The organism is Campylobacter sp. JMF_01 NE2 (genome assembly GCF_027737365.1).
Lineage (GTDB): Bacteria > Campylobacterota > Campylobacteria > Campylobacterales > Campylobacteraceae > Campylobacter_B.
Genome location: NZ_JAOVTR010000002.1, coordinates 115,344 through 230,686, shown reverse-complemented (window position 1 = coordinate 230,686; position 115,343 = coordinate 115,344). Strand labels below are relative to the sequence as shown.

The window sequence follows — 115,343 nt, the reverse complement described above, 5'->3', positions numbered from 1 at the left end:
ACGATGAGTATTTGCTAGGGCTTTTTGGGGCGTGTTTGGGATATCTGCCTGATGAGGGTATGAAATTTATGGACTATGGCGCGCATATCATAGACGAGGGCAGGGTTATAGGGATAATCGAAATTTTAAACGAGGCAAACCCTGATAAAAATTTGGTTATTCCAAGGGCGTTTGCTAGGCTTGGCGAGCATGACGAGGCTAGATATCTCATCATCACGGATAAAAAAATTTTGAGATTTTACCTAGATTATGAAGCGCAGTGGCAGAGCTTTTATTTTGAGGATTTGGATTTTTTGGAATTTTGCAAATTTTACGCACTGCTAAATTATAACGCCCTAAAATCCGGTATCCCAGTGACGATGAGAGAGCGCACGGCGTATCGCGAACAAGACATTTCTAGCAAACTTTACCGAAATTTTAAAATTTTTCGTATGTCGCTTTTCGAGGATATGTGTATCCAAAACGAGAGCTTAAATCATCTTTTGCTAAGCGAGGCGTTAAACAAGCTTTGCGATAGGATAATTTTCGCGATTTATGCTTCGCACAACGAGCTTTTGCCAAGTGGAGCGCTAGAAAGCGTGCAAACATACGATGAGCTAAAAAGCCTTTTTGCGCTTATTCACACGGGGGACGATGAGCGTGGCGTGGTGAGATTTAACGGAGATTTGTTCGCGCCTGATTTGCTTTTAGATAATCTTAAAATTAGCGATTTGGCATTGGAGTTAAATTTGATCTCCAAATACGATTACAAACTCGATGTTACGCCAGATATGCTCTCATATATACTTTCTCAAATTTACAATTTCGAAGAAATTTTTCAAAAGAACTGAATTTTAAAATTTAAAATTTCTTGCAGAATAAATTCTGCAAGAAATTAGTATTAAATTAAGGCAGGAGCTACTAAGAAGCCTAACGCTACTGATAGCGCGACCATGATAGTTCCTGGGATGAAGAAGCTGTGATTGAATACATATTTTCCAACTCTTGTTGTGCCTGTATCGTCCATAGCGATAGCACCCAAAGTCGTAGGATATGTAGGTAATACGAAAAGACCTGATACAGCAGCAAAAGAAGCAACCAAAACCCAAACTTGTCCAGCTGTCTCTGGGCTAGTCATACCAAGTGCTAATGCAACTGCTGGCATCATAACTTTTGTAGTTGCAGCTTGTGAATATAGCAAGCAGCTTAGGAAATATAAAACGATAGCTAGAACAAATGGATAGTTGCTAACGATATTTTTCGCTACATCTTTGAAAAGATCGATGTGGCCATTAACAAATGTAGTTCCAAGCCATGCGATACCTACGACGCAGATACAAGCGCTCATACCGCTTTGGAAAGTGTTTGCTTGTAATAGTTTGCCTGTATCGACTTTACACAAAACTGTGATAAAAAAGCCGATTGTAAGCATAAAGCTAATAATAGCAGCGTCGCGAGATAGGATTGGTTTTTCGACCAAACCAACGCTTTTTGAGATAGCAAGAGCGTAAGCAACGACAATCAAAACACCGATAGCAAAAATTGCAACTGAGCGTTTTGCAAATGGTTTTGGCTCTGCGTATTCTGTAACTTTAACCTCTGCAACTAAGCCTTTTGCTAATCTTTCTTGATAGATTGGGTCAGATGAAAGGTCTAGTTTGAAAAATGTATTTACAATAATTGCTGTAACAATCATAGCAACAAATGTTGTTGAAATACAAATGAAAAGTAGTTTTGGATAGCTTACACCTAATGGCTCAACAACACCTGTCATAGCAACAAATGCAGCTGAAATAGGTGAGGCAGTGATTGCGACTTGGCTAGATACAACTGAAAGAGATAGTGGTGCGCTTGGTTTGATGTTTTGACCCTTAGCAACCTCTACGATAACTGGGATCATAGAAAATGCTGTGTGACCAGTACCTGCTAGGATTGTTAGCATATAGGTAACAACTGGCGCTAAGATATTGATTTGTTTTGGGTGTTTGCGCAAAATTCTAGACGCAATTTGAACCAAATAATCCAAACCACCTGCAACTTGCATAGCAGCAATCGCTGAAATAACTGATGCGATGATCAAGATAACATCTACTGGAATATCTTTAAATTCCACCTTCATACCGATAATCGCCATAACGACGATACCTAAACCGCCGGCATATCCGACGCCCATACCGCCTAAGCGAACGCCCAGGTAAATACCAGCTAGCAATACGGCTAGTTGGACAAATAGCATAATATCCATGCAAGACTCCTTTGAAAATTCAAAACTCTAAATTTAGGGTAGGTCAAAATTTGACCTACCACGATAAAATTTATTTACCTGTTTTTTTCATGCCAGGATTTAGCATATTTTTAGGATCTAAAATTTTATCGATTTCTTCTTTTGTTAAATAACCGCGCTCTAAGCAGATATCGCCGACTGCTTTACCAGTTTGCAACGCCTCTTTTGCGATACTTGCTGATTTTTCATAACCTAAAATTGGGTTAAACGCAGTTACGATACCGACTGAGTTTAGCACTGATTTTAAGCAAGCTTCTGGATTTGCAGTTAGTTTTTTGATAGCTTTGTCGCTTAGTGTTTTAACTGCGTTTTCCAAGATTACGATTGAGTTAAATAGATTATAAGCAATGCCTGGTTCGAAAGCGTTTAGCTCGAAATCGCCTCTTTCAGAGCATAGCATGATAGATACATCATTGCCGATGACTTCGTAGCATGCCTCACCTACAACTTCGCAAATTACAGGATTTACCTTACCTGGCATGATTGAACTACCTGGTTGCATTTGTGGTAGGTTGATTTCGCCTAGACCGCATCTTGGGCCTGAATTCATTAGGCGTAAGTCGTTGATGATTTTGCTAATTCTTACAGCAGCTGTTTTTAGTGCGCCAGATACATGCACGAAATCGCCTGTATCTTGTGTAGCTGCGATGAAATCCTCAGCTGGTTTGAACTCAACGCCAGTGATTTGGCTTAGGTGTTTTTCTACTACAAATTTATAATCTGGGTGGCAGTTGATACCTGTGCCGATCGCAGTTGCGCCCATATTTAAAAAGCTCATTGACTCTCTTGCAGCTTTGATTTTTGCTATATCGCTTTTAATGTAGCTTGCAAAAGCGTGGAAGGTGTTGCCAAGTGTAGTTGGGACAGCGTCTTCAAGCTCTGTTCTACCCATTTTGATGATATCTTTGAAAGCCTCAGCTTTTTTCTCTAATTCGCCTTTTAGCTCTTCCATAGCAGCTAGCAAATCTGTAAGTTTAGCGTAAGCTGCGACTTTGATTGAGCTAGGGTATGTATCGTTTGTGCTTTGGCCTAGGTTTGTGTGATCGTTTGGGTGGATAAATTGATATTCGCCTTTGGCATGACCTTGAATTTCAAGAGCGACATTTGTCAAAACCTCATTGACATTCATATTTGTGCTAGTTCCTGCGCCACCTTGGATCATATCTACTACGAATTGATCTGCGAATTCGCCTGCGATAACTTTGTCGCAAGCTGCTACAAGCGCGTCAGCAATCTCTGGTTTTAAAACGCCCAATTCTTTGTTTGAAAGTGCTGCTGCTTTTTTGATTTGTGCAAATGCTTTTACAAAAAATGGATAATCGCCAAGTTTGCGACCTGTCATCTTGAAGTTGTCCAAAGCTCTGAAAGTCTGAACGCCATAGTATTTGTCGTTAGGAATTTCAAGCTCACCTATAAAATCGTGTTCTTTTCTAGTTTCCATCACTAGTCCTTTCTGAAAGAATTTGTGTCATTGTAATACCAAATACCTAAAAATAATCTTAAATTTTCGTTAAAATGTTACTTTAAATTCAAAATTTTATAATTATTTGTTTTATTTTAAGATTTTTTTAAATTTAGCGATTTTTTCGCTTGATATGAAGTATGTAAATTACAGAAAGAAGCAGGACAAATCCTAATAAAAAAAAGGTAATTATATGCAATTTTTCCTTAATTAATTCTTGATTTTCGCCGATAAAATATCCAAGTAGCATTAAAATCAGCACCCAAATCCCAGCACCAAGGGCTGTAAATGTGCAAAATCGCGCTAAATTCATCTTTGCAAGACCTGCTGGCAGGCTGATGTATTGGCGGATACCTGGGATTAGTCTGCAATTAAATGTAGAAATTTCGCCGTGTTTGTTGAAAAATGCTTCAAATTTGGCAAATTTTTCATTTGTTACGCCGATGAATTTGCCAAATTTATCGATAAATTTGCGCCCGAAAAAATAGCACAAATAGTAGTTAAACACAGCCCCAGCCACGCTCCCAGCTAGCCCGCACGCAAATGCTATGGCAAAGCTCATTTCGCCCTTGCTGGCAAGATATCCTGCTGGAATCATCACAACTTCGCTTGGAAATGGGAAAAAACTGCTTTCTAAAAACATCATCGCAAAAATGCCGAAATATCCCCACGCTGCGACGAATTCTACGATAAAATTTACGATTGATGTAAGCACGATTTTTCCTTAAATTTGAAATTTAGAATTTGCGCGAAACTTAAATTTTATTAAATTCCGCGCATTAAATTAAAATTTTTATTTTGCGTATTCTACTGTCTGTTTGCTAAATAGCTCGTTTGCGATATCGTCGATTTTTTTGTTTAGTTTGCTTGGCGCAATTTGAGCTTTTATCATCTCTTTGACTTTGTCAAATTCCACAGGAGCAGCTTCTTTTAGGTCTTCTTTGTAGATGACATGATAGCCAAATTGAGTTTTCACAGGGGTTTTGCTAATCTCGCCTTTATTTAGCGCCCACGCAGCCTCTTCGAACTCGCTTACCATCATACCTTTGCCAAATGAGCCCAAATCGCCGCCGTTTTCTTTGGCGCTTGGATCTGTTGAAATTTCTTTGGCAAGTTTGTTAAATTCGGCTTTTAATTTGTCTTTGCTGACTTTTTCTAGCTTAGCGATAGCGTCTTTTGCCTCTTTTTCATCTTTTAGCAAAATGTGGCTAGCTACGACGCTTTCTGGTTGCATGAAGCTGTCTTTGTTGTCGTCATAGATTTTTTTGGCCTCTTCGTCGGTTACTTTGACATCTTTTGTTTGCTCTTGTTGCCACAAAGCAAAGGCGATTTCATCTTTTGCAAGTTCAACTTGTTTTTTGTATTCTTCACTATTTACGATACCGCTTTTTTTAGCCTCGGCAATCATAAGTTTAAATTTAATCATTTGATCGATTAGTTGTTTTTTGTCCTCATCGCTTGGGGTAGCGTGTGGGTTTTGAGCGAAAACTGGTGCGATATCCTCGTCTGTAACCGTGATATCTGTGCCTTTGACACTAGCTAACACGCCAGCATTTAGCGAAAGTGCCATAGCGGCGACGAAACTGATTGATAAGAATTTTTTCATTTTTTTCCTTTTTTGAAAATTTTTGCGCGCATTATAAAAAAAGATTGTAAATATATGCGTAATATGATAAAAAATGCGAAATTTAGCCTACGAATTCGTAGGCTAAATTTGGATTAAAACGACGGAACAATCGCGCCTTTGTATTTTTCCTCGATAAATTTTTTCACACTTTCGCTTTGAAGTGCGCTATCAAGGGCTTTGATTTTTGGTAGGTTTTCATTGCCTTCTTTGACGACGACGATGTTTGTGTATGGGTTGCCGACTGCTTTTTCGATGAAAAGCGAGTCTTTAACTGGGTTTAAATCCGCGTTGAAAGCGAAATTTGAGTTGATTACAGCGATATCGACATCATCAAGTGTGCGAGGCAAATTTGGACCTTCAAGCTCTAAAATTTGGATATTTTTAGGATTTTTGGTTACATCTAAGGCTGTGCGGAGCTCTACATCTTTGCTAACCTCGATTAATCCTGCATCCGCAAGCACATCAAGAGCGCGAGATTCGTTTGTAGGGTCGTTTGGCACAGCTACTTTGGCGCCGTCTTTTAAATCTTTTAGATCTGTGATTTTTTTGCTATAAATTCCCATCGGTTCTAAATGCACGCCAACTGTTGTTTTGAGTTTTGTGCCATTTTTGGCGTTAAATTCCACTAAATATGGCTCGTGTTGGAAATAGTTCGCATCCACGCTGCCGTCATCTGTGGCTAAATTTGGAGTAACATAGTCGTTGAAAACTTTGACTTCGAGCTCGTATCCAGCGGCTTTTAGCTCTGGTGCGATATGCTCTAAAATTTCAGCATGTGGCACAGGAGTAGCTGCGACAACTAATTTTTCTGCCAAGGCAAAACTTACAACGCTTGCACTAAGAAGTGTAGTTAGAAATAATTTTTTCATTTCTTTCCTTTGATGAGAATTTAAAAAGGGCGATTTTATCATAAAATTTGGGCGCAAAACACAACAATTATTAAATTTATATGTAAATTTGTATTTGAAATTTCACTTCTAAATAATAATTTTTATTAAGTAGAGTTTAATGAGCTTTTGGTTATCATAAATTTTGAATTTTTGATAAAGGAGAGAGTATGAGACAATACGAAACATACAAATGCGACAAATGCGGCTGCGAAGTCGAAGTGCAAAAAGTAGGCGAGGGCGCAGTTTTGACATGCTGTGGAGAGCCGATGAAATGTATCACAGAGGATTTGACACAGGTAAATTTAATGAAGGCGTTTGCTGGCGAATCACAAGCTAGAAACAAATACGATCTTTACGGCGATTTAGCCAAAGAAGCTGGATTTCACGCTATCGCGCGCCACTTTTACGAAGCGGCTGAAAATGAAAAATGGCACGCAAGAGCCGAGCTTAAAGCTCACCACGCAGCAGCGGGAATTCCGCTAGATAAAATGGATAAAAACCTAATCGACGCAGCAGCTGGCGAGAGATACGAGCATGAGAGTATGTATCCTGCGTTTGCTCAAATCGCGACAGAAGAGGGTAAAAAAGAGGTCGCAAGGCTATTTAACGCTATCGGCAAGGTCGAAGTCGAGCATGAGCGCGAATACAACGAGCTTCAAAAAATCTTGCTTGAAGAGGGATTTTTTGAAAGTTTTGACGAGGAAGTTTGGGTTTGCGAAGTGTGTGGTCATGTCCATCGTGGCAAAAAGGCCCCAGGCGCGTGTCCTTTGTGCAAAGCACCAAAAGAGTATTTCAAAAAACAAAGATTAGTTTAATCCTTAAAATTCTGACGCCAAAAAGCGTCAGAATTGCCAAATTTTACTCAAAATTTCACTATAATTCGCCCTAAATTTTACAAAAGGAAAATTTATGAAAAAGCTGCTTTTTTGTGCGATTTTTGGTGCAGTATTGGCTCACGCAAACTTCCTTGATGAGGACATTAGGCTCTGCGATGAGGGTAGGGCTAGCAGTTGCGATTTTCTTATCAACTACTACAAAAGCGCCGAGCAAGAAAAGCACCGCAAAGCTTATGAAATCGTCGCCAAACTTTGCCTAAATGGCGATGATAGCAAGTGTGAAATCATCCGTTCTGAGGAATTTTTTGGCGGTGATCGCAAACGTTATGCCGAAATTTTGGAGAAAAGTTGCGATGAGAAAAACATCAAAAGTTGCCTGTTTTTATTAGAGGATTATCCGATGTGGTCGGACCCCGCACCAAGGGTGCAAAGCGTGTATGATAGGCTGTGCAAATTCGGTGCGCTGCAAGATTGCGATAAACAAAACCTCGATTTTAGCGATGTTAGGGACTTGCGCAAAGCTCACGATATCGCAAGAGCTGCAAGGAAGCTAGAAACGCTTCCAAAAGAGCTGAAAAAATCTGCCCAAAACAAGCTTGACGCCGCAAAATTTGATGATATGATTGGGGCTGAAAATTTCGCTAGCGAGGAAAATTTGGCGCGAGTAAAGCAAAAATGCGAGGAGAAAAACAGCTCTTATTGCGCACTTTTGGGCTATTTTTACGAGGTGCGCGCCAAGGCTAGCACTGATAGCGATGATGATTTTTACGAGTTTAACGCTGCGTCGATGAAATTCTACAAAAAAGCCTGCGAGTATGGGGAGTGGGACGATTGGGATACGGGGCATTATTGCAGGGGATACGACGGGGCTATATTTTATCGCCGTATGCGTGCAGGAGAGTGAAAGCTAGGCAAAATTCGGCGAAATTTTGATTTTGCCAAATTTTGTTTTTTAAATTTTGCAAAATTCTAAAATTCTGCTTATGCAACTTTAAAATACTGTGCCGAAATTTTGCTTTTTATTTTGAAAGGAAAATTTTGCTTTCAAGCGTCATTGCGAGGCGATGAAATCTCCGTGGTAATCTAGGGAATACCAAAAATTTTAAAATATAAAATTTAATTAGAATTTCAAATTTTTGATTATTAAGCTAAAATTTGCATTTTAAATTTCAAAATTTTTTGGAATTTTACTAGATTGCTTCGTCGCTTTGCTCATCGCAATGACATTTTGGGCGAAATTTCGGCACAGTATCAGAGATTGCACTCAGCGAATTTTGCATAAAATTTCAGACGCAGTATCTGCAAAAAAACAAAATTTGCCAAATTTTACTCTCTTGTAAAAACTCTGATATTATCCGCAAATCCGCTATCTTGCACTATTTTAAGATTTTCATTTAGTTTGGATACGACCAAATCGTGGTGAGATTGCACGACATAGCGAGCCTCTTGCGGGCAGAGTTTTTTCCAAATTTCATAGCGTTCGTTGCAAGATTTCCAGCTAAGCTCGCCGTCGCAAGTTTGGATTAAAACTTCCGTTTTGTAACCTGCGGTTTTGAATTTTTTAAGCGTGTAAATTGGTGTATCAGCTGTGCGAAAAGTCCCCTCAATAGCGATATTATAGCGTTCTACGATTGCTTTATTTATGATTATTTCTGTAAGTTTTGCGCAAAACTCGGCTGTTCGCTCTGCCATTTTTTGGCTATCAAGGGCGCAAATTTGGGCGTAGTAGGGGTGGTATTTGCGAAACTCATCGCCGTTTATGACAACGCCATTTTCGCCTAGCTCGTTAAGGGCTAGGCGGAGCATATTTGCCTTACCAGCTCCTGGCTGACCGCCTAAAACATAGGCTTTTGGGGCTTCGTTGCCAGCTTTTGCGAGTGGATTTTTATCCAAAATCACCTCAGCCCATACATTTTGGCTCACTCTTTGGGCGAAAAATTCGGCGTTTTCGTTGATTTTGGCTATGTCGCAGAGCAAATTTTGGCTAATTTCTTTATCTTTATAGGCTTGCAAAGTCGCAGAATTCGTGGTTGTGCCGCCGTCTATGGATTTTATGAGCCTTGCAAGATTTGGCATTTGACTTGCGATATTTCTAAGCACATTTTTTATCTCATCATCGCTCATATCGTATTTTGAAAGAAACATTGTGCGAGCGACTTTCTCATCTGCGTAAAATTTGTGATAATCAAAGTTTTTATCTTGCGTAGGTCTGATTAAAATATCGAATTTAGCGAATTTCTCTTCTAATTCGTCAAAGAAGTTTTGCAAATTTTGCCCGTAAATTTCTCGCAATTTTTCTGCAAAAAATTCCAAAAACAAGCCGTGAGTATTAAATGAAACTTCCCGCCCCATTAGCTTCATATCGTATTCTTCGCGGATTTGCTCGATTTTTTCAGCCGTTTTTTCAAAATCAATGCTTTCATGTTCGCTCATTAAAATTTGATGATAAATTTCGCCCATTTTTTTGCTATCACTTCTCATTTCCTCGTCCCTATCTGCGGGGAATAAATGCCCAACACAAGCGTATTCGAGTAAAACATCTCTTTGCATTAACGAAGCCATTTTTTAATCCTTTAAGTTTTGATAAATGCGATTTTATCGCTATTTGGTAAAATTTTGAGCTTGAAGCTCTTTGATTTTTTCTATCTCTTTTGGCGAGTAACCTGCCTTTAAACGGGCGGTTTCGTTTATCGCGCGAGTGGTTTTAAAGGCTTTTGGGTAGTGGCGCATAACGATTTCGAAAAAACACTCCGAGCTAACTCCCAGCCTAGCGCACTCGTATCTAAACCACTTATCGCCTTTGCTCACATGCGAAACTTCCTCGCGCAAAATCATCTCCAAAAGCGGCCGCAATGGCCTTTTATCCGGCATTTCATCAATATGCGAAAGCAGATAAAAGTTCGCATCTAGCCCGCCAGCCTCCAAGTGCCTAGGCACCACTGCCATGCGCTCAATTAGCGAGTGCTGAGTTTTTTTCAGCGCCTCAAATAGTCCGTCATGCACGCTAAAATCGCCGTAAGAAAAGCCTGTTTTTTCTAGCTCGGCATTTACGAGCGAAAAGTGCCTCACCTCATCTTCTGCCACTTCTAGCCAATCAGCGTAAAATTCGCGTGGCAGTCCCGCGAAACGATAACACGCATCGAGTGCCAAATCAATTGCGCTGTATTCGATATGCGCCACAGAGTGCAGAAATAGGGCGTTTTTATCGACATTTTGTTTTTTTAAATTTTTGTTTTGGATTTTTATATCTTTGACCTGTGAAATTTGGGCGAATTTTGCATAGCTAGGATTTTCGAGTGGATTTGGCTCAAAATTTGGCTCAAATTCTACTTCGTTTTTGCAAAATTTTGCGTAAAATTTTGCAAATTTTTCTATTTTTTCGTTAGGACTGCCAGCGTTTAAAATTTCCCAAATTTCTGCGTGAAAACTCATTTTAACCCCCATTTACGCCATACCAGCTTCGACTAAAAAACAGCTTGGCTGATAGTTTATTTTGCGAATTTTATCAAATTTCGCGTAGCTTAGATAGAGCTCATTTCGCGCCCTAGTCACCGCGACATAAAATAGTCGTCGCTCCTCATCTAGGCTGCCGCCCATGCCCATTAGCTTCAAATTTGGGAAGCGATTTTGCGCCAAATCCACCAAAAACACGCTATCAAACTCCAAACCCTTGCTAGCATGCACGCTTAGCAGATTTACGCCTTCGCCCTCGCTCATTTCCTTCGCGCCAAGTGTGATGAAGTTATAAAAACTCCCCGCGTCCTTGTATTTGCTCGCAATCCCGCCTAAAATCGCTACTTTGTTGTAAATTTTCTCATTTTCGTTCGTTTTGCGATCGGAATCGATTTTGCCGTTTTTGAGCGTGGCTCTGTGAGTGGCGATATTACCTGCGATTATGGCAAAAAGCTTTGAGGATTTTATCAAATTCACTAGCTCGCCGGCGCCGAAATTTGGGCTAAATTTGCTAAATAGCGTGTATAGTTCGTGCAAAATCACAGCTGCGCTCTCGTTTAGTTTGTTGTATTTTAGCACTGGATTTTTGGCGAAATTTTCGCTAAATCCAAGCGTGCTAAACCGCTCTAAACTCGCCTGCAAATCCATATCGTCAAAAAGTCCTAGCTGATAATTTCGCTTTTTTTGCTCGTAAATTTTCGCACTCATATCAGGGCGCAAAAAGCCATCTTTGATATTTCCGCCACCAAGCGCGATTAGCGCGTCGAAAATCTCCTTGCTAGTGGCGTTTCCCACGCCTTTGGCATACTCTAAAATCCCAAGAAATGCCATCATATCCTTTGGGTTTATCAGCGCGCCGAAAATATCCATAAACGCCTTTATTTCGCGACTTTCGAAAAAACTCGTGCTGCCTTTGCGCTTCGCGCCGATTCCTAGCTCTTTGAGCGCGACCTCGATCCCGTCAGCCGAGGAATTGTTGCGAAAAATCACCGCAAAACTCTCAGGCGCGCGCCCACTTTGCTTGATTTGCTGTGCGATATGGCCGTATTGTGACATAATCTCATCATAAACATGCAGTTTTGGCGCGCTAAATTTGCCCGTGCGCCCCACGACTAGCTTTTTGTCATACAGGCGCGGATTGTTTGAAATGACCTTGTTTGCAAGGGCTAAAATTTGGCTAGATGAGCGGTAATTTATGTTTAGCGTGTAAATTTTCGCATCGCTAAAACGGGTGCCGAAAGAGCCGATTATATCGATATTCGCGCCGTTAAAGGCATAAATGCTCTGGTCGAAATCGCCCACGCAAAAAAGGCTTTTTGTCCTAAATGCGTCGATTAGTGAGCCTTGAAGCGAGTTTGTATCTTGATACTCATCGACTAAAATTTCATCATAGTATAGTGGCGCGCCCTTGCGCAGTTCGTGGCGCATTTTAAGCAGTATGTCGTTAAAATCGGCGTAGTTAAAGCGGGCTTTTTCCTCTTCAAATTCACGCAAAATATCCTCGTAAATTTCGCTAAATTCAGCCTGATCTTCAAAATTTCTAGCAAACCACGAGCCAAAATTCTCGCCTGTTTGTTTGTTTTGAAAGAGCGAGTATATGTCGTATAAATACGCACCGCCATACGGCCTAGTGTCGCTGATATGGTAAAATTTGCGATTTTCTACGATACTTTTTAAAAGCGTTTTTAGCTCGCTTGGTTGCTTTAAAATCACACCCTTGCCAAGCTCGCGCAAAAGTGCGTAAGATACCGCGTGGAAGGTGCCTGCGGTGATTTTGGCGGTGATTTTTTTGTCAAAATAGCGATTTAGCCTCGCAATCATTTCGCTAGCTGCCTTGTTTGTGAAGGTTAGAAGCAAAATTTTGCTTGGATTTACGCCAAGGTGCAGTAAATGCGCAATGCGCGCTACAATGGTGCTAGTCTTGCCTGTGCCTGCGCTTGCGATTACGAGATTGTGGCCAAAAGGCGCAGTCGCGGCGGAGTATTGTTCTTGGTTTAAATTTGATATCGCGTTCAAAATTTTCCTTTAAAATCGTAGATTATAGCCTAAATTTATTATAAAAAAATTAGCCCTGCGCCTAAAATTTGGCGTAAATTTGGGCGTGAAATTTAACCAAAATTTGCAAAATTTAAAATTTAACCAAAATTTGCGAATTTTAAAATTTAGCCTAAATTTAACGCACGAAATTTAGCGCGAAATTCGACGCGAAATTTAGCCTAAACTCACGCGCCCATTTCTTTTAGCTTTTTTATCCGTGATTGCAGGCTAGGGTGCGTGGCGAAAAGCCCAGAAAATGCGGGCAAGAAAAACATGTGCGCGCAGGCTCTGGCGTTTGTGTTTTTGATATGAAAATTTGCGAAATTTCTTAGTGGATTTGCGCGAAAATTTCGCATGTCATCTGTGTTTATACTGCCCCTTTGGCGCGTTTTTGAGGAAAAATATCTGTTTAAATTCGGCTTTTTTTCATCTTTTGGGGCTTTAAAATCCTTTTTGCCGATTCCGTCGTGATAGGCTTTGTTGAATTTTTGTATCATAAAAAGCTTATCAAGCGCCTTTTTGATCCCCAAAGGATTGCGCGTGTATTTGGCTGCGCTAGCGTCTGCTAAAAACTCTTTTTGCCTAGAAATCGCGCTTTGGATAAGTTCGGCAAAAACCTTACCCAAAAGCCCAAGTAGCCAAAATATGACGCCCACAAGTATGACTATGGCGATCCCGCTTCCTTTGGAGTTTCTGCCACTTCTACCCCTGCCAAATGCCCTTAAAATCTCATATCCGATGAAGCTAAGCGTGCCAAGTGCGCCAATGACGCTAATTAGCCTAATATTTAGCTCGATATCATCGTGAAATGCGTGCGAAAACTCATGCGCGATTACCCCTTGCATTTCGTCTCGGTTAAATGTCCTCATCGCCCCAGCCGTGACAAAAATCGCGATTTTTTCGCTATCTTTGCCAAAATTCTCCCCGCTTGCCATGGCATTTACGCCATTTTCGTTTTTCATGATAAAAACCCGTGGCATGCCCACACGCGAGGCAATCGCCATTTCTTCGATTATGTTAAGCAGAATTTTTTCGGAATTTTTGGCTGTGTGGGGGTGAATTTCTGTGGCATCAAGCCCCTTTGCAAGGCTAGAAATGTCTGTCGCCTCAAAATGGCGTTTTTTGATATAGCTAAATACAATCACGCAGATTAAAAGCACAGATAAAAGTAACGGCAGGGCGTAATCCGTGCCCTCGCCAAGGGCAAAATTTTTGTAATTTAAAAAATCAAAAAATAGCGCGTATGAGAGCCAAAAAACCTGCACCAAAACGCTTGCAAAGACAAAATTTAGCCACGCAACCTTGCTTTTGGCTAGTTTTTGGTGCTCGTTTATGCTGTGAGATAGCGAGGCTGTTTTGCCAAGGAAAATGCGCGTTATGGCAAACAAAACCGCGCTACACGCCAAAACACACAGATAATACCCGCACTTTGGCGTGCAGGAAATCTCATTTGCGCTTAAAAAATGGCAAAATTTTTCAGGTAGGTAAAAAATCGCTAAATTTAGCGCAGACAACGCCTTCACAAAATTTCTCGCTTAAAACTCGATTTTTGGGGCTTTTTGGATATTTTCCTCTTTGAATTCAAGCAGGGCTAAATCTTTGTGAAATTTAGGGAAAAATCCGACTAAAATATTGTTTGGAAAGCTTTGTTTATAGGTGTTAAAGTCCGTCGCTGCGTCATTGTAAGACTGCCTAGCAAAGCCGATTTTATTCTCAGTAGAGGTGATTTCCTCGCTTAGATGTAGCATATTTTCGCTAGCTTTTAGCTCTGGGTAGGCTTCGACTTGGATATTTAGCCCATTTAGCGCGCTTTTTAGCTCGTTTTCTGCGCTTGCTAAATTTCGCATATCGCTATCATTTAAGCCGTTTTGTTTAATGCGTTCTAATGCGCTAGTTGCGCGGTTTCTGGCATTTACGACATTTTCTAGGGTCCCTCTTTCATGCGCCATGTATTTTTTGACAACTTCGATTAAATTTGGGATTAGATCATATCTGCGTTTTAGCTGGACATCGATTTGTGCAAAGGCGTTTTTGGCTTCGTTTAAAAGTGCGACAAGTTTGTTGTAAATACCAATGAGAAAAATTCCGACAAGAATTAAAATAGCTAAAATTACTAGCAAAATACTCATTTTTTATCCTTTTATTAAATTTGGCTAAATTTCACGCTAAATTTGGAATTTAGCGTGAAATTTGATTATTTGTTTGCTGCGATTTGCGTAACCAAATCGTAGGTTACTGGGATTTTTTTGTATTGTGGCAAAGATGTAGAAAGCCCGTCGATAATCGCGCCAAAATCGTTAAACAAATAGCTTGCAAGAGCCGCTGGGACGGGGTTGATTTCGTTTAGATAGATTTCGTTATTAAACACGAAAAAGTCGCATCTGATGATCGAGCCCTCAAATCCGCTGTTGTAAATTTTAGCAAACGCATCTTTCATCTTATCTGCGATTGAAATGCCCACGGTTTGCTCTGTCACGGTGTTTGGTTGGGTGGTGTCGATGTATTTGCGACCAAAGTCTAGGAAGTCTTTTTTCACAGGTTGGCCAAATTTTGAAAATACAATTTCGCCACCTATTTTACAACCCGCTAGGCTGTATTCTTTGACATCTTTGACGAAAGGCTCGACGATGACCTCGCTATCTAGCTTAAAGACCTTGTCGATGATTTTATCGAGCTCCATATCGCTATTTACGATACTAGCACCGATACTGCTACCTAGGTGAGCTGGTTTTATGATGACAGGGTAGTTAAAAGACGGCAAACTCGTGCGCTTTAAAACTGCGTAATTAATCGCTTTAACCCCTGCGTTTTTGGCTAAATTTTTGGTTAAAATTTTATTATGGCTTACCGCACTTGCCTCTAATCTAGGGCCGATTTGTGGAATTTCGTAAAATTCTAAAAGTGAAGCTAGCTTGCCGTCGCAACCATCGCCACCATGGATCGTGTTGATACAAACATCGATTTCTAATCTGTTTTTTGAAAACATACCGCTTGTGTAAAATCCGCCATAAGAGAGGGTTAGCTCTTTGACCTTGCTGCCATAAGAAGTTTGAGATGAAAAACCGCCCTCAGCAGCGTCTGTGTTGGCAGAGTGAGACCTAGCAAAATTTCTAGCAAAGTAGCTTGCTACCATATTTCCCTCTTCGATTTCGAAAAATCTGCGGTTAGCGTCGCAGTAGATAAAGGCTAAATTTTTGCCTTTTAGTGCGTTTTTTACAGCGATTGCTGTGAGGATACTGACATCGTGCTCGTAGCTTTGTCCGCCAAAAATGATACCGTATTTCATAATAACTCCTTTGGGCTCTTTAAAGTGTAATTCAACTCTCGATTCTATAAAATTTATGCTTTATATTCTCTTTTTGTGTGAAAAATTTGAGTAAATTTATAAATTTTATAGATATAATATTTTTATGAAATTTATATGGTTTGTGAAATTTAGCGCATTTTTGGGCGCATTTTTGCTTTCGTTGTTTTTGATTTTGGATTTTTTATTTCCCCTAAATTTGGCTGGATTAAATAAAGAAAAGTCGTTAGTTTTGTATTCGAGCGAGGGTGAAATTTTAAATATGCAAATCAGCAGTGATGAGATTTGGAGGTTTTATGCCAGTAGCGATGAAATCCCACAGCGTCTAAAACAGAGCGTGGTGCATTTCGAGGATAGGTATTTTTACTACCATTTTGGCGTAAATCCATTTTCGATAGCACGGGCATTTACGCATAATATTTCGCAAAATTTTACGCATAAAAATGCAAATATAGCCAGAGTGGGTGCAAGCACCATTACAATGCAGGTTGCGCGTATGATGAACCCCAAAGAGCGCAGTTACAAAAACAAATTTATCGAAATTTTTAACGCCTTTCAACTCGAATTTCACTACACAAAAGATGAAATTTTGACAATGTATTTCAATCTAGCCCCCTATGGTGGCAATATCGAGGGCGTGGCGAGTGCTAGCTATTTTTATTTTGGCAAAAGCCTAGGTGAGCTTAGCAACGCTCAAATCGCGCTTCTTGCGGTTGTGCCAAAAAACCCGAACAAAAACCGCCTAGACCGCGCGAATTTGGATTTAAACTCGTTAAAAAACAGGCTGATTTCTAGCCTTTATAAGGCTAAAATTTTATCGCTTAGCGAATTTGAACGCGCTAGTAGCGAGAAATTTACCCCCACAAGGCACCCTGCGCCAAATTTCGCCCCGCATTATGCAATGCGCGCCTTTAAAAATGCGAAAAATTTAGGCATGGCAGGGCGTGCCGGCGCGAGTGAGGCTGTGGGTGCGCGTATGGGCGAAACAGCGAGCAAAACAGCTGGCGTGGCAGAGGGTGCGAGCGAAACAGCTACCGAAACAGCCACCGAAACAAAACGCGCGCGCGCAAGTTCTGTGGGGGGAACTAAACACGCACACACAGCGCAAAATGGCACAAATTTAATCCACTCAAATTTAAACAAAACCTATCAACTCACCCTTGAAAATTTCCTTAAATCAAGGATAAATGACCTAGCCAAATTTGGCGTCAAAAATGGCTCTGCAATCCTAATCGACAACGAAAAAATGGCGGTTGTGGCATACGCGGGTTCGCACGATTTTGGCGGATTTTTGGGGCAAAATGACGGCATAGTATGGGCGAAAAATGTAGGCTCCACGCTAAAACCATTTATCTACGCAAGAGCCCTTGAAGAGGGGCTTATCACGCCACGCCGTGAGCTAATCGACGCTCCGATTAGCTTCAAAAACTACTCCCCACGCAACTACAATCTAGGCTTTATGGGGGTTATTAGCGCAAATGAGGCGCTCGGATATAGCCTAAATATCCCGGCTTTGAAGCTTTTATTATCCCTTGGCGATGACGGGCTTTATGAGCTTTTGCTTCGTGCAAATCTCGCGCCGTATTCCAAAGAGCATTATGGGCTTGGGCTCGGGCTTGGCGGAATTAGCATAAATTTGCTAAATCTCACTCATCTTTACAGCGTTTTTGCAAACTCTGGCGAGTTAAAACCGCTAGAACTAGCAGGGGCAAAAGTTGGTCAGAGCGCGCAGATACTAAGCCCGCAAAGTGCGTATATCATCACGCAAATGCTAAAAAACGCCCCGCGAAGCTATCTTGGCTCTGTGTGGCAAAATACCAAAAACATGCCAGCTCTGATGTTTAAAACCGGCACGAGTGCCGACGGGCGCGACCTTTATACGATTGGCGTGACGCCAAAATTTAGCCTTGGGGTTTGGTTTGGCAATTTCAACGGCGAAAAAACGAGCGATATAAGTGGCGGGCTTAGTGCTGCGCGCGTGGTTTTTGATATGTTTTCTTATCTTTCAAACACAGGCGCGATAAATGCCGAATTTGCCCGTCCTAGTGGCGTGAGCGAAAGGGAAATTTGCGCTGATTTTTTCGTAGAAAAAGAGTGTAAAAAAATGGTGCGAGATTTGGTGATAGAGGGTGTAACTTTGCACGATGAGTGCGAATTTTACCGCCCTAGCGAGCTTTTTTATCTTTTGCAAAACGGCATAATCGACGCAAATACGACCAAAAACGGCAGGTGCAAGGATAAATTTGCCCAGATTAGCCCAGCCCTTAGCGATATAGATGGCAAAATTTACGAAGTGGGCGATAGTGGAGAGATAAATCTTAGTGCTTCTTGCACGGCTGTTTTTGGCGATGAAATCTTTATCAGCGTAAATAATAGCCCATACGAGGCGAAAAAAAATGGCGAGAATTTTATGCTAAATTTGGGCGCAGGCGAATATGAGCTTTCGTGTTTGGACGAAAACGCGAATTTTAGTGTGGCGAAATTTAGGGTAAAAAATCGCTAAATTTAAAAATAAAAAATTACCAAAATATAAAAATTTCACAATATAATTACGCGAAATTCTTAGGGGAAAATCATGGAAAAAATTTTAATCAAATTTGGGCTTTGTAGCGCACTTTGCGCTGGGTGGCTCTTTGGCGTGGAAACGCAGATTAATGATGAGAGCTTGGTTTTTAGTGGTGCAAAAATCGCGCCTTTTGGCATAAGCGAGGAGCAAATCGCAAAATGCGAGCCAGGGATTACTGGCGTATATGAGTATAAAAATAGCGCTGAAATAGAGTTTTATCCAAAGACCAAGCTAAATGCCAGCACTCGCTATAACTGCGAGATTGGCGGGGAGAAATTTAGCTTTACGACGGCTGAGTTTAGCGCGAGCGAGCTTAAAATACTGCGCCCAGGACTTGCAAAGATTAGCTTTAACGATAGCGTGAGCGAGGAGGGGGCAAAAGCAGGGATTAGGGTGTATTCACTGCAAAATTTAGCCAAAAACGATATTAGCTTTACCATTAGCGCACAAAATGATAGAAGTTTTTTGATTTCTTATGATGCTAAGCACTCAAATATCGTCATCGAAGCAGGCTTAGTAAAATCAAAAAACGGCGCAACGCTAAGCGCGCCAAAAATCCTAAAAGCAGATGAAGAGCCATTTAACGATAGCATAAACGCCTCAAACCTAGACGATGTCAAAATCCGCGAAATTAGCTTTAATGACGGCTCGTTTGGAGCGAGGCTGTATTTCCCACACTATGTCGATGACGCGAATTTAGCCAAATTTATCCGCGTTAATGGCGTGGGTAAATTTAGCCTTGGCGAGGCTAGATACAGATACTACGAAGATGAGCAAAAATACCCGCAAATCAGTGATAAATACTACTATCATGTAGATATCAAAAGCGCTGAATTTGTGCCAAATAAAAGCTATGAATTGCGCCTTTTAAAGGGCTTTGGCGATGATTCTAGGATAGTTAGAAATGAAATAAAGCTAAATTTCAAAACTGGCGATAGAAAGCCTTTTGTGCAGTTTAGTGATATGAAAAAATTTGTCCCTAAAAACGCAAATATCGCGATAAAAAGCTCAAATTTAAACGAAATTAGCATTAGCGTTTCAAAAATCAGTGATGAGAATTTCAGATATTTTCTAAATTTCGAAAGCAATTATCCGCACTCGCTAGCTAGCGAGGTTGTGAATAAAAAATTTGACATTGGCGGGGCGAAAAACGAGATTAGCGAGCATAAAATCGCTATGGATTTTAAGGGCTTTGAGGACGGCGTGTATGTGATAAATGCGCGTTACAAAGAGGGCGCTATAATGCGAACTATCACGCGCACAGCCTATATTAGCGATATTTCAGCTCAGGTTAGCATGGCTGATAGCGGCGCGCTAATCTATACTTCGCGCCTAAGCGATGCGAAGGCTTTGTCGCACGCTATTGTTAAAATTTACAATGACAAAAACGAGATGATTTTAGAAAAACGCACGAATAGTGACGGAATTTTGCTTGTAAATGACGCTAAATTTTTGGATAAAAATCCTAAATCTATCGAGATTACAGACGGCAAAGAGCGCGGGTTTGTGATATTTGACGAGGCTGTTTCTAGCAGGGAAGCAACTAAAAGTAACGCGCGGGCAATGGTGTATTTCGCTAGCGAGTTAGTAAGCCCAAATGAGGCACTAATCGGCTCTGTGGTGCTCAAAAAGAGCGATTTTACGCCGATTAAAAACACTCCGATTAAATACAAAATCACAGATCCTTACGGCGTGAATATCATCACTCGCGCGCTCAAAACCGACTCTTATGGCGCGCTAAATTTCAAAGAGAATTTGGGTGAAAAAAGCGGAAGTTATACCTTTGAGCTAATCTACGAGGATAAAATCATCGAAACCAAGAAATTTAGCGTCGAAAATTTCATACCAAACCGCGTGAAAAACGAAATTTTAACGAGCAAAGATGAAATTTACAAAGATGAGCTAATAATCGCAAATTTGATTTCAAACTACCTTGTGGGCGCACCAGCTGCAAATTTAGCCAGCAAAATTGAGGTAAAATCTTACGAAAAAGAGCTTAAAATCAGCGGTTTTGAAGGATACAGCTTCACAAATGCAAGACTTAAAAAAGAGGGCACATTGGAGGTAAAAAGCGAGGAATTTAGGCTGGATAATAACGGCAAAAAAGATCTCGTAATCGCTCCAAAGGCGCAGGGTGTCTCAAATGCGGCAAATTTGATGATGAATTTTAGTGTCCAAGACGGTGGCAAAAATGTCAGCGCGTATAAAATGCTAAGCTACTATCCATACGACAAAATTCTAGGAATTCGCGCAAATAAGGACTTCATAAGCAGTGGCGAGGAGGTAAAATTCGACCTTGCATTGCTAGATAGCCTTAGCAAAAAAGAGCAAAAAGGCAAGGTGGATTTAGAAATTTATCGCCAAGATTTCACTTACATTTACAATGGCGAGAGATATGTCGAGCAAGAGAGTTTTTCGCTTGTAGATAGCATTAGCGCGCAGGGCGCACAGATTGGGTATAAATTCGAAAATGGCGGTTCGTATATCGTAGTAGCAAACGACTACGCAAGCGGGGCAAGTGCGAGCGTGAGAGTCGATGTGAGCGGATATGGATATTATGGCAGGCTAAATGCCAAAGATGTCAATACCGCCCGTATAAATTTAGAAAAATCAAAATTAAAACCTGGCGAAATGATTAAAGGCGTGATTACTTCGCCTATCGAAAACGGCGTGCTAAATGTGGCTTTGATAGGAGAGGGCATCTATGATTATAAAATCACGCAAATTCGCGGAAACAGCGCAAGTTTCGAGCTAAGAGTGCCAGAAAATTTCACTGGCGGACACATTAGCGCTAGCATTTCACGCTCTGCCTCGGGCGCTGCTATGCCGCTTCGCACCTATGCAAATGTAGCTGTAAGCCTCGATGTGAGCGAGAAAAAACTCCCTCTTAGCCTGCAAAGCAAGTCTGAGTATAAAAACGGCGAAAAAGCCATAATCGTGGCAAAATCCGCGCCAAATTCTAAAATCACGCTTTATGCTGTGGATTTAGGGATATTAGACGCGATAAATCAAAAAGAACTAAATGCGTTTTTGTATTTTGATAAGCCGATATATTTCAGGCACCGATATTTCGATGTTTTCGATGATTTGAGTGTGTATAGCGCAAACGGCAAAGAACTAAGCTTTGGTGGCGATGAAATGCTAAAAAGTGCGAAGCGAAATTTAAGCCCAGTGCAAAACAAAAAAGATAAAAAATTTGTCAAAATGTATGAGGGTATCGCAAACGGCGCAGGTGAGGCTAGATTTGAGGTAGATTTGCCAAAACACTTTAACTCTATGATTCGCCTAAGTGCGCTAGCCCTTGATGATGAAGAAAAAATCGGCTGGGCAAATTCTCAAATCAGCGTCAAAGATGATATCGTCATCAAACCAGCTGATTTGACATACATGGTCAAAGGCGATGATATAAATATCCCGCTAACGCTCATAAATACGACAAATTCGCCAAAATCGCTAAATTTAAAGGCGAGTTTTAACGACGCAGTTCAAATTTCGCTTAGTGATGCAAATATCACGCTAGGCGCGCTAGAAGCAAAGAATTTGAAATTTAGAGCAAATGCGTTAGAGCTTGGCGAGGGCGTGGTGAGCTTGGAAGCGAGCGAAGAAAATGGGGCAAAATTTGAGTATGAGTTGAAATTTGATGTCATTTCGCAGTTTCCGCGCTCGAAATTTAGCGCCAGTGCTTATAGCGACGCGCCGATGAATTTTAGTCTGCCAGCTTCGTATAAAGATGTCTTTACATACATAGGCACTAGACCTAGCACTTATACGGTGGCAAGGGAGTTGGAGCGATATCCGTATGGTTGCACAGAGCAGATTAGTTCTAAAATTTTAGCCTATGATTTCTTCTACAAACGCGACCACGACGAGGCGATGAAGGGGGCTGTTTTAGAGCATGCTACGAAAATTTTATCAAGGCTTAAAAATAACGGCGAATTTGGGTATTGGAGCGCGCATGGCGAGACGAACGCATTTGCGTCGCTGTATGCTAGCGATGTGCTTTTGGATATGGACGCGAAATACAAAATCCTAACCCCAAAACAAAAAGAGCTGATTTTAAGGGCGCTAAAATCGTCATATTCTAGCGAGTCTAGCTTGCGATTGTATGCGGATTTCGTGCTAGATAGGGTAGGCGCATTAAGCGATGATGAGCTAAATTTCGTCTATGATAAAAAACTCTACGAAGCTAGCCCACTAGCGACATTTTCTATGCTCGCGATTTTGCAAAAACACAAAATGAGCGCGGAATTTAGTAAAATTTATAGTTCAAATTATAAATTTGATTATGCTAATAAAGATGCTAGTAAAATTTTTGCTAGTGAGGTTAGGGACGCTGGATTTGCTCTGTATGCCCTAGGAAGCGTCGGTATAAAAGATAGTGTCTTAGATACTTTGGCACAAAATTTAAGCCAAAATTTACAAGACATTTATAGCACGCAAGAAAGAGCGTTTGTGCTAAGGGCGCTGGAAGCGTATTTTGGCGAAGATGATAAGGGCGTGGGCGCAGATATAGTCGCAAACGGCCTTACGCAAAGTATCCAAACTCCGTCAAATTCAGTAATTATGCTAAATTCTAACGACAGAGAGATCAAAATTTCGCCAAAAAATGGCGAGAAAATTTTTGCTAATTTGCTTAGTTTTGGTTACGAACCAGTAGCACTTAAACATAGCCCGCTTAGTATAAACAACCACACAGGAAATTTGCACGGAATCAAACAGCTAGAAATCGTGCGTGAATTTGTCGATGAGGCTGGTAATGCGGTTTCGCTTGATAATCTAAAAGTAGGGCAGAGAATTTATTCTAAGATAAATTTCCGCTCAAATTTCTATATCAGAAATTTTGTGATTGACGAGGCGGCAAGCACCTGCTTTGAGATCGTCAATGAGCGCATAAATCCGGGATTTATAAGGCCTGAGAATTTGCAGGATAAAACTAGCTTCGAGCATAAAGAGATAATGTTTGATAGAGTGCTAAGCTTCCCGGTTGGTGGGGCGTATTATAAAGATACAAAAAACGGCAATGACTATACCGGCGTATTTTACACACCGCTTAATGTAGTGTATTCTGGTATGTGTGCCTTGCCGGCTGTGAGTATCACTGATATGCAAAACGAAAGCGTAATGGATTATGATTTACCGGCGCTAAATTTCAAAATTAAATAAATTTAACCTTAAAATTTAACTTACTTGTAGAAAATTTAACTACAAGTAAGTTCTTCCTTAACAAATTTTAAACAAAAAAACTATATAATTACGGATTAACGCTATAAGCGTAAAGGAGAACATAATGATTGATTTAGCAAAAGTAGCCGATAGGCTAGAACAAGTCGCTAAACTACCCAAGATAAAAGAGGGCGATAGTATCACTAAACGCCTTGCTGAGCGCGGTTTTTCACGCCGTGATTTTATGAAATGGGCGGGCGCAATGACTGCGGCGATTGGGTTACCTAGCGTATTTGCACCACAAGTTGCACGGGCGGCAGAACTCGCCGATCGCTTACCTGTGATTTGGCTTCACATGGCAGAATGCACAGGTTGTAGCGAAAGCTTACTTAGAATTGATACTCCAACTATCGATTCGTTGATTTTCGACTATATTAGTTTAGAATATCACGAGACGATTATGGCTGCTGCTGGCTGGCAAGCAGAGGAAAATTTAGATGGAGCTATCGAAAAATATAAGGGGCAGTATATTTTAATGGTAGAAGGTGGAATTCCAAGCGGAAGTAGCGAATATTTCCTTACAGTAGGACCTGCTGGTAAGACAGGTGCCGAGCATTGCAGACATGCTGCTGCTGGTGCAGCTGCGATTTTTGCTATTGGAACATGTTCGAGCTTCGGTGGTATCCAAGCAGCAAGACCAAACCCAACAAACGCTGTTGCGTTAAGCAAATTAACTAAAAAACAAGTAATCAATGTCCCTGGCTGTCCGCCAAGCGAAAAAAATATCGTAGGAAATGTCCTTCACTACATACTATTTGGCACACTTCCAGCACTTGATGTTTATAATCGTCCAAAATGGGCTTACGGACTTAGAATTCACGATTTGTGCGAAAGACGCGGTCACTTCGACGCAGGTGAGTTCGTAGAGCAATTCGGCGATCAAGGCGCAAAAGACGGATATTGTCTATATAAAGTAGGTTGCAAAGGCCCATATACATTTAATAACTGCTCACGCGAGAGATTTAATGCTCACACTAGCTGGCCAATCCAAGCAGGTCATGGCTGTATCGGCTGTTCTGAGCCTGATTTTTGGGATCACATGGGACCATTTGAGGAGCCGTTGGCAGATAGATTATACAATACCGTATTTAGCGGAGCAGGTGCTGATGCGACAGCCGATAAAATCGGTATAGGAATTTTGGCTGTTACAGGTGTAGCTATCACAGTTCATGCAGCCATTGCATCATTTAAAAAGAATAAGGGAGAGTAGAAATGTCACAAAGATTAGTAATAGATCCGATAACTCGTATTGAAGGACACTTACGCATAGAAGTAGTTGTCGATGATAACGGAGTTGTAACGGATGCGTATTCTGGCTCTACTTTATGGCGTGGATTAGAGACTATCGTTAAGGGTCGCGATCCTAGGGATATCGGCTTTTTTATGCAAAGAATTTGCGGTGTTTGCACATTTTCTCACTATAATGCTGGAATTTCGGCTGTTGAAAATGCTCTTGGCATAACTCCGCCACTAAATGCGATTTTAACCAGAACGCTAATGAACACTGCGCTATTTATGCACGATCACCCAGTGCATTTTTATCAACTACACGGACTTGACTGGGTTGATATCGTAAGCGCACTAAGCGCAGATCCACACGCTGCTAGCCAAGAGGCTTTCAGATATACAGATTTGCCTTATGCTTGCGGTGAGGATCAGCTAAAAGCAGTTCAACAAAGAGTAAAAGCTTTCGTTGAAAAAGGCGCACTTGGACCATTTGCAAACGCATATTTCGGACACAGCACATACAAGCTAACTCCTGAGCAGAATTTGATTGCGCTTAGCCACTATTTAGAGTGCTTGCGTATCCAAAGAACAGCTGCGCAAATGATGGCGATTTTCGGCGGCAAACAACCACACCCACAAACCCTAACAGTCGGTGGCGTAACATGCGTAATGGATATCCTAAGCCCAGCAAGACTTGGTGAGTATATGGTCAAATTCCAAGAAGTTGCTGATTTCATCAACCGCGCATATTATCCAGACTTGCTTATGGCTGGTGGTGCGTATGCTAGTGAAGAAAGCGTATTAAACGATGTCGGTGTCGCAAATCTATGGACACACCAAACTTTCCAATATTCACGCAATGATTTCTTATTCCAAAGCGGTGTGATTTTAGACGGCGATATTAGCAAGGTTCATGAGCTAGATGAGAGCAAGATTACAGAAGAAGCCACTCACTCATGGTATAAAAATGACAAACCACTTCACCCTTATGACGGCGAACAAGAACCAAACTACACAGGATTTAAGGTAGAGCAAACTCTAAACGCCAAAGGTGAAATGGAAGATACAAAAGTCCTAAATACCGAGGGTAAATATACTTGGATAAAAGCTCCTAGATATGATGGCAAATCACTTCAAGTTGGACCACTATCAAATATCGTTGTAAATTATGCAAAAGGCAATGAATTTGTCACAAAAGTAGTAGATAAATTCCTTTCTGATACTGGTCTTCCACTAGAAGCAGTATTCTCTACTCTTGGTAGAACAGCATGCCGTATGATCGAGGCAAAAGTCGTAGCTGATAATGGATTATTAGCATTTAATAACCTAATCGCTAATATCAAATCAGGCGACACTGAGACTTGCGCTAAATACACAATCGATAAAAAGAAATCATACAAAGGCAGATATATCGGACATGTTCCGCGCGGTAGCCTAAGCCACTGGTGCAGAATCGAAAATGGAGTAATCCAAAACTGGCAAGCAGTCGTTCCTAGCACATGGAACGCTAGTCCAAAAGACGCTCAGGGCAATATGGCATCTTATGAGTCATGCTTAATCGGTCTCAAAATTGCAGATTTAACGCAACCGCTTGAAATTATCCGCAAAATCCACTCTTATGATCCGTGCATTGCGTGCGCTGTTCATGTTATGGATACCAAAGGCAACGAGCTTAGCTCATATAAAGTAAATCCAAATATCAAGGATTAAACCATGAACAAAAGAGAAGCTGAGTATGAATTTTCGATAGGATTGCGCCTTACCCACTGGATACGCGCTATCGCTATCGTCATACTTGTAATTACTGGATTTTATTTGGCCTATGTTTTCATAGCCCCAGAGATTAGCTCTGAGCCAAATTTATTCTTGCAAGCTAAAATTCGCTTCGTGCATTTAGTGGCAGGTTTCGTGCTAATGGCGGCTATGCTTTACAAATCATATCTGTTTTTGTTCGATAAACACAGCAGAAAAGAGCTAGTTAGTATCAAGGATTTTATTAATCCTAGGGTTTGGATCGAGCAGATCAAATTTTACCTATTTTTAGGCGAACACCCACATTTGCACGGCGTTTATAATCCTTTGCAATTCATTGCGTATTTGGCATTTTATATCATTTTAGCCTTGATTTGTATCACTGGCCTTGTGCTTCATGTGCATATGTATCATGGCGGACTTGGCGGTATGATTTATGATCTAATGCGCCCAATCGAGGCTATGATGGGTGGTCTAAGTGAGGTTCGCACTATCCACCATTTATCGATGAATTTCCTTATTTTATTTATCCCTGTGCATGTTTATATGGCTGTTTTCAACGCTGTAAAAGGACAAGACGGAGCTATGGACGCTATCATTAGCGGCTATAAGTTCAAGGTTCAAAAATGAAATTAGGTGTTATCGGTATAGGTAACATTATGTACTCCGACGAAGGTGTCGGAGTACATTTTATGCACGCACTGCAACAAAACTACAAATTCACCCCAAACTCACCTGACGATAGTATCGAATTCATCGACGGAGGCACGCTGGCTGCGCTTTTAATGCACATTTTGGTCGAATTCGACGAAATTTTGCTGATTGATTGTATCGACGCAGACGAGGGCAGTATCGGCGATGTGTATTTCTTCGACTACGAGGCTATGCCAAAAAGCGTGAAATGGAGCGGTTCGGCTCACGAGGTGGAGATGCTAGAAACCTTGCAAATGCTAGATCTTTGTGGCGATAGACCACGCACGCAAATCCTAGCCGTGGTGCCAATGCGCATAGAGCCGATGAGTTTTAGCGTGAGCGATGAGGTGCTGAAATCTAGTGAGATTATGGAGCGCACGGCGATAGATTTTATCGCTTCTCGCGGTTTTGTGTGCGAAAAAATTGGAAATTTAAGCGTGCGCGATATCGCTGAAAATTTTGATTCTAAGGGCAAAAATTGATAATTTCTTTTAAATTTGATTATTTGAATAACAACGGCTTAATCGCCTATTTTTTGGATTTTTATGCGCGTAAGGCTGGGCTGAAATACGCCCTAAATTTAGGCAAAAATTTAACCACACTCTATGTCGAAGCAGATGAAAAAGAGCTACTCGAATTTAGCGATAAATTTATGGCGCTTATCCCAAATTCTGCGTTTTTGGCAAAATCGAGCGTGGAGGTGGTATCTGGCGAAGGGGATTTGAAGGAAGTTTGCGCCAGAAGCGACGAGATTAAATTTTTGCCTAAATTTTCAAATTTCACCCCAAGCCAAATTCACGAATTTTTGCAAAGTGGCGAATTTGTAGAAAACGAATTTGGAGTTTTAAGCGGTGTTAGCGTCTTTGACGGCGAGAGTTTCGTCGCTGTAAATAAGCAAAATTTTGGCAAGTTAATCGAGTATGCTTACCGCATTTTGCGTCATAATCAAATTTTGCAAATTTCGCTAAATGGCGAGAAATTTAGCCTTAGTGCGGATTTGAATTTTGAAAATTCAGACTTTATGGTCGCCACTGGTCTAAAATCGTTTAATAAAATTTTCATCACCGATGACAAGCAAAAAATCGCCCTTGCGACATACGAAAAGCCAATTTTGCGCCTCAAAACAAACAGCGTTTTTCGTAGCTCTTTCTCAAAATCGCCTAAATTTTTCGATGTGAAAATGTGTAGCGATCTCTTTTCGTTCGCGCTTTTTAAACGGCTCGAAGATGATGAAATTTACTATGTCAGCGCGCAGGGTAACAAAAATAAATTTTTAAATTTATGCGTGATTGAGGATAGATTTCTTATCACAAAAAACTCTGAATTTATGAGCGAGGCCGAAAAAACACTTCTTGCTTCTGGCGATAGCACCACACATTTTGGGCTAATTTGCAAGGAAAAAGAGATTTTTGATTCGCGCGTGATGAGGGTTTTTGTATCGAAAAATAGCGCCGATGAGATTGCGATTTACGAAGCCAAATCCAAGCGCAAACTTCTAAATTTCGCCATGCCTGCGAATTTGGACGCTCTTTTTGATGAAATCAAAAGCGACGAGACAGGCGCAAAACTTTTGGCAAATTTTAGCGCAAATTTTAGCCTAGATTATGTGCGCGCAAATGCTGATTTTAGCGCAATCAAACCTAGTTTTTATGGCTATTTTGAACTGCTTTCTCGCGTGATTTTTGGCAAAGACGCGCAGTATTTGTTGGAGTGTGCTGGGGAATTTTTGGGCGAAAAGGGCATGAAACTAGACTTCGAGCTTAAAGAAAACGGCGATTTTAACTTCGCCAAAACGCTTCGTTCGGCGATGAGCTACAAGCTAGCAGGGGTCGATGACAAGGTTTTAAGCTACGGCGTGATTGATACGCTGGCTAGATTTATCGGCGATTTGGCTGATGCAAACGAGGCATTATACGATTCTGGCGTGCTTAGCGGTTCGCTCTTTGCCGAGCGCAGGTTCGCAAACATCGCCACACTCGTGCTTGGCAAATCTCGCCTTGATTTCTCGGCATATTTGGGTTTGCAAGGCTGTGAGCGTTAAAATCGAGATTGCAGGAGCTGTGCAGGGCGTGGGCTTTCGCCCGTTTATCTACCGCATTTGCACCGATCTAGGCATAAAAGGCGAGGTTTATAACGACGGCGAGGGCGTGAAAATCCACGCAAACGCCACGAGCGAGCAAATAGCACAGCTTAAAGAGCGCATTTATAGCGAGCTTCCGCCACTTGCGCGGATTGATAAATTTGAAATTTTTGAAATCGCGCCTAAAATTTATAGTGATTTTAAAATCGTTTCTTCGCAAAATTCGGCGAAATTTAACCCAATCTTGCCTGATTTTGCCATTTGCGATGATTGCAGGCGCGAATTTTACGATCCGCAAAACAAACGCTACCGCTACCCATTTATCAACTGCACGAACTGCGGACCGCGACTTAGTATCATCAAAAAACTCCCTTATGACCGCGCAAATACGACAATGGCGCAGTTTAAAATGTGCGAATTTTGTGGTGGCGAATACACTGACCCGCTAAATCGCCGTTATCACGCCGAGCCGATTGCTTGCGCTAAATGCGGACCCAAGCTCTTTTTGAAAAACAAAAATGGCGAAATTTTAGCTACTGGCGAGAATGCGGTTAAAATGCTTTGTGAAATTTTATCTCGTGGCGAGATAGTCGCTGTAAAGGGGCTTGGCGGATTTCATATAATGTGCGACGCGACGAACGAAGACGCCGTAGCGACCTTACGAATTCGCAAAAATCGCCCCGATAAGCCATTTGCCATAATGTGTAAAGATGAGAAAATGGCTAAAAAATTTGCCCGGTTTTGCGAGAGTGAAAAAGAGCTTTTAAACTCGCAAATTAAGCCGATAGTTTTGGTTAAAAAATCAAAAAATTCGCAAAATTTAGCCCTTGCTGATGCGGTTGCGCCAAATTTAGGCAAGGTTGGCATTTTTCTAGCAAACACTGGCATTCATTTGCTACTTTTTGAGTATTTTAATCGCCCGTTAATCGCTACGAGCGCGAATATCAGTGGCGAGCCGATAATTTACGATGAGGCGAGTTTGCGCCAAAAATTGGGCGGTGTGATTGATTTTTATTTGGATAATGACAGAGAGATTATCACGCCAAGCGACGATAGTGTGGGCTTTGTGGTGCAAAATCAGGCGCAGAGTATCGCAAAAATCGCGGAGCAAAATTCGCAAAATATTATGCAAAATTTTGCGCAATTTTTACGCACTTCGCGTGGGCTAAATCCGCAAATTTTCAAAAGCAAATTTGCTCATAAAGGCTCGTTTCTCGCCCTTGGCGCGGAGCTAAAAAACCAGTTTGCAATATATAAAGACGGGCAAATTTTTATTTCCCCATATATCGGCGATTTGAAAAATATCGCCACAAATGCTCGATTTTTCGCGCTTTTGGATATTTTTATCAAAACTTATGATTTGAAATTTGACGCTGTTTTAGGCGACCTGCACCCGAATTTTTTGCACACGAAACATTTTGAAAATTTGGGCTTTGAAGTGGTGAAATTTCAGCACCATTACGCGCATTTGGTCGCGAATTTGGCGGATAATGATTTGCTTGGAAGTGGTAAAAAATATCTTGGATTTAGCTTTGACGGCACGGGTTATGGCGCAGATGGCGCGATTTGGGGTGGCGAAGTGCTGGAATTTGACGAATTTGGCTACAAAAGGGTTTTGCATTTCGATGAATTTGCCTTAATCGGTGGTGAGAGTTCGATCAAAAATATCTATAAACTCGCAATTTCGCTGATTTTTAAATTTGGCATTGAAAGCGAGGCGAGTGAGTTTTTGGCGAAATTTAGCCAAAATGAAATTTCAAATTTAGCCAAAATTTCTCCGCGCTCGCCAAAGACAACCTCGCTTGGACGCATTTTTGACGCATTTGCAAGCGTGATTTGCGCCCTAAAAAGCGTTAGTTTTGACGGCCAAAGCGGTATGAGTTTGGAAAATCTCTTTGATGAGAGCAAAATCACGAGCGAGAGCGAAAAACGCTATAAATTTGAGATAATAAACGGCAAAATTAGCGTCAAAAATGCCTTTTTAAGCGCGCTAAAAGATGAACCAGCCGTGGCTGCGTCAAATTTCATAAACGCGCTTGCTAAAATAATGCTTCAAATCGCAAAAGAGCGAAATTTGCAGGTCGTGCTAAGTGGCGGGGTTTTTCAAAACGCCACGCTTTTGGATTTGGTAGTGCGTAAATTTAGCGAGGCTGGGGTGAAATTTCACCTACACAAAACCACTCCGAGTAACGATAGTGGTGTGGCTCTCGGGCAACTCATGGCCTATATCGCTCGCCTAAAATAATCAATAAATTTTATCAACTAACTTAAAATTTTAAAATTTTACGCTAAAATCGCAGGGAATTTTTAATCAAACAAGGCAAAAATGATGAAAATTTTAAAATTTTTACTATGTTTTGCGCTATTTTTAGGCGCAGATGAAATAAATTTAAATGGCGAAAGCGTGCAGAGCAAAAATCAAAATTTAAAAGAAATTTATCTAGCGGGTGGCTGTTTTTGGGGTATGGAAGGGTATTTTAGGCGAGTAAAGGGCGTCGCGAGCAGCGAGGTTGGCTACGCAAACGGCAATAGCGAAAAAACGGATTATTATTCGCTTAAAAACACAGACCACGCCGAAACTCTAAAAATCAAATTTGATGAAAATGTCGTGGCATTTGCCGAGATTTTGGAGCATTTTTTTAGAGTGATTGATCCCATAAGTGTCGATAAACAAGGTAACGATGTCGGCAGGCAGTATCGCACGGGGATCTATTATACCAACGAGAGCGACAAGGAATTTTTGCAAAATTTCATCGCCTTAAAACAAAAAAAATATAAGGAAAAAATCGCCGTCGAGATCGCACCACTACACAATTACGCGCGCGCAGAAGAGTATCACCAAAACTACCTTGGCAAAAACCCAAATGGATATTGTCATATCGACCTAAATTTGGCGAGCAAACCGCTTTATGACGAGAGCAGGTTCGCGCTCCCTAGCCCAGAAGAGATGAAGGAAAATCTAACGCCGTTGCAATTTAGCGTGACGCAAGAAAAGGCGACGGAGCACCCATACACGAGTGAATTTGATAAACTCGACGCAAAGGGCATTTATATCGATGTCGTTACGAAAAAACCGCTTTTTAGCTCGACGGATAAATTCGACGCAGGGTGCGGGTGGCCGAGCTTTTCTAAGCCCATAACTACCGACGCGCTGGATTATGCGCGCGATACGAGACATGGCATGGTGCGCACGGAGGTTAGCTCGCGTCTTGGCGGGGCGCATTTGGGGCATGTTTTTGAGGACGGCATCAAAGAAAAGGGCGGTTTGCGCTACTGCATAAACGGCGCCTCGCTCGAATTTATCCCGCTTGAAAAAATGAGCGAGCGCGGATACGCTGAGTTTATCCCGTATGTGAAATAGTGAAATTCTGCTGTCCGCAACTTGGATACTGCGCGCGAAATTTTGTTTTCGCAACTTATGAATACTGTATGCGAAATTTCGCCAAATTTTAAATTGCAAACTGTAAAAATGGCAGAATTTTAAAGTTTAAAATTTTGCCATTTACCCTGCGCTTAGTTTGAAATTTGGCGATTGCTTCGCTTTGCTTGCAATGACACTTATGTGCAAATTTTATACAATAAAATTTTCGGGTGCAGTATTTGGCTTGAAAATCTTTGAATTTAGCTTTAAATGATTAACAATATCGATAAATTGCATTATCTCGTTTTTATATTCTTCTGAGATAGAATTTTCACCGATTATAGGTTTATGATAATCTATTTTTTCAAAACTATCGCGATTAAAATTTAAATATATGTAAATTTTGTTGTCAAAAAAGCAAAAATTGCACTTAGTGTTAAGCATTTCTCTTAAATTTAGCATTTTTTCCATAAGAGCAGGGGTTAAGATGTATCTTGCGCCGACTTCATCTGTGCAATATGTCGTGAAAGTGTCGTTAAAATAGGCATTATCCATTTTTGTTTTGGTAAAATGCGAGCTAGCAAATTCGTCGTAATTATCCAAAACAGCAACCCTAGTCTTAAAATATTTATTAAATTCGGCTATAAATAATACACCAAAAAACATAACTTTGTTTTTTATAAGTTGTCTTTCAAGTGTAGGGGCTATTTTCGAAAATTTTAAATCGCTAAATTTGATTTTGACACCGCCTACTTCACCATAAACCAAATCGTTGCCATTATAGCTATCCAAAACGCCTCCACTATAAAGTTGCGGGATATCAAATTCGCTAAATTTTATAAATTTATGCGGTTCATAAACTAAATTTGGCGAAATATCTTTTATAATTTCTCTCATCAGTTGCTTTTTGAATTTGTATTTAAACCACTCTTTAAAATCGAGTAAATATATGATTTCATAAATTTTAAGCAACAAACTAGTTATTATCATGCTTCCAAATAAGCCGTAGAAAAAATAATTAAGCCAAGAAATATCAAATTTTCTTATAAAATACAAAAAAGGAATTATAATTAAAGAGATTAAAAAATATTTAAATTCTTTAAATACAAATAGCATAATTGGTGCTGGCAAACACATCACAACAAGAATTTCAAACGCTGTGGTGCTGGTGTGTTTTGTAAATTTAATTTCATAACGCCAAAATATATAAGTTAATAAAATTATCAATATAGGAAAAAAGAAAGTAAAAAATTTCCTAGCATTTTTCATTTTTAAAGAACCTTTGGCTCTTATGTTTTCCCAATGAGCCAAAGTATCTAGCGTTATTTTGGCATTTTTTTCATTTTCAGCCATTTTTCGTCTCAAACTACCTTGAATTTTTGCTTAAAAGGCTTAAAATTTTAATCATCAAATCTTTTTAAAAGTGAGCCGTAGCTCTCAATTCGGCGATCGCGCAAAAACGGCCACCAGCGTCGCACATTTTCGCACCTTTGCATATCAATCTCCACGACCTCGCAAAGCTCGCTTTCGCTACCTGCGCGAAATAGCTCTTCGCCCTGCGCTCCAAAAACAAAGCTATTGCCCCAAAATTTAATCCCCTCTGCGCTCTCATCGCATGTCATCTCGGGCGCAGTATTTCCCAAAACTACATTTGGCGAAATTTCGCTAAGCTTCGCACTCTCAAATCCTACGCGATTTACGGCAATTACAGGCAGTGAGTTTGCCACGCTGTGCCCTCTTTGCACAGCGACCCACGCTTCTAGCTGTCGCTCACGCTCCGAGCTTTCATCACCCATAAACCAGCCAATCGCAGTTGGATAGATTAGCACCTGCGCCCCACGAAGCGCCATTGCGCGCGCAGCCTCAGGATACCACTGATCCCAGCACACCAGCACGCCCAGCCTTCCCACGCTCGTATCAATCGGCTCAAAGCCCATATCACCGGGCGTGAAATAGAATTTTTCATAAAAATTCGGATCGTCTGGGATATGCATTTTGCGGTATTTTCCCAATACTGCGCCGTCGCGCTCGAAAACCACAGCCGTGTTGTGATACAGCCCCGCACTTCTGCGCTCAAAAAGTGAAGCCACAAGCACTACGCCAAATTCTTTGGCGATACTGCCCCAAAATTTCACATCGTCTTCGAAATTTGTCGCATAGTCGAAATTTTCGGTGTTTTCGCGCTGACAAAAATAGTGGGTTTGGTGGAGTTCTTGAAGCACGATTAAATTCGCCCCTTTTTGCGCCGCCTCGGCGATAAGCTCCTTGGTGCGCGCTATCGTGGCTGATTTGGTGCCGTAAAATTTGTGTGAGATTAAACCGACTTTTAAATTTTTCATTTTTTGCCTTTAAATTTTAAATTTTATCGCTAAATTTATTCATACACGAGCAGTGAAGCGAGCCGTTTTGACGGATAAAAACCCGCGCATCTACGCCAACGACCTTGCGCCCCGGGCAAGCCTTTGAGAGGCGAGAGAGCGCGATTTCGTCGTTTTTATCGCCATAAGTAGGCATGATTAAACCGTCATTTACAAATACGAAATTCGCATAAGTCGCCCCCAAACGCCTATTTTCGTAAAAAATCGGCGCAGGAAGCGGAAGCTCGATAACCTCGAATCCATGCGCTAAAACTTGCTCTTTTAGCGAGCGCAGGGCAGGGTAGTGTATGTCGCTAGAATCATCGCATGAAGCCACGGCGACGAGATTTTCGCTCACAAATCTAGCCAGCGTGTCGATATGGCAGTCTGTATCATCGCCCTGAATAAATCCGCCTTTAAGCCAGATTATTTTTTTTAGCCCAAAAATTTCGCCTAGCTTTTGCTCCAAAATTTCTTTGCTAAGGGCGTTTCGGTTGTCATTTAGCAAGCACTCCTCAGTCGTCATTAGCACGCCAGCGCCGTTAAATTCGACACTTCCACCTTCTAAAATCAAATCGACATCGCGCAGCGCTTTGCCCCAAATTTCATAAAGCGTGGCATTTAGTGCGTTGTCCTTTTCGCTCGCAAATTTCCCGCCCCAAGCGTTGAAGGTGAAATTTAGCGCCTCTACCTTGCCAGCATTTTCGATATCAATCGCGCCATAATCGCGTATCCAAGTGTCATTTGTAGGGATTTGAACGAAATTAACGGCGAATTTCTCGTCTATTTCGCCACACACTTTGTCGAATACTGCCCGTTTTGGTGCGATAGCCACGACTGGCTGAAACTGCGCCACAGCGCGGATAAAGTGCGTATAAGCGCTACTAATCTCGCCTAGATACGGCGCCCAGTCGCTGTCCTCGTGAGGCAGTGAAACTAAAAGTGCGTTTTGATTTTCCCACTCTGCAAATGCTCTCATTTTCTCTCCAAAATTAAATTTGCGTTGAATTTTATGTAAAATTTAGCGTAAAATTTTACGCTAAATTTGTTAAAATTTTAAAAATTCCTCTTTGAAAATGCCTTTTAAATTTTCGTAAGGCACGATGATTTCGGGCTCGCCCATAGCATACGGCGCGATGAAATACGGCGCGAAGACAAACGCCACGCCCTCTTTGGCGAAGTAAAATTCGCTTTTAAAAACGATATCTTCTGGCAGATTATCCACCCAAAATGTCTTGATAAACTCCGTAATATCGCGCTCTTGGCAGGCTTTGTCGCAGTTTGGCTGCGAGGCTATGATATCTGCGCGAAGCATATCCTTGTAACCCTTGAAAATCTCCTTGTATAGGGGCTCCACGCTAACCGCGCCGATTAGGACATTTGTAATGTCGATTTTTTTATTTGCGACTAAATCGTAGATGATATAGCTTGTGTGCTCCATGCCGTGCGCTCCGCCAGAATACGAGTATGAAAACTGCTTGATTTGGGCTAGGTTGCCGATTTGAGAGACGAAGCTTTGCTCGGCGCTAAATTCGCTATGAAAGTCCAAATCGCCATTTTGAGCCATTTCTTTATCGGCTTGGGCCTTGGATTGCTCTACTAAACTTGTGGCGTATTTTTTCGCGTCCAAGCTTTTTAGCAAAAGCGCGCATCTCTCGTCGATACTCTCGCCCTCGCAAATCCCAAACAGGCGGTTTTTTAGCAAAATGTCTAAATTTTCGTTGCCGGTTTGAACTAGGGTGTAGCTGTGCGCATCGTCTGAATACAGCTCCTGGGACTGAGGGTTAATCTGCGCGTAAGAAAACAGCGCAAATAGCGCAATTATGGTAAGTTTTTTCATTTTTTTCCTTTAAATAAATAATCCACCGCGAATTTCTTTGCTAGAAGCGATTAAATTTTCGCGGTTTTTGGTCATTAAATTTGCTATTTTGGCTTGTTTATCAATCTTAGCCAAATCCGCGATTTTTTTCCTAAAATTCGCCATGTTTTGATCTAGCTCTTTTTTTCTAGCCATAGAAATATCTACAAATTCTTTAAATTCCATTTTCAACTTTCACGCTTTCTTTTTCGTATTGTTTGACGATACTTTCATAATCTGCAAATTTGACAAAAGGTCGTATCGGCGAATAAATCGAAGCTTCGATTATATTTTGAAATTGCGAAAATCGTTCTTTTTTGGCTACAATTACGAAATTTGCACGAAAATCTTGAAGTTCGTAAAATTTATTTAGCGAATTCTTAAAATCCGTGCTATGTTCGACTTCAAAAAATGAATTTGGTAAATTTCGCTCGTTAAACCAAACGACATCGATAGTTTTTGCAAATTTAACGATATTTTTATATGAAAATTCGTAAATTTCGCCTAAATTTGCCACTTCACCAAGCTTTTGGTTTATGAAAATTTTATTTTTATCTTGTGGCGGAATATAAGTTTTAAATTTCCTTATGTTGCCGATTTGAGTGATAATACCTTGATAATACGAGTGCGTAAATTCATTTTCTGCAACAATTTTTTCATTTTTAATATCAAATTTAGCTAAGATTTCGTTTTTAAATTCACTCAAACCCCAAAGTCCGGGCTGAATTTTAAAAAATTCTTTGTTTGTTTGCAAAATTCGCCTAATCGAAGCAAACGGCGTTTTTGTTTGCCATGAGCTAACTTCCGTGCCGTGATAAAGTTGCGATAGCGTGGCTACCTTGCCGTTTTTCAAAAGTGCGTTTATGACGAAATCTTTTTGTTGCATTTAATTATCCAATCCTTTAATTTTTTATTGTGTCGGCAAACCTAATTTTTGTAATGGGATATAGTTAAAATAATATTGGCAATTAACGCTTATTATATAATCTAGCATATCCCAATATTCAGGCTTTTTAAACCAATCACTAAGCAGATAAATATATTCCACTTCCATATTTAAATGCGACATAAGTTTTTGATATTGTTTCTTTTTAAAATCGCAAGTTTGAAGTTTCCTATTTATAGCACCTGCAACTTGTTGAAATTTACACTCTATAACGAAAAATGTATTGTTTAAAACTACATATAAGCTATCGTCTGGTAATAATTGTTTAGATATTATATTTTTCCAATCAATTTTTTGTTCATCTAAAAATCTGTAAAGTGCATCTTTCTTGAAAATTTGAGCGATTAATTTATTATCAAAAAATACATTATACCGTTTGGTTCTATATTTAGGCTCGTTTATCTCTATGACACTATAACCATTTTGTTCTGAAAGAAAAGTTGCTAAATCGGTTTTACCTTCAAAACTAGCACCAGTTTGTGTATTTGCTCCACCAATACCACCTTTAATCATTTTTTATCCTTAATTTATTTTTAAATTTAATCCAATTTCTCTTTAATCAAATCCAAAATTTTATCCACGCTAACGCTTTGTTTTTCTAGGTTTTTGCGCTCGATAAACTCTACTTCGCCGTTAGCTAGGCCTTTGCCGACTAGCAGGGCGTATGGAAAGCCCATAAGCTCGTAATCGTTCATCTTAACGCCAAATCGCTCATTTCTATCATCAAGCAAGGCGTTAATGCCTAAATTTCGGCATTTCTCGTAAAGTTCGGTCGCAAAATTGACGATATTTTCATCTTTTGCATTTGAAATGATGATTTCTAGCGCAAAAGGTGATAACTCTTTGCTCCACACGCAACCCTTCTCATCGTGGCTAGACTCGACTGCGACTGCGACTAGACGGCTCACGCCGATACCGTAGCAACCCATGAAAAATGACTGTGTTTTGCCGTTTTCGTCTAAAAATTTTGCCCCCATAGGGTCTGAATATCTCTGTCCTAGCTGGAAAATGTGTCCTACTTCAATGCCCTTTGTAACGCGCAGTTCGCCCCCACAGCACGGGCATTTATCCCCAGCTTTGACTTCGGTTAAGTCTTTGAAGCGAGTTTTGTTAAAATTCGTAACCGCACAGCCAATTAAATGGTAGTTTTCTTCGTTTGCCCCAGCTATCATTTCGCGCTCGTTTTCAAGCTCAGCGTCTATGTAAAAATCAATATCTCTTGGCAGTCCAAACGGCCCGCAAAATCCAGGCACAAGCCCAGATTCGCGCACTTCGCTCTCATCTGCATCGATTAGTTCTAGCGCGCCACAAGCGTTTTGTGCCTTTGTCTCTTGCAAATCATCATCGCCTCTAACAAAGAAAACCACGATTTTTGCGCTATCTTCGTAGATTGCCTTTTTCATCACAGCTTTGATTGTAAAAAATTTATCCACTTTGAAAAATTCAGCCACGCTCTCGATTGTTTTAGTCCCTGGCGTGTGAAATTTCATCATACCCTCGGTCTCTGGCGCTTCGCAAGGGGCTGTGCGTTTAGCGCGGTGCGCTGCTTCGATATTAGCAGCATAAGAGCAGTTTTCGCAGACTAAAATATCGTCCTCGCCATTATCCGCTAAAACCATAAATTCCTTGCTTCCGCTTCCGCCGATTGCGCCACTATCGGCTTGGACGGCACGGAAATTTAGCCCAAGACGGGTGAAAATTTTGGTGTAAGTTTGCTCCATGAGATCAAATTCGCGCTTCAAATCAGCCTCGTTTGCGTGAAAACTATATCCGTCTTTCATAGTAAATTCTCTACCGCGCAAAAGTCCGAAGCGAGGTCTAGCTTCATCTCTAAATTTGGTGTTTATTTGGTAGATATGAAGCGGGAGTTGCTTGTAGCTGGTGATTTTGTTCGCCACCATTAGCACGGCACTTTCTTCGTTTGTCGGGCTTAGGACAAAGTCATTTTCTTTGCGGTCTTTTAGGCGCAAAAGCTCTTTGCCGTATTTGTTATACCTGCCGCTTGCTTTCCACGCATCAGCTGGTGTAACCACGCTAAAAGAGATCTCTTGCGCGCCTGAGTTATTCATCTCTTCGCGCACGATTTGCGTGATTTTGTTTAAAACCATTTTTCCTAGCGGCATGAAATTATAAAGTCCGCTACCTAACTGCTCGATAAATCCCGCCCTAAGCAAGAAAATATGGCTTGGCAAAATGGCGTCTTTTGGCGCTTCTTTAAATGTCGGTGCAAAAAGTTTGCTAAATTTCATTTTTATTCTCCATTGTTTTGCTATTTTCGTAGTCTAAAAATTTTTCGTAATTTTCTTTAAGGGCGAAAATTTCATTTAACGAATTTGTCGCGAAATCAATCTCGTCCTTGCTCTTTAAATTTTTCAAATTTGTCGTTGGTGTGTGCAAAAATGATTTGAAAACTTGGTGAATTAGCTTTCTGGCTTCTTCTTTGTCGCTGTTTTTTAAATAGCCTTTTTTGATAGCTTTTTCTAGCTCGATTTCGGCTATATCCCTGGCTTTGGCGCGTAGGGCCTTGATGAGTGGGGTGGCTGCTTTGGCGTTTTGGCTATCGAAAAACTCGCTAGTTTGCGCTCCGATGATAGCGTAGGCGTTGTGGGCCTGTTCCTCGCGCAAGATTAGGTTGTTTTTGACGATTTCTTCTAAATCATCGACGCTATATACGACGATATCCTCGCTTTGGCTTAGCTCTATGTCGCGCGGGACGGCGATATCGAAAAAGTAGCGTTTGAAATTTTTGGCTTCAATGATTTCATCGGTGATTATTGGCGTAGCGGAGCTTGTCGCGCTGAAAAATAGTCTATTGATATTGACATATTTTTTTAGGTTTTCAAGGCTATCAAATTTCACGCCTTCCCCTAGGCTTTTGGCTAAATTTTCGGCATTTTTTAAATTTCGGTTTAAAATTGTAATCTTCGCGCCACTTGCGAGCAGGTGTTTGCACGCTAGCTCGCTCATTTCGCCAGCCCCACATACTATGGCTTCCTCGCCTTGAAGCGAGCCTAATTTTTCCTTTGCCATGGATACTGCCACGCTTGAAACAGATACTGGGTTTTTGGAAATTTCGGTTTTTGTGCGCACGCTAGCGGCGCATTTTAGCGAAGCGTCGATTGCGCTTTTGATATCCTCGCCTGTGTTGTTGTTTTCAAGCGCAAATTTATACGCATCTTTTAGCTGGCCTACGATTTGCGTTTCGCCGACAACTAGGCTATCGAGCGAGCTTGCGACCGAAAAAAGATGATGAATCGCGCCGTCATCATCGTATAAATCAGCCCTGGTTTCTAGCTCGTCTAGCCCCACGCCACTGACGCGAGATAGCGCAAGTAGGGTAAATTTCGACGCAGCCTCATAATCGCTTACACTAGCGAAAATTTCCACGCGGTTACAGGTATTTAGCACCATACACTCTTTGATACTCGCGTTCGAGCATAAAAGTCGCAAAATTTCTTTTTTTCGCACATCGTTTGTGAAAGATAGCTTTTCACGCACTGTAATGTCTGTGTTTTTGTGAGTAAAACTCACACTCATATAAGCCATTAAAACTCCCTATTTATCATATTTTCAGCGATTGCGGTAAGCTTTTCGTTTTTGAAATCTTTTATCGCTTCTATTGCGCTAGTGCCCAAAAATTTCGCTTCATTTATGCAACGATCTATGATTTTATGCTCGCTAAATTTTGCCCTAAGCCACGAAATTTCGCCCTCGTTTAGCTCTTTTTTGAAAAGTGATTTTAGTTTTTCTTTATCATTTTCGCCCAAATTCTCGTATAGATAAATATACGCTAGCGTAGTTTTGCCCTCTTTGAAATCCCCTAAATTCGGCTTTCCTAATACTTCGCTTGATTGCGTGATATCCAAAATATCGTCGATTATTTGAAAGGCAAGGCCTAAATTTTTGCCATATTCGCCAAATTTTTCTACCTCGACGCCCTCGCCAAATTTCAAATACGCCGCACTTCTTGCCACTTCCTCGATGAAAACGGCGGTTTTGTAATAAATCATTTGGGTGTATTTTTGGGCGTCAGAGTTGAAATTTTGCGACATTTTTACATCCATCATTTCGCCAATTGCGAGTTTGGTGACAGCCGAGCTTAGCGAAGTAGCGATGAAAGCAGGAAATTTGCAAAGCTCGCTGTAAGCTTTGGAGTAGAGTATGTCGCCGAGCATAACGGCGTTTTTAGAGCCCTGGGTTGCGTTGATTGAGGGCTTGCCACGGCGCATTACGCTTTCGTCGATGACATCATCATGCAGCAGGCTAGCAGCCTGAATAAGCTCGGTAATAGCGCATAGCCTTAGGCTCTCTTCACTCTCTCCGGCGATATTTAAAAGCAGTTTTGAGCGCAGTTTTTTGCCTGAACTAAGAGTCAAAAACATTTCGTTAGCTACGCTGTATCCGCAACTAGCGATGAAATTTTGCATAATTTGATCAATTTTGTCCATTATTTCTTTCTTTTTTGATAAAAAATTTAGCGATTATAGCAAAATTAAATTTAATCCAAGCTAGAATTTATCGATAATCTCCCACGCTTGCTCTGGCGTTTTTGCGTTTTTTACGCCCTCTCTAAACTCGCCCATGCCCCAGCTTACTTGCAGATACTGGATATTTGCCCTTTTAGCGGCGAATTCGTCCTTTTTGCTATCGCCTAAAAAAATCGCTTTTTTAAATTTGCTATTTTTCAAAACTTCTAAAATCATAGCGGGATCTGGTTTGTGCGGCACTCTCTCGCTCTCGCCCACGATAAAGTCAAAAAACTCGCTTAGCCCCGTAAATTCGGCTATGCTAGCAAGACTAGCTTGTGGGGCATTCGAGGCTAGGGCGACGAAATATCCAGCGTTTTTGCATTTTTTTAGCAAATCCAAAATCCCAGGATAGGGCAGGGCGAATTTGCGGTAATTCCCCATATACACAGCCATAAATTCAGCCCCTAGCTCCGCGCTCACGCTCTGTGTGCCATATAGCGCTATAAAGGGGTTTTGCGCGGGATCGTTTATCACGCTCATTATGTAATCATGCTCCAAAGGTGCGAGATCAAGGCGGTTTCTAGTGAAATTTATACTCTCGCAAATGGCTTTTTTGCTATCAAGTAGCGTGCCGTCCATATCAAAGATTATCGTTTTCATGCGCCCCGCCTTGCAAAAATTTTCTAATATCGCTCTCCCATTTTGGCGCGGCGGTTACTGCACTTTCGGTGTAGCATTTATCGAAAAATTTATCGATTCGCGAGGCGTCAAGGTTGTTTAAAACGCTGATTTTAAAGTATCTTGTATAGCCTGCTACATCGAGCACTTCCCCGCTCGTGCCGATACAGACGAACATTTCGCACTCTTGCAGTGCCTCGTATAAATCGGCGTAGTGTGGGGCTTGCTCGCCAAACATAACGATATTGTGGCGCATTTTTTCGCTCCCGCATTTTTCGCAAATTTGCCCATTTATTGGCGCGTAGCCGATATTTTGGACATGTCCGCACGCCTCACAGCGAATTTCGGGCAAAAATCCGTGCAAATGGATTACGCCCTCGCACCCAGCGCGTTCTAGCAGATCATCGACATTTTGGGTTTGCACGACGATTTTTTCTCCAAATTCTTTTTTTAATTTTGCGATTGTGTAGTGGGCTAAATTTGGCTCACAAGTAGCAAGTTGCGCCCTGCGCTCATCGTAAAATTTAAGCACCTTCGCTCTATCTTTTAAAAACCCAGGCACTGAGCAAACCTCTGCCACGCTGTATTGCTCCCATAATCCGCCACTCTCCCTAAATGTGCGAAGCCCGCTAGCAGCACTCAGCCCAGCCCCACTTAAAATCAATACTTTTTTCATTTTTTTTCCTTAATACTCATCGCTAAATTTGCCCTTGTGCTTCTCTTTTTTGTAAGTTTTTGAATTTTTGAGTTTTTCTAGCAAATTTGCCTCTTTTATCAGCTCGTCTTTGCCCTTGTGCGCTAGGACCGATTTGACGAAGTTTTCGAGCGATTTCGTGTAGGGCTGGTCTAAATAAACAGCTTCTACTTTTTTTAAAACTTCGTAGTTTTTTATCACGCGAATTTTAAATAAATTCTCGTCAAAATCATCTCGTTTCAAAATCGAAATTGCCGATTTTGCGAAGCGCTCTAAGGCGCGGATGTATTTGATACGATCGCTTTTTTCATTTATTTGGCTCAAATTTTATCCTTTGAAATCAAAAGTGCGATTATATCAAATTTAGCTTTATTTTTTATTTTACATATTTTTCCTATATATTATTAAAACTATATTTTTTTCAAAACACTTTAAATAGGGAATTTATAAAATATATTTTCTCTATTGACTTGTTTGTAAATAAGTGTTATAATCCCCGAAAATTTTAAAATTTAAGGAGGAGAGATGGCGGAATTTAACTTCGAAACACTAGCAACTCACGCAGGATACAGCTCAAAAGAGGGCTGTGGTTCTATGGCGGTGCCGATTTATCTAACCACGGCGTTTGACTTTGGCACGAGCGAGGAGGCGGCAGCTAGATTTGCATTGCAAAGCCTTGGTCCCATTTATACGCGTTTAAATAACCCAACGGTCGATATTTTCGAGGCGCGCATTGCAGCCCTTGAAGGTGGCGTGGCGGCGATTGGCACTGCTAGCGGTCAAGCCGCTTCATTTTATGCGGTCGCAAATGTCGCAAGTGCGGGCGATAATATCATCATGGCGCAAAAAGTCTATGGTGGAACTTCGAATTTAATGCTCCATACGCTTAAAAAATTTGGCATTGAGACGCGTATGTTCGACGCAGACAGCGCGGACGATTTAGAAAGCTTAATTGATGAGAAAACAAAGGCGATTTTCTTCGAAACGCTTTCAAATCCGCAAGTGGCAATTCCAAATTTTTATAAAATCATAGAAATCGCCGATAAATACGGCATTATCAGCATTGTGGATAACACAGTTGCCACGCCAGTGCTGTTTAATCCTATCAAAAAAGGCGCCGATATCGTCGTGCATAGCGCGAGCAAGTATATCAGCGGTCAAGGGCTAACCATCGCAGGTGCTGTCGTAAGTGGGGCTAGCACAAACAAAAAAATCGTAGGAAATCCAAGATATGCTGATTTCAACGAGCCAGACGAGAGCTATCACGGGCTAGTTTATACAAATTTAGTAGAAAATTTCGACATTTTCACGCTTCGAATTCGCCTTGGTTTGCTTCGCGATATCGGTGCGACGATGAGCCCATTTAGCGCGTGGCAGTTGATTCAGGGGCTTGAAACCCTAAGCGTGAGGGTAAAAGAACACTCTCGTAAAACGCAAAAAATCGCTGAATTTTTAGAATCTCACCCAGCGATAAAAAGCGTAAATTACCCAGGTCTAAAAAGCTCGCCACTAAATAAATTTGTAAGCGAAAATTTCACCGAGGGGTTATGTAGCGGGCTTTTGTGCTTTGATGTAGGAAGCAGAAAAGTAGCCGATGATATCATGCGAGAGGTGAAAATTTTTGCTGTCGTGGTAAATATCGGCGATAGCAAATCTGTCATCACTCACCCAGCAAGTTCAACTCACTCGCAATCAAGCGACGAGGAATTGCTTAGTGCGGGCATTACTCCGGGGCTAATTAGGCTTAGCGTGGGGCTAGAAGACACTGACGATTTGATTAATGATCTTAAAAACGCAATCGAAAAAGCAACAAAATAAGGGGAATATATGGCACTTTTATCTACAAAAGGTGTGTATGGCTTAATGGCGATTTTAGAAATCGCCAAAGCTAGCGAAATTTCGCCGATTAGCATTAGCGAAATTTCAGATAGAATTTTGGTTTCAAAAAACTATTTGGAGCAGATTTTAAACGGCCTTAGAGGCGGTGGATTGATCGAGAGTATAAAGGGCAAAAACGGTGGATATTATCTCTCGCGCGATATCGAGGATATCACATTTGCTGATGTTTTTAAGGCCATGGAAAAGGACTTTAAGCTTACGAATTTGAAGCTATTAAACCCAAATTTAGAGTTTTTTTTCAAAGAGTATGATGAAAAACTGCTAGAAATTTTCAACAAATCAATTAGCAAATTTGAAGAATACAAGGAAGAAAGCACTAAATTTTTGGATTTTAGTATTTAGGTGAAACCAGCGCGCAAAGCGCGCCACCTCTAAGGTTTTGCGGGGTGGGGGTGCGGGGGCGGAGTGCCTCCTAAAAAACGCACCGCCCCCGCGTAAAATTTAAAATTGCGAAGCAATTTTACTAAATAAAAAAGGAAAAAAATGAAAATAGCAAACGATGTAACAGATCTAATCGGCAACACTCCGTTAGTTAGGATTAATACCTTTTCAAAAAACGCGACAATACTTGCAAAAGCTGAGTTTCTAAACCCAAGCCACTCAGTCAAAGACCGTATCGCGTGGAATATCATCAAGGTCGCCTTCGTGCAAAATCTCATCAACAAAGACACAATCCTAATTGAGCCAACCAGCGGAAATACAGGCGTAGGACTAGCCATGGTAGCTGCGAAAATGGGGTTAAAACTAATTCTAACAATGCCAAGTTCGATGAGTATCGAAAGACAAAAGCTAATCGCGGCTTTTGGCGCGAAAATCGTGCTCACAGATCCGCAATTTGGCATGAAGGGTGCCGTGGATAAGGCAAACGAACTAGCTGAGGAAAACCCAAATTCATTTATCCCAAGCCAGTTTGACAATCCAGCCAACCCACAAGCCCACTACGATAGCACTGGCCCTGAGATTTGGCGCGATACAGACGGCAAAGTCGATATCCTAGTCGCTGGATTTGGCACGGGAGGCACGCTAAGCGGGACAGCGAAATATCTCAAAGAGCAAAACCCTGATTTAAAGGTAATCGCAGTCGAGCCTGATTCGTCGCCATTAGCTAGTAGGGGGTGTGCCGGAAGTCACAAAATCCAAGGAATCGGCGCAAATTTCATACCGAAAAACCTAAATTTAGACATAATCGATGAGTATATCGCGGTCGCAAATGGCGCAGCTTTCGATACTGCAAAGACTTTGGCGCAAAAAGAAGGCTTGTTAGTGGGCATTTCAAGCGGCGCAAATGTCTATGCGGCAAACATCGTCGCCAATCGCTTCGAAAATCGTGGCAAAATCATCGTAACCACGCTAAATGACACCGGCGAGAGATACCTTTCTACCGATTTATTCAAATAAAATTTAATCTCAAATTTGCGAATTTTGTAATTCGCAAATTTGCTTTTTACTACGAAAAATTCCAAACGCTAAATTCGTTGTCATTGCGAGAAGCGAAGCGAGGAAGCAATCTACGAGTTTAAAATTCCAAACGCTAAATTTGCGAAATTTATAAAATTTTAATAAATTTCTGCCAAAACACTGCGCCGAAATTTTAAATTCATAGATTGCTTCGAATTTGCTACGCAAATTCTCGCAATGACACTAGCGAGCAAATTTGTTTAATTTGTCATTGCGAGCGAGTGTAACGAGCGTGGCAATCTACGAGTTAAAAATTCCAAACGCCAAATTTGCGAAATTGAAATTCCATAAATTTACACATTATTATCAAAATTTGCGCTAGAATTTGGCTAAATTTCATAAAAAGGAAAGTTATGAAAAAGCTTTTTGTTTTTTTATTTTTGTGTGCTTCTTTATGGGGCAAAATCAACATAAACGACGCGACTAGATACGAGCTAATGACCATTGGTGGGCTTGATGCGGGCAGGGCGGACATGCTCATAAACTACCGCAAATCGCGCGAAATCACAGACGAAAACCAGCTAAAAAATATAACCGGTTTTGGCGGTTATGATACGACTAGGCTCGCGCAAAATTTTGATTTGCAAGCCTTGCCAAAGCCAGAGCCTACCCCAGAACCTAAAAAAGAGAGCGAACAAAACATAATCATAATCCAACCAGAAAAAAGGGTCTATGTAAATCACCCGCCAAGATACCGCTACGAACAGAATTTCGGCAATGGTATCACTATCATAGAAGAGGGCAATCTACGACGCAGACCACTACCGCCGCGCTACGAGGAGCACCGAGGGCGCCGCTTTGGCGCGCATGAGCAAAACAGAGTCGCCAAACCTGCGCCCGTGCCACAGCATCTCACCACGCAAAGAGCTAAGAGCTCCCAAAATAACTGCGTCATGCGAAATGGAATTTGCATAAGTGGCGAAGTGCGCGCCAAAGGCGTGTGGAGATAGGCTATCTGGCTTAAATTTTAAAATGATCGGAATTAAAAAGAGTTTGAATTTCTTTTTTTAATTCTAGGTCGCCGAAGTTTTCTTTTATCGCTTCGCTTAAATTTGGCGTGGTTTTGCTTAAATTCGCCTTTATGATTTTATCGTTTTCTTTGATTTTTGCTAGGCTTTCATGCCCTAATTTTTCGCTCGTGCTAGAAAATACATAAGGCTTGCCACTATGCTTGCGAAATCCAGGCTCTGCGACATTTAAAAACCGTTTGGTGGTAGGCTTAAAGCCATAGGCGTCTAGCTTGCTATTTGAAAAGTTATTTTACAGATTTAAGTCGCTTAAATTTTAACCTTCCAAAATGCTACAAATTTTGCAAAAGACAAATTTTCGGGGCAGTGTTTGCGAAAATAAAGGCGAAATTTGCCTATTTTCTCGCCATGAAAACAGCGAAATTCGCCCATTTAAAGATAATTTCCACGCTGGCAAATCCGGCATTAAGCGCGAGTGTTTTGTTCTCGCTCTCTGTGTATGGGATCAGCACATTTTCGAGCGCTTTGCGCTTTTGGGCGATTTCGAACTTCGAATAGCCTTGATTTTCTTTGTAATTTTCGTAAATTTCAATCATATTTTTGCTAAGCGTTTTATCCTCATAAACGAGCTTTTCAGCGAAAATCAAAACCCCATTTTCGCCCAAATTTTCATAAATTTTGCGCATAAATTCTGCCCGTTTTATCGGGCGAATAAACTGCAAAGTGTAGTTTAAAATCACGGCGTCAAAGCCCTTAAAATCGCACTCTAAGATATCTTCGCACGAAAATTTTATCTGCGCGCCAAAAGCAGCGGTTTTTGCCGCGGCGATTTCTAGCATTGCTTCGGAGTTATCCACGCCAAAAAGCGCTAAATCAGGGCGCATTTGATACAAGCTAAGCAAAATCCCAGCCGTCGAGCAGCCAAGGTCTATGGCTTTGGCACCCTGAGCCAAAATCCGCGCCAAAAGCTCGCAAACAAGCTCGGAGCTTTGCTTGTAAAACGGCACCGAGCGCGCGATCATATCGTCAAAGACGCTAGCGACGCTTTTGTCGAACTCGAACTGCTTTTTTATCGGCGTTTTGAAAATTTCATCTTTCATATTTGTTTCCTAAAATCTCCCTAGCAAGGGCGATATCGCTTGAAATTTGTGCTTTTAATTCGCTTAAATTTGCAAATTTTTTGTTTTCGCGGATAAATTTGATAAATTTCACGCTAGCGCTCTTTGGCGTGAAATTTGCGCCAAACTCCCCTAAAATGTGCGTTTCTATGGCGAAATTGCTATCCGTGCTGACTCTGTGCCCTATAAAAGATACGCTTTTGTAAATTTTGTTTTTTACCCTGCATAGCGTGGCATAAACGCCATGTTTTGGCATATAAAACTCGCTAGCATCTAGATTTAGCGTCGCAAACAGCTCCTTTGCGCCAAGGCCTTGACCGCTGATGACTTTGCCAGAGATTTCATACTCCCTCCCCAAAAACTGCGCCGCCTTCTCGCACTCGCCAGCGATTAAAAACTCTTTGATTAGCCTCGTATGCACGCCCACACCGTCGATTTTAAACTCGTCGATTATGAGCGTTTCGCCAGCGAAATTCGCGCGCAAAAACTCTGCGTCGCTGGCTCTATTTTTGCCAAATTTAAAATCATTTCCGACTACGATTTTTTCTAAATTTGGAAAATTTGCGTTTAAAAGCGCGATAAATTCGGCTCCGCTTAAATTTTTCACCTTAGCTAAATCGCAGTAAAAAATCTCTTTTTCACAAATTTGGCTAATTAGGCTAGGTGGCGTGAGTTTGGGCGCAGTATCGGCGATGACTATGATTATGCCGCCATGCTCACCAAGAGCATCAAATAGCTTTTGATGAGCCCTGTGAAATCCGTCGAAATTGCCGATAGCAAGGGCTTTAATCTCGCTTTTTTTCGCTCCATTTAAATTTAGAAATTTCTCGTTTTCGCCAAATTTGGCTAGGATTGAAATTTCGCTAGGCTCACTCATTTTTGCTTCGTCCATACGATTTTTTGGGTGTCATAGCCACTTTCTTTGGCTTTGTTTAGGTAGATATTTTTGATGAGTTCGGGCATGGTTTTGGTGCGCGAAAGCATATAAAGCTCGCCTGTGTTTTCGCCAAAAACGAGCGCGTAGCTGTAATCCACATCGGTTTGAGCGACGCTAAATTTAGCATTTTTTATCATACCTTTGCGAACTAAATTTCCCTCGGATTTTTTGCCCACAAAGGCTAGTTCTTCGCTAGATAATTTGATTTTTCCGCTTTGGCTTTGGGCTGATTTTAGCATATTTATCGAGCCGTTTTTATCGACGAAAATCTCGTAAGCTGTGTTTTCTAACTCGCCTGTAAAGCCCTTGATATGGGCTATCTCATACCAGCCACCGCAAAATTTAGCTATGTCAAAATCCCGCGTGATAGGCGCGTTTGGCGAAATGCTTTTGGCGCACGCCCCTAGGAAAAATATAGTTAAGGTTAAAATTAAAATTTGCTTAAATTTCATCTATTCTCCTTTTTTATAATGATAGAAAAACTCCTGATTTCCCTCTTTGCCTTTGATTTGACAAGGGAGTTTTTGTATCATTATAAGCCCCATTTTAGCGCAGTTTAACTCAAATTTCGCCATTGCTTGCTCTACTAGCTTTTGATTTTTTATGACGCCTTTTTTATCTCGTTTTGCGCCCACGCCGACCTCGAATTGCGGTTTGAAAAGCAAGATTATATCGCGCGAAGCAAGGCGCAAAATGCTAGGCAAAATTTTCTCAATCCCGATAAAGCTGACATCGCAGGTGATTAGCTCAAAACTCGTTTGGCTCTCAAACTCCCTGATATCGGTGTTTTCGCGCACGATTACACGCGGATCGTGGCGCAAGCTATCATCTAGCTGTGCGCTTCCCACATCAAGGGCTACGACCTCGCTTGCGCCGTATTTTAGCAAAATTTGCACAAATCCGCCCGTCGATGAGCCAATATCTAGGGCGCGCACGCCCGCGATATCAAGCGCGCACTCATCTAAAAATCCCTTTAATTTTAGCGCGCCACGGCTTACGAAAATTTCGTCTGTCGCGCTAATCTCGCCACTTGCTACTTCGGCTGATACCTTGTCGCAAATTTCGCCATTTAGCAAAATTTTGCCCTCTTTAATGAGATTTTGGGCTTTGTTTCGGCTGATTTTTAGAGCCTGGGCCACGAAACTATCAAATCTCACGCGCCATTTCCTCGAACTCATCTTCGCTTAGCGTGCGCACGCCAAGGGCATTTGCCTTATCTAGCTTGCTTCCAGCCTCGCTTCCATAAATCACAAAATCGGTTTTGGCTGATACTGAGCCCGAAACCTTTGCGCCCATTTGCAAAAGGCAGTTTTTGATCTCGTCTCTGGGGCGCGACATGGTGCCAGTAAGCACGATAGTCTTGCCTGTAAAGGTGGTTTGCGTGGTTTTGCTCTTAGAAATTTGCGGATTTATGATTGTGATTAGATTACGAATTTTTTCTTCGTTTTCGGCGCAAAATTCGCAAAAACTCTTCGCCATAGCCTCGCCAAAATTTTCTAAATTTAGCACCTCTTCATAGCTAGCGTCTAGCCATTTCTCGCCGAAACTCTCGGCGATTTTGCGCGCTGCGACCTCGCCTATATGCTCGATACCAAGCCCGCTGATGAAGCGATAAAGCTGCGCGCCCTTGCTCGAATTTATAGCGTTTAAGAGATTTGAAATTTTTTTATCTTTAAAGCCTTCAAGCCCCACAAAATCAGCTTCGCTAAGCGCGTAAATATCGGCGATTTCGTTAATTTTACCAAGGCTATGAAGCAGGGTAATCGTAGCCTCGCTTAGCCCTTCTATATTCATACATTTTTTCGAGCAAAAATAGATCAAAGCCCCTACAATCCGTGCTTTGCAACTCAAATTTTGACATTTTATCAAAGCACCCTCATCTAGCAGACCACCGCCACATACAGGACACGCGCTAGGGCGAGTTATGGGCGTTTGCGAGCCGTCTCTGCGCCCAGCAAAGACGCTTGTGATTTTTGGGATTACATCGCCGCTTCGTATAATTCCCACAAAATCGTTTTTCATCAGCCCTAAACGCTCGATTTCATCGAAATTATGAAGCGTAGCGTTGCTGACATTTGCTCCGTCGATATTGACGCTTTCGACCACCGCCACAGGGGTGATTGCGCCCGTTCTGCCTACTTGCAAAACAATGTCTTTTAGCCTTGTAACCTTTTCGATAGCTGGGAATTTATACGCTACCATGAAACGCGGAAATTTCACGGTGTATCCCAGCAAATCGCACTTTGCGACATCGTTTATGCGAAGCACCATGCCATCTAGCATCAAATCTTTTTTATCGCGCAGGGCGTGCAAATCCTCGTAAGCCTTGCGGATTTCATTTGCACTCGCGCAAATTCGCCTAAAATCGTCCCTCTTAAAACCAAGACTTCGCACAAACTCCATAATCTCGCTATGGCGCGTGAAATTTAATCTATGCTCGCCCACCCCCCAAGGTATAAATTGAAGCTTTCGCCTTGCTACGACCGCGCTATCTAGCTGGCGAAGGCTTCCAGCTGCGGCGTTGCGCGGGTTTGAAAACAGCGCTTCGCCATTTTGCGCGCGCTCATCGTTTAGAGCGTCAAAATCGCTTTTAGCAATCAAAACTTCGCCACGAATTTCGATTTTTTCGTTATATGGGATTTGAAGCGGGATAGATTTTATCGCTCTTGCATTAGCGGTTACATTTTCGCCGATTTTGCCGTCTCCGCGCGTGGCAGCAGAGATTAAAATGCCGTCTTCGTATGTGAGATTTAGGCTCGCTCCGTCAAATTTCGGCTCGACATAAAATTCTAAATTTGCCTTTTCTCCACGCCCAAGCCACGCCAAAAGTTCGCCATCGTCAAAAATATCCTCCATAGACCACATTTGCGCGCCGTGAGAAAGCTTTTCGAAACCCTCGCTAAGCTCGCCTCCGATACGCAAAGTAGGGGAGTATGGCAAAATTTGCTCTGGGTGGGCGCGCTCGAAGATTTCGACCTTGCTATATAGCGTGTCATATTCTTCATCGCTAGCGATTGGATTATCTTGTGTGTAATACGCTCTTGCCCATAAATTCAGGGTTTGCACTGCCTCTTTGTATTCGTTAAAATCCATTTTATTTCCCAAAAATTTTCAGCGCTTTTTCATAATCTTCTTGCGTGTCGATTCCGACGCTGTTTGTAGCAATTTGCAACATTGCGATTTTTTTGCCAGCACTTAGGGCGCGAAGTTGCTCTAATTTCTCGGTATTTTCTAGCACGCTAGGCGGTAGGGCGCAAAATTCGCGCAAGGTTTTTGCGCTATACGCATAAATGCCAATATGCCCCAAATAATCCTTGAATTCGGCTCTTGGATAAGGTATCGGCGCGCGTGAAAAATAAATCGCAAAGCCGTGGTTGTCTAAAATTACCTTGACCAAATTTGGATCTTGCACGCTTGTGGGGTCGATTTTTTTGTAGCAACTAGCCATAAATGCGCCATTTTTTATCGCGCTGGTGGCAAATTCTTTAAATTTAATTAAATTTTGTGTCTCAAAAAACGGCTCGTCGGCTTGAACATTGATTAAAATTTCATCATCGCTTAAATTTGCGTTTTTCACGGCTTCGTTTATGCGGTCAGTCCCGCTTTGGTGGTTTTCATCTGTCATGACGGCGCGAAATCCGTAATCCTTAGCAATTTGCAGGATTTTTTCATCATCTACCGCGATTAGCACATTATCGACTTTCGCGGCGTTTTGCGCTGTTTTGATAAACATCGGCACACCGGCAAATTCGCATAAAATTTTGTTTTTAAACCTAGTTGAGGCTAGGCGGGCAGGTATTATAATCATAGTTTTATCCAATCAATAATCGTGTTTTTAATCTCGTTTTGCTCGATTATGCTCGTGTGAATTTCAGGGCTGGCAAAAAGGCGTGAAATTTGCGCTGGAATATCGCTTTGAAACTCTTTTGAAAGCGCGATCATATCGGCTTTTTCGTCTTCGCATGGGCGAGATTTTATCGCTTTTATCATTGACGGAGTAAATTTTATCCATTTCGCCGTAGAAACGATAAGTGTCGGTGTATCGCCACCTAAAAGTTTGAAGCAGTTTGCAGTGTGTGGGTCGATGAGACGGCCACTACCGCTAGCTTCTTTGATAAATTTCGAGCACTCATCATCGCTTGTGAAATCAGCCTCAAATTCGCTTTGAAGCTTAGTAAGCTCATCTTTGCTAAGGGCGTAGAATTTATCTTGCGCAAGGCTAGCCATAAGCTCTTTTGTGCGTTTATCGCCGAATAAATCAGCCAGCACACGCTCGACATTTGAACTAATTAAAATGTCCATTGCAGGGCTAATCGTGCTAATTAGCTCCCTGCCACGCAAATCGTAAATTCCAGTTTTGATTAGATCAGTTAGGATATTGTTTGCGTTGGAGGCGATTTTGATTTTGCCGATATTTGCCCCCATTTTTTTGGCGAAATACGCACCTAGGGCGTTGCCGAAATTTCCGCTTGGTACGATTACATCAAATTTATCGTGCGCGCTAAATTTTGGATTTTTGCTAAATTGCACGCTAGCGTAAATGTAGTAGATGATTTGAAACAAAATTCTGCCGAAATTTACAGAATTTGCCGCACTTAGGCAAAGATTATTAGCTTTTAGCTCGTTTTTGAAATCATCATCGCTAAGTAGCGATTTTAACGCTCTTTGCGCGTCGTCGAAATTCCCTTTAATGCCTAGAATTTTTAAATTTTTGGCTGATTGTTTTACCATTTGTTGGCGCTGAATTTCACTTGTGCCACCTGCTGGATATAGACATACGACCTTGATATTTGGGTCGTTTGCAAATGTTTCAAGCGTAGCTGGGCCAGTATCGCCACTAGTAGCGCAGATTATGAGGTATTTTTCATTTCTTTGCGCCGCTAACTCGCCAAGAAGCGCGCCAAATGGTTGCAACGCCATATCTTTAAAAGCAAGTGTCGGGCCGTGATAAAGCTCCAAAATATAGGTGTTATCGTTAAATTTAGAAATTTCAAGTGGCAGGGCAGGGTTTTCGAAACTATCATACCTAGCAAGAGCGGTTTTGAAAACCTCCGGCGAAATGTCGAAATCTAGGGCTTTTATAAGCTTTAAAGCTATTTGTTTGTAGCTAAGCTCTTTGCACTCGCTCCAAAATTCAGGTGTAAGTTTAGGCAACTCGCGCGGTGTATAAAGTCCGCCAAATGCAGCACTTGGGCTTAGTAGTGCGTCACTAAGTGTGGCGCTTGCGCTAAAATCTCTTGTGGAAACTAATTTCATAAATTCTCCTTATCTAATCAAACTTCCGATACCAGTATCAGTGAAAAGCTCTAATAAAAGCGAGTGTGGGATTTTGCCATTTATTATGTGAGCGGCCTTGGTGCCTGTGTTTATACACTCCAAGCAAGCATCGATTTTAGGTATCATACCGCCACTAATCGTGCCGTCTTTTTTCAAAGCCGAGATCGAATTTTCATCGAGTTTGCTAATGAGTTTGCCCTCTTTATCTAGCACGCCGTCGATATCGCTTAGAAAAATCACTTTGTCGGCTTTTAGGTAGCTAGCGATTTTGCTAGCGCAAAGATCTGCGTTTATGTTAAAGCTGATATTTTCGTCATTTTCGCCCCCGGCAAGTGGCGCGATGACTGGCAGATAGTCGCGATCTAGCAAATCATAAATGACTTTCGTATTCACATCTGTGATTTCGCCTACGAAGCCGTATTTTTCGCGGTCTAAAAATTTCGCCCTCAAAAGTCCGCCGTCCTTACCACTAATGCCTATGGCAGGGGTTCCGTTTTGGTTAAGAAGCGCGGTGATTTCTTTATTTACAAGTCCGCTTAGCACCATTTCGGTTACTTCGATAGCTTCTTTGCTTGTTACGCGCAAACCATCGCAAAATTCGCTTTTGATATCCAGTAAATCGAGGGTTTGGTTGATTTTTTTGCCGCCACCATGCACGACGATGACCTTGATACCAACCATGTGCAAAAGCGTGATATCACGGGCGAAATTTAGCTTTAAAACCTCGTCGGTTTGGGCTGCGCCGCCGTATTTGATGACGAAAATTTTATCGCGAAATTTGCGGATATAAGGTAGGGCTGAGATGATAATTTCTGCAATTTGACTTGATTTTATCATTGTTTTCTCCAAATTTAGTGGTTTAGTTTGCTAGCAATATAGGCTTTGATTTGGTTTTTGAAATTTTCGCTAATCGTGGTTTTAAGCTCTATTACGCTGGTATTTAGCCCGAAATTTTCGAGCTTGACGAAATCTTTGGCGGTGCAAATGATATGCGTGGCGCTAGATTTAGCTAGTAAATTTTGAATTTCATCTTTTGTAAAATCATAGTGATCTGGGAAATAAAAACTAGCTTTGGCGTGTTTTTCAAACTCTTTTAGGCGCCATGGCTTGGCAATTGCGCTGATTAAAATCGTATTTTCCTTATCGGTGTGTGGATTTGGGAAATTTGAAATTTCGCTCGTGGATTTTATATCATCTATGCTAGGGATAAAATCTGCGAATTTGTAGAAATTTGGCGGATAGCGATAGCCAGCAACCGGCAGCGGCAAGGGCAAAAGTGGCGAATCGCTAGGGCGCAAAACAATCTCAAATTTTTCTATATGAAATTTAGAAAATCCATCGTCTAAAATCACGAGAGCAAAGCCATCTTTTTTGGCCTGCATTATGGCATTTTCGCGGTTTTCGCTCACAAGAACGCTTGCGTTTTTTAGTGTTTTGGCATAGAGCATGGCTTCATCGCCACTGGTTTTTATGTCGCATAAAATTTCGCCATTTTTCGCTACATATTGCAGTCCGTGGCTTTTGCGGCCGTATCCGCGCAGTATTATGCAAGTAGGAATCTCAGGGCTAAATTCTGTAAAAATTGCCCCCACAAGCGGAGTTTTACCACTTCCGCCAAGGGTTAAATTTCCCACGCTTACTACTGTTATGCCATAATCTTTGGGTTTAATTAGGGCGCGCCTAATCATCTGAATAAAGCCAAAAATGATTGAGAGTGGAAGCAAAAAAAATGAAATTATAAGCCAAATAACGCCTGGATCGTATAAATTTTTTTCGAGCCAAATTTTAAACACGGCTTCTCGCAATTTCTATAATTTTTTCGCAGATATACGCCACATCGTCATCGCTAAGTGAGGCATAAATCGGCAAAGATAAAATTTGCTGATAATTTTTTAGCGCATTTGGGAAGTCATTGACTTTGTAATTATACTTGGATTTGTAGTAGCTCAGCAGGTGCAGTGGCACATAGTGAAGCCCCACATCAATGCCCCTAGAAATCATTTCGCGCGCGAAATCATCGCGGTTTTTGTCGATTTTGATGATAAATTGTGTATAAATATGCTCCGCGCTATCGGTAGGAAGCTCGATATGAGGGCAATTTTCCAAGGATTTCCTAAACATTTTTGCGATATTTTGGCGACGCTTGATAAAACTATCTGTTTTTTCTAGTTGCGATAGCGCAAATGCCGCATTTATCGAGTTTAAATCGTATTTTTGACCGATACGATCTACATTGTAAGTAAAGCCTAAATTTCCGTCTTTATAAAACGCTTCGCCCACGATTCCGTTATTGCGCAAAATTTTGGCAGAATTTGCCAAACCTTCGTTGTTTGTGACGAAAAATCCAGCCGTAGAGATTGCGTCTTGGGCTTGTGGATTTATCTGAAAGCACGAAAACAGCGAGTTTTCAAACGAGCCGATTTTTTTGCCCTTGTATGTAGCACCTGTGGCCCTAGAAGCGTCATCTATGATAGTGATATTTTCTTTTTTGGCGATTTCGTAAATCTCGTCCATATCTGTTACGAGCCCAGCTGTATGCGAGATAAAGGCGCATTTTAGCTTTTTGTGTCTGTTTAGCTCGATAGCTTTTGAAAAGCTTTCGGGGGTGATATTAAAGGTGTTGGTATCGATATCTACGAATATCGGCTCAGCATCAAAATGCCTAATAACTGCCGCTACATGCGGAAATGAATTGACTGAGCATAAAATTCTATCTCCGCGCTTGACACCGAGTGTGCAAAGTGCAAGATGAAGCGCAGTAGTGCCACTAGTAGTGGAGATTGCGTAATTCACGCCAAAATACTCACAAATTTTATTTTCAAAAATTTCTGAGTATTTTATTTGTGGATTGTGAAGGGCATTTAGTATAAGCGATTCTTCTTTATCATCAACCTGCGCTTTAAAAAAGGGTATTTGCCTCATGTGAAATCCTAAGCATTAGGATCTACTTGTGCTACATTTGGCATGCGTAATTTAAAGCTATTTTTTATCATTCTATTTGTGATAAATTTGCATAAATCAGCGTTGTGATTCGAATCAAGCAAGTATGCTAAATCATCTTTTGTAATCTCTTTGCCGCCTCTAATTTTTTCGCGAAGTTCAGGGCGAGAGAAGATATCTCTAAGCACGCTATCAAGGATATCATAGCTATATCCAAGCTCTCTTTCGTCGCTTTGATTTTCCCATAAATCTGCGCTCGGAGTTTTTGCGATTATGTTTTCATTGATTGTAAGTGCTTCGGCAAGTTTGCTTACTTTTGTCTTTAAAATTTCACCGATTGGGTTAAAGGCACACGCTAAATCACCATAAATCGTGCTGTATCCTAGCATTCTTTCGCTCAAATTTGTTGTTCCAACTACGACCGCGCGGTGTTTCGCACTGTAATCATATAATAATCCCATGCGAACTCTTGTCGCAAAATTTCCAGTTCTTAGCTTGTCTGCGCCAGTATCAAGCGAAGCGAAAGCCTCCATAAATGGGGCGATTTCTTGGATTTCGTAGTCTATACCAAACATATCGCAGTGCTCGATTGCATCGCCTAAATTTGCTAAATTTGAGCTAGGCATAGGCATGATTAGGGCGTGAGTTGGGATCTCTGTTAGGGCGCATAACGCCGATACTACGGCACTATCAAGTCCTCCGCTGACTCCGACTACGAAAGCGTCTGCTCCTGTTTTTTCAAGTTCTGTGGCCAAAAAATCGGTCAAATATGGAATTAAATTTTGAGCGTTCATAGAAAACCTTTGTAAATTATAAACTAAACTTTTAATTCTACCAATATTAAACTAAAATTAAGCTTTAAAAAAGAGAGAAAAATTTGATTAAAATTTATGATTTATTTGCAAATTTTGCCAAATTTAACAAAATACGCAAAATTATTTGTAAAATTTTGCGTATTTACAGGCTGATTTTGACATAGACTCGTTTCGGGGCAGGGTAACCCTCGATAGTGAGATTTGGGTTTTTTGGATCTAGGAAATTTTCCAAGCTCTGGCCGTCAATCCACTCGGTTTTTCGCTGTTCGTTAAAATCAGTTTGTTTGGTTTCTAAAATTTCAAAATTCTTAAATTTCGCCCTTTCGCACCAGTTGCTAAGTGCGCCGATAGTGGGCACGAAGTAGATATTTGAGATCTTAGAATACCCGCCCTTTGGCGTGAGCGCGAAATCCCCGTCCATATCTATATACATTGTATCTAAAATCACCTCGCCACCGCTATTTAGCGCAGATTTGAGCTGTTTTAGCATAGAGATAGGATCTGAGCGATGATAAATCACGCCAAGGCAGAAAATCGTGTCAAATTTCGCCCCATAAAACGGCAAATGCTCCACGCCAAGCGGCTCGAAAATCGCCTGCGCTCGCATAAAATGCTGTAAAAACAAAAATTGCAGATAAAATAGCGCGCTAGGATCAAAGCCTGTAACGCTATGCGCGCCAAGGCCTAGCATACGATACATATAATAACCATTATTGCACCCCACATCTGCGACATTTTTGCCCGCCAAATCGATATGCCCCCCTAAAAGATTAAATTTGATGAAGCTTTGCCACTCGCTGTCGATAAAAAGCTCATTTAGCACGAAAGGTCCCTTGCGCCAAGGTTTTAGCGATAGTGCGATTTGCCTGATTTGCTTCATTTGCTCTTCATTTGCGTCAAATTTCGCACTTATAGCATCGCCAAAACTCACCTTGCAATCAAATTTTGGCAGTGCCTTAATCGCGCCTAAAATTTCAGCGTTTTGAGCGTTTTCTAGTTTTTTTAACATTTCGTTTTTTATGGTAGTTAAATCCATTTTTTACCCTAAATTTCATAAATTTTGCGCCATTTTATCAAAGCAAATTTAAAAAAGCAATTTTAAAGCATTAAAAGGATAAAATCTCTGCCTTTTAGAGCCAAGTTTGGTTAGATTATTCAGGAATTTTTCAAATGAAAAGACGAGATTTTTTCAAATTTAGTAGTATTTTAGGTGTCGCTAGCTTCGCTCCTAGCGTGGTTTTAGGTGCAGATACGATTGCTAGCGAAGCTGCAAAAAAAACGCGCAAATTTAGCGTTAGTTTAAAACACGCTATCAAAGAGGTCGGCAAAGAGAGCAGGGTATGGGTCCCGCTCGTGCTTCCTAGCGATTTTCAGCAGGTCATTTCGCACTATAAGGTCGGCTCAAACGCAGTGGAGAAATTTATCACTGAGGGCGAAATTCCGACATATTATGCGAAATTTAGCGGAAGCGAAACTCCGATACTTGATATCAGTTTCGATGTGCAAACCACAGAGCGAAATACCGATTTTTCGAAGGTAAATTTCAACGAAAACGAAAAATTAGCCCCCGAAATTGCCAAATTTTTGCAGCCAACTACGCAAATTCAAATCGACGGCGTGGTGAAGCAAAAATCAGATGAAATCGTGGGAAATATCAAAGGCGATTTAGAAAAGGCTAGGGCGATTTACACCTGGGTGGCAAACACCATGGAGCGCGATAACAGCGTGCTTGGGTGTGGGCTAGGCGATGTGAAGCAAATACTTAGTAGCGGTAAATTAAGTGGCAAATGCACCGACATAAACTCAGTTTTTGTGGCTTTGGCGAGGGCTGCTGGGATACCTGCGCGCGAAATGTTTGGTATCCGTGTGGGCGCGTCGCGTTTCTCATCTCAAATGGGCGCAGCACCCAAAGATGATGGATTTAGCCATATTTCAGGCGGACAGCATTGCAGAGCTGAGTTTTATCTCAAAGGATATGGCTGGATTCCAGTAGATCCTGCCGATGTCACCAAGGTCCGCCTAGGCGAAAAACTCACAAACGACGACCAAAAAATCGCGCAAATCCGCGAATATCTCTTTGGCAACTGGGAGATGTGCTGGATAGGGTTTAATTACGGCAGAGATTTCACGCTAAGTCCGCGCCCAGCGCAATTTCCGATAAACAATTTCGGCTATGTTTATGGCGAAACGGACGGACAAACGCTAAATTATTACGACCCGAAAGAATTTAGCTACGATTATAAAAGTCGCGAAATTTGAGTAGGCTAAAATTTATCGTTCTAGCGATTGTAAGCGCATTTATGGCGACTTTGTGCTGTTTGCCGGCGCTTTTGTTTTTGCTTTTTGGGGTGAGTTTTTCGGCACTTTCCTTTGCGGACGAGTTGGCGAGATTTCGCCCCATTTTTACGGCGATTTCCATTGTTTTTTACATTGTGAGCCTCTATTTTGTGCTATTTCGCAAAAACTCATGCGTTATCGGCGCAGGTCGCAAAAAATGGTATTTTATTTACATTTTAAGCGGAATTTTGATATTTTTACTTCTATTTTATCCTGAAATTTTAGGGAGATTTTATGCGTAAAATTTTACTTTTATCACTCGTTTGTGGCGCGCTTTTTGCACAGCGCGAAATCGAAATCCAAGTCGGAAAAATCCATTGCAACCTATGCGCAGCTTCGATTAAATTTGCCTTGCAAAAATGCGAGGGGGTAATTAGCGTCGAGGCCAAAGAGGGCGAGAAAAAGGCGGTCGTCATCGCCGAGGATAGCGCCGATACGAACGCTATGATCGAGGCTTTGAAAAACGCAAAATACGAAAAAGCCAAAATTTTAAGTATTAAACAAAAATAAGGAAATTTATGCGTAAAATTTTACTATTATTTGCCCTTGTTAGCGCGGTTTTCGCCGATAGAGAGATTGAAATTTATGTAGAGAAAATACACTGCCCGCTCTGCACGCAAATGGTGAGAAAGGCCCTAAGCGAGTGCGAGGGCGTAATCAGCGCGCGCGTGGAGTTAGCAACTAAAACAGCCAGCGTGCTAGCGCGCGATGATGCCGATACAAAGGCAATGCTTGAAGCTATCGCAAAGACCACTTACGAGGGCAAAATCGTAAGCGATAAGCGAAAATAAGGCGAAAAAATGCAAAAAGTTATGAGTTATTTTAGGCAAATTTGCGAAATTCCGCACCTTAGCTATGAAACCGAAAAACTGCGCGATTTTTTAGTGGAATTTGCTAAAAAGCACGAATTTAGCGTAGAAGTTGATAGTGCCGGAAATATTTATGCCATAAAAGGTGAGCCACAAATTTGCCTGCAAGCGCATTATGATATGGTTGGCGTAGGGCTTGCGCCGCAAATCGAGCTAGTAGAGCAAGACGGATTTTTAAGCGCGAAAAATTCATCGCTTGGGGCTGATAACGGAATCGGTGTAGCAATTATAATGGCGATGATGAGCGAATTTAGCGATTTTGAGGCAGTTTTCACAAATAACGAAGAAGTGGGGCTTTGGGGCGTTAGAGAATTTAACGCAGAGATAAAAAGCAAAAAAATGCTAAATTTGGACAGCGAAGATGAAAACGAAGTCATAATCGGGTGCGCAGGAAGTGCCGAAATTCGCGCTATTTGCGACAGCGCGCGCGAGAAAAAAAGTGGCTTTTGCTATGAGATTTTTATCGATGATTTTCCGGGCGGTCATAGTGGAATCGAAATTCATAAAAATTTGCCAAACGGGGTTAAATTTTTAGCCGAATTTGTCGCTAAAAACGGCGGTAAAATCGCCGAATTTAGCGGTGGTGAAAGGGCAAATTCAATCCCTGCAAAAGCTAGTGTGACTGCAATTTTTAAAAATGAAATTTCAAATTTTCCAAATTTTATTAAACATAAATTTTTAGGGTTTAAAGAATGCGAAATTTACGAAAATTCGGACAATATTTTAAATCTCATTTGCGAATTTAAACAAGGTGTTAGGGATTTTAACGATGAGTTAAAACTGCCACAAACTAGCATAAATTTATCTTTGGCTGGTGAAAAAAACGGCAAATTTGAACTTTTGTTTTACGCTAGATCGATGAGCGAAAAGGGCTTAAAAGGGGTGAAATATCAAACCAAAATGTCGGCTGAGAATTTTGGCTTGGAATGCGTTTTTGGCGAAACTAGCCAGCCTTGGCAACCGCAAATTAGCGAATTTAGCGAATTTATATTAAAAAATTTGCAAAAATTTGTGCCAACTGCGAAGCTTAGTGCCGTTCATGCCGGGTTAGAGTGTGGCGTTTTTATCACAAAAGATAGCGCTATACAGGCGGCTTCGATTGGTCCAAATATCACTTCGCCACACAGCACGCATGAAAAAGTCGAGCTAAAATCGGTCGAAAAAATCCTAAATGCCGTGCGAGAGATAATGACAAACACGCAAAATTTATAAAATTTTATCCTTACTTTTGCAAAGGTGCGATAAAAAGCACTCTTTGCACTGCGGTTTTACCGCCTTGCAAGTGTATCGTCCAAATAATACCAAAGCTTGGTGCAGATAGTTTAGATCGCTTACAAATGCCTTTGTAAGGTCGTTTTCGGTTAGTTCTGGCGTTTTTGCGCTTGAAAGTCCAAGCCTGTGCGAAACGCGAAAAACATGGGTATCCACGGCGATAAAATTCGCCCCACAATGCTCGATTAGCACGACATGGGCTGTCTTTTGCCCGACCCCTGCAAGGCTTTTTAAATCCTTTTCATTTAGCGGGATTTCGCCACCGAAATTTTCCACCACAGACTTTGCCATTTTGATTAAATTTTGCGCTTTGTTATTAAAAAAACTGCACGAATTTATCAGCATTTTAACTGCGGCCAAATTTGCATTTGCGAGCGAGTGTATGTCAGGAAACTCCCTAAATAGCGCAGGTGTGATTAAATTTACCCGTTTATCGGTGCATTGCGCGCTAAGCATAACGCAGACGATTAGCTCGTATAAATTCCTAAATTTAAGCTCGGTTGTGGGCTCGCCAAAATGCTCTAACAATAAATTTTTGATTTCCAAAATATCTTTTTTCGTTCTCATGCCCTTATTTTACACAAAATTTTTGATTATTAATCGCTTTTTGGCTATAATCTCGCATTTTTTTACAAGGAATTTTAATGAAAAAATTACTATTTTCAGCCCTAAGTTTAGCAGCGGCAGTAAGCCTAAATGCGACAGTTTTCGCCACAGTTAATGGCGCGCCAATCACAGAGGCCGAGGTCGCCCCGCACATAGCAGCACTTGGCAAAGATCCAGCCGCACTTACCAACCAAGAAAAACAAATGGTGCTTGCAAGAGCGGTTGATATCGAAATTTTAGCCTCTGAGGCTAAAAAAAGTGGCGTTACAAATCTACAAGAATACAAAGACGCCCTAAAAGCAGCACAAGATAGAATCGCTATCGAAATGTATCAACACCAACTATCAAAGCAAATCAAAGTAAGCGACGCTGATATCGCTAAATTTTACAACGAGAACAAATCTGCTTTCGTCGAACCAGCCGCTTTGTTGCTATCTAATATCACAGTGGATAAAAAGGCCGAAGCTGACGCGATTATCAAAGAGCTAAAAAACACAAAAGCCGACGCTTTGGTGAGCAAATTCGAAGAGCTTGCGGTAGCTAAATCAATCGTGCCTGAGGCCAAACAAACCAAAGGTCATCTTGCATGGGTTACCCAAGAAATGATGCCAAAGGCGTTTTGGGACGCTTCAAGCAAGCTTAAAAGAGGCGCTATCACGCAAACCCCTATCAAAACTGATTTAGGCTATCATATCGTGCTCAAAGAAGACGCCAAACTTCAAAAACAGCTTAGCCAAGACGAAGCCAAGCCTTTTATCGAAAATTTAATCAAAGGCCAACAAGCAGGCGCTGCATTAGAGCAAAAACTACAAGAACTTCGCAAAAGCGCGAAGGTAGAAGTAAAATAAATTTCACTTCAATTACACTGACCCGCTCATAGATACGCGAAAATGCGTATCCTAAGGCGGGCAAAATTTTAATCATTAACCAGCTTTGGCTATAATCTTGCGATTTTTTTTACAAAGGAATTTAAATGAATAAATTAGTTTTTTCAGCACTTAGTTTAGCTGTGGCCATGGGCCTAAATGCGACAGTTTTAGCGACTGCTAATGGCAAAAACATCACAGAAAACGATGTTATTCCATTTCTAGTAGCCCAAGGCATAGCTCCACAACAATTCGCTTCACTGCCAGCAAACACCAAAAAAGATATCTTAAACCGCGTTATCGCTAGAAAACTTGTCGTAGAACAAGCTAAAAAAGCAGGCGTTATGAACGACGAAGTTTATAAAAAAGAGTTAGAGTTCCAAAAAGACAACCTAGCTGTGCGCGTATGGCAATCAAAAGAGGCCAAAAAAATCAAAATCAGCGACAAAGAGGTTCAAGACTTTTACAACAAAAATAAAGCCAAATTTGTAAATCCAGAACTTGCCCAAGTTCGCCATATTTTGGTCAAAACAGACGCCGAGGCAAAGGCTGTGATTGATGAGCTAAAAGGGCTAAATGGTGGTGCGCTAATCACTAAATTTAGCGAAATCGCAAAAGCCAAATCAATCGAGCCAGCCGCTAAACAATCAGGTGGAGCACTACCAGCATTTCCAAAAGAGGGCGCTATGGTTAAACCTTTCGCAGACGCTGCATTTGCGCTAAAAAAAGGTGAAATTTCAAAAACTCCTGTTAAGACAGAATTTGGCTACCATGTAATCTTAAAAGAGGATCAAATCGCAAAACGCCAAGTCCCAGTTAGCGAGGTAAAACCTCTAATCGAAGGCTCAATCCGCCAAGAAAAAGCAGCCGCAAATTCAGAAAAATTGGCGCAAGATCTGCTTAAAAAAGCAAAAATCGAATACAAATAATCTTAAAAAAGGGGTGCAAAATGGGTGTTTTAGATGTAGTTAAAGCTGGTGTATTATTTGGCGATGATGTTAGCAAGCTCTACAAATATGCGCAGAGCGAGGGTTTTGCAATCCCTGCTGTAAATGTCGTAGGAAGCCACTCGGTAAATGCTGTCTTAGAGAGCGCCAAAAAGGCAAACTCTCCTGTGATTATCCAATTCAGCAATGGCGGAGCGAGTTATTATGCGGGCAAAGAGTGCGAAAACGGCGCGATTATGGGCGCAGTCGCAGGTGCTTTGCAGGTGCATTTGCTAGCTAGGTATTATGGCGTGCCTGTGATTTTACACACTGACCACGCAGCGCGCAAACTGCTTCCTTGGATTGATGGATTATTAGAGGCAAGCGCAGGGTATAAAAAAGCGCACGGCGTGCCACTATTTAGCTCTCACATGCTAGATCTTAGCGAAGAGAGTTTGGAAGAAAATTTAAGTACTTGCGAAAGCTATCTTAAAAAGATGAGCGAGCTAGGAATTTCCTTAGAAATCGAGCTTGGCGTAACAGGTGGCGAGGAAGATGGCGTGGATAATACAGGCGTGGATAACGCGCTTTTATACACGCAACCAGAAGATGTCGCGCTTGCGTATGAAAGACTTAAAAAAATCAGCGATAATTTCTCGATTGCAGCGAGCTTTGGCAATGTGCATGGCGTGTATAAACCGGGAAATGTCGTGCTTCGCCCTGAAATTTTGCGAAATTCGCAAAAATTCGTGCAAGAAAAATTTGGCTTAAATGACGCCAAACCTGTAAATTTCGTATTCCACGGCGGCAGCGGTAGCGAGATCAAAGATATCAAAGACGCTGTAAGCTATGGCGTAGTCAAGATGAATATCGACACCGATACGCAGTGGGCATTTTGGGACGGCGTGAGAGAGTATGAGCTCAAAAACAGAGCATACTTGCAAGGTCAAATCGGAAACCCAGAAGGCGAAGATAAACCAAACAAAAAATACTACGACCCTCGCAAATGGCTAAGATGTGGCGAGGAAAGTATGGTAAAAAGATTGCTTGTCGCATTTGAAAATTTAAATTGTATAAACAAAAACTAAGGCAAATTTATGGAAAAAACAACAGAAATTTTAGATTTAACGCTTCCAGAAAATCCAGAGCGCTCACTACTTGGCGTTTATCTGAAAATCGTGTTTGTTCCTGTGGTGATTTTCGCCATATTTTTGCTAGGATTTTTGAAGGTAATCAACTTCAAAGTTGAGCTTCACTCGATTGTAATGATGGGCTTTTTGCTCATCATTGCGCTATTTTTGGCTAGGCATAATGCTGAATTTGGCTGTTTGAAATTTCAAAATAGTATCGAAAATTTCAAAACCGAACTCAAAAACTACATCGTCGAAAATCTCCTTAGCATAGGGGCTAAGAAAAAGTCCGACGCTAAATTTGAAAATTTCGTAGATGAATATTCGCGCTCGCTTCGCAATGACAACTACGCCTCTGTCGCGGTGGGTGTTTTCCCAATGCTGGGAATTTTGGGCACATTTATCAGCATTGCGATTTCTATGCCAAATTTCTCATCATCAAATATCGCAAATTTAGAGACCGAGATTGCTGGGCTTCTAGGTGGCGTTGGCACGGCGTTTTATGTGTCGATTTATGGTATTTTTCTGGCGCTTTGGTGGATTTATTTCGAAAAAAAGGGAATTAGCAAATTCGAAAGATTGCTTTTAAAATACAAAAACGCCACAAAAAACTTTTTTTGGAGCAAAGAGGAAATCACGCAAAGCTACCTTAGCGAGATACTTGATCGCAACGCCGAGGTTTCGCGCTCCTTCATGGTTATGGCTTCAAATACCCTTAGCGATAGCCTAAATGTCGCAATCGATGAAAAAATGCAAACACTTCAAGGCATAATTGACGCCGAACAGCGCGCCCTTGCGCTAACCACAAGCGAATTAGAGCGAGCCAACGAAATGATACTAAATGCCAACCTAACTCACGGCGAAATTAGCAAAAATTTCGATCAAATTTTATCGTCTTTAAAGGCCGTTACGAGCAATATGGTCGAGATCCAAAACGGCATTTCAGCGGGATATTTGAGCTTTTCGAAATCATCTGAGCAAAAAAGCGCAAATCTGCAAACCAGCGCAGACGCCCTAAATCAGGCAATCGTAAATTTTACCTTGCAGATCAAATCCCTAAACGAAAATATACTAAGCGAGCAAATTAACGCAAGAGAGAGCTTTAAGGCAAGTTTTAAAGAGCTAAATGACGAAATCAAATCGCTTTTCGATTCTAGCTTAGGCAAAAATACAAGCTCAGAGGGTATCATCGACGAGCTACGCAAAACGCTTCAAAGCATAGACGAAAAAGAAAACCAAAATGAAGAGTAAAACCAGCGAAAAAGAGACCTTTTGGATAGCTTACGCTGATTTAATGGCGGGGCTTTTGTTTGTCTTTATTTTACTAATCGGCGGGATTATCGTCAAATACTATTTGGTGCAAGACGACCTCAAAGCCCAAACCAGCGAGCATGAAAAGACTATGGTCGCACTTCAATCCTCGCAGAAAAAATCAGCCGAATTAGAGGCTTTAAATAAGATTTTTTCCGAACAGCTTGAAAAGCTAAATGTCGAAAACACCGACCTTCGCAAGCAAAATTCGATCTATTTTATCCAAATCGAAGATCTAAGCGCCATGGCAGAAAAACTCAAAAAAGAGAATTTCGACATTAGCGAGCTTTTGAAAAACACTCGCACCGAAGCTACCGAAAAAGAGATAAAAATCGCGTTTTTGCTCGATCAGCTAACCCAAAAAGAGAGCGATTTCAACAAAATTTTGCACGATTTAAATGTCACCAAAAACCGAATTCGCAACCTAACCGGTCAAAAGGTCAAACTAATTGCCGAACTTAAAGAACGCTTAGGTGGCAAAATCCGCATAGATAGCGAGAGCGGGGCGATGACGCTAAACTCGTCCGTGCTTTTTGACAAGGGTTCAAGCGAGCTTAAAGATGGTAGCAAAGAGAGTTTCAAAACCGCGCTAGAAGGGTATTTTAGCGCGCTTATGGATAATGACGAGATCAGAAATAGCCTAGATCAAATCATCATCGAGGGCCACACAGACAGCGACGGCGGGTATTTATACAACCTAGCCCTTTCGCAAGAGCGCGCGCTAGCGGTGATGAATTTCATAAACGAGTGGAACAAAGACGAGAGATTGCAAAAATACCTAATCGCAAGCGGTCGCAGTTATTCTCAGCCTGTGCTAACTGACGGCGTCGAGGACAAAGACGCAAGCCGTCGAATCGAAATCAAATTTACGCTTAGCAACAAAGAGGCTATGGAAGAAATCCGCAAATTTTTGGAATTTGACGCAAATGCGACAAGATAGCTTTGGCGGGGCGCAATACTCGCGCGAGCTTTCGCAGCGCGCCATAATCTCGCCTGAGTTTGAAGTCCATTTGCGCGAAGTAGAAAAGGCGCAAAAAACAGGCGAAATTTCGCTACAACCCCCACAAATCCAAAAGATAAAAATCGAAAATTTTAGCTTTGCAATTTTGCGTGATGATTTGATTGGGATTTTTAACGGCAATAAAGCAAGGAAACTCCAATCCCTGCTCGGTGCCGATTTGCAGGGCATTTCAAAGATTGTAAGCTTTGGTAGCTCGCAATCAAACGCTATGTATAACGAAAGCGTTTTTGCCCGCATAAAGGGGCTTAAATTTCAGTTTGTCATCTCGCATTTAAGCGAAAATTTAAGTGCGTGTCCGTGCGGGAATTTCGCCGCCGCACTCGCCAATGGCATGGAGATTTTCGTGGCGCAAAATCGCCGTGAATTCGCACTTGACCTTTGCGATGAGAGCACGATTTTTATCGAAGAGGGCGTTGCGCAGGGCGAGGCTGAGGCTGGATTTATCGCGCAGGCTAAATTTATCGAGGAATATGCGCGCGAAAATGGGCGAGAATTTGACATTTTTTTGCCTAGTGGCACTGGCACGAGCGCGGCGTATCTAGCCAAACACAGCCGTTTTCGCGTCTTTACCACGCCTTGCGTGGGCGATTGCTCGTATCTGAGAGAGCAAATACTAGCCCTAGATCCACGCTCGGGCGTGCAAATTTTGCCCCCGCCACGCAAATTTCACTTTGGCAAACCTTACGCCGAACTTTATGAAATTTGGGGAAAAGCCCACGCGCAAACCGGCATAGAATTTGATCTAATCTACGACCCCGTTGGGCTTCTCACGCTTTTAGCTAACCGCGAAAAATTCACAAACGAAGTCCTATATATCCACCAAGGCGGAATTCTCGGCAATATCTCGCAGCTGCAAAGATATGAGTATAAATTTAAAAGGAAATAAATGGCACTTTTCAAAGAAAAAATCGTCAAAGAACAAAAGCAAGATGAAAAAACTCTAAACGAACGCTACGAAAATTTTCTCAAATTTCAAGCCAAAATCGACGCCATAAAAGGCTACAAAGAAGAAGAGTATCAGACCGATTTTTTGCACGATATTTTTGAGGCTTGCCTTGGATACACGCTCAAAACGAGCGATCCACAAAATTTCAATCTCCAACGAGAGAGCAAAAACGAAACCGACGGCAAAAAGGCTGACGGCGCAATCCTAGGCGCAAACAGCGAAGTCATCGGCGTCATCGAGCTAAAAGACCAAAAAACACACGATTTGGACAAAATCGAAAATCAAGCCTTTAATTATCACAATTCAAACTCAAAAAGCCGTTATATCATCATCTCAAATTTCGATGAAATCCGCCTGTATATCGACAAAAAAACCGCTTATGAAAAATTTAGCCTTTTTACTATGACACGAGATGAATTCGAGCTTTTTCACCAAATTTTTTGCTTCGAAAATATAAATTCGTTTAAAACTATTGATTTGCGGGACAAAAGCGAGAGTTCTGATAGAGAAATTTCAAAAAGACTTTACGCTGATTTTAGTGAATTTCGCCTAAAACTCTTTGAAAACGCCATTTCAAACAATCAAAATTTAGACAAAAAGCAAATTCTTAGCCTAGTGCAAAAATTCTGCGACCGCATAATTTTTGTCCTTTTTGCCGAAGATTATGGACTTTTGAAATCAAATTTTGTCGCAGACATTAACACCGAGTGGCAAAATCAAAAATTTACCGATTTTAGCCTTTATGAAATTTGGCAAAAATATTTTGAAGCTATTGACAAAGGAAATCAAAAACTAGGTGTTGAAAATGGCTACAACGGCGGACTTTTTGCCACTGATGAGACGCTAAATTCGCTAAAATTTAGCGATGAAATTTTACAAAGCTATATCGCCAAACTCTCAGCCTACGACTTCGCTAGCGATATTGGTGTAAATATCCTAGGTCATATTTTCGAGCAAAGCCTAAGCGATTTAGAAGAGTTAAATTCGCAAATAATCGGCGAAAAATTTGAAAAAACAAACTCCAAACGCAAGAAAGACGGCATTTTCTACACACCTGAATACATTGTGAAATTTATCATTAGCCAAACGCTAGGGCAGATTTGCGAAAATGAAAAGTCAAGGCTAAATTTGCACGAAATCGCAATCCCAAAAAACCCAAAACGCCTTAGCAAAGTAGAAACGCAAACGCTAGAAAATATCCGTGCTTATAAAGAATTTTTGCTTGGTTTAAAAATCATCGACCCTGCTTGTGGAAGTGGAGCATTTTTAAACGGGGCTTTGGATTTTCTCATTAACGAACACAAAAATTTAGATAAATTTCGCAAAATTTACGAAAACGAAGCTTTGCCGTTATACGACATAGAACCCCAAATTTTAGAAAACAACCTTTTTGGCGTGGATATTAACGCTGACGCTGTGCAAATCGCCAAACTCTCGCTTTGGCTCCGCACCGCGCAAAAAGGGCGAAAACTCACGGATTTATCGAATAATATAAAATGCGCAAATTCGCTTTTAGATTTTCCGTTTGATTTCAAATTCGACATTGTCATCGGCAATCCGCCCTATGTCCGCCAAGAGATGATAAAAGAGCAAAAACCGCACTTGCAAAAGCTTTACAAAGCATATTGTGGCACGGCTGATTTGTTTGTGTATTTTTATGAACTGGGGCTAAATTTGCTAAAAAACGGCGGTTTGCTAGGCTTTATCTGCTCGAATAAATTTTTCCGTGCTAGTTACGGGCAAAATTTGCGCGAATTAATACTACAAAATTCGCAAATTCTCGCAATCGCCGATTTTAACGGCGTTAAAGTTTTCGATGATGCCACCGTCGATAGTGCCATTACGATTTTACGCAAAAACGGAGCAAATTCAACTTTGTCATTGCGAGACCACGAAGTGGTCGAAGCAATCCAGAGAAATTCCGATTATCTCGCCACTTCAAAAACGGCTAACGCCGTGCTGGATTGCTTCGACGACAAGTCGTCTCTCAATGACAGCGCACAGTCTGTCATTGAGAGCGAAGCGAAGCAATCTACGAGCGAAAACAACCCAAATCCAAATTCGCAAAACTCAGAATTCAAACTCTACTCCCCAAATTTGCAAGATTTTGCGACCCTGCAAACTGCGAATTTAAAAGCAAGCGGTTTTATCTTCTTAAACCCGCTCGAAGCAAATCTCAAAGCCAAAATCGAACGCCTTGGCACACCGCTGAAAGATTGGGATATAAACATTAATTATGGCATTAAAACAGGCTTAAACGAAGCTTTTATTATAGATGAAGCGACCCGCACCGAAATTTTGAGTGGTTGCGAGAGCGTAGCCGAGCTTGAACGCACAAAAGCGATAATCAAGCCAATACTTCGTGGGCGAGATATTAAACGCTACACATACTCGTGGGCGAAAATTTATATTATCGGCACATTTCCTGCCCTGCATTTAGATATTGACGAATTTCCAAGCCTTAAAAATTATTTGTCTAAATTTTTACCACAAATCGAACAAAGTGGTGAAAAAGGGTGTCGCAAAAAGACAAGCAATAAATGGTTTGAAACACAGGATAATATTGCGTATTGCGCTGAATTTGAGAAAGAGAAAATTTTTTACAACGAAATCGGCACAAGTATTGAATTCGTTTTAGATACTGACAAATTTTATTGCAATAATAAATGTTATTTTATAACATTAAAAAATTCAAATTTGCAAACAATAAAATATTTTCTAGCTATTTTAAATTCGAAAATTTTGCAATTTCTATTCAAATTTAAATTTAATTTCGGTGGTGGTAAAGGCGTAAATAATTTTAGCGATATTTCTATCCCAAAAATTTCAAAAGAAAAAGAAGCAGAATTTGTGAATTTAGTGGATAAAATTTTAAAAATCAAAAACCAAAACGAAATTTCTAGGGACGATGAAATAATGCTAAAAGTTTTAGACAAAGAGCTAAATTCGCTTGTTTTTGCACTTTATGATTTGAGTGCCGACGAAATCGCCTTAATCGAAAACTCCTAATTCTCGCAATGCCCAATCTGTCATTGCGAGAAACGGCGCAAGCCGTTTCGTGGCAATCTACGAGCATAAATAATCCAAACGCAAATTTCGTGTCATTGCGAGAAAACGAAGTTTTCGAAGCAATCCAGTAAAATTTAGAGAGAATTTGAATTAATCAAAATTTATCTGAATTTCCCTGGATTGCTTCGCTGGGCTCGCAATGACAGCAAAAACACACGCTTTAAATTTTAAACTCGTAGATTGCTTCGCTTTCTGCGAAAGCTCGCAATGACAAGTCAAGGTAAATTTTGCATAATCTGTCATTGCGAGAAACGGCGCAAGCCGTTTTGTGGCAATCTACGAGCCAAAATTACCAAACGCTATAATCCGTGTCATTGCGAGAAAACGAAGTTTTCGAAGCAATCCAGTAAAATTTATAGAGAATTTCAATTTATCAAATTTATCTGAATTTCCCTGGATTGCTTCGCTACGCTCGCAATGACAAATCAACGCGCATTTCGGGGCAGTATTTCAAACTTGCGGTAGCGGAAATTTCGCAATGACATTAAATTCCCAAATTTATTAAATTCAAAACCAAATTATGCTATAAACTTCAAATTTTTACAATCAAAATTTTAGGATCAAATATGAAAATTTTAAAAAGCACAGATAGCAATTTCGCGCAAGAATTCGAGGCTCTGGTAAATCGTGGCAATATGGACATGCAAAAGGTAATGCCAATCGTAAGCGGTATCATCGATGATATCAAGGCGCGCGGTGATGAGGCGCTAAACGAGCAAATAGCCAAATTTGACAAATGGGAAGTTAAGGGAAATTTGGCGATTTCGCAAGACGAGATGAAAAAGGCTTTCGACGAGCTAAATGGCGAGCTAAAAACCGCGCTTAAAGTGGCGTATGATCGCATTTATGCCTATCACGAAAAACAGCTCGAAAAAAGCTGGATTGACTTCGGCGCACACGGCGAAATTTTAGGTCAAAAAATCACGCCCGTAGATCGCGCGGGGCTGTATATCCCAGGTGGCAAGGCTGCTTATCCTAGCTCGCTTTTGATGAACGCAGTGCCTGCAATCGTCGCAGGTGTCGCTGATATCACGGTCTGCACCCCTGCTGTGGGCGGAGTGGTAAATTCGCTTCTCTTAGCCGCCATGCATGTGCTAGGGATAAAAAAAGCCTACAAAGTAGGCGGTGCGAGCGCAGTCGCAGCCATGGCGTATGGCACAGAAACGATAGAAAAGGTCGATGTCATCACAGGCCCCGGAAATATCTTTGTAGCCACAGCTAAAAAGCTAGTTTTTGGCGATGTAAATATCGATATGATCGCAGGTCCTAGCGAAGTGGGCGTGCTAGCAGATGCGAGTGCGAGTGCGTATCACACGGCTGTGGATTTGCTAAGCCAAGCTGAGCACGACGAGATCGCAAGCAGTATTTTGGTAAGCGCAGATGAGAAATTTGCCCTTGCTGTAAAAGATGAAATTTATAAAATTTTGCCTACATTAGAGCGCGAGAGTATCGCTAGAAAGAGCATTGATGACAAGGGCGCGATTATTATCGCGCGAGATTTTGACGAGGCGATAGATTTGATGAACGACCTAGCCGTCGAACACCTAGAAATCGCCATGGACAACGCCTACGATTACCTTGCGCGCATTAAACACGCGGGCGCGATTTTCTTGGGTCATTACACGCCTGAGGCTATGGGGGATTATTTGGCGGGGCCAAATCATACTTTGCCGACAGGTGGCAGTGCTAGATTTTTCTCGCCGCTTGGGGTTTATCACTTCATCAAACGAAGCTCGATAATCGCGCTAAATAAGGGCGCAATCGACGCTCTGGGCGAAGCGTGCATGGCACTAGCGCAGGCTGAGGGCTTAACAGCGCACAAAAAATCGGTGGAAATTCGCTATAAAAATAATGATTAAAAAAATTTTCAAATTTTTTCTTTGGGTTTTTGGTATTGCTGGTTTTTTGTTTTTGGCTTTTTGCATTGCTATTATTATTTTTTTTAATGCTTTAATTTTATTTACGCCACCAGCTGGGTGCGATCCACGCGAGCCCAGCGACGCTTGCGATTATATAAACACAAATTACGAAAGCCAGTTTGAAAACACCCAAGCAAACCCCTTTCCTGCGGATTTAACCCCAAAACCTATATTTTGGGAAAATGCGATTGAGGGGGCATTTCCTGATGCCATTAGCGTGCCTTATATCTACTTGCGAGATAAGCATGGCGTGTGGCTTCGCTACAACGACGGCTTGTCGTTTGATTATTTTTTGGGCGAAGATATGCCGGGGGAGCATTATTTATACATAGAAGATGATTTTTCGCCAAGCGAGGAAGTGCGAAAAAAGGAGAAATTTTACAGGCACAAATCGTGGAATATCACCCTCAAAGATGGCGCAAACGAAATTTATAAGCAAACTGCGCATAAAATCACTAGGCAATACATTGGCTCGTTTGATTTGCACTCAAACCCGGGTAGGACGGTGTGGTTCCCTAGCAGTGCTGAGCAAAATTTCGAGGCGATTTCAAGATTGCAAATCCCGCTTGAAGCTTACGATTTCCCGCCTAAACTAAATATAAATACCGAAATCACGCCCCAAAAATACGGTAAATTTCGCGGTGATAGCGAGGTTTTGCCAGTAGATGAAAATGTCTATGAGATCAAAACCCACGAAGGGACGCAGAAAATCCGCACCTCAAATATGAGCAAATGGCCCGTGAGATACAAGAAGCAAAAGGCGATTTGCGGGGATAAATTTTGCCTATTTCTCTTCACCGATACGGATAAAAAGCGTAAATATTGCGAAAATATAGGCAATGAAACAGCGATAATTTTTTTAAATTTAGAGCGTAAATTCACTTCCAGATCATATACCAATAGCCCGCTAAATAGGACTACTGGCTATCATTTTGGGCTAAAAGATGGCTACGAAATCGAGGATATAGCCTCATTTGAGATGATACCTAGCGAGTTTGCGGAGTTTGAGAAAAAACAGCAACCCGATAAAATGACCTACAAAAATGTCCCAACTGGCAAAAATTTTGTCGAATATGAGCTTAAAATTTACGCCAAAGACGGCGCGCTCATAAATCAGTATTGCGACCACTACTACATGCACAAGCCAATAAGGGAGTTGCAGTGAAAATAGGGCAAATGGGCGGAATTTTTTATATTTTGATTGTGTGTGTTTGTTTGGCTGGCGCAAATGAGCAGAATTTTACACAGAATTTATCACAAAATTTTACGCAAAATTTAAACAAGAGCGTTTCTGTGGACACTGCGCCCGATACTGCGCCGAATTTTTCGCTCGATATTGCGCCTGATACCAACGCAACCACTGCGCCAAATTTTGAAATTTTCCACGACGAAAACGCTACAAACGAGCAAATTTCTAGCGCACTAGACGCACTTTTGGATTTTGCGCGCGCAAATGCTGAGCGCATAAATGAGGAATTTGGCGAGTATGGCGAGCGGATTTTCACGCATTTTATCTATAATTCTAAAATTTCGCGCACAGGCAAATTTGACTTCGACAAAATCACTGAAATTTTAAAATTCAGCCCGAATTTGAATTATAACGAGGGCGAATTTGACAATCCATTAAATATCGTAAATTCCTATGGTTGCGATATCGGCGCAGGTTTGGCAAATGACGAAAATTCCACTAAATTTGATAGCGAGGAGCTGTTTGCGCTAATAGATTTGCTGGTAAGCAGTGGCGCCAAACCTAGCGAAAACGACGCTAAAATGGCTAGCGCGTGCGATAATTTCGACGCGTTTGCATATTTTTTGGCTAACGGCGCACCGCTAGGAAATGGCGTGGTCGCTGATATAACTTCGAGCGAGGCGGAGTTTATCAAAGACCAAAATATCACGCTTGATTATCTCTTAAAAACCCCGCCAAGCGATCTTAGGCGCATTGCGCAGAGTTACGATTTTTCGAAATTTCACGCCGATAAAATGCGGTTTTTCGAGGAAAGTTTGAAGTATAAAGGGATAAACGAGCTCGATAAAAAGGAGCTTGAAGGCTTTATTAAATTTTCTGCGCTTATGGATAATTCGCTTGCGGTGCAGTTTTTGTTGGAGCATGGCATTTGCGAGAAAGACCGCCAAATGTGCGCTTATATGAAGGCGCAGGCGAAGTATTTCGAGGCTGAGAAAATCTCGGATATACTTAGCTTGGAGCTGAAACATAAATTTTGAAATTCTGTGAAATTTGAAATTTCACGCTGGCGCAACCTTGAAATACTGCACCGATTTTGTGTCATTGAGAAATTTTGCAAATTTTATTTGCTTTGTCATTGCGAGACCACGCAGTGGTCGAAGCAATCCAGTAAAATTTAGAGAGAATTTTAAATTTAAAATTTTACGCTTTCCATTGTCATTGCGAGCGAGTGTAACGAGCGTGGCAATCTACGAATTAAAAATTTAAGGTCGGTATTTTTGCAAATTTATTGTTAGGAATTTTATACTCGTAGATTGCTTCGTCGCTGTTTCACAGCTCCTCGCAATGACAATAGCAAGCAAATTTAGTATAATTTGTCATTGCGAGGCGACGCAGTCGCCGTGGCAATCTACGAGCCAAAAATAACAAACGCTATAATCCGTGTCATTGCGAGACCACGCAGTGGTCGAAGCAATCCAGTAAAATTTAGAGAGAATTTTAAAATTTATAAATTTCGGTAAATTTATCTGTGAATTGAAATTTATCTGAATTTCCCTTGATTGCTTCGGCAAAGCGTCTTGACGCTTTGCTTTTGCTCGCAATGACAGTAAAAACACATGCTTTAAATTTTAAACTCGTAGATTGCTTCGCTTTTTACGAAAGCTCGCAATGACAAATCAGAGATTAGGGAATTTCCCTGGATTGCTTCGGCAAAGCGTCTTGACGCTTTGCTTTTGCTCGCAATGACAAAATCGGGGCAGTATTTAGGAACTTGCGGTAACGAAAGCTCGCAATGACAAAAATAATGCTTCTTACAATGAGAAAGAATTTTCTGGTATAAAAAAAGCGCCGAAAAATTCGGCGCCGAAGTAGAAATAATAGTAAAATAACGATTATTTATCGTTAGCAATTCTTTCTTTCATAGAGCAAGCTTTTTGGTGACCTTGCTCGCAAGCCATTGATAGTGATAGCATTGCACGATCGTGATTATGCCATTTGCCGTCTAAAACTGAGTGGAAGATACCGTCGCGGTAGCAAGCCTCAGCCCATTTAGCGATATTGCAAGTTTTGTCATAATATGTGTGAGCTTTGTCATAGTCTTTTGGTAAGCCATCTTCGCCACGGAAATATTTCATACCAAGCTCAGTGCAAGCTTGATAATCTCCTGCTTCGCATTTAGCGTCCATATCCTCTGCTAGACCAGCGAATGCGCAACTCGCAAAACCAAATAGTGCTAAGAAAACTAGTTTTTTCATAACTTTCTCCTTGTAAAATAATATGTGTTTCCTTTGGAACGCGTGATTATACACTAAAATAGTTATAATAGAGTTAAATTTTAATTAAATTTTGTGTAAATTAGATAATTTGCGCCGAATTTTATCGGCGCAGTGGTAAAAACAGAGTAAAAATAATGATTAATTATCGTCTTTGATTCTCTCTGCCATTTTGCAAGCTTTTTCGTGACCTTGATCACAAGCCATTTTCAAAGATAGCATTGCGCGATCGTGGTTGTGCTCTGCACCAACGCCTACTGAGTGAAATATTCCGTCGCGGTAGCAAGCCTCAGCGTAATTGTGTTTATTACAAGTATCATCATAATATGAGTGAGCTTTCTCGTGGTCTTGTGGCAAACCATCTTGACCGCGGTAGTATTTCATACCAAGCTCAGTGCAAGCTTGATAATCTCCTGCTTGACATTTTGCGTCCATTTCCTCAGCTATACCAGCGAATGCACAACTCGCAACACCAAACAATGTTAAGAAAACTAATTTTTTCATAACTTTGCTCCTTTTAAATAAAATATTCGTTTCCTTTAAAACGGGGCGTATTATACTCCAAAAATTTGCTAACGAAGCTAAATTTTACTTAAATTTTTAGTAAATTCGACAAATTTTATTAATTTACTAGGTTTTATGCGTCTAGTAAGTAGTAGGATATTTGCTCGTCCTTTAACATACGGATAAGATTTGTAGTCCCGCTTACACCTGTTGGATAACCTGCCGTCATGATATATGTTCCGTCAAGCTTGATCGCGCCACAATCCACGCCGCTTTTGATAGCCTTTGCCATGAGCGTGTGAAGCTTGGCTTCTTCTGCTATAACTAGGCTTTGGCCTATACCCCAACAAAGCGTGAGATAGCGCGCTGTGTTTATATCGTGGGTAACGGCTAGGATATCGATATTTGGGCGATATCTCGCCATTTGCACGGCTAGTTTGCCAGAGGAGGTTAGGGCGATGATTTTATCCGCGTTTAGCTGACCTGCTAGCCTAACGGCAGATTCTGCCATGATATCGGTGCTATCGTGGTTTTCGTGCTTGAAGCGGTTGTAAGCGTAGATCTCTTGCGCTTCTAGTATCGTATGCGACATAGCGCGCACGACAGCGACTGGATTTATGCCTACTGCACTCTCTTCGCTTAGCATTACAGCGTCTGTGCCGTCAAGCACGGCGTTGGCGACATCGCTGATTTCGGCTCTGGTGGCTGTTTCGTTGCGCGTCATGCTAAGAAGCATTTGAGTGGCTGTGATGACTGGTTTGGCGGCTTCGTTTGCCTTTTTGATAATCAATTTTTGGATTGAAGGCACCTTGTAAAACGGCACCTCGATACCCAAATCGCCCCTAGCGACCATGATTCCGTCGCTCTCGTCGATAATGCTATCTATGTTTTCCACAGCGTCAAATTTTTCGATTTTTGCCAAAACATGGGCGTGCGAGCCAGAGGCGCGCAAAATTTTCTTTGCTTTGATTATGTCGTTTGCGCTTTGCACAAAGCTGATTGCCACAAAATCCACGCCAAGAGTGGCGCCAAATTCCATATCGGCTCTATCTTTTGGCGTGATGACATCTATGCCAAGGACGGTATTTGGGAAATTTACACCCTTTTTCGAGCTTAGGGTGCCGTCGTTTTCGATGACGGTTTGGACGACATCGTTTCCGCTGTGAGCGACCCTAGCGCGGATTATGCCGTCGTAGAGATAGACATATTCGCCAGCTTTTAGCATAGGCAAAATTTGGGGTTGATTAATGCTAAGAGCGTAGTGGTGCGGGGCGATTTGGGTGCCGATTTGCTCTTTGGCGTAGATATCGAGGCGATCGCCGGCTTTTAGCTCGAAAGGCGTATCAAGCTCGCCAATGCGGATTTTAGGGCCGCAGATGTCTTGCAAAATCCCGATATGAAATCCGACCTTTTTCTCCACACTACGGATTTTTGCGACATTTTGCGCGTGGTATTCGTGCGAGTTGTGCGAAAAATTTAGTCTAAAAACATTGACCCCAGCCCTAACCATGGCTTCCATTATCTCTTCGTTATCGCTAGCTGGGCCAAGCGTGGCTATGATTTTTGCTTTTTTCATTAAATTTTCCTTTGTGTTAAAATTTGAAATTTAAAAGTAAAATTTATGCAGAAAAATTCTGCATAAATTTGATTATTTTACAAGTTCGTTTTCGAATTTTTCAGCGTCGAATTTTTTGCCCAAAAACGAGCAGATTGAGATAGCGTCGCGCTCTGCGTTGCCAAAACAGCTTGTCGCACCCGGGCTTGGAGTCATATTGAAAATCACGCCGTTATTATCGTCAATTCTAGCCTCGCCTAGAAGCAATTCAAGCTTGTCTTGGTCGATGATTTGGGCTCTGACGCCTCCAAAACCTTTGGCGTAGTAGATATCTTCTTCTCTAATGCTAGGTATGATTTTTTTGGCATTTTTGACAAAGAGTTTTTTGCCCAAAACCGGCACTTCAAAAGCAATATTGCGCATTAAGAAATTTCGCACATCACTATCGCCAAAATTATTCCAAAATACCTTTGCAACTTTTGGAGTGAAATTTAGTGATTGGAAAAACTCAGGCACCGAGCGACAGCCCTTGTAACGCTCTAATTTTGGCATAGTTAGCGCAGTAGGGCCAAATCTCGTGCAACCATCAGCTAGCAGGTCAGGGTCTCCGTGAAGTGCGGCAAATGGGAGTTTTGGGTTTTGCACCATATAGACTTTGCCATTTAGTAATTTTTGTTTGGTTAGATAAAAGCTTCCAGCGATACAAATCGCGCTAAGGTTTTTGCCATAGCCCATTTTGTGCGCTAGCCATAGTGAGTGCGCGCCTGCATCGACTACGACGAAATCAGCGCTGACTGAAATTTTATTTGCAGTGCGGATATAAAATTTATCGCCTACCTTTGTGATATTTTGAACCTCAGAATTTAGGTATAAGTCGCAAATTTTGCCCTTTGTTTTTTGTGCATTTTCGACTAGGGTATTTGTCATCGCGCCAAAATCGATTGTGGTATATGCGCCACTTTGCACGCCAAGACCTGCGACATCTTCGGGGCGAGGGTTGCCATTGCTATCGAAAATGACCTTTGGCTCGATCTGTTTTAACTTGTCTTTGTCATAAAATTCCAAATACGGATAAAGCTCTTTGAAAACCTCATAGCGATCTTTGATAAAAGCGACCTCACTATCGCCCACGCCGATTGCCATTTTTTGCCCTTCAAAGATAAATTTACCGATATAATCGTGCTTTTTGCAGTATTTCGCAATCATATCGGCTGCGCGTTTGACCTTTTTGGCTTTGTCGATTGTGTAGTTTGTCTCGATATCGCCACAATGGATCGTTTGCGAATTTGCCGTGCCCTTTGTATTTAGCGTGGCTAAACCTTCGTATTTTTCGATGATTGCGATGGATTTTATATCAGTGTATTGCGCCAAAGTGTATGCTAGCGCACCGCCAGAAATACCGCCGCCGACGATGACGACTTCGTAGTGTTTTTCTTGCATTTTCACCCCTTAAAAGTATGCGATATTTTGCAAAAATTTTACTTAAAAAAGTGTTAAATTTCGCCGAATTTATCGGAATTTCTCGGAGTTAAATTTAAGATTAAATTGTCATAAAATAACTAAAAATTTAAAAATTTCGCAAGGTTAAATTCCTTGCGAAATTTTATTTTTTCAAAGATTTGAAAAGCTCTACGCTATCGAGTTGCTCCCATGGGTATTTTGGGTTGCCGACTTGGCCGTAAGCAGCTACTTTTGCGTATAAAAATGTCTGGGCACTTGGTTTGTCTAGGCCGAATTTCTCAGTAATCCAGCGCGGGGTTAGGGCGAAATTTTCAAGGACAAATTTCGAGAGTGTATCATCATCAATACCAGCGTTTGTGCCCATACAATCGACACTCACGCTAACTGGTTTTGCTACGCCGATAGCATAGCTTAGCTGGATTATACATTTTTTCGCTAACCCTGCTGCGACGATATTTTTAGCGATATAGCGCGCTGCGTAAAGCCCCGAGCGATCGACTTTGGTGTAGTCTTTGCTAGATTGTGCGCCACCGCCGATTGGCGAATATCCGCCAAAGCTATCGACGATGAGTTTGCGTCCAGTCAAACCGCTATCGTGAAGCGAGCTGTGATTTACATAGCGACCTGTTGGGTTGATATAAATTATGGTTTTTTCTTTTTGATAAAGCTCTTTTGGAAGACCTGCTGTGTCGATTAAATTTTGGATTAGTTCGCGCACATATTCGATACTCATACTCTCCACGCAAGGCGCGCTGACTACGATTGTGTGGATTGATTGCGGTTTGCAGTCTTCGAAATTTGACTTCGTGCCATAATCAAGCGTAACTTGTGTTTTAATATCCACACCAAGCTGATTTGGGTGAGTTTTGGCATACTCATAAACCTTATCGCAAAGAAGCCTTGCATAAGTAATCGCTGCTGGCATGAAATTTTGCGTCTCCGAGCTAGCAAAACCAAACATTATGCCTTGATCTCCCGCGCCGATCTCGCCACTTTCTTGATCTACACCTTGGTTGATATCTGGGCTTTGTTGGTTTAGATATACATCGACCTCGACATCTTGCGGGTGCAGGCATTGCTCACGGGTAAAAAATGGATTGTCATTGTAGCCAATGTCGCTAAGAGCGCGTTTGACGATATGGCGATAATCATCGTGGGTGAAATCGACTTTGGCATTTACTTCGCCGCCGATTACGATATGTTTGCCTGCTACGAAAACCTCGCTAGCTACGCGTCCTTTGGGATCTTTTTTTAAAATTTCATCGACGATTGAATCTGCGATTATGTCGGCGCATTTATCTGGGTGACCAGGGCTTACGACCTCGCTTGTGAATAGATACATTTAAGCTCCTAAAATTTTGAAAATTTTGGGCGTAATTCTAGCGTTTAATATTTAATGTAAAATGAAATTTTATTAAATTTTTAAAGAATTTAAATAATGTTAAATAAAAATTTAGATATATTGCGACAAATTTTACTCATTGAAAGGGAGGCAAGATGACTTACTTAGATAAGCTGATACAAAGTTACAGCAACAAAAGCCTGATAATGCGCATTATCATCGGACTTTTGCTCGGTGCTGCGCTAGGGTATTTTGCTAGGGTCGGTGTATCTGGGCTGGATTTGGACGGCGGTGAAACAAATGCGTGGAGTAATATCGCAAATTTGGCTAGATTGTTTGGTGATTTTTTCGTAAGTGCGCTTAAAGCTGTCGCCCCAGTGCTAGTTTTTATTCTAATTTTAAGTTCGCTTGTCAATAAAACTTTTGGAAGCACGACAGGGCTAAAAAGAGTTATCGTGCTTTATATCGTAGGCACGCTTTTGGCTGCTTTTGTTGGCGTTGGCGTTAGCTTTATGTTTCCGACTCCGATTGCTCTTGATGGCGTTGGCGCAGCAAACTCACCTGCACCTGCAAATGTCTGGGAAGTGCTAAAAACTACATTTTTCAAAATCGTTGATAACCCTGTAAATGCCCTTTCTAGCGGTAATTATGTCGGTATTGTCGCATGGGCGGTAGGACTTGGAATCGCGCTTAAATTTTGCACGAACGAGACCAAACGCTTCATCGGCGATTTAAGCGAAGGTGTAACAAAAATAATTCAAGTTGTAATTCAACTAGCACCAATTGGTATTTTTGGCATTATTACTTACACTGTGTATGATTTGGGCGTAGAGGGCTTGGCAACCTATGCTAAGCTTACAGGCGTGCTTGTGCTAGCACTTATTTTAGTAGCTGTCGCAGTAAATCCGCTAATCGTATTTTTCGTAACCAAGAAAAACCCTTTCCCTATCGTCTTTACCTGCCTTAAAGAGAGCGGAATCCCAGCGTTTTTCACACGCTCATCGGCTGCGAATATCCCTGTGAATATGAACCTTTGCAAAAAACTCGGCGTTGATGACGAGCTAAGCTCTATCTCTATCCCACTAGGAGCTACCGTAAATATGGCGGGAGCCGCTGTGGTTATCGCTATTTTGGCACTTTCGACTGCATACACGCTAGGAATTCATCCTGATTTTGGCACAGCTTTGCTTCTATGCGTAGTCTCAGCCGTGGGCGCATGTGGTACAAGTGGCGTGCCTGGCGGTTCGCTTATGCTTATTCCGCTTGCGTGTGCGCTTTTTGGTATCGACAACGATATCGCATTTAAGGTCATCACCGTCGGTGTCATAATCTCTGTAATCCAAGACTCAATGGAAACAGCCCTAAATAGCTCCACCGACGCACTTTTTACAATTATCGTTTCACAAACTTCAAAACATTAAAATTTAAAAATTTAAGCGACCAAATTTTTGGTCGCTTACCACTGTATAACTCTTTTTGGCTAGAATTGCGCCAAAAATTTAAAGGAAAAGTATGAATTGGGATTTGAGTGAATTGTTTCAAAACGAGGCAAAATTTGAACTTGCGATCGAAAATACGCGCACTAAGGCTAGCGAATTTGAGGCGAAATTTAGGGGAAATTTGGCGAATTTAACCTGCGATAAATTTTGCGAAGCGTTAGGCGAATACGAGCGCATAAACGCGCAAATTTCAAAGATTATGAGCTTCGTGCATTTAGATTTCGCCAGAGATACTACGCGTGGGGCAAGGCAAGCCAAAGTGGAGCAAATCTGCAACGATATCGCCCAAAATTTGCTATTTTTCGAGCTAGAATTTAACGAGCTTAGCGATGAGAAATCGCAAAATTTCATCGCGGGTAGTGGCCGTTTTGCTTACTATTTAAATTTGCTTAAAAAACACAAATCACACCAACTAAGCCTGCTTGAAGAAAAGGTTTTGCTAAAAACGAGCGTAGTGGGTGCAGAGGCGTTTTCGAGGCTGTTTGATGAGAGTATGGCAAGGCTAAAATTTGACTTTGGGGGCGAGAAAATCAGCGAAGAGGAGCTTTTATCACACCTTTACGATAGCGATAGAAATGCGCGCAAGCAGGCCGCAGCTTCGCTAAGTGCGGCATTAGAGCAAAATTCGCACCTTTTAACCTACATTTATAATATGATAAAAACTAGCCTTAAAATCAGTTGCGAGCTTCGCGGATACGGGCAGGGCGAGCTAATCATGCACGAAGAAAACCAAATCGAAAAATCAAGCGTCGATGCGCTCATTAGCGCAACCGAGCGAAATTTTGATTTAGTGTGGCGCTACTATGATAAAAAACGCGAAATTTTGGGGCTTGAAAAGCTCTATGATTTTGATCGATACGCACCGCTAAATTTAAACGACGATAGCAAATTTAGCTTTGATGAGGCTAAGCAAATCGTCCTTGACGCCTTTGATAAATTTAGCCCTAAATTTGGGCAAATCGCAAGGGAAGCGTTTGCGAAAAACTGGATTGATGCCATGCCAAAGCCAAATAAACAAAGTGGCGCATTTTCGCACTCTGGTTCAGCTGATACGCACCCGTTTGTGCTACTAAATTTCACCGCCAAACGTCGCGATGTATTTACCCTAGCGCACGAGTTAGGTCATGCAATCCACCAATATCTAAGCTACAATGCTGGATATTTTTACTCATTTACGCCACTTACCACGGCTGAGACAGCCTCTGTATTTTGCGAAATGCTAGTTTTTGACTATATGCTCTCGCGCGCGGAAAAAAGCGTGGCTCGTGCCATGATAGCAAACAAACTCGAAGATATTTTTGCTACGCTGTATCGCCAGATAGGATTTACGACATTTGAGCGCAGAATTCACGCCTCGCCTGATGAGCTAGCCACCGAGCAAATCAATGAAATTTGGCTAGAAGAGTCCAAAAAAATGTTTGGCGATGCGCTAGAACTTAGAGATGAATATAAAATTTGGTGGAGTTATATACCGCACTTTATCCATACGCCGTTTTATTGCTACTCTTACGGCTTTGCGCAGTTGCTAGTTTTGGCGCTTTATGGGCTGTATAAAAGTGGCAAAATTTCAAATTTCGCCGAAATTTACACTGAATTTTTAAGCTCGGGCGGAAGTGATTCGCCTAAAAATTTAGTCGCAAAATTTGGGCTAAATTTAGACGATGATAAATTTTGGGAGATTGGAATTTCTCAAATTCGCTCCCTTGTTAGCGAGTTTGTAAAGGAGTAAAGATGATTTTAGAAAACGAAAAATTCATACAAAAAGAGATTGCGCACATCAAAGAAATTTTGGAGCTTTTTTTCGAGCTTGGCGAGAGTTTTGGCGTGGTAGCGCGCACAAGCGAGGTGAAATTCGACCCAGAACTTCCTAGCGAGATAAGTGCGGGTTTTATCAAAAAACCTGTGATTTTCTTCGAGCTAGAAAACTACACGCTGTCAAGCGCGCATATCCAAAAGGACGATTTGAAATTTGAAGCTGGTTTTGGTAGCGAGGATTTCGCAGCGGTCGTATCAATCCCGCTGCATGCTATAATGGAGATAGTCCAAGCTAATGCCCCAGTGGCTGTAAATTTAGCCAAAATAGATAGCGAGTGGATCAAAAAAGAGAGATCTCGCAGAATTTTCGCTAGATAGGAAAGATATGAAATTTTTAGACGAATTAAACGAGGCTCAGCGCAGGGCAGCACTGCATATAGACGGAGCTATGCTGATTTTAGCGGGCGCAGGTAGTGGAAAAACTAAAACAATCACCGCGCGCCTAGCTTACCTGCTAGCAAACGGCGTGCCCGCGCAAAACACGCTCACGCTAACTTTCACAAACAAAGCAGCTAGTGAAATGCGCTCGCGCGCGCTTAATCTAATTGCAAATTTAGGGCTTGAAGTGGGTGTGCCACTACTATGCACATTTCATAAATTTGGACTTTTGTTTTTGAAATTTTACATTAGCGAACTAGGCCGTAAGCCAAATTTCGCCGTCATAGATACAGATGATAAGAAAAAAATCCTAAAATCGTTTGAGATAAATTTGCAAACAAGCACCATGGCAAATGAAATTTCAAAATACAAAAACGCCCTAATTAGCCCAGATGAGCTTAAAAACAATATCGCCTCGCTAAGTGATGATATCAAGCAGGCAAACGAGGGATTTTACGCCAAAATGCTAGAAGCCTACACCAGATACGAGGAATATTTGCTAAGCAATAATTTAGTCGATTTTGATGATTTGCTCGTGCTTCCTTACAAAATTTTAGACGCAAACGAGGCGCTTTGCGATGAAGTTTCACGCCAATACACCTACATAACCGTCGATGAGTATCAAGACACGAACGAAATTCAGTTTAAGCTGCTACAAAAGCTTTGCAAAGCGCACCAAAATTTAACCGTCGTGGGCGATGATGATCAGAGCATTTATAGCTGGCGTGGAGCTAGGGTGGAAAATATCCTAAAATTTCGCGATCAATTCGAAAATGTAAAATATGTGAAATTAGAGGAAAATTACCGCTCGACTAGCCAAATTCTCTTCGCTGCAAACGAGCTAATCTCGCACAATAAAAACCGCCTTGGCAAAAATTTAAAAAGCACATTTGGTAAGGGCGAAGATGTCAAAATCCTACACTGCGAAAACGAAAGCGACGAAAGCGCGCAGGTAGCTGCAAAAATCAAAGAGCTCATAAACTCAGGTATCCACCCAGCCCAAATCGCCGTGCTTTACCGCGTAAATGCCCTTTCGCGCGCACTCGAAGAGGGGCTAAACCGCGCGAAAATCGCGTATCGCATAGTAGGTGGCGTGAAATTTTATGAAAGAGCCGAGATCAAAGATATCATCGCATACCTGCGCCTAATCATTAACGAAAACGACGATTTTTCAATGCGACGCATTATAAATGTCCCAAAAAGGGGCATTGGCAAGGTTAGCCTTGCAAGGCTCGATGAAATCGGCGCAAGGAAGCATTTAAGCCTGTTTGATGCGTTTTCAGATCAGGGGACAAATCTAAGCGCAAAGGCAAAAGAGGCCCTAGAAAAGCTCAAACTCCACATAAACGAACTCTCGCATGAGCCAAGCGTGGAGAAAAAAATCGACGGAGTGCTGGATAAATTTGAGCTAAAAGAATACTACGAGAGCATGCCAGAGGGCGATGATAGATTGGCTAATATCAACGAATTTTGCGCTATGCTAAAAGATGAAGCCATAAATAAGCCAAATTTCGATTTAGGCGAGTTTTTAAACGATTTGGCGCTTCTTAGCGATCAAGACAATATCAGCGCAGAGGCGATAAATATCATGAGCGTGCATGCTAGCAAGGGTTTGGAGTTTTCGCACCTTTTTGTCATCGGGCTTGAAGAGGGGTTTTTCCCAATCATCAGCGACACGACAGATTTAGAAGAGGAGCGCAGGCTAGCGTATGTAGCCATAACTAGGGCGAAAAAAGAGCTAACGCTTAGTTTTGCGAATTCGCGCTTTTATCGCGGGAAACGGGACTATCTATCCAAATCGCGATTTTTAGGCGAAGCAGGGCTAATCGATACTCCACTTAGCCCACAAAATGACGGCGAGTTTAAAAAGGGCGATTTAATCACCCACAAACTCTTTGGTATGGGCAAAGTAAGCGCGGTAAATGGCGACAAACTTACCATAAATTTCGGCGGAATCGAGCGCATGATAATGAAAAATTTCGTGCAAAAACTAGTATGAATAGACTTTTTTTAGCAAACAAACCTGCCGGAATTTCATCAAATCAGTTTTTAGGACGCTTGAAGCGCAAATACGGCGTGAAAAAAGCCGGTTTTTCTGGCACGCTAGATCCCTTTGCTAGCGGGGCTTTGGTTATTGGCTTTGGCGAATACACGCGATTTTTTCGATTTTTGCGTAAGACTCCAAAAATCTATATCGCCACGCTGTGGTTTGGTGCTAGTAGCGAAAGTGGCGATAACGAAAACATTTATAGCGTAGAAAATGTGCCAAAGCTTAGCATGGAGCAAATTTTAGGCGCAAGGGATAGCTTGCTTGGGCTTGTGCGATATACGCCACCAAAATTTAGCGCGAAAAAAATAGATGGCGTCAGAGCCTACGAGCTAGCGAGGCGTGGCGAGGAAGTGGCGCTTAAAGAGCAGGTTATGAGCGTGTATGAGTGCGAAATCCTAAGCTATCGCCACCCGTTTTTGAGCTTTAAAATTTCAGTTAGCGAGGGCGGATATATCCGCTCATACGGACAGCTTCTTTGCAAAAAGTTAGGTGTGTGCGGGACGCTAAGCGCACTTTGCCGAGTAAGCGAGGGCGAATTTAGCCTAGAAAATCCAAAATTTATGAGTGAGGCTAGCATAAATCCCAAAGATTATCTAAATTTAAAAGAAAATTTTTATAATGGCGATAAAAATGAAATTTTGCTCGGCAAAAAACTTCGCACGCAAAATTTTAAATTTCAAAACAGTGGCGAATATTTGATAAATTTGGGCGAATTTCACGCGATAATCGAAATTTGCGATGGCGAAGTAAAATATTTATGGAATAGGATAAAGATTTGAAAAGTTTTGCTAAAATAAATGTTTTTTTGAAAATTACTGGCGCAAACGGCGCATTTCACGATATCGCCTCCCGTTTCGTGCTATGCCATGAGCTTTATGATGAGATTAGCTTTGAGCGGGGCGAGCGGGGCGGATTTTGCATAGAGTGCAACAAAGAAATCGCTGGTAAAAACATAATCCAAAGCGCATACGAGCGGCTGTGCGAGAGCGGTTACAAAAACGAGCTCGATGAATTTTTTGCAAAATTTTATGTAAAACTTTACAAACAAATTCCAGCAGGCGGTGGATTGGGTGGCGGTAGCAGTAACTGCGCCGCGTTTTTAAAAATGATAAATGATGAGCTAAATTTGGGAATTTCAAAGCCAAATTTAATGCAAATCGCAAATTCGCTCGGAAGCGATATTTGCTTTTTTTTAAGTGGCGAAAAAAGCGCAAATGTGAGTGGCAAAGGCGAAATAATCGAAGCCTTTGATGATGAAATCCCGCCACTTAGGCTTTGCCTAAAAGGGCTATTTTGCGATACTGGCGCGGTGTATAGGGAATTTAGAAAAAATCATTTTAATAAAATTGATTTAGGCCTAGCTAACAAGCTTTTAAAGCTAAAATCAAGCGAAATTTTAAATAATTTTGAGGCTGAGAGCCTAAATGATTTGCTAGCCCCAGCGCGCGCACTTTATCCAGATTTGCGCCTAGAAAAGGGCGAGTTTTTAAGCGGAAGTGGTAGTTCGTGTTTCAAGGTAGATTTAAGGTAGAAAAATGATAAAAGAACTTACAAAAAACAGAAAAGCCTTCCACGACTTCGAAATTTTAGAAAATTTCGAAGCTGGCGTGGTTTTAAAGGGTAGCGAGGTCAAATCCTTGCGCGCTGGCAGGGCAAATCTCAAAGACAGCTTTTGTCGCATAATAAGAGGCGAGTTGTTTTTGCTAGGGGCGCACATAAGCTATTTGGAGCATACTAACCCGCATTTTCGCCCAGACGAAAAGGCTCCAAGGAAGCTTTTAATGCACAAAAAGCAAATCGACAAACTTCTAGGCCATGTCAGCAAAGACGGCCTTACGCTGGTCGTTACTTCGCTGTATCTAAACGACAAAAACCGCGTCAAGGCCAGGGTGGCACTAGCGCGTGGTAAAAACCTGCATGATAAAAGAGAGGCGCTAAAACGCAAGGAAGCCGACAGAGAGGCTAGAAGCGCGATGAAAAATTATAAATAAAAATTATAAGTAAAAAGGAGAGATTATGAGAAAAATTTTAACGCTGATTTTTGCTGGATTGCTTCTTTGTGGTTGTAATGATGAAAGTGCGCAAAATGCGCAAAATAGCGAAGTGGCGGCAAAATTTACCCCATTTAGTGTGGGCGAAAAATTTAGCTTAAAAAGCGTCGTGGGTGGCGAAGTGGTGATTGAGCGCACGAATAAGGGCTTTAAATTAGCTGGAAGCGATAAAATTTTGATGTTTGATATCTTTGGGACATATTGCGAGCCGTGCAAAATCGAGGCTCCGCACCTAATGGACTATCAGCTAAAAAACGCAGATAATTTTATGATGGTTGGCTTAATCCACTTCGAGAATATCACAGACGCGCAGGTCGTGGAGAATTTCACCAAAAAATACAATGCGTATTATTTCATAGCAAACGACAAGCAAAATTCCCGTATCGTGGAGCAAATTTTAACCGATATCAACTACCGCCACGCACTTTCAATCCCATTTAAGGTGGTTTTTAAGGACGGCGAGTATCAGACACTGACAGATATAAACGAGGGAGATGAGCGCGGAAAGCCATATTATTTGGGTATGGTCTCTACTAAGGTGATAGAAAAAGATATGCTTAGGATAAAAAATGGCAACGCAAACTAGCACAAAGGTGCGAGTTAAGACCTTCAAACCCTCGCCGTATCGCGTGGTGCTACTAAATGACGATGTTACGCCAATGGATTTTGTGGTGATAATTTTAATCGAAATTTTCGCTCACACCACGCAAAACGCAGTCAAAATCATGCTAAATGTCCATAAAAATGGGCGCGGGATTTGTGGGGTATATGCCAAAGAGATCGCCAAAAGCAAGCAAGAAGCCGTTTTAGAGGCAGCCGCGAGAGAGGGCTTCCCGCTAAAATGTATTATAGAGGAGGATAAATGATAGGATTTTATTTACAAAAAGACATTGATAACGCTGTGCGAAACGCCGTAAAAGGCGGGTTTGAGTATGTTAGCATAGCAAGCGTGATATATGAAATTTTCTCAGATAAAAATTTTAGAAATTTTTTTGAAAACGAGTTTTCAAATTTTGAGTATGAAAATTTCAAAACCAGCATTGGCGAGCTAATCGCTTCAATGCCAAAATCAGACGAAAAAAACCGCACCAAGGTCGCAGCGACAACCGATTTGGCGCGCATTATGGGGCTTTTCGAGGAGAGCATTGACAACGAAAACGAGCTAGATTTTATATCTTATGTCCTTGCTAGCAAGGATACAGACGCGGCTAAAATTTTCGAATTTTACGGGATAAATTCTTACGATTTTGATAAATTTAGAGATAGATATTTGCAATGGTTTGACAACCGCGATATGGCGCAAAACGGCGAAAATGGCGAGATGGACGAGGGGCTTTTTAACGATTTTTTAGGCGAAGATGACGAGAGCAAAAAGAAAAAAAAGCCAGCTAGCGAGCTATATACGACGAATTTAAACGAAATGGCAAAAAGTGGCAAAATCGACCCGCTAATCGGGCGCGAAAAAGAGATCGAAAAGACCTTGCAAACTCTTTGTCGCCGCAAAAAAAACAATCCAGTCCTTGTGGGCGAAGCAGGCGTGGGAAAGACGGCTATAATCGAGGGAATCGCGCTAAAAATCGCAAATGGCGAGGTTCCAGCAAAGCTAGCTAATAAGACGATTTACGCCCTTGATATGGGCGCGCTCGTAGCTGGAACGACGCTAAGAGGCGAGTTTGAGGAGAGATTAAAAAATGTAATAGATGAATTTAGCAAAAATGATAAAGCTATACTTTTCATCGATGAAATTCACACGATTGCTGGTGCAGGTGCGGGCTCGCGCGAGGATTTGGATATGTCAAATCTGCTAAAACCGGGCCTTGCAAACGGCACGCTTAGCCTAATTGGCGCTACTACTTACGCTGAATTTCGCAATCTAAGCAAAGACAAGGCGCTTGCTAGAAGGCTATGCAAAATCGACATAAACGAGCCTAGTATCGAAGATAGCGTGGAAATTTTAAAGGGAATTGTGAAAAAATACGAGGAATTTCACAATGTCAAATTTAGCGATGAAATTTTGCGCGAGGCTGTGAATTTAGCCAAACGCTACGAAAGTGACAAATTTTTGCCAGATAGCGCGATTGATTTGATTGATGAAGTGGGCGCGAGCTACGCATTTAAGGAGCATAGCGAGGCGATAAATGTCAGCAAAGAGGATTTGGTAAATGTGCTAAGTGCTAGCGCAAATATCGCAAATTTAAGCCAGAGCGTCGATAATAAAGAGACCTTGCGAAATTTAGAGGAAAATATCAAAAAGGAAATTTTCGGTCAAGACGAGGCAGTTTCTAGCCTAAGCAAGGCACTTTTGCGCTCTTATGCGGGACTTAGACACGAAAATTCGCCAATTGGCGTGTTTTTATTCACAGGAAGCTCGGGCGTGGGCAAAAGCGAGCTAGCCAAGGTTTTGGCTAAAAATTTAGGTGTAAATTTCGAGCGATTTGATATGAGCGAGTATATGGAAGCTCACAGCGTGAGCCGCCTAATCGGCGCGCCTCCGGGATATGTGGGGTTTGAAAACGGCGGAATTTTGACAAATCAGATCAAAAAACACCCTTACAGCGTCGTGCTTTTCGACGAGATCGAAAAGGCTCACCCAAGCATGACAAATATATTTTTGGGTATTTTTGATAACGGCGTGCTAACTGACACAAACGGCACGAGTAGCGATTTTAAAAACACCATTATCATTATGACCTCGAATTTAGGCACCAAAGAAGCGCCACAAGTGGGCTTTACCAAAGATGAAAGCTATAAAATCGACAACGCTGTAAAGAGCTTTTTTGCCCCTGAATTTCGCAATCGCATAGATAAAATCATAAATTTCAACCCACTAAAAGGCGAAATTTTAGAAAAAATCGTGGATAAAACAGTGCGCGAAATACAATCAGGGCTCAAAAATATCGAAATTTCGCTAAGCAAAGGCGCAAAAGAGTATTTGATAAAAAAAGGTTATAGCGCAGAATTTGGCGCAAGAAATCTCAAACGAGAGGTGCAGTTGCAAATCTCAGATGAGATTAGCTCGGAAATTTTATTTGGCGCGTTGCAAAATGGCGGTAGGGTTTTTGTGGATTTCGCTGATGAAAAACTTAAATTTGACTTCGAAAGTGTGCCAATGCTGGACGCGAAGGTATCAAATACTGCCCAAATTGGCGAAGATGAGAACGGCGGTTTAACCAAAAGTCCAGACGAACCCCAAAACGCCACGGTCATAAAATAAAAATGTCGAAATTCTACGCCTTCCCAAACCCAAAAACCGCGCCAGATTTTGCCCCGCTAGCTAGCGGGGGAGATTTGAGCGCAGAGTGTTTGCTAAGCGCATACACGCAGGGGATTTTCCCGTGGTTTTGTGAGGGAGAGCCGATTTTATGGTGGTCGCCAAACCCGCGCGCGATTTTAGAGCCAAAGGCTGTGCGCACCCAAAAGTCGATAAAGCCATATTTAAAACGATATGAAGTAAAATTCGACCAAAATTTCGCTGGATTTATCACCCTTTGCAAACAAACCCGCCAAAACTCAAATGATGGGACTTGGATTAGCGATGAGATTGTAGAGGCGTATGTAAATTTAGCAAATTTAGGCGTCGCTCACAGCGTGGAAGTCTATGAAGAAGGCGTTTTAATTGGCGGATTATACGGGCTGATTTTGGGCAAGGTGTTTTGTGGCGAGAGTATGCTCAGCCTAAAAACAGGCGCGTCGAAGGTCGCTTTAATCACGCTTTGTAGGGTTTTGGAAAAATTTGACTTTTTGATTGATTGTCAGATTATGAACGAGCATTTGCGCTTTATGGGGGCGCAAGATATGCCAAGGGACGAATTTTTAGCCAAATTTCAAATTTTGCAAAACTCGCCAAGCGGATTTGAAAAATTTAAAGATTTAGAAAAGTTGATATGATTTTACGGGATAAAAACTCAAATATCGGTATTTGTGTGCTTGCGGCTGTGCTGGGATTTTTGATGTGCGTGTTTGTGTGGATGATGTTTTACTCAGCTAGTAGCGATCGCAGGCTTCCACGCCTTGACATAAACGAAACAAACAGCGCAATCAGGGGCTCAATCATCACCAAAGACAAATATGTCGTCTCAAACTCGACCAAACTCTACAAGGTCAGCATAGACTCTCGCTCTCTTGATCCGCACAAGCTCGATTTGTTTGTCAAACTCTACTGCATTTACACAGGCGATAGCGAAAAACGGGTCAAAAAAACAATCCAAAGCTCAAAGGGCACCACGGTTTTATCATACAAAATCGACGCTAAAACAGCCGTGCATTTAAAAGAGTTAGCCTACAAGCTAAATTTAAAGAAATTTTTCGTGGCCTTTGAGACGGCTAGCGGGCGTGTAAATCCGCCAGTGCGCATGAGTGTGAGCGAAAGTGGCGAAAAGCGCACTTACAATATCCAAAACTCCCTAACCCCGCTTCTAGGCTATATCAACAAAAAAGAGGTTTCAGGGATTACCAAAGTAGTCGGCATTAAGGGCGTGGAGAAATACTATGAGTATTATCTAACCCCGCTAAAAGATGAGTTTATCACGGGCCCAAGGGATCTAAAAGGCAATATTATCCTAGAAAAAAGCACCAAAAAAACAAACAAAATCGACGGATATAATGTCCATTTAAGCGTGCCTTTGGCGCTACAAAGAGATGTTGAGAGGCTAATTGATAAAGCAAGCTTAGCTTACGATGCCAAAGAGATAGTCGTAGGCATAATGAACTCAAAAACAGGCAAAATTCTCTCCCTTGCCACAAACGCTAGGTATAATCCCGAAAATATCACAAAACAAGATGTGAAAAACCTAAATTCGACCGCTAGCGAGTATGCTTACGAGGTCGGCTCGATTATGAAGCCGATAATTTTCTCAATCGCTTATGAGGGAAATTTAGTCAAACCAACAGAAATCATAAACACCCACAATGGCGCATACAAGCTAGGTTCGCGCACTATCCGCGACACTCACCCAGCAAAATCAATGAGTGGCGAGGAAATCATCGTGCATTCATCAAATATCGGTATGATTAAAATCGCCGAGCGTATGAGTGGGCAGATGATTTATGACGGGCTTTTAAATTTCGGTATGGCGCAAAAAACCGGTATTGATTTGCCTTACGAGCAGATCGGAAATATCCCTAGCGTGCGAAGCTTGGAAGGCAAGGTTTATAAGGCTACGATTAGCTATGGTTATGGCGCGCAGATGACATTTTTGCAGATGTTAAGCGCGTATGGGGTTTTTAATAACGGCGGAGTTTGGATTAGTCCAAGGCTGGTCGAAAATTTAGAAATGAACGGTAAAATTTACCCTGTAAATGAGAGCGAAACACGCACCGTGCTAAGCCCGCAAACAGCAGATGTTATGAGAGAAATTTTGATTAAGGTAGTCGAGGGCGGCACAGGGCGCAAAGGGCGCACGAGCGGTATCGAAGTAGGGGGCAAAACAGGCACCGCTAGGATTGCCAAAGGTGGCGGATATTCTAGCGCGTATAATAGCTCGTTTTTCGGCTTTGCGAACGACGCTCGCACTAGCTACACCATAGGCGTGCTGGTTAGAGAGCCTAAAAAAGGCAGTTATTACGCGGCGCAAAACGCCTTGCCTGTGTTTAAAAGCATAGTTGATTTGCTAGTCGAAAAAGGATTTTTAACCCCTAGTGGCGATAGCGACAAGATAAATCATGTAGATATTAAAGATTTAAATGAAATCAAAGATTAAAGGATAAGCGATGAAAATAGGAATTATCGGACTTGGTTATGTGGGACTTCCCCTAGCAGCGGCATTTAGCGCAAAACACAGCGTAGTGGGCTTTGATATAATGAAATCTCGCATAGACGAGCTAAACGGGGGCCATGATAAGACCCTAGAATTAGAAGATGACAAACTTGCCACTGCGCTAAAAAACGGGCTTAAATTTACTTGCGATGTAAATGATTTAAAAGATTGCAACTTTTATGTCGTTTGCGTCCCAACGCCTGTGGATAAATTCAACCGCCCAGATATCACGCCACTAATCAAAGCTAGCCAGAGTGTGGGCTCGGTGCTTAAAAAGGGCGATATCGTAGTGTATGAAAGCACGGTCTATCCCGGGGCTACTGAGGAGGATTGTGTGCCTGTTTTAGAGCGCACTAGCGGGCTTAAATTTAACGAGGATTTTTTCTGCGGATACTCACCAGAGCGCATAAATCCGGGTGATAAAATTCACACCGTAACAAAAATCAAAAAAATCGTCTCAGGTAGCAATGAGCGCACCCTCGATATCGTTGATGAGACATACTCTTCTATCCTAGAAAACGGCACTTTTCGCGCCAAAAGTATCAAGGTAGCAGAAGCTGCCAAAGTCATCGAAAATACACAACGCGACATAAATATCGGCTTTATCAACGAGCTTGCGATTTTGTTTAACAAGCTAGGAATAGATACCAATGATGTCATCGACGCAGCTGCGACGAAATGGAATTTCCTAAGCTTCCGCCCAGGGCTTGTGGGAGGGCATTGTATCGGCATAGATCCATACTACCTAGCCCAAAAAGCCACAGAGGTGGGTTATCACCCGCAAATCATACTCGCAAGTCGCCGTATCAACGACAATATGGGCAAATATGTCGCCACACAGGTTGTGCAGATGATGATAAAATTTGACAAAAAAATCAAACATAGCAAAATTTTGATTTTAGGTCTTACCTTTAAAGAAAACTGCCCAGACATACGCAATACGCGCGTTATTGATATGATTGATGAGCTTAAAAATTTCGGTTGCGCGGTCAGTGTGTATGATCCATGGGCGAGCAAGGACGACGCGAAACGCTACTACGATATCGAGCTAATCGAAAAGCCAAATTTAGGCGAATTTGATTGCGTTGTAATCGCTGTGGCGCACAATCAATTTAAAGAATTCGACTACTCTGGCTCACTAGTGTATGATGTGAAAAATATCTACGAAGGCGCGCAAGGCAGGCTATAATAAGTTATAATCTGGGGCTAAATTTAGCCCTGGGTTTTTTGAGCGTGAGTGATGATAAACGAGGCAAACTCATCGCTAAAATTCGGACACTCACAAACCTCGAAATAGCTAAATTTAAGCTCTTTTGCCACATTTCTAAAATACATATCAAGCTCAAATTTCGTCTCAGAATTATCTATGCAAAACGAAATCGGAAAAATCAGCGCGCGCTCATTTTGCAAATTTGCCAAATGCTCGTTTAGGTTTGGTTCTAGCCATTTTACGGGGCCTAGGCGGGATTGATAGGCAAGAGAGATATCTTTAAATTTTATGCCAGATTTTTGCAAAATTTCACTTAGAATTTTGACATGCTCATTAACCTGCGCCTCGTAAGGATCGCCAGCGGCGATGATTTTTACAGGCAGTGAGTGAGCCGAGAAAACTAAGCTTGTGCGCGAAATTTCATCGGCGCTTAAATTTTTGATTTTTTCTTTGATTAAATTTAGCAGGATTTGGTTGTAAATTTCGCTTTTGTAAAAAATATCAACTATTTTAAAATTTGAAATTTCTAAATCCACTAGGGCTTTTTTAGCGTCATCAATGCTCGATTTCACCGTTGTTTGCGAAAAATGCGGATAAAGTGGAAAAAGTAAAATTTCATCAAATTTCGCATATTTTGCCAAAACATCACGAGCAAAAGGGGCAGTGTAATTCATAGCAAAATCGCAAACAAACTCATTTTGGTATAAATTTATCTTATCGCAAAGTCGCTTTGTAAGCCCAGCGATAGGGGACTTTCCGCCAAGTTTTTCGTAGTTTTGGCACGCTTCTTTAACACGCATTTTGGTAATCAAACTAGCTAAAATTTTGCGCAAAATTTTGCTTTTAACACCCAAAATATTTGGATCGCAAAACATATTTTTTAAAAATACGCTAACCTCGTCTAGGCTATTTGGACCGCCCATATTTAGGAGAATTAAGGCTTTTTTCACGAGATTAACTCTCTTAGTTTGATTGCTTCATCAGGGGTCGCAATTCCCTCGAATTTAGAATTTTCGATTAAATTTAAAAACGCTTTGTGCTGGTATCTAAGCGCGTAATCATCGCGATCGACACGCTGATTTATCCGTCCGTCGTTTGTAACCTTGAATAAATTTAGCGATTCTAAATCGCCAAAATAAACGCCAGAATTCGTGCAAATCTCCACGCCGTGGCGTTTGAGCGGATATAAATTTGATAGCAAAATCGTGCAATTACTCATTGACTTTGTGCGAAATGCGACGCCAATGCCGTTAGAATCGCCGTTTTTGCAGATATTTTGTGATGAAATTTCAGATTTGCTAAGCAGAGCAATCAAATCCAAATCCCTAATCAGCGCATTTTGCAAGCAGTTTGCACTCTCAGAGCTAAATCCATCTACGAAATTTATCGAATAAATTTTCTCGTCCTTAGCTAACTCCCTACACAGCGAGATTATGACAGGATTATAGCGCCCAGCATATCCCACGCCAAGCTTCGCGCCATTAATCGAAATAGAGTAATTTATCTCCCTAGCCTCAGCTAAATTCCCAGCTAGCGGGGATTCTACAAAGATATTTTTGGTAAAAGGTATGCATTTTAAAATGATTTCTTTGTGCGTCGCAGGCGGTGTAGCGATGACCACAGCGTCTGGTTTGGCGCTTTCGAACATTTTCGATAAATCATTATAAAGTGGATATCTAGGGCCAAAATCCTCGGTTTTTTCTTTGTCATAAAGCGCGACCAAATCGAAATAATCGCTTCTTCTAAGCTCTTTGAAATGTTTTGCGCCAAGCTCCCCTAAGCCTATTATGGCTATTTTTTTCTTCATTAATTAATCCTGTAAATTTTGCATATTTTTCATTATAACGAATAAGAGTAAAAATTTATATTTCTTAAAATCAAAATTTGCTAAAATGGGCACTAAATTTTACTAAATTTAGGATAGTTAATGGATATTAGAAAAGCTTATTTAGACTTTTTTGCGTCAAAAGGACACGAGGTTATGCCAAGCTCACCGCTTGTGCCAGATGATGATAGTTTATTATTCACAAATGCCGGTATGGTGCCGTTTAAGAGCATTTTTACAGGTGCGGTGCCACGCCCAACTCCACCGATTCGCACGAGTTGCCAAACCTGCATTAGAGCAGGCGGCAAACACAATGACCTTGATAATGTCGGCTACACAGCGCGCCACCACACATTTTTTGAAATGCTTGGAAATTTCAGTTTCGGCGAGTATTTCAAAACAGACGCGATAGCCTACGCATGGGAGTTTGTAACCGAAATTTTAAAACTCCCAAAAGAAAAACTCTATGTTACCGTCCATGATAGCGATGACGAGGCGTTTGAAATTTGGTCGCGCCATATCGCAAAAGAGCGAATTTATCGCTTCGGCGATCACGATAATTTCTGGGCTATGGGCGATACTGGACCTTGTGGGCCATGTAGCGAGATTTTTTACGATCAAGGAAGCGAGCATTTCCATAGCGATGAGGATTATATGGGCGGAGACGGCGATCGTTTCTTAGAAATTTGGAATTTAGTCTTTATGCAATACGAGCGCTCAGCCGATGGCAAACTCTCGCCACTTCCAAAACCATCAATCGACACAGGCATGGGTTTAGAGCGCGTAACAGCGATAAAAGAGGGTAAATTTAGCAATTACGATAGCTCGCTATTTATGCCATTAATCGGCGCAGTCGAGAAGCTATGTGGCAAAAAATACGAGTATGAAACTGGCGCGAGCTACCGCGTCATCGCAGATCATATCCGCTCGGTTACATTTTTGCTAGCCCAAGGCACGAACTTTGATAGAGAGGGCAGAGGCTATGTGCTTAGAAGGATTTTGCGCAGGGCGGTTAGACATGGATATTTGCTAGGCATAAAAGAGCCGTTTATGTATAAGCTAGTCGATGATGTTTGCGCTAGTATGGGCTCTCACTATACATATCTAAACGAGAAAAAAGAGGCTGTAAAAGAGCTAGTAAAACTCGAAGAAGAGCGATTTTTCGCCACTTTGGCAAACGGAATCGAGCTATTTAACGAAGAATTAGCCAAAACCTCAGGCAATGTTTTCTCTGGCGATGTCGCATTTAAGCTCTATGATACCTACGGATTTCCGCTCGATCTCACAGCCGATATGCTAAGAGAGAAAAATCTTAAAGTCGATGAGGCTAAATTTGATGAGCTAATGGCGGAACAAAAACGCAGAGCCAAAGCCAGCTGGAAGGGCTCAGGAGATAAAGCGCAAGCCAAAGGCGATTTCGCGCAACTTATCGAAAAATTTGGCAAAAATGAGTTTGTGGGGTATTCATGCCAAGAAACTGAAAGCCGAATTTTGGCCCTTTTGGACGAGAATTTTAAAATTTGCGATAGTTTAGAGCCAGGACACACTGGCTGGGTAATGCTAGATATCACGCCATTTTACGCTACAAGTGGCGGTCAGTGCGCAGATACCGGCACTATCGAAAAAAGCGAGGTTATCGACACGCAAAAATTCTTTGATTTAAATTTATCTCAAATCAAAGTAAAAAGCCTGCTTAAAACCGGCGATCTTGTAAAATGCGTGGTAAGCGCTGGCAAAAGAGCGATGATAGCGCGTCATCACAGCGCGACACACCTGCTTCACGCTGCGCTAAGAGAGGTTTTGGGCGATCATATCGCGCAGGCTGGATCGCTTGTAGAGGCAAACAGACTTAGATTTGACTTTTCGCACCCAAAAGCGATGAGTAGTGAAGAACTCGCCAAAGTCGAGCAAATCGTAAATCACTGGATTAGCGCGGGTGCGCAGAATAAAACTGAAATTTTAGATATAGATGAGGCCAAAAAATCAGGCGCGATTGCGCTTTTTGGCGAAAAATACGGCGCAAAAGTGCGTGTGGTAAGCTTTGGCGATGTAAGCAAGGAGCTTTGCGGCGGCACCCATGTCGAAAACATAAGCGAAATCGGAGCGTTTTTGATCTCAAAAGAGAGTGGCGTAAGTGCTGGCGTGCGCAGAATCGAGGCGATTTGTTCGCAAGAAGTGCTAAATTTCACGCTAAATTTAAGATCGCAAATTAACGAAATCGAAGCTGAATTTAAAGGCGCAAACCCACTAGATGGCATTAAAAAGCTAAAAGATGAAATCAAAGGCTTAAAAGAAAAATTAAAACACGCAGGCGATCAAAAGTCTCTGCCTTGCCAAGAAATCTCAGGCGTGAAGCTTTGCGTAGCAGTGGTAGAAAACGGCGAAATTAAAACCATGATTGATGAGTTTAAAAACGCGAACGAAAAGGCTGCGATTTTGCTAATGCAAGTGGGCGAAAACGATAAAATCACAGTCGCAGCCGGAGCGAAAAACGCCCCAATCAAGGCTGGCGAGTGGGTTAAAATGACGGCTCAAATTTTAGGCGGTAACGGCGGCGGACGCGATGATTTCGCTACTGCTGGCGGAAAAGATACTAGCATGGTTTCTAGCGCGCTAGCTGGGGCACTAGAATTTGCAAAAGGTAAGCTAGGTTGAACGAATTAGAAACGAGCTTTGCCAGAAGTGATCAAATTTTGCCCCTAATTCACATTTTAGGGGCGATTTGCTTTATTTGCGCGCATGTTTGCATTATCATGCTGATTCGAATTTTCAGCGATAAAACAGACATCACAAACTCAAATTTCGAAAAAATCAAATTTTATCTTTCGAAATTTAATCTCTTTTTCGGCTCGTTTTTTTTGATTATAATTGTGAGTGGATTTTTTCTAAGCATAGGCAACAACTTCAAGTTCGCAGATCCTATGATAAATGCTGTAATCGTTACGCTGTGGGTTTTGGCGGTGTTTATTTTGATAAATTTTGGCTATGTTTATTTTAAATTTTACTCGTTTAAAAAGGCGCTTTTAGCAGGCGATAAATTCGAAGCTAGCGAGCATTTGATTATCATCGCTAGATATTTTGTCCCGCTAAATGTCGCTGTATCGGTGCTTTGCACCTATCTTTGTGTAGCGGTGGGTAGATTTTGATTTATTTGGTTTCATCTTCGCCGACAAGGGCGCAGATTTTGCGGGAAGCTGGGATAAAATTCGAGCAAATCAGCTTTGAATTTGACGAAAATGTAGGCGACATAGCCGATGCTAAAACATACGCTTACCGCGTGGCAAGCGCGAAAAAATCGCAGTTTTTAGCCAAAAACAAAAATGCAAAAAATTTGCTTTTTTGCGATAGCTCGGTCTTGGTAGGTGGCAAAATTTTAGGCAAAGCAAAGGACATTGGCCACGCAAGAGCTATGCTAAACGCCCAATCTGACGCTATTAGCGAGGTTTATACGGCGATGATTTTTGTGGGCGAGGGTTTTGAGATAAGCACGCTTTTGGTAGCTAGTTATAAATTCGCCAAATTTAGCGAGGAAGATTTAGAAGCGTATCTAAAAAGTGGCGATTGGCGCGGCAAAGCAGGGGCTATGAGTATCGAGGGGTTTAACAAAAAATATATCCAAAGCTTTCGTGGCGATACTAGCACCGCTATGGGTTTAAATGTGGAAATTTTAAAAAGGTATTTAGATGGTAAGAATTTTATTTAGTTTTATTACGGTTTGTTTTTTCGCAGGGTGCGGTGTGTTTATGTATTTTTATACGCAAATTCGCCTAGAATCGAACTCTATTATTGATTATCACCCAGAGCTAACGACCAAAATTTACGATAGAAACGGCAACTTGCTTGCCAATATTTTCAACGAACAAAACCGCCTTTATACTAGATTTGACGAAATTCCAGGCCGTATGGTTGAAGCCCTAGTAGCTATCGAGGATACCGCGTTTTTCGAGCATCAGGGCATTAATACAGAGGCGATTTTTCGCGCGATTGTAAAAGATATAAAAGCGATGAAATTTGTGGAAGGTGCCTCCACTATCACGCAACAACTTGTCAAAAATTTGGTTTTATCTAGCGAAAAAAAGATAGATAGAAAAATCAAAGAGATGATTTTATCGCTAAAAATCGAAAACACCCTAAGCAAAGAGGAAATTTTAGAAAGATATTTTAACGAAGTGTATTTCGGGCACGGGTATTACGGCGTCAAAACTGCCGCGCTTGGGTATTTTAAAAAGGATTTAGCCGACCTTAGTATCAAAGAAATCGCCATTTTGGTGGGTTTGCCAAAAGCCCCTAGCCAGTATGACCCTACCAAGCACCTAGATTTGGCACTTTCTCGCGCAAACAATGTAATTTACCGTATGCACGAGCTTGGCTGGATAAATAAAACCGAGTATGAAATCGCAATGGCAGAAGAGCCGTTTGTCTATGATGAAACCCTAACCCAAAATGTCGCCCCATACGCAGTCGATGAGATCGTCAAAGAGGCTGAAAGACTGCTACCAGATGTGCGCACAGGCGGATATAGAATCGAAACAAGCCTTGATTTAAAGGCGCAAGAAATGGCGCAAGAGGCGCTGATTTTTGGCTACAACGAAATTTTAAAACGCAACAAAGACGCAAATGCTAGCAATGTAAATGGTGCGATTATCGTTACGCACCCGCAAAATGGCGAAATTATCGCACTTGTAGGCGGTGTGGATTATGCCAAATCAAATTTCAACCGTGCTAGCCAAAGCAGACGCCAAACAGGGTCAAGCTTCAAGCCATTTATCTACCAAATCGCCCTAGATAGCGGGTATTCGACGATGACAGAGGTCCCTGATATCGCGCGCGAATTTGACGATGGAAGCAACAAAAGCTGGAAACCGAAAAACTACGATAGCACATACAGCGGCTATATCACGATAAAAGAGGCCTTGCAACGCTCTCGCAACCTCGCTTCGATAAATTTAATGCAATCAATCGGCATTGAGCGCACGATTCGCAAACTAAACGAATACGGCTTTAAAAATGTCCCGCCAGCGCTGTCTGTGGCGATCGGAAGTTACGGCATTTCGCCACTTGAATACTCGACTATGTATTCGATGTTTCCTGGTCTTGGCATTAGCACGAAGTCTAAATTCATCACCGCAATCACCGATAATAACGGCACTACGCACTATATCGAGCCTGAGCGCAGACGCATTTTGCGCCCAGAACAGGCGTATTTGATGACGACGCTGATGAAAAACATAGTCCAGCGAGGAACTGGCACCAGAGCGCGCGTGCAAGGCATCGAAATCGCGGGCAAAACAGGCACTTCAAACGATAGCATTGATGCGTGGTTTTGCGGATTTACGCCTGATTTGCAAATCATTGTTTGGTATGGAAACGACGATTACAAGCCTATGCGCAAGGTAGAAGGTGGCGGTAGAACTGCTGCGCCTGTGTTTGCGAAATTTTTGGAAAATTATCTTAAAGAATACCCGCAAGCTAAGCGAAATTTCAGCGTCCCAAGTGGAGTATTTACCCGTAGATACGGTGCTAGCGATGAGTATTACACCAAAATTTCCCCACTTCCAAGAAGGGTTGAAACAAATGCAGAAGACGGGTTGATGTTTTAGAGGCAAAATTTTTGAGAATAATTTAAACAAAAAACGCAAAAAATGGGAAATTTTTTAAAATTTCAAGGTTTAACATTTTTAACCCTGCTAATTTTTGATTTTTGTTTTTTTCTGCTGTGTTCCGCATTTTTGGGCGAATTTTTTGCCTTTATCATTTTAGGATTTTTAAATTTAGGATTTGTTTTTAAATTTTGCCTAGCTTTGTGGAAATTTTATAAAGGCACATACGAGGAGGAAAAATTCAGCGCAAAATTCGCATTTGCACAATTTGCGAAATATTTTGCGGAAGCACTATTTTTAGGAATTTGGTTGATATTAGAAGCTGCTTCGGCACTTTTTAGCTCGCTTGGGTGAAATACTTTTAAAATTCCGCTTCGCAAATTTAAAATACTGCGCCGAAAATTTAAAATTTTGCTTTTATGATATTGCGCCCGAAATTTTGCTTTTAAGTGTCATTGCGAGCCCGCTTTGCGGGCGTGGCAATCTACAAAATCCAAATCACTAACCGCTATAATGGCAAAATTCTAAAATTCAAAATTTCGCGAAATTCTGCCATTTACTCTACTTTTAATTTTAGCTTTGTAGATTGCTTCGTCAATGCTTCGCATTTCCTCGCAATGACACTTAAAGACGAAATTTCGGCGCAGTATTTAAAATTTGCGAAGCGGAAATTTTGGAGTTTTAAAAATTTCCCTTAAATTTCGCAAATTTCGCCTATTTTATCACCTCTTTCATCTCTTTTATCGCATTTTCAAGCCCTACGAAAATCGCGCGCGAAATGATACTTTGACCGATATTTACGAGCGAAATTTCACTATTTTTCACCAGCGCAGAGACATTTTGATAGTTCAGACCCCCGCCAGCAGTCACATTCATACCTAGCCCTTTGGCATACGCGCTCATGTGGCGAAGCTTGGAGATTTCATCTTTTAACATTGATTTTAGCGTATCAAGCGGGAGATTATACGCCTTTATCGCATGTGGCGTAAAAGCCAAATTTGACCTAATCGTCGCAAACAGCGCAGAGTATGTGCCGGTGCGAAGCTCGATCGAGCGGACATTAAAATCATTTGCCATGTCGATTACTTCGCGCACAGGCTCGATAAACAGCCCCACGCGCACGCCTGAGTGTTGCAAAAACTCGATATCACTCGCGATTTGCTCAGAGTGCAGATTTAGCCCACAATCCTCGCCAGAGTGCGGCACTAGCGTGATACGATATGGTTTAGCCTTGACCAAAATCTCCAAAAGCTCGCTCCCGCCGCTACACTCGACATTTACAGGCACCTTTGAGTGGCGCACGATATCTGCTATATCATCTTCGTTGATATGGCGTCGATCCTCGTGCAAACGAAGCGTGATTTGATTTGCACCTGCGCTGATTGCGGTGTATGCCGCCATCAAGATATCAGGGTCGTTCATCGCCCGTGCCTCGCGCAAAACCGCGACATGATCGATATTTACTCCAAGTAGCATTTTAACTCCTAAGAAAATTTTCGCTATTATAACCAAAAAAGGTAAGGAGAAATTTATGGTTTTAGGCTTTGATTTGGGCTCGAATACACTGCGCGCATGCGTGATGAAGCCGACTAAAACGGGCTTTGAGATAGTTAAATCTAGTGAGCGCATAGTAGGCTCAGCTAGGGGATTAGTGGCAAACAAACCTTTGCAAAATGACGCCAAAGAGCGTATTTTGCGGGCTTTGGGCGAAATTTTAGAGGAACTTTCGGATTTGATTTATGAGCGAAATTTAGAGATTTTGGATAATTGTGCTAAAAATTTAGAGAGCGGGAATACCTGCGCGCAAAATTTGGATTTTGAAAATACCTGCGCGCGAAATTTTAAAAACGCTAAATTTAGCCTACCTTACGCCGCTGTGGCGACGGAAGCCTTTCGAGTCGCCAGCGATAGCGTAGAATTTTTCGAAAAACTTTACAAAGAATTTTGCGTAAAATTTAGCATAATCGACGGCGAAAGAGAAACAAATTTGACCAGGCTTGGTATCGAAAACAGACTTCAAATTTTAGGTATCAAAGTGCAAAATGCCGTCAGTATCGACCTTGGCGGGGCTAGCACAGAGATAAGCAGTGCCGAATTTGGACAAAGCTTTAAATTTGGCATTGTGAGATTTTGTAACGAAAATCCCGGAATTTTACAAAATTTTAATTACGCCAAATTTAGCCAAATCGCAAACGAGCAAGCAAGAAGCGCAAGGGAGTTTTTGCACAGTTTAGGCGCAGGAAAAATCGTGCTCACAAGCGGTGTGCCAACCACGATAAGCGCCCTTAAATTGGGAATTTGTGCCAAAGATTACGACGCAGGCAAAATCAATGGAAGCGTTTTGAGATTTAGCGATTTTGCTGGAGCGATAGAGCAAATTTTGAAATTCTCAAAGCGCGAAGCCGATGAGGCAATGGGCGAAAATAGGGCGGAGGTTATCGTGGCTGGGGCGCTACTTTTAGAGGCGATTTTGAACGATTTTAGCGGTAATGGCGCAGATTTTATCGTCGTTGATGATGGATTACGAGAGGGCGTGTGTATAAATTTAATGCAAAATTTGGCGATTAAGAATTAAATTTTAAATCCAAAAATAGTATCATACCCAAATTTTATCAAGGAGAAAAAATGGTAAGAGAGCAAATTTTAGAAGATATCAAAACCGCTATGAAATCCGGTGATACGGTGCGCAGAGACGCTTTGCGTATGCTAAATTCTACGCTTAAACAAATTGAGGTCGATGAGAGAATTACGCTAAGCGACGAGAGGGTTTTTAGTGTTTTGCAAACCGAAATCAAGCGCAGAAACGAAAGCGCAGCGCAATACAAGGCTGGTGGGCGCGAGGATTTGGCGCAAAAAGAGCTTGGCGAGGCCGAAATTATCAGCGCGTATCTGCCAAAACAGCTTAGCAATGACGAGCTTAGCACGGCTTTGAGCGCACTGCTTGGCGAGCTTGGTGCAACGAGTGCCAAAGATATGGGGCGCGTGATGAAAGCCGCAAAAGAAAAATTCGGCGCCAGTGTCGATGGCAAACGCCTAAGCGAAGCGGTAAAATCGGCTTTAAACTAAAATTTAAAATTCACAATTTAGGCTAAAATTTAAGCAAAATTTTAGCCTAAAACTATTGACAAAAAATCAAATTTTGCATATAATCTAGCACTCAAAGATACAGAGTGACAACTTTTAGAAAATCAAAACTAATTTAGAAAGGACGAAAATGAATTTTCAACCACTTGGAAAACGCGTTTTAATCGAGCGCGAGGAAGAGACCAAAACCACAGCTAGCGGTATCATTATCCCAGATAACGCTTCAAAAGAGAAGCCATCAACTGGCAAAATCGTGGCTGTTGGCACAGAGTGCGATAGCGTAAAACTTGGCGATGTTGTAGCGTTCGCAAAATACGCTGGCGCGGATATCACAATCGATGATAAGAAATATCTTATCTTAAATTTAGAAGATGTTTTAGGAATACTTAAATAAAAGGAATCAAAATGGCAAAAGAAATTTTTTTCTCAGACGAAGCTAGAAACAAACTTTACTCAGGCGTCAAAAAACTAAACGACGCAGTTAAAGTAACAATGGGACCAAGAGGCAGAAATGTGCTTATCCAAAAAAGCTTTGGCGCACCTGCTATCACAAAAGACGGCGTAAGCGTAGCAAAAGAAATCGAGCTTAAAGACACTCTCGAAAATATGGGCGCAAGCTTGGTTAGAGAGGTCGCGAGCAAAACTAACGACGAGGCAGGGGACGGCACAACTACTGCGACCGTGCTAGCTCACGCGATTTTCAAAGAGGGCTTACGCAATGTAACAGCTGGCGCAAATCCTATCGAAGTAAAACGCGGTATGGATAAATTTAGCGCAGCCGTAATCGAAGAGCTAAAAAAATCTGCAAAAGCAGTAAGTGGTAAAAAAGAGATCGCCCAAGTCGCTACAATCTCAGCTAACAACGATGAGAGCGTGGGTGATTTGATTTCTGAGGCTATGGAAAAGGTCGGCAAAGACGGCGTAATCACAGTCGAAGAAGCAAAATCAATCAACGACGAGCTAAATGTGGTCGAGGGTATGCAATTCGACAGAGGCTATTTAAGCCCATATTTCATCACAAACCCTGAAAAAATGCTAGTAGAGCTTAGCTCACCGCTAATTTTACTTTTCGATAAAAAAATTACAAATTTAAAAGATTTGCTTCCGGTTTTAGAGCAAGTTCAAAAAACAGGCAAACCACTTCTAATCATCGCAGAGGATATCGAGGGTGAAGCACTTGCGACTTTGGTTGTCAATAAACTTCGTGGCGTGCTAAACATTTCAGCCGTAAAAGCCCCTGGATTTGGCGATAGAAGAAAGGCAATGCTAGAAGATATCGCTATCCTTACAGGCGGAACAGTCGTAAGCGAAGAGCTAGGCAGAACGCTAGAAAGCGCAAATATGGCTGATCTTGGTCAGGCTGAGCGTATCGTAATCGACAAAGACAACACTACAATCGTAAATGGTGTAGGCGAAAAAAGTGCAATCGACGCTAGAATCGCGCAAATCAAAGCTCAAATTTTAGAGACAACAAGCGATTATGATAAAGAAAAATTGCAAGAACGCCTTGCAAAACTAAGCGGTGGCGTAGCTGTAATCAAAGTAGGCGCAGCAACCGAAACAGAGATGAAAGAGAAAAAAGATCGCGTCGATGACGCGCTAAATGCGACAAAAGCGGCTGTCGAGGAAGGTATCGTAATCGGCGGTGGCGCTGCGCTAATCAAAGCTAGCAAAAATGTCAGCCTAGATCTAAGTGGCGATCAAAAAATCGGCGCAGATATCGTCAAACGCGCACTTTACGCTCCACTTCGCCAAATCGTAGAAAACGCTGGATATGACGCAGGCGTAATCGCAAACGCAGTCGAAAACGCAAGCGATGAGGCGCAAGGCTTCAACGCTGCAAGTGGCGAATTTACAAATATGTATAACGCTGGAATCATCGATCCGCTAAAAGTAGAGCGCGTAGCTTTGCAAAATGCAGTTTCAGTCGCTAGCATGCTACTAACCACAGAAGCGACAGTCAGCGAAATCAAAGAGGACAAACCAGCTCTTCCTCCAATGCCAGATATGGGTGGCATGGGCGGTATGGGCGGCATGATGTAAGCTTGCCTATCGCAAATTTAAGAGGCAAATTTAAGAGGGGCGATTCCCTCTTAAATTTGTAAAATTTATTCTATTTCTCGCTATAATCTTATTAAATTTTTAATTCTTTTTTTGTAAAATCAAGGCTTTTTAAAAGGAGAAAATATGAGAAGTCAAATTTTAAATTCCTTTGTTATTTTTGCCGTTTGTTTAGGGCTGGCAGGGTGTGTCCAAAACAAGCCAAAACCGCGCGTGGAGCCATATCCGATAGTCAAAGACAGCTCCAAACAACCGCCTAAAAAAACAAAAAGAATTAAGAAAAAACAAAACGCCTCTAAACAAGATAGCACGAAAAAACCTATCGCGCAAAATTCAGAGAAGCGTTGGGTTGTGGATATAGACTCTCTAAAAAGAGAAGAACCGCCAGCTACGGAAAAAAAGCCAAAGGTGGATAATGGCACTCCTCGCAAATACACTGTCCCGGTAGAGTAAATTTAGGCTAAGCGATGAAACGAGTAGAGCGAGTAGAGCAGATGAGCGAGATTTTAGCAAAAGTGCAAAAGTGCCTAGACGCATTTGAACTCGCCCTTGATGAGTATAAAAATTCGCAAAAACTTATCAAAAAACTTAGCAGATATTATTCTAGTAAAATTTGGCTAAGTGATTACGAGGCCGATGAAAGCGGTAAAATACCGCGCGAAATAGGTGAAGGGAAAAGCCTTCGTGCGATCAATCGCGGTGCGCTAAGCGAGGATGGAATTTACAGCGCTATTTGGCTAAACAAACAGCTAGCGCGCGATATGAAAAAATTATCAAATTTGATTTGTAAGGAATAAAAATGAACAAAAAATATGTTTTTATCTTGGTTTTGCTAGCGCTCTGCGCTGTGGGATCGGTTTTAGGCGTGGCTAAAAAAGACGAGCTTAAATGCTACGCAAAAGATGCTCAAAGCTGCCTAAATGTCGGTATGAAATACTTCGAAAACAGCCACGACCCAGTAGCGCAAAAGTATTTCAAACAATCTTGTGATTTAAAAAGCGCGTATGCGTGCTACAATCTAGGCGTTATGTTTGACAACGGCTTTGGTGTGGCTAGAAGAGAGCCAGAAGCGATTAGGTATTATACCAAGGCCTGCGATAGTGGCTATGCTCCAGCATGTGTAAATTTAAGCTATATCTACCACGACAGTTCAGTTTATAGCAACACAACCCAAGCTATCGAATTAGCCAAAAAAGCCTGCGATTTAGGCGAGGGAAGCGGGTGCTATAATCTAGGCTTTTATTATCTAAAAAGCAACGCATACCGCCAAAACATACCAGAGGCCATAGCTAGCTACGAAAAAGCCTGCGATCTAAACTACGCCCCAGCGTGCGGACTAATCGGAAATATGTTTGCCAAAGGCGAGTATTTGCAACAAAACAATCAAAAAGCCATAGCTTTTCACCAAAAAGCCTGCTCTCTTGGCAACGAAAAAAGCTGCGCACTCTTTAAAAAACAATAAATTTAGCTAAATTTCAACGGCGTTAAATTTGCAAATTTAACGCCAAATTTATCTTTTAAATTTCACTACTTCGCTTAAATTTTCATTGAGTTTAATTGTATTTTCTACGCTAAAATTCGACGATTTTATCGCGTCAATGCGCTTTTGCAAAAGCGGGTGCGATTCAAAAAGATTGATGAAGGTATCGCTATCACCAAGCTTTTTTGCGCTAGCAAAAAACTCATCTGCACCACCGATATGCCCATAAGCGCAGTTTAAAATCCTAAGCGCCTCGCTATCGGCGGCGGCTTCTTGCGAGCGCGAGTATTTGCCAGCAATCGCTCCGCCTAAAATTTGGCTTAGTCTTTCATCGCTAAAACCGAACAAAATCGCCATTACAGCGCCATTTCCTAAACCTTTTATGTGATCGCGGTGCTTAAAATGCGCTAGCTCGTGAGCTAAAACAAAGGCTAGCCCATTTTCGCTTTTAATATGCGAAAAAAGCCCGGTATTGACCGTGAGTGCACCATTTAGGGCTGCGCTTGCGTTTGGGATTTTGCTTTCGTTTATCACGATAAAATATTCATTTTTGACCTTGGCGCATGAATTTAGCCGTGAGGTTAGTGTGCGGATTTGCCTGACGAGCCTCTCGTGTTTTGGCTCGATTACACGCTCGCTTTCACTGGCTTTGAAAATTTTATACTCTTTGCCCTCTGGGATAAATTTCACAGCCACGCCCACGAAAATATTTAGCGCGAAAAACACACACGCGATAACTGCGACAAGCCCCACGCCAAGGGCTAGGAAATTTATAGCATGATTTTCTTTGGAATAATTTTGCTCGCCCTCGTTTTGCGAGGGAATAAATTTAGCCATTGAAATTCGCCTGTTTTGGCTCTTTGGCGTAATAAATCGCCGTAGCGTAAGCTAGGATTTCCACGCTTCCGACATTTTTCGTGGTTTGGTTTATCGAGCTTGTTTCTATGCGCAAATTTATAATCTCGTCCGCACCCAAGGCCTTTTCTTTTAGCCTAATCACAGCCTCGCGTCTAGCGCGGTCTAGCAGGCTTTCATACGGCACGACATCGCCACCGAAAAAATTTATCACGCTGGCGTAAATTCGCTTGAAATAATCAATACTTATAACCACATTTCCGCTTACAAATCTCACCCTTTCGATTTTGCCCGAATTTAACAATGGGTGTTTTGAGTTTGTGGTGGGTATGTGTAAAAACAGAGCCTCTTTTTTGCGAATTCTAGCGAAATGGCGCACCTCAGCTTGCTTGCCAAAGATATATCCAACCCCAAGCAAAATGAGAAATATTATAATATCGCTCATAGCCTACCTTGCCAAAACTGCCGTGCCATAGACATAAATTTCACTCGCACCAGCCGCAACCGAGCTAGTGGAAAATCGCAAATTTACAATCGCATTTGCCCCCATGGCTCTGGCCTGCGCGCACATACGCTCGATTGCTTGTTCGCGCGATTCTTCGAGTAGCTCGGTATATCCTACTAGCTCGCCACCTACGATATTTTTCAGGCTCGCCATGATATCGCGTCCGAAGTGTTTAGCTCTGACCGTGCTTCCGCTCACCACGCCGAAAACCTGCTCGATCTCACGCCCTGGGATTGTCTCTGTATTTACCAAAGTCATCATAAGTGAATTTTTAAAATTTGCCATATTTTCTCCCAAATTTTACAAAATTTGCGAAATTTAAAATTTCGCAAATTTAGCTTATTTATAGTTTTTCACAAATTCTGCTATGCGCGCGATTCCCTCTTTTATCTCGTCCATTGAGCAAGCATAACTAATCCTAAAATGCTCGTCCATACCAAATCCCACGCCCGGCACGGTCGCTACGAGCGCCTCATCTAGCAGTTTTGTGCAAAATTTCATGCTATCTTTTTCTACGCCCCCGCAGTTGATAAATAGATAAAACGCGCCATCAGGTTTGACTACGCTAAGACCCTCTATCGCATTTATCGCATCTACGGCGTAATCACGGCGTTTTTGATACTCTTTATTCATCATAGCGATATATTCATCGGCCTTGCCTTCTAGCACAGCCACGGCACCTGCTTGGACTATGCTTGAAATATTGCTCGTGCTTTGGCTTTGAAGTTTTTTCATAGCTTTGTTTAGCTCGTCGTTCGCACACGCTGTATAGCCAAATCTCCACCCAGGCATTGCGCCACATTTGCTAAGGCCATTTACGGTGATAGTGCGATTAAACATATCCTCGCTGATACTAGCGCATGCTACAAATTCTTTATCAAAAATGATTTTTTCGTAAATTTCATCTGCGATTACGGCGATATCTGTGCCTTTTAGCACCTCAGCGATCGCAATTAGCTCATCTTTGCTATACACAGCTCCTGCTGGATTTGACGGAGAGCAAAGGCTAAGCGCTTTCGTGCGTGGCGTGATAGCTGCTTTTAGCTCAGAGGCTGTGATTTTGTATTTATTTTCTGGCTTTGTGTCGATTATGACAGGTTTGCCACCGCAAAATTTAACAATCTCAGGATATGTTACCCAAAATGGCGCTGGCACGATAACCTCGTCGCCATCATCTATCAAACATGAAAAAATATTAAAAAGCGAGTGTTTTGCCCCTACATTTGTGATGATTTGGCTAGGTTTGTAATCCAGGCCATTATCTCGTTTTAATTTTAGTGCGACTGCGTTTAGAATTTCAGCTGTGCCTGGGATTGGTGTGTATTTGCCGCAGCTCTTAGCCATAGCCTCTATTACGGCATTTTTCGCCGCTTCGGCAGTATCGAAATCA

107 protein-coding genes (2 of these 107 cut by a window edge) are annotated in these 115,343 nt (G+C 41.7%); 57 read left to right on the top strand and 50 right to left on the bottom strand.

What is annotated here, in order from left to right:
* Positions 1 to 830 carry the 3' portion of a hypothetical protein gene (locus tag OFO01_RS04395; protein WP_270858975.1) on the top strand. Its footprint begins 127 nt before the window's first position, so the window shows 830 of its 957 coding nt (coding positions 128–957); its start codon lies beyond the left edge, outside the window; it ends in the stop codon at positions 828 to 830.
* A 50-nt stretch (positions 831 to 880) separates the two neighbouring features.
* Here the strand turns inward: OFO01_RS04395 and OFO01_RS04390 are convergent, their stop codons facing one another.
* The 5 genes from OFO01_RS04390 to OFO01_RS04370 all read right to left on the bottom strand — a co-directional run bounded on the left by OFO01_RS04390 (position 881) and on the right by OFO01_RS04370 (position 6,221).
* Positions 881 to 2,224, bottom strand: a complete 1,344-nt coding sequence (locus tag OFO01_RS04390) for an anaerobic C4-dicarboxylate transporter (protein ID WP_270858974.1) — start codon at positions 2,222 to 2,224, stop codon at positions 881 to 883.
* Positions 2,225 to 2,294: 70 nt separating this feature from the next.
* Positions 2,295 to 3,704: an aspartate ammonia-lyase gene (locus OFO01_RS04385; protein ID WP_270858973.1), complete on the bottom strand. Its 1,410-nt coding sequence runs from the start codon at positions 3,702 to 3,704 to the stop codon at positions 2,295 to 2,297.
* Positions 3,705 to 3,837: 133 nt separating this feature from the next.
* Complete coding sequence (locus OFO01_RS04380; protein ID WP_270858972.1) at positions 3,838 to 4,440, bottom strand: DedA family protein; 603 nt, start codon at positions 4,438 to 4,440, stop codon at positions 3,838 to 3,840.
* 78 nt (positions 4,441 to 4,518) lie between these two features.
* Positions 4,519 to 5,331: a peptidylprolyl isomerase gene (locus tag OFO01_RS04375; protein ID WP_270858971.1), complete on the bottom strand. Its 813-nt coding sequence runs from the start codon at positions 5,329 to 5,331 to the stop codon at positions 4,519 to 4,521.
* A 113-nt stretch (positions 5,332 to 5,444) separates the two neighbouring features.
* Positions 5,445 to 6,221 (bottom strand): MetQ/NlpA family ABC transporter substrate-binding protein, encoded by a 777-nt coding sequence (locus OFO01_RS04370; RefSeq protein WP_270858970.1) that lies wholly within the window; start codon positions 6,219 to 6,221, stop codon positions 5,445 to 5,447.
* A gap of 188 nt (positions 6,222 to 6,409) precedes the next feature.
* On the opposite strand from OFO01_RS04370, the gene OFO01_RS04365 reads away from it, so the two are divergent.
* A complete protein-coding gene (locus OFO01_RS04365; protein WP_270858969.1) occupies positions 6,410 to 7,057 on the top strand; it encodes a ferritin family protein in 648 nt (215 codons plus the stop codon).
* 94 nt (positions 7,058 to 7,151) lie between these two features.
* Positions 7,152 to 7,982 carry a hypothetical protein gene (locus OFO01_RS04360; RefSeq protein WP_270858968.1) on the top strand — a complete coding sequence of 277 codons (831 nt, stop codon included), beginning with the start codon at positions 7,152 to 7,154 and terminating at the stop codon, positions 7,980 to 7,982.
* Positions 7,983 to 8,404: 422 nt separating this feature from the next.
* Here the strand turns inward: OFO01_RS04360 and OFO01_RS04355 are convergent, their stop codons facing one another.
* The 6 genes from OFO01_RS04355 to OFO01_RS04330 form a co-directional block, all read right to left on the bottom strand.
* Positions 8,405 to 9,640, bottom strand: coding sequence for a zeta toxin family protein (locus tag OFO01_RS04355; RefSeq protein WP_270858967.1), 1,236 nt, complete (start codon positions 9,638 to 9,640; stop codon positions 8,405 to 8,407).
* Between the two features lie 39 nt (positions 9,641 to 9,679).
* Positions 9,680 to 10,510 (bottom strand): ferritin-like domain-containing protein, encoded by an 831-nt coding sequence (locus tag OFO01_RS04350; protein ID WP_270858966.1) that lies wholly within the window; start codon positions 10,508 to 10,510, stop codon positions 9,680 to 9,682.
* A 12-nt stretch (positions 10,511 to 10,522) separates the two neighbouring features.
* Positions 10,523 to 12,538, bottom strand: a complete 2,016-nt coding sequence (locus OFO01_RS04345; protein WP_270859215.1) for an ATP-dependent helicase — start codon at positions 12,536 to 12,538, stop codon at positions 10,523 to 10,525.
* A 215-nt stretch (positions 12,539 to 12,753) separates the two neighbouring features.
* Complete coding sequence (locus OFO01_RS04340; RefSeq protein WP_270858965.1) at positions 12,754 to 14,091, bottom strand: M48 family metalloprotease; 1,338 nt, start codon at positions 14,089 to 14,091, stop codon at positions 12,754 to 12,756.
* A gap of 12 nt (positions 14,092 to 14,103) precedes the next feature.
* The gene (locus OFO01_RS04335; protein WP_270858964.1) at positions 14,104 to 14,697 is read right to left on the bottom strand and encodes a LemA family protein; all 594 of its coding nucleotides are present in this window, start codon (positions 14,695 to 14,697) and stop codon (positions 14,104 to 14,106) included.
* 65 nt (positions 14,698 to 14,762) lie between these two features.
* Positions 14,763 to 15,854, bottom strand: coding sequence for a D-alanine--D-alanine ligase (locus OFO01_RS04330; protein ID WP_270858963.1), 1,092 nt, complete (start codon positions 15,852 to 15,854; stop codon positions 14,763 to 14,765).
* 124 nt (positions 15,855 to 15,978) lie between these two features.
* On the opposite strand from OFO01_RS04330, the gene OFO01_RS04325 reads away from it, so the two are divergent.
* The 9 genes from OFO01_RS04325 (at position 15,979) to msrB (ending at position 32,774) form a co-directional block, all read left to right on the top strand.
* Positions 15,979 to 18,375: a transglycosylase domain-containing protein gene (locus OFO01_RS04325; protein WP_270858962.1), complete on the top strand. Its 2,397-nt coding sequence runs from the start codon at positions 15,979 to 15,981 to the stop codon at positions 18,373 to 18,375.
* Between the two features lie 72 nt (positions 18,376 to 18,447).
* On the top strand, positions 18,448 to 23,601 hold the full coding sequence (locus tag OFO01_RS04320; protein WP_270858961.1) for an alpha-2-macroglobulin family protein: 5,154 nt from the start codon (positions 18,448 to 18,450) through the stop codon (positions 23,599 to 23,601).
* A 124-nt stretch (positions 23,602 to 23,725) separates the two neighbouring features.
* Positions 23,726 to 24,871, top strand: coding sequence for a hydrogenase small subunit (locus OFO01_RS04315; RefSeq protein ID WP_270858960.1), 1,146 nt, complete (start codon positions 23,726 to 23,728; stop codon positions 24,869 to 24,871).
* Positions 24,872 to 24,873: 2 nt separating this feature from the next.
* Positions 24,874 to 26,598, top strand: a complete 1,725-nt coding sequence (locus OFO01_RS04310) for a nickel-dependent hydrogenase large subunit (RefSeq protein WP_270858959.1) — start codon at positions 24,874 to 24,876, stop codon at positions 26,596 to 26,598.
* A gap of 3 nt (positions 26,599 to 26,601) precedes the next feature.
* Entirely contained in the window at positions 26,602 to 27,270 is a 669-nt protein-coding gene (cybH, locus tag OFO01_RS04305; protein ID WP_270858958.1) for a Ni/Fe-hydrogenase, b-type cytochrome subunit, read from the top strand.
* Positions 27,267 to 27,815 (top strand): HyaD/HybD family hydrogenase maturation endopeptidase, encoded by a 549-nt coding sequence (locus OFO01_RS04300; RefSeq protein ID WP_270858957.1) that lies wholly within the window; start codon positions 27,267 to 27,269, stop codon positions 27,813 to 27,815. Before cybH ends, OFO01_RS04300 begins: the two co-directional genes overlap by 4 nt.
* Positions 27,812 to 29,374 carry a hypothetical protein gene (locus OFO01_RS04295; protein WP_270858956.1) on the top strand — a complete coding sequence of 521 codons (1,563 nt, stop codon included), beginning with the start codon at positions 27,812 to 27,814 and terminating at the stop codon, positions 29,372 to 29,374. Before OFO01_RS04300 ends, OFO01_RS04295 begins: the two co-directional genes overlap by 4 nt.
* Positions 29,364 to 31,658, top strand: coding sequence for a carbamoyltransferase HypF (gene hypF, locus OFO01_RS04290; protein WP_270858955.1), 2,295 nt, complete (start codon positions 29,364 to 29,366; stop codon positions 31,656 to 31,658). Before OFO01_RS04295 ends, hypF begins: the two co-directional genes overlap by 11 nt.
* An 84-nt stretch (positions 31,659 to 31,742) precedes the next feature.
* Complete coding sequence (gene msrB / locus OFO01_RS04285; protein WP_270858954.1) at positions 31,743 to 32,774, top strand: peptide-methionine (R)-S-oxide reductase MsrB; 1,032 nt, start codon at positions 31,743 to 31,745, stop codon at positions 32,772 to 32,774.
* 210 nt (positions 32,775 to 32,984) lie between these two features.
* Here msrB and OFO01_RS04280 read toward each other — a convergent pair whose 3' ends face one another.
* From OFO01_RS04280 to OFO01_RS04220, 13 genes are all read right to left on the bottom strand, one after another.
* Entirely contained in the window at positions 32,985 to 33,764 is a 780-nt protein-coding gene (locus OFO01_RS04280) for a DUF3137 domain-containing protein (RefSeq protein ID WP_270858953.1), read from the bottom strand.
* A 410-nt stretch (positions 33,765 to 34,174) separates the two neighbouring features.
* On the bottom strand, positions 34,175 to 35,113 hold the full coding sequence (locus OFO01_RS04275) for a carbon-nitrogen hydrolase (RefSeq protein WP_270858952.1): 939 nt from the start codon (positions 35,111 to 35,113) through the stop codon (positions 34,175 to 34,177).
* Between the two features lie 16 nt (positions 35,114 to 35,129).
* Complete coding sequence (locus OFO01_RS04270) at positions 35,130 to 36,110, bottom strand: agmatine deiminase family protein (protein ID WP_270858951.1); 981 nt, start codon at positions 36,108 to 36,110, stop codon at positions 35,130 to 35,132.
* 69 nt (positions 36,111 to 36,179) lie between these two features.
* Positions 36,180 to 36,971, bottom strand: a complete 792-nt coding sequence (locus OFO01_RS04265) for a DUF3298 and DUF4163 domain-containing protein (RefSeq protein ID WP_270858950.1) — start codon at positions 36,969 to 36,971, stop codon at positions 36,180 to 36,182.
* A gap of 9 nt (positions 36,972 to 36,980) precedes the next feature.
* Positions 36,981 to 37,175, bottom strand: a complete 195-nt coding sequence (locus OFO01_RS04260; protein WP_270858949.1) for a hypothetical protein — start codon at positions 37,173 to 37,175, stop codon at positions 36,981 to 36,983.
* The gene (locus tag OFO01_RS04255; RefSeq protein WP_270858948.1) at positions 37,165 to 37,875 is read right to left on the bottom strand and encodes a hypothetical protein; all 711 of its coding nucleotides are present in this window, start codon (positions 37,873 to 37,875) and stop codon (positions 37,165 to 37,167) included. Before OFO01_RS04255 ends, OFO01_RS04260 begins: the two co-directional genes overlap by 11 nt.
* A gap of 24 nt (positions 37,876 to 37,899) precedes the next feature.
* Positions 37,900 to 38,448 (bottom strand): hypothetical protein, encoded by a 549-nt coding sequence (locus OFO01_RS04250; protein ID WP_270858947.1) that lies wholly within the window; start codon positions 38,446 to 38,448, stop codon positions 37,900 to 37,902.
* A 26-nt stretch (positions 38,449 to 38,474) separates the two neighbouring features.
* A complete protein-coding gene (locus tag OFO01_RS04245) occupies positions 38,475 to 40,184 on the bottom strand; it encodes a proline--tRNA ligase (protein ID WP_270858946.1) in 1,710 nt (569 codons plus the stop codon).
* The gene (gene hemA / locus OFO01_RS04240; protein WP_270858945.1) at positions 40,174 to 41,481 is read right to left on the bottom strand and encodes a glutamyl-tRNA reductase; all 1,308 of its coding nucleotides are present in this window, start codon (positions 41,479 to 41,481) and stop codon (positions 40,174 to 40,176) included. The genes OFO01_RS04245 and hemA overlap by 11 nt, the downstream gene beginning before the upstream one ends.
* Positions 41,481 to 42,383, bottom strand: coding sequence for a polyprenyl synthetase family protein (locus OFO01_RS04235; RefSeq protein ID WP_270858944.1), 903 nt, complete (start codon positions 42,381 to 42,383; stop codon positions 41,481 to 41,483). The genes hemA and OFO01_RS04235 overlap by 1 nt, the downstream gene beginning before the upstream one ends.
* Positions 42,384 to 42,443: 60 nt before the next feature.
* Positions 42,444 to 43,064: an HAD family hydrolase gene (locus tag OFO01_RS04230; protein WP_270858943.1), complete on the bottom strand. Its 621-nt coding sequence runs from the start codon at positions 43,062 to 43,064 to the stop codon at positions 42,444 to 42,446.
* Entirely contained in the window at positions 43,045 to 43,758 is a 714-nt protein-coding gene (locus OFO01_RS04225) for an SIR2 family NAD-dependent protein deacylase (RefSeq protein WP_270858942.1), read from the bottom strand. The genes OFO01_RS04230 and OFO01_RS04225 overlap by 20 nt, the downstream gene beginning before the upstream one ends.
* Before the next feature lie 9 nt (positions 43,759 to 43,767).
* The gene (locus OFO01_RS04220) at positions 43,768 to 44,100 is read right to left on the bottom strand and encodes a hypothetical protein (RefSeq protein WP_270858941.1); all 333 of its coding nucleotides are present in this window, start codon (positions 44,098 to 44,100) and stop codon (positions 43,768 to 43,770) included.
* A gap of 201 nt (positions 44,101 to 44,301) precedes the next feature.
* Here OFO01_RS04220 and OFO01_RS04215 point away from each other — a divergent pair, with 201 nt between their 5' ends.
* The 4 genes from OFO01_RS04215 to OFO01_RS04200 all read left to right on the top strand — a co-directional run bounded on the left by OFO01_RS04215 (position 44,302) and on the right by OFO01_RS04200 (position 48,083).
* A complete protein-coding gene (locus OFO01_RS04215; RefSeq protein WP_270858940.1) occupies positions 44,302 to 45,594 on the top strand; it encodes an O-acetylhomoserine aminocarboxypropyltransferase/cysteine synthase family protein in 1,293 nt (430 codons plus the stop codon).
* A gap of 9 nt (positions 45,595 to 45,603) precedes the next feature.
* Complete coding sequence (locus OFO01_RS04210) at positions 45,604 to 46,017, top strand: RrF2 family transcriptional regulator (RefSeq protein ID WP_270858939.1); 414 nt, start codon at positions 45,604 to 45,606, stop codon at positions 46,015 to 46,017.
* 141 nt (positions 46,018 to 46,158) lie between these two features.
* Positions 46,159 to 47,073: a cysteine synthase A gene (gene cysK / locus OFO01_RS04205; RefSeq protein WP_270858938.1), complete on the top strand. Its 915-nt coding sequence runs from the start codon at positions 46,159 to 46,161 to the stop codon at positions 47,071 to 47,073.
* A gap of 413 nt (positions 47,074 to 47,486) precedes the next feature.
* Positions 47,487 to 48,083 carry a hypothetical protein gene (locus tag OFO01_RS04200; RefSeq protein WP_270858937.1) on the top strand — a complete coding sequence of 199 codons (597 nt, stop codon included), beginning with the start codon at positions 47,487 to 47,489 and terminating at the stop codon, positions 48,081 to 48,083.
* 413 nt (positions 48,084 to 48,496) lie between these two features.
* Here OFO01_RS04200 and cmoA read toward each other — a convergent pair whose 3' ends face one another.
* The 12 genes from cmoA to cmoB form a co-directional block, all read right to left on the bottom strand.
* The gene (gene cmoA / locus OFO01_RS04195) at positions 48,497 to 49,201 is read right to left on the bottom strand and encodes a carboxy-S-adenosyl-L-methionine synthase CmoA (protein ID WP_270858936.1); all 705 of its coding nucleotides are present in this window, start codon (positions 49,199 to 49,201) and stop codon (positions 48,497 to 48,499) included.
* Positions 49,191 to 50,111, bottom strand: coding sequence for a bifunctional riboflavin kinase/FAD synthetase (locus OFO01_RS04190; protein WP_270858935.1), 921 nt, complete (start codon positions 50,109 to 50,111; stop codon positions 49,191 to 49,193). The genes cmoA and OFO01_RS04190 overlap by 11 nt, the downstream gene beginning before the upstream one ends.
* On the bottom strand, positions 50,093 to 50,608 hold the full coding sequence (locus OFO01_RS04185; RefSeq protein ID WP_270858934.1) for a lipocalin family protein: 516 nt from the start codon (positions 50,606 to 50,608) through the stop codon (positions 50,093 to 50,095). Before OFO01_RS04185 ends, OFO01_RS04190 begins: the two co-directional genes overlap by 19 nt.
* On the bottom strand, positions 50,609 to 51,313 hold the full coding sequence (gene tlyA / locus OFO01_RS04180; protein WP_270858933.1) for a 23S rRNA (cytidine-2'-O)-methyltransferase TlyA: 705 nt from the start codon (positions 51,311 to 51,313) through the stop codon (positions 50,609 to 50,611).
* The gene (gene ligA, locus OFO01_RS04175; RefSeq protein ID WP_270858932.1) at positions 51,303 to 53,249 is read right to left on the bottom strand and encodes an NAD-dependent DNA ligase LigA; all 1,947 of its coding nucleotides are present in this window, start codon (positions 53,247 to 53,249) and stop codon (positions 51,303 to 51,305) included. The genes tlyA and ligA overlap by 11 nt, the downstream gene beginning before the upstream one ends.
* Before the next feature lies 1 nt (position 53,250).
* Complete coding sequence (gene kdsB / locus OFO01_RS04170) at positions 53,251 to 53,964, bottom strand: 3-deoxy-manno-octulosonate cytidylyltransferase (protein WP_270858931.1); 714 nt, start codon at positions 53,962 to 53,964, stop codon at positions 53,251 to 53,253.
* Positions 53,961 to 55,412, bottom strand: coding sequence for a threonine synthase (gene thrC / locus OFO01_RS04165; RefSeq protein WP_270858930.1), 1,452 nt, complete (start codon positions 55,410 to 55,412; stop codon positions 53,961 to 53,963). Before thrC ends, kdsB begins: the two co-directional genes overlap by 4 nt.
* Positions 55,413 to 55,421: 9 nt before the next feature.
* Entirely contained in the window at positions 55,422 to 56,270 is an 849-nt protein-coding gene (argB, locus tag OFO01_RS04160; protein ID WP_270858929.1) for an acetylglutamate kinase, read from the bottom strand.
* A 14-nt stretch (positions 56,271 to 56,284) separates the two neighbouring features.
* Positions 56,285 to 57,226 carry a tetraacyldisaccharide 4'-kinase gene (locus OFO01_RS04155; RefSeq protein WP_270858928.1) on the bottom strand — a complete coding sequence of 314 codons (942 nt, stop codon included), beginning with the start codon at positions 57,224 to 57,226 and terminating at the stop codon, positions 56,285 to 56,287.
* Positions 57,219 to 58,355: a DegT/DnrJ/EryC1/StrS family aminotransferase gene (locus tag OFO01_RS04150; protein WP_270858927.1), complete on the bottom strand. Its 1,137-nt coding sequence runs from the start codon at positions 58,353 to 58,355 to the stop codon at positions 57,219 to 57,221. The genes OFO01_RS04155 and OFO01_RS04150 overlap by 8 nt, the downstream gene beginning before the upstream one ends.
* A gap of 8 nt (positions 58,356 to 58,363) precedes the next feature.
* Entirely contained in the window at positions 58,364 to 59,167 is an 804-nt protein-coding gene (nadE, locus tag OFO01_RS04145; RefSeq protein ID WP_270858926.1) for an NAD(+) synthase, read from the bottom strand.
* 163 nt (positions 59,168 to 59,330) lie between these two features.
* Entirely contained in the window at positions 59,331 to 60,224 is an 894-nt protein-coding gene (gene cmoB, locus OFO01_RS04140; protein WP_270858925.1) for a tRNA 5-methoxyuridine(34)/uridine 5-oxyacetic acid(34) synthase CmoB, read from the bottom strand.
* A 134-nt stretch (positions 60,225 to 60,358) separates the two neighbouring features.
* On the opposite strand from cmoB, the gene OFO01_RS04135 reads away from it, so the two are divergent.
* Genes OFO01_RS04135 through OFO01_RS04115 form a run of 5 tightly spaced genes read left to right on the top strand, consistent with a single transcriptional unit; the run spans position 60,359 to position 63,606 of the window.
* Positions 60,359 to 61,447 (top strand): transglutaminase-like domain-containing protein, encoded by a 1,089-nt coding sequence (locus tag OFO01_RS04135; RefSeq protein ID WP_270858924.1) that lies wholly within the window; start codon positions 60,359 to 60,361, stop codon positions 61,445 to 61,447.
* Entirely contained in the window at positions 61,444 to 61,767 is a 324-nt protein-coding gene (locus OFO01_RS04130) for an aryl sulfotransferase (RefSeq protein ID WP_270858923.1), read from the top strand. Before OFO01_RS04135 ends, OFO01_RS04130 begins: the two co-directional genes overlap by 4 nt.
* On the top strand, positions 61,760 to 62,035 hold the full coding sequence (locus OFO01_RS04125; protein ID WP_270858922.1) for a heavy-metal-associated domain-containing protein: 276 nt from the start codon (positions 61,760 to 61,762) through the stop codon (positions 62,033 to 62,035). The genes OFO01_RS04130 and OFO01_RS04125 overlap by 8 nt, the downstream gene beginning before the upstream one ends.
* 8 nt (positions 62,036 to 62,043) lie before the next feature.
* The gene (locus OFO01_RS04120; RefSeq protein WP_270858921.1) at positions 62,044 to 62,316 is read left to right on the top strand and encodes a cation transporter; all 273 of its coding nucleotides are present in this window, start codon (positions 62,044 to 62,046) and stop codon (positions 62,314 to 62,316) included.
* A gap of 9 nt (positions 62,317 to 62,325) precedes the next feature.
* Positions 62,326 to 63,606 carry a M28 family peptidase gene (locus tag OFO01_RS04115; protein ID WP_270858920.1) on the top strand — a complete coding sequence of 427 codons (1,281 nt, stop codon included), beginning with the start codon at positions 62,326 to 62,328 and terminating at the stop codon, positions 63,604 to 63,606.
* Here the strand turns inward: OFO01_RS04115 and nth are convergent.
* Complete coding sequence (gene nth / locus OFO01_RS04110) at positions 63,601 to 64,233, bottom strand: endonuclease III (protein ID WP_270858919.1); 633 nt, start codon at positions 64,231 to 64,233, stop codon at positions 63,601 to 63,603. The genes OFO01_RS04115 and nth overlap by 6 nt on opposite strands.
* Before the next feature lie 77 nt (positions 64,234 to 64,310).
* On the opposite strand from nth, the gene OFO01_RS04105 reads away from it, so the two are divergent.
* From OFO01_RS04105 to OFO01_RS04060, 10 genes are all read left to right on the top strand, one after another.
* On the top strand, positions 64,311 to 65,120 hold the full coding sequence (locus OFO01_RS04105; protein WP_270858918.1) for a peptidylprolyl isomerase: 810 nt from the start codon (positions 64,311 to 64,313) through the stop codon (positions 65,118 to 65,120).
* Positions 65,121 to 65,245: 125 nt separating this feature from the next.
* On the top strand, positions 65,246 to 66,067 hold the full coding sequence (locus tag OFO01_RS04100; RefSeq protein WP_270858917.1) for a peptidylprolyl isomerase: 822 nt from the start codon (positions 65,246 to 65,248) through the stop codon (positions 66,065 to 66,067).
* 20 nt (positions 66,068 to 66,087) lie between these two features.
* Positions 66,088 to 67,152: a class II fructose-bisphosphate aldolase gene (gene fbaA / locus OFO01_RS04095; RefSeq protein WP_270858916.1), complete on the top strand. Its 1,065-nt coding sequence runs from the start codon at positions 66,088 to 66,090 to the stop codon at positions 67,150 to 67,152.
* Between the two features lie 9 nt (positions 67,153 to 67,161).
* A complete protein-coding gene (locus OFO01_RS04090; protein WP_270858915.1) occupies positions 67,162 to 68,445 on the top strand; it encodes a MotA/TolQ/ExbB proton channel family protein in 1,284 nt (427 codons plus the stop codon).
* The gene (locus OFO01_RS04085; protein ID WP_270858914.1) at positions 68,435 to 69,445 is read left to right on the top strand and encodes an OmpA family protein; all 1,011 of its coding nucleotides are present in this window, start codon (positions 68,435 to 68,437) and stop codon (positions 69,443 to 69,445) included. Before OFO01_RS04090 ends, OFO01_RS04085 begins: the two co-directional genes overlap by 11 nt.
* On the top strand, positions 69,432 to 70,412 hold the full coding sequence (locus OFO01_RS04080) for a 1-aminocyclopropane-1-carboxylate deaminase (protein WP_270858913.1): 981 nt from the start codon (positions 69,432 to 69,434) through the stop codon (positions 70,410 to 70,412). Before OFO01_RS04085 ends, OFO01_RS04080 begins: the two co-directional genes overlap by 14 nt.
* Positions 70,413 to 73,481, top strand: coding sequence for an Eco57I restriction-modification methylase domain-containing protein (locus OFO01_RS04075; RefSeq protein WP_270858912.1), 3,069 nt, complete (start codon positions 70,413 to 70,415; stop codon positions 73,479 to 73,481).
* 626 nt (positions 73,482 to 74,107) lie between these two features.
* Entirely contained in the window at positions 74,108 to 75,400 is a 1,293-nt protein-coding gene (gene hisD, locus OFO01_RS04070) for a histidinol dehydrogenase (protein WP_270858911.1), read from the top strand.
* Positions 75,393 to 76,625, top strand: a complete 1,233-nt coding sequence (locus tag OFO01_RS04065) for a hypothetical protein (protein WP_270858910.1) — start codon at positions 75,393 to 75,395, stop codon at positions 76,623 to 76,625. Before hisD ends, OFO01_RS04065 begins: the two co-directional genes overlap by 8 nt.
* Positions 76,622 to 77,686 carry a hypothetical protein gene (locus OFO01_RS04060; RefSeq protein WP_270858909.1) on the top strand — a complete coding sequence of 355 codons (1,065 nt, stop codon included), beginning with the start codon at positions 76,622 to 76,624 and terminating at the stop codon, positions 77,684 to 77,686. Before OFO01_RS04065 ends, OFO01_RS04060 begins: the two co-directional genes overlap by 4 nt.
* Before the next feature lie 339 nt (positions 77,687 to 78,025).
* Here OFO01_RS04060 and OFO01_RS04055 read toward each other — a convergent pair whose 3' ends face one another.
* The 6 genes from OFO01_RS04055 to metK all read right to left on the bottom strand — a co-directional run bounded on the left by OFO01_RS04055 (position 78,026) and on the right by metK (position 83,784).
* Positions 78,026 to 78,220 carry a hypothetical protein gene (locus tag OFO01_RS04055; RefSeq protein WP_270858908.1) on the bottom strand — a complete coding sequence of 65 codons (195 nt, stop codon included), beginning with the start codon at positions 78,218 to 78,220 and terminating at the stop codon, positions 78,026 to 78,028.
* A gap of 321 nt (positions 78,221 to 78,541) precedes the next feature.
* Complete coding sequence (locus tag OFO01_RS04050) at positions 78,542 to 78,904, bottom strand: hypothetical protein (protein ID WP_270858907.1); 363 nt, start codon at positions 78,902 to 78,904, stop codon at positions 78,542 to 78,544.
* A gap of 159 nt (positions 78,905 to 79,063) precedes the next feature.
* Positions 79,064 to 79,426 (bottom strand): tetratricopeptide repeat protein, encoded by a 363-nt coding sequence (locus tag OFO01_RS04045; RefSeq protein WP_270858906.1) that lies wholly within the window; start codon positions 79,424 to 79,426, stop codon positions 79,064 to 79,066.
* A gap of 133 nt (positions 79,427 to 79,559) precedes the next feature.
* Positions 79,560 to 81,002: a pyruvate kinase gene (gene pyk, locus OFO01_RS04040; RefSeq protein WP_270858905.1), complete on the bottom strand. Its 1,443-nt coding sequence runs from the start codon at positions 81,000 to 81,002 to the stop codon at positions 79,560 to 79,562.
* Between the two features lie 72 nt (positions 81,003 to 81,074).
* Positions 81,075 to 82,421, bottom strand: a complete 1,347-nt coding sequence (locus tag OFO01_RS04035) for an FAD-dependent oxidoreductase (protein WP_270858904.1) — start codon at positions 82,419 to 82,421, stop codon at positions 81,075 to 81,077.
* A 163-nt stretch (positions 82,422 to 82,584) separates the two neighbouring features.
* The gene (metK, locus tag OFO01_RS04030; protein ID WP_270858903.1) at positions 82,585 to 83,784 is read right to left on the bottom strand and encodes a methionine adenosyltransferase; all 1,200 of its coding nucleotides are present in this window, start codon (positions 83,782 to 83,784) and stop codon (positions 82,585 to 82,587) included.
* Between the two features lie 155 nt (positions 83,785 to 83,939).
* On the opposite strand from metK, the gene sstT reads away from it, so the two are divergent.
* From sstT to OFO01_RS03965, 13 genes are all read left to right on the top strand, one after another.
* Positions 83,940 to 85,205: a serine/threonine transporter SstT gene (gene sstT, locus OFO01_RS04025; RefSeq protein ID WP_270858902.1), complete on the top strand. Its 1,266-nt coding sequence runs from the start codon at positions 83,940 to 83,942 to the stop codon at positions 85,203 to 85,205.
* A gap of 91 nt (positions 85,206 to 85,296) precedes the next feature.
* Complete coding sequence (locus tag OFO01_RS04020) at positions 85,297 to 87,012, top strand: M3 family oligoendopeptidase (RefSeq protein WP_270858901.1); 1,716 nt, start codon at positions 85,297 to 85,299, stop codon at positions 87,010 to 87,012.
* Positions 87,013 to 87,014: 2 nt separating this feature from the next.
* Entirely contained in the window at positions 87,015 to 87,416 is a 402-nt protein-coding gene (locus OFO01_RS04015; RefSeq protein WP_270858900.1) for a hypothetical protein, read from the top strand.
* A 7-nt stretch (positions 87,417 to 87,423) separates the two neighbouring features.
* Positions 87,424 to 89,475: an ATP-dependent helicase gene (locus OFO01_RS04010; RefSeq protein WP_270858899.1), complete on the top strand. Its 2,052-nt coding sequence runs from the start codon at positions 87,424 to 87,426 to the stop codon at positions 89,473 to 89,475.
* Entirely contained in the window at positions 89,472 to 90,305 is an 834-nt protein-coding gene (truB, locus tag OFO01_RS04005; protein ID WP_270858898.1) for a tRNA pseudouridine(55) synthase TruB, read from the top strand. The genes OFO01_RS04010 and truB overlap by 4 nt, the downstream gene beginning before the upstream one ends.
* On the top strand, positions 90,302 to 91,057 hold the full coding sequence (locus OFO01_RS04000) for a 4-(cytidine 5'-diphospho)-2-C-methyl-D-erythritol kinase (protein ID WP_270858897.1): 756 nt from the start codon (positions 90,302 to 90,304) through the stop codon (positions 91,055 to 91,057). Before truB ends, OFO01_RS04000 begins: the two co-directional genes overlap by 4 nt.
* A 4-nt stretch (positions 91,058 to 91,061) precedes the next feature.
* Entirely contained in the window at positions 91,062 to 91,517 is a 456-nt protein-coding gene (smpB, locus tag OFO01_RS03995; RefSeq protein WP_270858896.1) for an SsrA-binding protein SmpB, read from the top strand.
* A 25-nt stretch (positions 91,518 to 91,542) separates the two neighbouring features.
* A complete protein-coding gene (locus OFO01_RS03990) occupies positions 91,543 to 92,163 on the top strand; it encodes a TlpA family protein disulfide reductase (protein WP_270858895.1) in 621 nt (206 codons plus the stop codon).
* On the top strand, positions 92,147 to 92,443 hold the full coding sequence (locus OFO01_RS03985) for an ATP-dependent Clp protease adaptor ClpS (protein WP_270858894.1): 297 nt from the start codon (positions 92,147 to 92,149) through the stop codon (positions 92,441 to 92,443). The genes OFO01_RS03990 and OFO01_RS03985 overlap by 17 nt, the downstream gene beginning before the upstream one ends.
* Positions 92,440 to 94,791, top strand: coding sequence for an AAA family ATPase (locus OFO01_RS03980; RefSeq protein WP_270858893.1), 2,352 nt, complete (start codon positions 92,440 to 92,442; stop codon positions 94,789 to 94,791). Before OFO01_RS03985 ends, OFO01_RS03980 begins: the two co-directional genes overlap by 4 nt.
* A gap of 2 nt (positions 94,792 to 94,793) precedes the next feature.
* Entirely contained in the window at positions 94,794 to 95,465 is a 672-nt protein-coding gene (gene aat / locus OFO01_RS03975) for a leucyl/phenylalanyl-tRNA--protein transferase (protein WP_270858892.1), read from the top strand.
* Positions 95,462 to 97,276 (top strand): peptidoglycan D,D-transpeptidase FtsI family protein, encoded by a 1,815-nt coding sequence (locus tag OFO01_RS03970; RefSeq protein WP_270858891.1) that lies wholly within the window; start codon positions 95,462 to 95,464, stop codon positions 97,274 to 97,276. The genes aat and OFO01_RS03970 overlap by 4 nt, the downstream gene beginning before the upstream one ends.
* Before the next feature lie 10 nt (positions 97,277 to 97,286).
* The gene (locus tag OFO01_RS03965) at positions 97,287 to 98,522 is read left to right on the top strand and encodes a nucleotide sugar dehydrogenase (RefSeq protein WP_270858890.1); all 1,236 of its coding nucleotides are present in this window, start codon (positions 97,287 to 97,289) and stop codon (positions 98,520 to 98,522) included.
* Between the two features lie 23 nt (positions 98,523 to 98,545).
* Here the strand turns inward: OFO01_RS03965 and hemH are convergent, their stop codons facing one another.
* Together hemH and OFO01_RS03955 are read right to left on the bottom strand one after the other, a co-directional pair.
* Positions 98,546 to 99,493, bottom strand: a complete 948-nt coding sequence (hemH, locus tag OFO01_RS03960; protein ID WP_270858889.1) for a ferrochelatase — start codon at positions 99,491 to 99,493, stop codon at positions 98,546 to 98,548.
* Positions 99,490 to 100,350, bottom strand: a complete 861-nt coding sequence (locus tag OFO01_RS03955; protein ID WP_270858888.1) for a Gfo/Idh/MocA family protein — start codon at positions 100,348 to 100,350, stop codon at positions 99,490 to 99,492. The genes hemH and OFO01_RS03955 overlap by 4 nt, the downstream gene beginning before the upstream one ends.
* Before the next feature lie 120 nt (positions 100,351 to 100,470).
* Here OFO01_RS03955 and alaS point away from each other — a divergent pair, with 120 nt between their 5' ends.
* Genes alaS through OFO01_RS03925 form a run of 6 tightly spaced genes read left to right on the top strand, consistent with a single transcriptional unit; the run spans position 100,471 to position 106,473 of the window.
* Positions 100,471 to 103,023 carry an alanine--tRNA ligase gene (alaS, locus tag OFO01_RS03950; protein WP_270858887.1) on the top strand — a complete coding sequence of 851 codons (2,553 nt, stop codon included), beginning with the start codon at positions 100,471 to 100,473 and terminating at the stop codon, positions 103,021 to 103,023.
* Positions 103,020 to 103,514 (top strand): hypothetical protein, encoded by a 495-nt coding sequence (locus OFO01_RS03945; RefSeq protein WP_270858886.1) that lies wholly within the window; start codon positions 103,020 to 103,022, stop codon positions 103,512 to 103,514. Before alaS ends, OFO01_RS03945 begins: the two co-directional genes overlap by 4 nt.
* The gene (gene maf / locus OFO01_RS03940; RefSeq protein ID WP_270858885.1) at positions 103,511 to 104,071 is read left to right on the top strand and encodes a septum formation inhibitor Maf; all 561 of its coding nucleotides are present in this window, start codon (positions 103,511 to 103,513) and stop codon (positions 104,069 to 104,071) included. Before OFO01_RS03945 ends, maf begins: the two co-directional genes overlap by 4 nt.
* On the top strand, positions 104,052 to 105,968 hold the full coding sequence (locus OFO01_RS03935; RefSeq protein WP_270858884.1) for a transglycosylase domain-containing protein: 1,917 nt from the start codon (positions 104,052 to 104,054) through the stop codon (positions 105,966 to 105,968). Before maf ends, OFO01_RS03935 begins: the two co-directional genes overlap by 20 nt.
* 42 nt (positions 105,969 to 106,010) lie before the next feature.
* Positions 106,011 to 106,322, top strand: a complete 312-nt coding sequence (locus tag OFO01_RS03930; protein WP_270858883.1) for a hypothetical protein — start codon at positions 106,011 to 106,013, stop codon at positions 106,320 to 106,322.
* The gene (locus OFO01_RS03925) at positions 106,315 to 106,473 is read left to right on the top strand and encodes a hypothetical protein (RefSeq protein WP_270858882.1); all 159 of its coding nucleotides are present in this window, start codon (positions 106,315 to 106,317) and stop codon (positions 106,471 to 106,473) included. Before OFO01_RS03930 ends, OFO01_RS03925 begins: the two co-directional genes overlap by 8 nt.
* Positions 106,474 to 106,682: 209 nt before the next feature.
* Here OFO01_RS03925 and OFO01_RS03920 read toward each other — a convergent pair whose 3' ends face one another.
* Positions 106,683 to 107,444 (bottom strand): pyridoxine 5'-phosphate synthase, encoded by a 762-nt coding sequence (locus OFO01_RS03920; protein ID WP_270858881.1) that lies wholly within the window; start codon positions 107,442 to 107,444, stop codon positions 106,683 to 106,685.
* A 55-nt stretch (positions 107,445 to 107,499) separates the two neighbouring features.
* Between OFO01_RS03920 and OFO01_RS03915 the strand changes: the two genes are divergently transcribed.
* The 7 genes from OFO01_RS03915 (at position 107,500) to OFO01_RS03885 (ending at position 112,575) form a co-directional block, all read left to right on the top strand.
* Complete coding sequence (locus tag OFO01_RS03915; RefSeq protein WP_270858880.1) at positions 107,500 to 108,543, top strand: Ppx/GppA phosphatase family protein; 1,044 nt, start codon at positions 107,500 to 107,502, stop codon at positions 108,541 to 108,543.
* A 50-nt stretch (positions 108,544 to 108,593) separates the two neighbouring features.
* Positions 108,594 to 109,034 carry a GatB/YqeY domain-containing protein gene (locus tag OFO01_RS03910; protein WP_270858879.1) on the top strand — a complete coding sequence of 147 codons (441 nt, stop codon included), beginning with the start codon at positions 108,594 to 108,596 and terminating at the stop codon, positions 109,032 to 109,034.
* Positions 109,035 to 109,182: 148 nt separating this feature from the next.
* Positions 109,183 to 109,446 carry a co-chaperone GroES gene (gene groES / locus OFO01_RS03905; protein WP_270858878.1) on the top strand — a complete coding sequence of 88 codons (264 nt, stop codon included), beginning with the start codon at positions 109,183 to 109,185 and terminating at the stop codon, positions 109,444 to 109,446.
* A gap of 11 nt (positions 109,447 to 109,457) precedes the next feature.
* A complete protein-coding gene (gene groL, locus OFO01_RS03900) occupies positions 109,458 to 111,095 on the top strand; it encodes a chaperonin GroEL (RefSeq protein WP_270858877.1) in 1,638 nt (545 codons plus the stop codon).
* Between the two features lie 144 nt (positions 111,096 to 111,239).
* Positions 111,240 to 111,566: a hypothetical protein gene (locus tag OFO01_RS03895; RefSeq protein WP_270858876.1), complete on the top strand. Its 327-nt coding sequence runs from the start codon at positions 111,240 to 111,242 to the stop codon at positions 111,564 to 111,566.
* Positions 111,567 to 111,580: 14 nt separating this feature from the next.
* Entirely contained in the window at positions 111,581 to 111,910 is a 330-nt protein-coding gene (locus OFO01_RS03890) for a DUF4298 domain-containing protein (protein ID WP_270858875.1), read from the top strand.
* 2 nt (positions 111,911 to 111,912) lie between these two features.
* Entirely contained in the window at positions 111,913 to 112,575 is a 663-nt protein-coding gene (locus tag OFO01_RS03885) for a tetratricopeptide repeat protein (protein ID WP_270858874.1), read from the top strand.
* 48 nt (positions 112,576 to 112,623) lie between these two features.
* Here OFO01_RS03885 and OFO01_RS03880 read toward each other — a convergent pair whose 3' ends face one another.
* The 4 genes in view from OFO01_RS03880 to OFO01_RS03865 are tightly spaced (at most 54 nt apart) and all read right to left on the bottom strand, a layout consistent with a single transcriptional unit that may run on beyond the window.
* Entirely contained in the window at positions 112,624 to 113,430 is an 807-nt protein-coding gene (locus OFO01_RS03880; protein WP_270858873.1) for a M48 family metallopeptidase, read from the bottom strand.
* Positions 113,423 to 113,893, bottom strand: coding sequence for a YbjQ family protein (locus tag OFO01_RS03875; RefSeq protein WP_270858872.1), 471 nt, complete (start codon positions 113,891 to 113,893; stop codon positions 113,423 to 113,425). The genes OFO01_RS03880 and OFO01_RS03875 overlap by 8 nt, the downstream gene beginning before the upstream one ends.
* Positions 113,894 to 113,896: 3 nt before the next feature.
* Positions 113,897 to 114,238 (bottom strand): YbjQ family protein, encoded by a 342-nt coding sequence (locus OFO01_RS03870; protein WP_270858871.1) that lies wholly within the window; start codon positions 114,236 to 114,238, stop codon positions 113,897 to 113,899.
* Positions 114,239 to 114,292: 54 nt separating this feature from the next.
* On the bottom strand, positions 114,293 to 115,343 hold the 3' portion of the coding sequence (locus tag OFO01_RS03865) for a pyridoxal phosphate-dependent aminotransferase (RefSeq protein ID WP_270858870.1). The gene runs 119 nt beyond the window's last position; the window shows 1,051 of its 1,170 coding nt (coding positions 120–1,170); its start codon lies beyond the right edge, outside the window; its stop codon occupies positions 114,293 to 114,295.

Coding starts and splice junctions, on each gene's coding strand:
- hemA (WP_270858945.1), bottom strand. CDS start 41,481: ATGGCTTATATGAGTGTGAGTTTTACTCACAAAAACACAGACATTACA.
- metK (WP_270858903.1), bottom strand. CDS start 83,784: ATGTATCTATTCACAAGCGAGGTCGTAAGCCCTGGTCACCCAGATAAA.
- OFO01_RS04120 (WP_270858921.1), top strand. CDS start 62,044: ATGCGTAAAATTTTACTATTATTTGCCCTTGTTAGCGCGGTTTTCGCC.
- OFO01_RS03980 (WP_270858893.1), top strand. CDS start 92,440: ATGATAGGATTTTATTTACAAAAAGACATTGATAACGCTGTGCGAAAC.
- cysK (WP_270858938.1), top strand. CDS start 46,159: ATGAAAATAGCAAACGATGTAACAGATCTAATCGGCAACACTCCGTTA.
- pyk (WP_270858905.1), bottom strand. CDS start 81,002: ATGAAAAAAGCAAAAATCATAGCCACGCTTGGCCCAGCTAGCGATAAC.
- OFO01_RS03910 (WP_270858879.1), top strand. CDS start 108,594: ATGGTAAGAGAGCAAATTTTAGAAGATATCAAAACCGCTATGAAATCC.
- cmoA (WP_270858936.1), bottom strand. CDS start 49,201: ATGAAAGATGAAATTTTCAAAACGCCGATAAAAAAGCAGTTCGAGTTC.
- OFO01_RS04390 (WP_270858974.1), bottom strand. CDS start 2,224: ATGGATATTATGCTATTTGTCCAACTAGCCGTATTGCTAGCTGGTATT.
- OFO01_RS04375 (WP_270858971.1), bottom strand. CDS start 5,331: ATGAAAAAATTCTTATCAATCAGTTTCGTCGCCGCTATGGCACTTTCG.
- OFO01_RS03990 (WP_270858895.1), top strand. CDS start 91,543: ATGAGAAAAATTTTAACGCTGATTTTTGCTGGATTGCTTCTTTGTGGT.
- OFO01_RS03930 (WP_270858883.1), top strand. CDS start 106,011: ATGGGAAATTTTTTAAAATTTCAAGGTTTAACATTTTTAACCCTGCTA.
- OFO01_RS04350 (WP_270858966.1), bottom strand. CDS start 10,510: ATGAGTTTTCACGCAGAAATTTGGGAAATTTTAAACGCTGGCAGTCCT.
- OFO01_RS04370 (WP_270858970.1), bottom strand. CDS start 6,221: ATGAAAAAATTATTTCTAACTACACTTCTTAGTGCAAGCGTTGTAAGT.
- OFO01_RS04085 (WP_270858914.1), top strand. CDS start 68,435: ATGAAGAGTAAAACCAGCGAAAAAGAGACCTTTTGGATAGCTTACGCT.
- groES (WP_270858878.1), top strand. CDS start 109,183: ATGAATTTTCAACCACTTGGAAAACGCGTTTTAATCGAGCGCGAGGAA.
- OFO01_RS04275 (WP_270858952.1), bottom strand. CDS start 35,113: ATGAAAAATTTAAAAGTCGGTTTAATCTCACACAAATTTTACGGCACC.
- OFO01_RS03965 (WP_270858890.1), top strand. CDS start 97,287: ATGAAAATAGGAATTATCGGACTTGGTTATGTGGGACTTCCCCTAGCA.
- OFO01_RS03970 (WP_270858891.1), top strand. CDS start 95,462: ATGATTTTACGGGATAAAAACTCAAATATCGGTATTTGTGTGCTTGCG.
- OFO01_RS04270 (WP_270858951.1), bottom strand. CDS start 36,110: ATGAGAGCATTTGCAGAGTGGGAAAATCAAAACGCACTTTTAGTTTCA.
- fbaA (WP_270858916.1), top strand. CDS start 66,088: ATGGGTGTTTTAGATGTAGTTAAAGCTGGTGTATTATTTGGCGATGAT.
- ligA (WP_270858932.1), bottom strand. CDS start 53,249: ATGGATTTTAACGAATACAAAGAGGCAGTGCAAACCCTGAATTTATGG.
- OFO01_RS04385 (WP_270858973.1), bottom strand. CDS start 3,704: ATGGAAACTAGAAAAGAACACGATTTTATAGGTGAGCTTGAAATTCCT.
- kdsB (WP_270858931.1), bottom strand. CDS start 53,964: ATGATTATAATACCTGCCCGCCTAGCCTCAACTAGGTTTAAAAACAAA.
- OFO01_RS04330 (WP_270858963.1), bottom strand. CDS start 15,854: ATGAAATACGGTATCATTTTTGGCGGACAAAGCTACGAGCACGATGTC.
- OFO01_RS04035 (WP_270858904.1), bottom strand. CDS start 82,421: ATGCAAGAAAAACACTACGAAGTCGTCATCGTCGGCGGCGGTATTTCT.
- OFO01_RS04105 (WP_270858918.1), top strand. CDS start 64,311: ATGAAAAAATTACTATTTTCAGCCCTAAGTTTAGCAGCGGCAGTAAGC.
- OFO01_RS04250 (WP_270858947.1), bottom strand. CDS start 38,448: ATGATTAAAGGTGGTATTGGTGGAGCAAATACACAAACTGGTGCTAGT.
- argB (WP_270858929.1), bottom strand. CDS start 56,270: ATGATAAAATCAAGTCAAATTGCAGAAATTATCATCTCAGCCCTACCT.
- aat (WP_270858892.1), top strand. CDS start 94,794: ATGTCGAAATTCTACGCCTTCCCAAACCCAAAAACCGCGCCAGATTTT.
- OFO01_RS03875 (WP_270858872.1), bottom strand. CDS start 113,893: ATGAGCGATATTATAATATTTCTCATTTTGCTTGGGGTTGGATATATC.
- OFO01_RS04135 (WP_270858924.1), top strand. CDS start 60,359: ATGAAAAGACGAGATTTTTTCAAATTTAGTAGTATTTTAGGTGTCGCT.
- nadE (WP_270858926.1), bottom strand. CDS start 59,167: ATGAACGCTCAAAATTTAATTCCATATTTGACCGATTTTTTGGCCACA.
- OFO01_RS04335 (WP_270858964.1), bottom strand. CDS start 14,697: ATGAGTATTTTGCTAGTAATTTTAGCTATTTTAATTCTTGTCGGAATT.
- cybH (WP_270858958.1), top strand. CDS start 26,602: ATGAACAAAAGAGAAGCTGAGTATGAATTTTCGATAGGATTGCGCCTT.
- OFO01_RS04125 (WP_270858922.1), top strand. CDS start 61,760: ATGCGTAAAATTTTACTTTTATCACTCGTTTGTGGCGCGCTTTTTGCA.
- smpB (WP_270858896.1), top strand. CDS start 91,062: ATGATAAAAGAACTTACAAAAAACAGAAAAGCCTTCCACGACTTCGAA.
- OFO01_RS04015 (WP_270858900.1), top strand. CDS start 87,015: ATGATTTTAGAAAACGAAAAATTCATACAAAAAGAGATTGCGCACATC.
- OFO01_RS04300 (WP_270858957.1), top strand. CDS start 27,267: ATGAAATTAGGTGTTATCGGTATAGGTAACATTATGTACTCCGACGAA.
- OFO01_RS04065 (WP_270858910.1), top strand. CDS start 75,393: ATGATTAAAAAAATTTTCAAATTTTTTCTTTGGGTTTTTGGTATTGCT.
- hisD (WP_270858911.1), top strand. CDS start 74,108: ATGAAAATTTTAAAAAGCACAGATAGCAATTTCGCGCAAGAATTCGAG.
- OFO01_RS04255 (WP_270858948.1), bottom strand. CDS start 37,875: ATGCAACAAAAAGATTTCGTCATAAACGCACTTTTGAAAAACGGCAAG.
- OFO01_RS04280 (WP_270858953.1), bottom strand. CDS start 33,764: ATGATAATAACTAGTTTGTTGCTTAAAATTTATGAAATCATATATTTA.
- OFO01_RS04320 (WP_270858961.1), top strand. CDS start 18,448: ATGGAAAAAATTTTAATCAAATTTGGGCTTTGTAGCGCACTTTGCGCT.
- OFO01_RS04260 (WP_270858949.1), bottom strand. CDS start 37,175: ATGGAATTTAAAGAATTTGTAGATATTTCTATGGCTAGAAAAAAAGAG.
- OFO01_RS04360 (WP_270858968.1), top strand. CDS start 7,152: ATGAAAAAGCTGCTTTTTTGTGCGATTTTTGGTGCAGTATTGGCTCAC.
- OFO01_RS03935 (WP_270858884.1), top strand. CDS start 104,052: ATGGTAAGAATTTTATTTAGTTTTATTACGGTTTGTTTTTTCGCAGGG.
- OFO01_RS04075 (WP_270858912.1), top strand. CDS start 70,413: ATGGCACTTTTCAAAGAAAAAATCGTCAAAGAACAAAAGCAAGATGAA.
- OFO01_RS04365 (WP_270858969.1), top strand. CDS start 6,410: ATGAGACAATACGAAACATACAAATGCGACAAATGCGGCTGCGAAGTC.
- alaS (WP_270858887.1), top strand. CDS start 100,471: ATGGATATTAGAAAAGCTTATTTAGACTTTTTTGCGTCAAAAGGACAC.
- OFO01_RS04200 (WP_270858937.1), top strand. CDS start 47,487: ATGAAAAAGCTTTTTGTTTTTTTATTTTTGTGTGCTTCTTTATGGGGC.
- msrB (WP_270858954.1), top strand. CDS start 31,743: ATGAAAATTTTAAAATTTTTACTATGTTTTGCGCTATTTTTAGGCGCA.
- OFO01_RS04235 (WP_270858944.1), bottom strand. CDS start 42,383: ATGGACAAAATTGATCAAATTATGCAAAATTTCATCGCTAGTTGCGGA.
- OFO01_RS04190 (WP_270858935.1), bottom strand. CDS start 50,111: ATGGACGAAGCAAAAATGAGTGAGCCTAGCGAAATTTCAATCCTAGCC.
- OFO01_RS03870 (WP_270858871.1), bottom strand. CDS start 114,238: ATGGCAAATTTTAAAAATTCACTTATGATGACTTTGGTAAATACAGAG.
- OFO01_RS04315 (WP_270858960.1), top strand. CDS start 23,726: ATGATTGATTTAGCAAAAGTAGCCGATAGGCTAGAACAAGTCGCTAAA.
- OFO01_RS04080 (WP_270858913.1), top strand. CDS start 69,432: ATGCGACAAGATAGCTTTGGCGGGGCGCAATACTCGCGCGAGCTTTCG.
- thrC (WP_270858930.1), bottom strand. CDS start 55,412: ATGAAATTAGTTTCCACAAGAGATTTTAGCGCAAGCGCCACACTTAGT.
- OFO01_RS04020 (WP_270858901.1), top strand. CDS start 85,297: ATGAATTGGGATTTGAGTGAATTGTTTCAAAACGAGGCAAAATTTGAA.
- OFO01_RS04090 (WP_270858915.1), top strand. CDS start 67,162: ATGGAAAAAACAACAGAAATTTTAGATTTAACGCTTCCAGAAAATCCA.
- OFO01_RS04215 (WP_270858940.1), top strand. CDS start 44,302: ATGGCGGAATTTAACTTCGAAACACTAGCAACTCACGCAGGATACAGC.
- OFO01_RS04265 (WP_270858950.1), bottom strand. CDS start 36,971: ATGAAAAAACTTACCATAATTGCGCTATTTGCGCTGTTTTCTTACGCG.
- OFO01_RS04150 (WP_270858927.1), bottom strand. CDS start 58,355: ATGAGGCAAATACCCTTTTTTAAAGCGCAGGTTGATGATAAAGAAGAA.
- OFO01_RS03920 (WP_270858881.1), bottom strand. CDS start 107,444: ATGCTACTTGGAGTAAATATCGATCATGTCGCGGTTTTGCGCGAGGCA.
- OFO01_RS03885 (WP_270858874.1), top strand. CDS start 111,913: ATGAACAAAAAATATGTTTTTATCTTGGTTTTGCTAGCGCTCTGCGCT.
- sstT (WP_270858902.1), top strand. CDS start 83,940: ATGACTTACTTAGATAAGCTGATACAAAGTTACAGCAACAAAAGCCTG.
- OFO01_RS04325 (WP_270858962.1), top strand. CDS start 15,979: ATGAAATTTATATGGTTTGTGAAATTTAGCGCATTTTTGGGCGCATTT.
- OFO01_RS04045 (WP_270858906.1), bottom strand. CDS start 79,426: ATGAAAAAATTAGTTTTCTTAACATTGTTTGGTGTTGCGAGTTGTGCA.
- truB (WP_270858898.1), top strand. CDS start 89,472: ATGAATAGACTTTTTTTAGCAAACAAACCTGCCGGAATTTCATCAAAT.
- OFO01_RS03895 (WP_270858876.1), top strand. CDS start 111,240: ATGAGAAGTCAAATTTTAAATTCCTTTGTTATTTTTGCCGTTTGTTTA.
- OFO01_RS04185 (WP_270858934.1), bottom strand. CDS start 50,608: ATGAAATTTAAGCAAATTTTAATTTTAACCTTAACTATATTTTTCCTA.
- cmoB (WP_270858925.1), bottom strand. CDS start 60,224: ATGGATTTAACTACCATAAAAAACGAAATGTTAAAAAAACTAGAAAAC.
- OFO01_RS04010 (WP_270858899.1), top strand. CDS start 87,424: ATGAAATTTTTAGACGAATTAAACGAGGCTCAGCGCAGGGCAGCACTG.
- nth (WP_270858919.1), bottom strand. CDS start 64,233: ATGAGAACGAAAAAAGATATTTTGGAAATCAAAAATTTATTGTTAGAG.
- OFO01_RS04210 (WP_270858939.1), top strand. CDS start 45,604: ATGGCACTTTTATCTACAAAAGGTGTGTATGGCTTAATGGCGATTTTA.
- OFO01_RS03985 (WP_270858894.1), top strand. CDS start 92,147: ATGGCAACGCAAACTAGCACAAAGGTGCGAGTTAAGACCTTCAAACCC.
- OFO01_RS04225 (WP_270858942.1), bottom strand. CDS start 43,758: ATGAAAAAAGTATTGATTTTAAGTGGGGCTGGGCTGAGTGCTGCTAGC.
- OFO01_RS03880 (WP_270858873.1), bottom strand. CDS start 113,430: ATGGCTAAATTTATTCCCTCGCAAAACGAGGGCGAGCAAAATTATTCC.
- OFO01_RS03915 (WP_270858880.1), top strand. CDS start 107,500: ATGGTTTTAGGCTTTGATTTGGGCTCGAATACACTGCGCGCATGCGTG.
- OFO01_RS04355 (WP_270858967.1), bottom strand. CDS start 9,640: ATGGCTTCGTTAATGCAAAGAGATGTTTTACTCGAATACGCTTGTGTT.
- OFO01_RS04115 (WP_270858920.1), top strand. CDS start 62,326: ATGCAAAAAGTTATGAGTTATTTTAGGCAAATTTGCGAAATTCCGCAC.
- groL (WP_270858877.1), top strand. CDS start 109,458: ATGGCAAAAGAAATTTTTTTCTCAGACGAAGCTAGAAACAAACTTTAC.
- OFO01_RS04245 (WP_270858946.1), bottom strand. CDS start 40,184: ATGAAATTTAGCAAACTTTTTGCACCGACATTTAAAGAAGCGCCAAAA.
- OFO01_RS04100 (WP_270858917.1), top strand. CDS start 65,246: ATGAATAAATTAGTTTTTTCAGCACTTAGTTTAGCTGTGGCCATGGGC.
- OFO01_RS03955 (WP_270858888.1), bottom strand. CDS start 100,350: ATGAAGAAAAAAATAGCCATAATAGGCTTAGGGGAGCTTGGCGCAAAA.
- OFO01_RS03890 (WP_270858875.1), top strand. CDS start 111,581: ATGAAACGAGTAGAGCGAGTAGAGCAGATGAGCGAGATTTTAGCAAAA.
- OFO01_RS04050 (WP_270858907.1), bottom strand. CDS start 78,904: ATGAAAAAACTAGTTTTCTTAGCACTATTTGGTTTTGCGAGTTGCGCA.
- OFO01_RS04230 (WP_270858943.1), bottom strand. CDS start 43,064: ATGAAAACGATAATCTTTGATATGGACGGCACGCTACTTGATAGCAAA.
- OFO01_RS04310 (WP_270858959.1), top strand. CDS start 24,874: ATGTCACAAAGATTAGTAATAGATCCGATAACTCGTATTGAAGGACAC.